Here is a 115343-nt window from a genome sequence, read left to right on the forward strand (position 1 = left end):
CGTCCGGCATTGACCGCCCCGGTTCGCCATGTTTTGCTGCACAAACGTGGGTAGGAACGTGGGTAGAAACCATGCGTGCCTTGCATCGTTTGAGCGCTCTGAAAGCCAGCAGAATCAAGGAGCCTGGGCTCCATGCTGACGGCGGGGGCCTGTATCTCCAAGTGGGTCGGGGCGACGCCCGGTCGTGGATTTTCCGCTATTCCGCCGATGGGCGCGAGCGCCAGATGGGCCTGGGCCCGGCGCATACGGTCGGCCTGGCCGAAGCCAGAGATATGGCGCTTGAGCTTCGGAAGCTCCGTTTGAAGGGCGTGGATCCGATTGAGGCGCGCAAGGCTGAGCAGGAGGCCTGCCGTCGGCAGCGGGCCAGCGCCGTGACCTTTTCCCAGGCCGTGAGCGAATATATCCGCCTCAATAGGGCCGGGTGGCGCAACGACAAGCACGCCGCCCAATGGACCTCCACCCTGAAGACCTATGCCGAGCCGGTCATCGGTTCGCGGCCGGTCGCCTCAATCGACGCGAACGACATCCTGCGGGTTCTCGAACCGATCTGGATCGATAAGGCCGAAACCGCCAGCCGCGTTCGGGGACGCATAGAGGCCGTCCTGGACTGGTCCACCGTTCGCGGCCAGCGCTCGGGCGAAAACCCCGCACGCTGGCGCGGACACCTCGAACTGCTCCTTCCCGCCAAGAGCAAGGTGCGCAAGGTCGCGCACCATGCCGCCATCGACCGCGCCGAACTGCCCAAGTTCATGGCCCTGCTCTCCAAGCAGCCCGGCACAGGCGCGCATGCTCTGTCCGCTCCGCCGCCCAATCGCGGAAGGTGGATCGAAAGCCGTGGGGAACCGCATCCACCTTCAGGTCGCGCAGCACCTTGATCAGGGTCATGTCGACAATGTCCCGCCGCTTGCAGCGGGAAAGACGATGTCGTCGGGTTTGCCGGGAACGCCAAGAAGGTCGATTGCGGCGCGGGAAAGCGCGGCGCGATGCACCCTTCCCCCTTTCATGCGCTCTGCAGGTGCTGTTCAGATTCCGCGAGCAACGTCCATCTCGCCCCATGTGGCGCCCCGGGTTTCCCCCAGCGGGCAGCCATGAGAATTCCGAACATCAGGGCTCGAGCGCCCATTCCGCCAACGTCTGAAAGGCGAGCGATGAACCCAGGCATTTCGTCAATCGGCAGAGCGCGATGGCGCCGGACCCGCGACACCTTCCCTAGATCGGCCAGCAGCTTATCCAGATGTCCCTCGGCCGTTGAGAGTGCCGCCAGCAACGGACGCTGCGGTTCGTTCCCAACTCATGCGATGGCAAGCGTCGGTGACGGGGTCAACTTGGCCAGTTGCGCAGATTTTGGGCGGCGCCGCTGGCGGGCCGCGCGGTCGGCGCGTTGGAAATCCTGGCCCCAGGCCTTGGTCGTTACGCTTCCGACCGCGCTGGGGGTCGCGGCCTGGGCGGGCGATGACCTGCGTCCAATGTTCTTCGCCTATTTGGCATTCGGATACTAGGCGACTGCGGCAAAGCCTGCGCCGACGGCCATTGAGGCCGGATCTCGAAAAGCGGTTAGCCGAAAGACACTGGCGCCAAGTGTGATCGGGCGCCGTCGCCATCGGTCGAACCGGCCACGCTTTGACGCATTTCCAGACAAGACGCGATGGGCTCGTTCCCGCCCCCTGAGCGCAAACTTCACAAGGACAAGCTCATGTCGATGACGGTTGCGGACTTGCTGGCCAAGACCCTGGCTTCAGCCGGCGTAAGCCGGATCTGGGGCGTTACCGGCGACAGTCTGAACGGGCTGAACGACAGCCTCCGACGCTTCGACCAGATCGAATGGATGCATGTCCGCCATGAGGAAACCGCAGCCTTCGCCGCCGGGGCCGAGGCCGCGATCACCGGTAAGCTGGCGGTCTGCGCCGGCAGTTGCGGGCCAGGAAACCTGCATCTGATCAACGGCCTGTTCGACTGTCACCGCAACCGCACGCCGGTCCTGGCCATCGCCGCCCATATTCCCTCGTCGGAAATCGGCCTGGGCTATTTCCAGGAGACCCATCCGCAGGAGCTGTTCCGCGAATGCAGCGACTTCTGCGAACTGGTGTCCAATCCGGCCCAGATGCCGGGCGTCCTGGCGCGCGCCCTGAACACCGCCGTCGGCAAGGGCGGGGTAGCGGTGATCGTCCTGCCCGGCGATGTGGCTCTGGCCCCGGCGTCGGAAGGCGCCTCGCCCGACTGGACCCCGCCCGGCAAGCCGCGCATCACCCCCGCCGTCGCCGATGTGGCCCGGGCCGCCGAACTGCTGAACGGGGCCGAGAAGGTCGCCATCCTGGCGGGCAGCGGCTGCGCCGGCGCCCATGATCAGGTGCTGGCCCTGGCCGAGGCGCTTCAGGCGCCGGTGGTTCACGCCCTGCGCGGCAAGGAGTACGTCGAATGGGACAATCCCTTCGACGTGGGCATGACCGGCCTGATCGGCTTCTCGTCCGGCTATCACGCCATGATGAACTGCGACGCCCTGGTCATGCTGGGCACCGACTTCCCCTATCGCAACTTTTATCCGTCGGACGCCAGGATCATCCAGATCGACCATGACCCGTCCAGCCTGGGCAAGCGCGCCCATCTGGCCCAGGGCGTGGTCGGGGACGTCGCCGAAACCGTCGCCGCCCTGTTGCCGCAGCTGAAGCCGGATCGGTCGCCGCGTTTCCTAGAGGCCGCACGCAAACACTATCAGTCGGCGCGCGCGGGCCTGGATGATCTGGCGCGGCCGTCCGCGAAGGGCCGGCCCATCCATCCCCAATATCTGGCCGAGGTCGTCAGCCGGCTGGCGTCCGACGATGCGATCTTCACCGCCGACGTCGGCACCCCCACCGTCTGGGCGGCGCGGTACCTGAAGATGAACGGGCGGCGGCGGCTGCTGGGATCCTTCAACCACGGCTCCATGGCCAATGCGATGCTTCAGGGCATAGGCGCCCAGGCGGCCGCTCCGGGGCGGCAGGTGATCTCACTGTCGGGGGACGGGGGTTTCACCATGATGATGGGCGACTTCATCAGCCTGTCGCAGCTGGACCTGCCGCTGAAGGTGATCGTCTTCAACAACGGCTCACTGGGGTTCGTGGCCATGGAGATGAAGGCCGGCGGCTTCCTGGACACCGGCACGGATCTGAAGAACCCCGACTTCGCCGCCATGGCGACGGCCATGGGGATCAAGGGCTTCCGCGTAGAAGACTCCGACCAGCTGGAGGACGTCGTCGCCCAGGCCCTGGCCCATCCCGGCCCGGTGCTGATCGACGTGGTCACAGCCGGCCAGGAACTGGTCATCCCGCCGAAGATCAAGCTGGAACAGGCCAAGGGCTTCAGCCTGTTCATGCTGAAGGCGATCATGAACGGACGGGGCGACGAGGTGATCGAACTGGCCCGGACCAACCTCTAGACCGCAGCAGGCCGGGCGGCGTCTGATGACACGCCGGTACAAGACCCGGTCGGACCATCCGGGCGACAAGGGCGGATCGTTCGAGGTGCAGAAAGACCTTCCGATGACCGCCGATACCCGACCCGCCCCAGCAGCCCCTGCGGCCTCCGCCGGCCTCGGGCGGGGCCTGATGTTCGCAATGGCCGTGGCTGTGGATCGGCGTGGAAAAGGGACCCCGTTAGCGGTGTGATCGGCGTCGAATAAGGACCCCTCATTCCTGAGGTCTAACGGTGGCGGCTTGGCGGATGTCAGGCGGCGAGTTCGGGATGTTGGTGTTGGAGACGGTGTTGAGGATTCGGCGCGAGTTTGCGTCCGGGAAGGCGATCAAGGCGATCGCGCGTGACCTTCGATTGTCGCGCAAGGTGGTGCGCAAGGCGATCCGGGAGCCGGATGCGGAGTTCGCCTATCGGCGGGCGGTGCAGCCGTTGCCGAGGCTGGCGCCGTTCCAGGCCAGGCTCGATGAGCTGCTGGAAGAGGACGAGGCGCGGCCGCGGCGCGAGAAGCTGCGGATGACGCGGGTTCATGACCTGCTGGTGCGCGAGGGGTTCGACGGGTCGTACGACGCGGTCCGGCGCTACGCGGCGGGGTGGCGGCTGAAGCGACGCCGGGGCGTGGCGGACGCGCCATCGTTCATCCCGCTGATGTTCCGGCCGGGCGAGGCCTACCAGTTCGACTGGAGCCACGAGGACGTGGAGATCGCGGGCAAGCCGATGCGGGTGAAGGTGGCGCACATGCGGCTGTGCGCCTCGCGGGCGATCTATGTTCGGGCCTATCCGCGCGAGACCCAGGAGATGCTGTTCGACGCGCATGCGCGGGCGTTCGCCTTCTTCGGCGGCGTGCCGACGCGCGGGATCTACGACAACATGAAGACGGCGGTGACGACGGTGTTCACGGGCAAGGACCGGGTGTTCAACCGGCGCTTCCTGGTCATGGCGAGCCACTACATGGTGGAGCCGACGGCCTGCTCCCCGGCGGCGGGCTGGGAGAAGGGCCAGGTCGAACACCAGGTCCAGACGGCCCGGGGACGGTTCTTCCAGCCGCGCCTGCGCTTCACCAGCCTGGAGGAGCTGAACGGCTGGCTGGAGGCGGAGTGCCGGCGCTGGGGCGAGCTGCGTCAGCACCCCGAGCAGAAAGAGCTGACGGTTGCTCAGGCCCTGGCCGCCGAGCGGCCGGCGCTGCAGCCGATGCTGGGCCCGTTCGACGGCTTCCACGAGAGCGAGCACGCGGTGACGGGGACCTGCCTGATCAGCTTCGACCGTAACCGCTACTCGGTGATGGCGAAGGCCGGGCGCCGTACGGTGCAGGTCCGCGCCTATGCCGACCGGATCGTCGTGCGCTGCGAGGGTGAGGTCGTCGCCGACCATCGCCGGTTCTTCGGTCGTGACCGGACCCTCTACGATCCCTGGCACTACCTCCCGGTGCTGGCGACCAAGCCCGGAGCCCTGCGCAATGGCGCGCCGTTCCAGGACTGGGAGTTGCCGCCGGGGCTGGCCCGCCTGAGGCGCAAGCTGGGTGCGGGCGACGAAGCCGATCGCCGGTTCGTGCGGGTTCTGGCGGCGGTGCTGGAAGACGGCCTGGAGCCGGTCGAGGCCGCGGCGCGCGAGGCGCTCGCCGCCGGGACCGTCAGCGACGACGTCATCCTCAACATCCTGGCGCGCCGGCGCGAACCGCCCCGGCCGCTGAGCATCGTCACGCCCGATGACCTGGCGCTGCGGCATCCGCCTCTGGCGGACTGCGACCGCTACGACAGCTTGCGAGGCATGCATGCAGCGGCATGAGATGATGGCGGCCCTGACCGGCCTGGGCCTCAAGGGCATGGCCGGAGCCTTCGACGAGGCGGTCACCACGGGCCTGCAGCGCAAGCGCACGACCATGGAGATCCTCGCCGACCTGCTGCGCGCCGAGACGACCCACCGGCATGCGGCTTCCATCCGTTACCGGATGGCGGCGGCCAGGCTGCCCGCCGTGAAGGACCTCGACGCCTTCGTGTTCGACGACACGCCGATCAACGAGGGGCTGGTGCGCTCGCTTCACAGCGGCGCCTTCCTGGCGAACCGGCGCAACATCGTGCTGGTCGGCGGGACCGGCACGGGCAAGACCCACCTGGCCACCGCCATCATCGCCAACGTCGTGCGGGCCGGGGCGCGTGGCCGGTACTTCAACACCGTCGACCTGGTGAACCGCCTCGAGGAGGAGACCCGCCTGGGCAAGGCCGGTGCGCTGGCTGCTCACCTCTGCCGCCTCGACGTCGTGGTCCTCGACGAGCTTGGCTACCTGCCGTTCGCCCGCTCGGGCGGCCAGCTGCTGTTCCACCTGATCAGCAAGCTCTACGAGCGGACCTCGGTGATCGTCACGACCAACCTCGCCTTCGGCGAATGGCCGACCGTGTTCGGCGATCCCAAGATGACCACGGCCCTGCTCGACCGCATCACCCACCACTGCGACATCGTCGAGACCGGCAACGACAGCTGGCGCTTCAAACACCGCAGCTAACCCTCCACGAAGAACGCCAGGCGAGGGTTGAGCCTCCGGTCGGGCTACGCCCTCCCTACGCCCCAACCCTCGCAAGCGGTGCGCTCGTGACGTCCATCCCGAACCTCAAAAGGGGGTCCCTATTGCACGCCGATAGGGGGTCCCTTTTAGACGCCGATTGACAGGACAGGGTCTGACATGCGTTCCGCTGTTCACTGTCAGGCGACAACTGGCGAGCGGCGAACTTGAGCCGGTGCTGACCTCATTCATGAAAAGCACAGGCAAGCTGCGCATCGTCTGGCCGTCAAGCCGTCATCCGACGCCCAAGGTCCGCGCCTTCGTGGACTTCGTGGCGGCCGAACTCTTGGTCACCGAGCGGGCGGGCCCGGTGTCGGCGACATCGCAAGTGTCAGCCTAACAAGAGCGGATATTGCGGCCTAGGACTGTTAACGACCTTCCGAACGCTAGGAAGGTCAGGGAAGAGTCACGACCCGACAATCAGCCTGAACGAGGCTGATTAGAAACTCATCTAGGGCGCGATCCGAAACGTGGCTACAGACGTGGGAAAAATTGAAGAAGCGCCCATAGAATATTGTTTTTCTTTCATTATTTACCCCAGAAAGCGGATCGCCCGCTCCGCCATTCGTCTTAGGCCCCAAACCGGGGCCGGCGAAATCAAACTTTCGAATTGAATCAGCAGGGCTCGGATCGGGCCACGCCCCCGTGTTCCTAAGCCTGAAGGCTGCAGGGCTCCGCCGCGATCACGCCGCGACGGAGCGCCCTTGCCTTATTGGGCCGCCAGCGCGGCCTGGACCTCGGCCCGGGCGGCTTCCATGTCGCGGCGGAAGACGTCGGAGCGTTGTTCGGCGCCATAGATGACCATGCCCGACTGCATGCCGGCCTCGACGGCGCTGTAGCTGTGGGATCCGCAGATGTAGCGGCTCTCGGCGAACTCGCGGCCGCGCGCATAGAGGGCGTCGGCGCGCTGGGGCGCCAGTTCGGCCAGGATCATCGCCACATGCACCCCATGGGCCGAGTGCCCGGACGGATAGTCGGGATTGGCGGCCAGATGGTCGCTCTTGGCTTCGCAGATCGGCTGGTCGGTGCCGATATAGGGGCGTTTGGTGGCCCAGTGAGTCTTGACGTCGCCGACCACAGACCGGTCGTCGCCCGCCCGGTCCAGCAACGCCGTCAGGACCGGCGCGGTTTCGCGCGTCAGGCGCACGCCCAAGGCCTCGGCGAAATGATCATAGGCGTCCCCGGTGACGTCGTGGGTCGCCAGCACCCAGCGCGGCGTGCCCTCCAGACTGCGGGTCTGCAGGAAGACGCCCCGGTTGGCGATGTCGCGGGGCGAACCCGGTGCGGGCGGAGGCGCCAGGACGGCGGTCAGGTCCGGCCGGTCCGGCTTGGCCAGATAACCGCGCGGGACGGCGGCGCCGGTCGGCTCGATCGCCAGACCGTCGCAGCGCGTCTCGGTCCGCAGCCGGTTGCAGGCGGCGGCGTCCGCCCCCGTCAGCCGCACCTCATAGCCCGGGAAGCGCGGATCGGCCCACAGATAGTCCGTCGACACATATTGCGCCCCGCTGGCGAAGGCGGCGCTGCGGCGCGTGACGTCGCCGGAGCGGGCCTCGGCCGTATCCGCATCGGCGCGGGTGCGGACGATGAAGCCGGCGCGAACGGCGGCCTGGATGCGCACCTGCTCGGCCACGGGGTCGTTCAACGTCAGATAGGCGGCGGCCGGCGAGGTCTCGTCGGTGTTGACGAAGAAGACGCGGCCTTCCAGCGAGCAGCGCGCGCCACGATAGCTGGCGACCTTTTCCGGGCCTTCGTCCAGGGCAAAGAAGACCTTGCCCCGCGCGGCTCCCAAGGTCGGCCAGCCGCCGGCCAGAACCGCGTCACGCAGGGTGGGATGATCGCCCTGGACACCGTCCGGCGTGATCAGCCGGTCAGCGTCGAAGACCGAGCGCACCTCGGCGTCCAGGGCGTCCCAGGCGGCGGCGTCGAAATCCAGGGGCGTCACCCCGCCCGGCATGGAGACCGCGCCCGTCTTGGCGTTCAGCATGATCAGGATCGGGGCGTGATCGGGATGGGCGCGCGACCAGTCGCGGATCTCGGTCAGACAGGCCACGAAAGTCAGGCAGGTGCTGCGGAAATCGACGTCCGGCATATGCAGGGTCTTGAAGCCGGGTCGGGCCATGGCTTCAGCGAAGGCGGCGCTGGTCAGCGCCCCCTGCCCCGGCCGGCCCAGGGCGGACAGGGGATGGGCGTAGCGCCCGCCCTGCGGATCGTTCAGCACGTCGATCTCGATCTGGCGCGCGCCGGCGTTCAGTTGTTCGGCCAGGGGCCGGTGCGAATAGTCCAGGGCCACGGCGGCGGGATTGACGGCGATCATGGCCTGCAGCTCGGCGGCCGGGATCGGCAGCTTGTAGCTATTATGGGTCCCCACGGCCGTCAGATCGTTCATCCCCAGACGCCGATCCATCCAGGCCACAGCACAGGCGTCCCCGCCCGCCGCCCGAACGTCCGACGCGCTCAGATCACAGGCCGGCTGGGCGGCGCCGAGCGCAGATCCGGCCAACAGGGCGGCCATCAGGGTGAACATGGGGAACTCCTTGGGTTGGGAATAGAAAGGGTGTGGACCCGCGCGGTGTGGAGGTTACAGCGACCAGCGCAGGCTGGCGGTGACGCTGGGACCGACGCGGCCGAGTTGCAGCAGGCGTCGCGTGTCGTGCTCATAGGCGAGGTCGGTCGTGTCGGTCAGGTTCGAGGCGGCGATCACCAGTTCACCGCCCGATCCGATGTCGAAAGAGGCCTGGGCGTCCAGATAGCCGGCGTCGGCCACGGTGAAGTCCGACACCCCTCCCCCCTGCATGTCCGCCTCGGATCGGAAGGCGGACCGCCAGGACCAGGACAGGCCGATGGCGATCGGCCCCCGCTCGAAGAAGGGGTTGATCGAATAGGCCAGGCGCGACACCCCGGCCAGGCTGTACCCCTCCGGCCCATGGCCGTCCGTCCAGGTGCCGCTGGCCCAAAGGCCGAATCCGGAAGGCAGCCGCCGATGGAGCCCGACCTCCAGCCCCCGGCTGACCGCCCGCCCCAGATTGGCCGGCCGCGACATCAGCACCTCGGCATGCACCAGGGGACCGGCCCGGGTCTCGAACACCAGCATCTCCGGCGCGGCCACCAGTCCGATGAAGTCGTCGATGGTCTTGTGGAAGACCGCGACGCTGAGCGCGCCCTGAGGGAAGGTCCATTCATAGGAGGCGTCGAGATTGGTCGACATGTAGGGACTGAGATCCGGGTTGCCGCCCACCCCGACGAACAGCGAACCCGGCGAAGGATCGTCGATCTCGGCCTGTCCGCGCTCGTAGATGGACGAGACCAGGGAACTGGCCGGCGCCGTCGCCAGCCGCAGATCGGCCAGGGACGGCCGGGTCATGGTGCGGGACGCCGCCAGCCGCAGCCGGCGCCCCTGATCAAGGTCGAAGGCGATGTTCAGGCTGGGAAGCAGACGGATATCCGACCCCGTATGAGATACGCCCCGGATCGCCGCCACGCCCTTGTCATCCGCCGTCAGCAGCGCGCCGTCCACGGCCGTCCGGGTCGCCACCAGGCGAAGACCCAGATTGCCGAAGAAGGGCGCCGATCCCGCTTCGCCTTCAAAATCGATCCGCCCATAGACGGCGCCGACCCGTTCGCCCACCTTGTACGAATTCTGCAGGTCGGCGCCGGTGGGCTTCAGGTCGCCCGGCGAGACTACGATGCTGTCGCTTTCACCCGGGAGGATGAAGGCGGTCTGGAAGGGTGCGAAGTCGGCGACGACCCAAGATCCTGGATGTTCGTCGATAACCTGATCGAAGACGCCGTTCTGAACGCGCGAACTGAAGAAGTCCGGGCTCAGCGTCTTTCCCGGTCCAAGCACGGCTTCGCGGTCCCGGCGCTGATAGTCGCGAGACCGGTCGCTGACCTGGCCGCCGAAACGAAAGTCAAACAGGCTCAGCCCGCCGATCCGGACATCTGCAGCCCGGCCGATGTCGATCAGGGCCGTGGCGTCGTCATCGACGGATTCGATGGCGCGCACGCCCAGCTTTTTCCATTTCAGGGCGGAAGGGTCGTCAAGATCGAAGTCGGTCCGCAGCAGGGCCGCCTTTCGAACGGAGACGGCGTCGCCCACGTCGAAGCTGTAGGACGGCGAAAGGCGCGCGCGAAAAGAGAGGCGTTCAAGCGGCGTATCCAGTTTCGATCGTGCGCGCGACAGGCTGACCCGCGGCTGAAACCTCCACGCCCCCAGCATCACCCGGGCCATTCCCGAGACCACGATGTTCAGATGCGCCTGATCCGAGAACTCGGTGTTGTTGTCGATCGTACCGGACTGGACGGCGCCGGCCGAAACCACCCCGTCGGCGATCGTCGCCTGTGCATCGTCCGCCTCCAGCAGCTTGCCGAGGCCATAGACGATCCGGTCTTCGCGGATGGCGTTGTCAAAGGTCGAGACCAGGCTGTCGAACCGCAGATGGACGGACGGCGACGCCCGCCATTCTCCCCCCAGGAACAGGCTCCGGCGCAGGCGGTCCTCCTGTTCGACGGTCGTGCGGACGTCGCTGGGCGCCACGACCTGTTCACCGTCCAGGGCCACCGGCAGATAGCGCTGGATCTGGAAACGGTCGTAGAGAACCGAACGTCCCTCTTGCGACAGGCCGCCGACCAGCCCCCAGTCGCCGTCGTCCGAAACCAGCCGCCCGGCCACGGACAGGTCGAGACGGGGGTCCCGCAGTCGCGCCTCGGCCGCGCCGCCGACCCGCAGGCTCAGGAACGAATCGCCATCCAGCCCCCCGACCGTCTCGATATTGATGTTGGAGCCGATTCCGCCCTCGATCAGATCCGGCGTCGCGGACTTGGTCAGTTGCGCGCCGGCCAGCAGGTCCGCCGACAGGGCGCGAAAGCGGAACTGGCGGCCGCTCTGGGTCGAGTTGCGGATGTTCTCGTTGAAGGCCACCGGCGCGCCGTTCAGGGTCACCGACTGGAACAGGGGGCCCAGGCCCCGGACGCTGACGAACTGCCCCTCCCCCACCTCGCGCTCGATGGCGACGCCAGGGACGCGCTGGAGCGCCTCGGCCAGATTGGCGGCCGGCAGTTCGCCGATCCGGGTCGAAGAGGCGCTGTCGGAGATGACGTCGGCCTTGCGCTTGCGGCGCAGGGATTCCTCGATCTGTTCCGACAGCCGGCCGACCACCGTCACCTCTTCCAGCTCGGTCGGCGCTATGGGTTGCGGCCGGTCCGGCGAGGCAGGCGCCGCCCAGACCCGAACGCCATGGGCGCCGATGAAGCGGTATTGAAGGCCTGCGCCGTCCAGCATCCGGCTCACCGCCGCGCGCCAGGTCATGCGGCCCCGAATGGGACGGCTGCGCCGCGCTTCGCCCGGCGAGGCGACAAAAGCCAGCTCACATCCCGCCGCCACACACAGATCCACCAGCGCACGGCGGGCGTCCTGGGCCGGAATATCGAGCGTCAGTGTCCCGTCCTGCGCCTGGGCGCGCCCGGTCCATCCCCCGCTGACCAGCACAGACAAAACCGCCCCCGCGACAACGACACGTCGCGCACCGAGCGGCGTCGATGGTGCGAACGGCTTCAAGCGGAGCAGGCCTTAGGACAATGGGACGAAGTTCAGCGTCGATCCTTAGCGCGACCGCGTGACAGCTCTGCGATGGCCCCAGCCTGCACTGACCTAGCCTGCTCGTATCAGGGCGCGACCGTCCGAGGTCCGTTCAATGGAAATCGGCAACAGATCGTCCATGCGGTCGATCAGTCCGACCTGTCCGGTCAAGGGCAACACCACCGTCACCCGCGTCTTCGCCAGGGCGGGATCGGCGATGACCATCGGCCGGTCGGCATAACGGGCAGCCTCGGCGATCACGTCGGACAGCGGGGCGTCATGGAAGATCAAGCGCCGTTCGCGCCAGGCCGTGGCGGACTCGACGTCCGGACGGCTCAGATGGACGCGGTCCAGGCCGGGGGTGAAGACGGCCTTCTGGCCGGGCGCCAGCATCACCGCGTGATCAAGCGAACGCCTCTTGCCGACGTCATGGCGGCCGATGGCGACACGCCCTTCCAGCAAGGAGACCTCCGCCCGGTTCCGCCGCAAGGTGGTGGTGAACCGCGTGCCCGTGACGATGACATTCCGATCCGCAACAGCGACCTGGAACGGGCGGGCAGGATTGTGGACGACATCGAAATAGGCCGCGCCCTGCAACAGGGCGACGCGCCGGGCGTCATCCTCGAACCGCACCCGGATTTGCGTATCGGCGTCCAGGGTGACGCGAGAACCGTCCTCCAAGGCGAGATCGGTGATTTCGCCGGGCGCGCTGGCGTAGACCACCGCCCCCTTGTCGGCGCTCTGGGATCCCAGGCCGGGCAGGATCATCAGGACGGCGATGGCCGCGACGGCCGAGGTCGCCAGGCCGCCGATCAGGATTCGTCGGCCGGTGTTCACGGGCTTGCGCCCCCGCAGCCGCGCCAGATCGCCTTCGAAGGCGCCGGCCAGAGGCGCGAGGCCCGCCAGACGCGCCTTCGCGGTCTCGTAGGCTGGCAGGTTGTCGTCCTTCTCCAACCAATCGAGGAAGGCCGCCTGATCGCGCGCGGGGACGGTCGGCCGACGCATGCGCGCCAGCCAGTCTTCGGCGGTTCGCGGCCGACGATCGAACAGGGATGTCAGGCGCTGGATCATGCGCGAACGAAACGCTCCTGGACGCGGCAGGGGGATAAGGCGCCGACGCCTTCAATATTCACAACGACACAGGGGTACGACACCTCAACCCTCTCGCGAAATCTTCAGCTGACGGAGGGCTTCGGCGATGTGTTTCTCGACCATGCTGACCGAGACGCCCAGGCGTTTGGCGATCTGGCTGTAGGTCTGCCCCTCGAACCGGTTGAGCAGGAAGGCGTCGCGCGTTCGCGGCGGCAGGGCGCGAATGATCCGGGCGGCGGCGGCCAGGTTTTCCCGGCCGATCAGATGCTGGTCCGCGGCGGGGGCGTCGCTGGCCACGGCCCGCGGGCCGGCGTCCAGGGCGTGAATGTCGTCGGTCCCGCGCACGCCCTTGCGGCCGGCCGATTTCCAGCGGTCCGTCTGCAGATTGCGGGCGATCACAAACAACAGGGGTCGAGCGTCGGCGCCTGACAGATCGTGGCCGGCGCGATGAAACCGAACAAAGGCCTCCTGCACCACGTCCTCGGCGTCCTCGATCGTCTGCCCCTTGCGTTGCAGATAGCCGATCAGGTCGCGGCGCAGTTCGACGACAAGACGCTCAACCGACATGGTCGCCGTCTTCCCGCTGGGCAAACGCGCAAAGACGTCCCCTCTTGCGGAGGGGACGTCGCGCCAGGCCAACCTCTAGGGGATCAGAAGTGATGGTCTGAACTGCTGCCATGGTCACGGCTCCCAAGCGAGCCGGCGCCTCAGCCGGCCGCATGAGCGGCCGGCTGGAAGTTCTGCAGACGACGTCGGCCGTCCGCAGCCCTCACCATGGTTCGGCGTTCCGGAAATGGATCAGAACTCCATCCGCAGGCCAAGGTTGATACGGCGACCCGACAGTTCGTACATGGTGGGGAAGGACGGATCCATCGTATAGCCCTTGGTCGCCTCATCGGTGACGTTGATGCCCTCCAGGTTGATCTGGAGGCTGTCGGTCACATTGTAGCTGGCCGACAGGTCGATCTGACCATAGCCTTCGCGCCAGATCGGATACATTTCGTAGCCGATCCCTTCGACGTACTTGTCCTTGAAGTTGTAGGACGCGCGCGCCTGGAACTTCGAGTTATCGTAGTAGAGGGTGAAGTTGTAGGTGTTGTCGGCCAGACCGACGGGCGGCATGCTGATGCCCAGTTTTGTCGTGGACGTCAGCGAGCTGTCCAACACCGTGTAGTTGGCGTTGATGCCGAAGCCTTCCAGCGGCGCATAGAACTGGCCGAACGGCACGACGGCGACCAGTTCGACGCCGCTGACTTCATACGAACCCGGCTCGTTGATGGGCTGATAGACGTCGAAGGTGTAGACGCCGTCGATCGAGCCGTTTGCGTTGTACTTGGTCACGTTCGGCACCGTGCCCGTCAGGGCCTGGCGAACGACGCCCTCGATCTCTTTCCAGAAGTAGGACACGGCCAGAAGACCGCCGTCACCCAGATACTGTTCCAGGCCCACTTCCCATTGCTTGGCGTAGGTCGGCTTCAGATTGGGGTTGCCGTCGGTGAAGCGGAACGAGTTCCAGCTGGCCGTGCGCTTGTAGGCCAGATCGGTCAGGGCCGGGCGGATCAGGGTTTCCGAAGCTGCGGCGCGGAAGATCAGGCTGTCCGTCAGATCGGCCGTGATGTTGAGGCTGGGCAGAACCTTGTCATAGCTGCCGTCGCTCGACACCGGCTCGGGCGTATAACCGGTCGAACCGTTCGGGTTCTGGATCTGGTGGTAACCCGACGAAGTGATCGAGGTGTCGACGTAGCGAGCGCCGCCGTTGACGGCGACCGGCACGGCCCCCAGGTCGAAGTTCAGGTCGGCCATGGCGTACAGCGACACGACCTCTTCCGACACCTCGTAATAGTCGCCCACGTTGAACGGCGTGTAGAAGCCGTCGTAGCGGAAGGTGCGGCGGGCGTAGTCGTTGGACACCTGGCTCCAGGTCAGGTCACGGACGCTGTAGGCGCCGCCGGGGACCAGATCGCTGATCGCCGTCAGTTCGCTCTGCGACATCGGGCGTCCGAGGTAGTCGACCTTGCCGGCGCCGGTGCCCTGGATGTTCAGGGAGCCGTACTGGCGCTCCTTCGACTTGTCGGTATAGCGGGCGCCGACCTGGACGCTGGTCAGGGCCGGGAAGAAGTCCAGATTCAGGTCTTTGGTGAAGTCGATCTGGGCGGCGTATTTGTCGTCGCTGATCTGCTCCAGCGACGTCTCGTAGCCTTCGAACAGATAGCTGGACGGCGAGTTGTACATGTCGATCGACGCCGGGTTGGCGCTCTTGATCGTCTCACCGCCCTGGGCCGTCCAGCGCGTCCGCGACGGCGCATAGACCGTGTGCTTCAGGTTGGCGTAGTCCAGCGTCTTCTCGGCGCCGGAATAGCCGGCCAGAGCATGCAGCTTCCAGCTGTCGCCGCTCCAGTTCAGTTCCGTCCCGAACTGCCGATAGTCCGTCTCGTTGATCCGCTCCTTGCTGAGCATCTCATGTTGGGTAAGGGTATAGGATACGTCGCGCAGCACGATCAGGCCGGAGTCAGCCAGGGTGGTCTTGTCGTACTCGTGGATGGTTTCCAGCGTCGAGCGGCTGGAGGCCGAATAGGCCGCCGCGTCATATTCGTCTTCGGTGGTTTCGTACCGGCCGATCAGGGCGTCGAAGGCCAGGCTGAAGTTCGATGACGGACGGTATTGCAGCGACAGGGCGCCGCCCCATTGGTCCTGGGTGTTCAGATAGGCGCGGTCGCCGACCTTGTCCTGGAAGATGATGCGGTCCGTCTCGGCCGTATTGGCGCGGTTCTGAACGACGACGCCGGCGTCGCGCGCCAGCACAGCCATCGCCTGGGCGCCCCGGGCGCCCGTCGAGTTGGCGAGGAAACGGGTCATCGGGCGGAAGTTGATGCCCGAGTTCGAGTCGGTCCGGTTGGTCCGACGCGCGGTCGAGAAGGACACCAAGGCCCCGAGGTCGCCCCAGGTGTCGCTGGCCAGGAAGGACAGTTTCGGATCGGTCTTTTCCGAGATCGAATTATAGGCGCCCTCGACAGAACCGACGACCCGGCGGCCGGCGTAGTCGAACGGACGGGCGGTCGAGATATTGACCGAACCGGCGATGCCGCCCTCTTCATCGGCGGCGCGCGGCGACTTCTGGACCGTCACCTGCTGGATGATTTCCGAAGCGAAGATGTCGAACTCGACGTCGCGGCCTCCGCTGCCCGAGGCGGTCGCCAGGCCGTTGATGCTGACGAAGGTGAACTCGCTGGGCAGGCCGCGCACGTTGACGCGCTGGCCCAGGCCCTTGTTGCGTTCGATTGTCACGCCGGGGATGCGCTGCAGCGCCTCGGCCAGGTTCTGCTCGGGGAAGTTGGCCACGTCGGTCGCGACGATGGAGTCCGAGAAGCCGACCGTCTTGCGCTTGATGTCCACCGCCTCTTCGAGGCTGCGGCGATACGAGCCGGTGACGATGATCTCGTCGATCTCGGTCGCTTCAGCCGCGCTCGGCGCGGTGACGACGGCTTGATCGGCCGATTGCGCCAGGGCGGCGAACGGCGACGCGGCGACCAGGGCGAAAGCCGTGGTGCCCAGGATTCGGTTCTTCATTTCAGGTAGCCCCCAGTGAGTTCTAGGCGCTTCAACGACCGGGCTTCGAAGCCCCTCAATGTGTGACAGGGCTTTTCATTCAAACTTCACGGCGCTGTCGCGTTCGCCGCTTCCGGACAGCAAAACGGCCCGCCGGACGCCCTGAAGGACGCCTGACGAGCCGCTGTCAGCCTGACTGTTCCGCCTGAAACGGTTAGCCGCCGTAGCTCCGGCCGCCGCCGCCGAAGCCGCCGCGCGACACGACGGCCGTGCGGCTCTGAACCCGGGCCGGCGCCTGACGCGCCACATCGCCATGTTCGCGGGCGTTGGCGACGGTGCGACCGGTCCGATAGTCGCGGTAGGTGTACCCGCCGCCGTAGCCGTTCGAGTAGCGGTTCTCGCGGTCGCGATACAGCGGGCCGCCGCCGCGATAACCGCCGCCGTTCAACAACTGGCCGACCACGAACCCCGCCAGCAGAGGCGTGAAGAAGGAGCCGTTGCCGCCCTGATTGTTGGGCTGGCATTGCGACGGCCCCCACTGGCCTTCGCATTCTTCGCGCGTCGCATAGCGCGGCGCGGTCTTGGCGGCTTCTTCCCGGGCCTTGGCCAGGGCGGCGTCGCACTGGTCGTCAGGGATGTCGTTGGCGGCGCGGCACTCGTCCAGACTGGCGTAGGCCAGGGCGGGTTCCGGCTCGGGCTCGGGCGCCCGGACCTGAGGCGAACTGCAGGCGGCCAGCGAGAAGCTGGCGGTCGCCATCAGACTGCTGACATGGAGGATACGCGAGCGCTTCAGCCGGCGCATGGTTTCCGTCTTGGGCAGGTCCTTGGGATCGGTCATGGCGGTCACGACGTCATGCAGGCGGCGTTCAGCAGCCCGACGCAGATGGAGATGGAGGCCAGATAGACGGCCGCGGCGATTTCGCCCGCCTCGATCCGGGCCACCAGATTGCGGAAGGCCATGCGGCTGATGGCGACGAAGACCACGATCTGGATCACGCCGGCCAACAGGGCCCAGGCCGCGAACTCCATCAGGCTGACGGTGTGCGACAGGGCCGAGGCCAGGGGCAGGACATAGCCGATCAGGGCCCCGCCCAGCGCAATGGCGGCGGCGGTGTTGCCCTCACGGATCAGCGTATGCTCGTGATAGGGCGTGACCCACTGGTAAACCAACTTGAAGGCCAGGGTGAAGGCGCCGGCGACGGCGAAGGCGATCAGGAAGGCGATCGCGCCCTGCTGAAAAATGAACCAGTCGAACATTCAGTCTTCCCTTTCGGATCGCGCGGTCAGGCGCGGAACTCGGCCATTTCCAATGGAATGCCGATCATGATTTCGTGGGTGGTCTCGCCGCCCTCGGGCTGTTGCTCCAGGGCGATCATCAGTTCGCGGCCGTCCGCCAGTTCTCGCGCGTACAGCATGCAGGTCTGAAAGATCTTGGCGTAGGGCGTGGTCGCCGCCCGGTCGTCCCAGATGGTCTCCCATAGAGTGACCGGCGGCTGAACGGCGTCGCTCTCGGCGAACCAAAAGCGCGGATAGTCCGGCAGTTCCTCCGCCGCACCGTGAAAGACCGGCGCCGACAGACGGTCGCGCCAGATCCGGCGTTCCCGCTCGCCCGGCGGATAGGCCGAGGTCCAGGGGATGAACAGGCTGAAATCATAGCTTTCGGCGCCCGCCTCGTCGTCGCTCATGGCCTGAAGCATGACGTGGTCGTCGGTGTAGAAGCGGTGGACGAACTGGCCGCTGTCCAGACTGACCAGGCCCTGGGCCGAGATGTCCAGCACGTCCCGATCCAGCACGAAATGGGTCTCATCGCCCAACCGGCGCCAGGCCAGCGGGTCCAGCGACACGGTGCGGCCCACGGTGATGTTTCGCACGGTCGCCAGCCTGGAGGCCGGCTCGACCTTGTTCGATGATCCAAAGAGTTTCTTGAACATGGGCGACTATCTAGGCCCGAAGCGCGCCGACGGCGAGCGAACAGCGAGGATGCGACCGAATGATGCGGTTCATGGCTCGAAAATCCAACACATCTTGCCGGACGTCAAGCGTTCATGTTACGCGTTTCATGAAACATGCCTGCAACCGCCCCGCCCTCGTCCGCCGCCAATGACCGCATCCGTGCGTGGCGACAGGCGCGTCGCGAGGCGGGACTGGTCAAGCTGGAGCTCTGGGTGCCTGAATCCGCTCGCGACGACGTGAAGGCCGCCGTCCGCGCCATCATCACCGATTCCACCCGCGGCCCCCGGCTTGCTGCTCAGAGCCTTGCCGGCCGCTCGCGCCGCCCCACTTCTCATTCCATCCCCCCTGGAGACGACCACCACATGGACGCCGTGATCGAAACCCCCTGGACCGTGCCCGCCATCAAGGCGGCGCTCGATGAATCCCCCCTGCTGCGCGAGGGCGAGATGACCCTGCGCGTGCTGGAGGGCGCCGAGCCCGTCCTGTTGGCGACCATGCACGAATACGGCGACTTGCCGGTCTATCTCAGCGTCGGCGGCGCCCAGATCGTTTGCTCGGTCCTGCTGTGGCCCGTCGCCGAACAGGCCGACCGCCACGCCTTCAACGAATTCCTGCTGAAGGCCCAGCGCGTGGTGCCCCTGTCCAACTTCGCCATCACCAACGTCGGCGGCGAAGACGTGTATGAGCTGATGGGCGAACTGTCGTGCAAGACGACCCTGCAGACCATCCTCATCGAACTGCGCACCCTGGCCGAGAATGCGATCGACGCCACTGAACTGCGTGAAACCTTCGGCGCCGACGCCGCCTGATCCGGAGACCCGACCATGTCCATGCTCAGAAAACTCTCCGCCCTGTTCCGCGGTTCGGCCCATGACGCGGCCCAGGGCGTCGTCGACGCCAACGCCCTGAAGATCCTCGACCAGGAAATCCGCGACGCCGACAACGCCCAAGGCAAGGCGCGCGACGACCTCGCCGGCCTGGTGGCGCGCCGCCGGATGGCCGAAAACGAAATGGCCAGCTTCCGCGATCAGATCGCCAAATACGAAAGCTCGGCCCGCTCCGCCCTGGGACAGGGCAAGACCGACCTCGCCCGCGAAGTCGCCGGCCGCATCGCCGAGCTGGAGGTCGAGATCACCAGCCGTGGCCCGCTGATCGAGGACATGAAGACGGCCGAAACGCGCCTGCGCACCGCCATCGCCTCGACCGACCAGAAGATCGAGACGCTTCGTCGCGAGATCGACATCGTCAAGGTCAACGACTCCGTCCAGCGCGCCCAGACCTCGGTCGCCCTGAACTCGGCCGGCGCCCAGTCGCGCATCGGCTCGGCGGCGGACAGCCTGCAACGCATCAAGCAACGCCAGGCCATCCAGGAAGAAAAACTGAACGCCAGCCAGGCCCTGGAAGACCGCCGCACCGGCGCCGATCTGGACGCCAAGCTGCGCGAGGCCGGCATCCTGCCCGGTCATTCTTCGGCCGACGACGTTCTGGCTCGCCTCAGCCAGCCGGACGTGACCGTGGTCACGCCGCGCATCGGCCAATCTACTCCAGGCGTGGCGACCCCCGACAAGGACCCGGCCTGAACCATGGAGCGTCTGCGCCTCGAACCCCGAACCGACTGGGACGCCAAGGCCGAGGAACTCGGCTTCACCTGGCGCCACACTGACGGCAAACCCTATTGGGACGAGACGGCCGCCTACGCCTTCTCGCTGGCCGAGATCGAGGACGGGATCGAGGCGCCGACCGCCGAACTGCACGGCCTCTGCCTGGACCTCGTCAATGAGGCGGTCCAGTCGGAGCGCCTGATGGAACAGCTCGATATTCCCGAGCCGATGCGGGACTATGTCGCCGACAGCTGGAAACGGCAGGAGCCGTCCCTCTATGGCCGGTTCGACTTCGCCTATGACGGCGCGGGTCCGGCCAAGCTCTACGAATACAACGCCGACACCCCGACCAGCATCTATGAGACGGCGGTGTTCCAATGGCTGTGGCTGGAGGACCAGATCGCCGCCGGCGTCCTGCCCGCCGACGCCGACCAGTTCAACAGCCTGCATGAGAAGCTGGTGGATCGGTTCCGCGCCATCTTCCCGGACGGCGGCTTCCTCCACTTCAGCTCCGACGCCGACTTCGTCGAGGACCGCCAGACCGTGCGTTTCCTCGAGGATCTCGCGCGTCAGGCCGGGCTGGACCCTCAGTTCGTCGCCATCGATCAGATCGGCCTGAACGAAGAGGGCCGGTTCGTGGACCACGAGAACTGGATCATCCAAGCGATGTTCAAGCTCTATCCGTGGGAACATATGCTGCGCGACGACTACGCCGCCCCCCTGCCGACCGCAGAGGTCACGGTGCTGGAGCCGGCGTGGAAGAGCCTCCTGTCCAACAAGGCCATCCTGCCCCTGCTGTGGGAACGCCACCCCGGCCACCCCAATCTGCTGGAATCCTATTTCGAGGGCGATCCGAGGGAGACGGCCTTGGGAAGCTCCTATGTCCGCAAGCCCCTGTTCTCGCGCGAAGGCGACAATGTCGAACTGATCGATCAGGGCCTCAGCGCCGCCGAGGTGGTGGACGGCGGTTACGGCGAGGGCCGCTACATCCGTCAGGCCCTGCACAATCCGCCGCGTTTCGACGACAACTATGTCATCGTCGGTTCCTGGGTTGTCGGCGAAGAACCGGCAGGCATCAGCCTGCGCGAGGATCAGGGGCGCATCACCCGCAACACCTCGCGCTTCGTGCCCCACTTCATCCGCGACTGACGCTCAACCCGCCGCCTGATCAGAACCACCGGTCCTGCATCGCCAGCGTCGTGTCGTCCTTGCTGACCAGCAGGTCCAGCATCGGCCCGATCTTGGGCAGTTCCCAGCGGAAGAAGTAGCGCGCGGCCTGGCGCTTGCCGTCGTAGAAGTCGCCGGTCTTGCCGGCCGCCGCCAGCGCCTGCTCCAGCCAGATCCAGGCCATCACCGCATGACCCACAGCCTCCAGATAGGTCGAGGCGTTGGCCAGGGCCCGCTCCGGGTCGCCGCCCTGCCAGACCGTGGCCGTCGCCGCCCCGATCCGGCCCATGGCCTCGGCCAGGGCCTCGCTATAGGGCGCCAACTCGCCATCGCCTGACGCCCGCGCAACAGTGGCCATCACCGTCTCGCCCAGCAGCTTCAGCCCCGAGCCGCCGTCCATGATCGCCTTGCGGCCCAACAGGTCCAGTCCCTGGATCCCGTGCGTGCCCTCGTGGATCGGGTTCAGCCGGTTGTCGCGATAGAACTGCTCGACCGGATAGTCGCGGGTATAGCCGTAGCCGCCCAGCACCTGGATCGCCAGGCTGTTGCCCTCCAGGCACCATTGCGACGGCCAGCTCTTGGCGATGGGCGTCAGCATGTCCAGCAGCCGTCCGGCGCGGTCCCGCTCGGCCGCGTCCTCGGCCGTCGTCTGGTCGTCGGTCAGCCGCGCGCAATACAGGTTCAGCCCCAGCGCCCCCTCGGCATAGGCTTTCTGCGCCAGCAGCATGCGGCGCACGTCGGCGTGCTCGATGATCGGCACGGGCGGACTGGCGGGATCCTTGGCCGACAGGGGCCGTCCCTGCGGCCGGCCGCGCGCATAGTCCAGGGCGTGCAGATAGCCGGTATAGCCCAGGGCCGCCGCGCCGGCCCCGACGCCGATCCGCGCCTCGTTCATCATGTGGAACATGGCGGCCAGCCCCTGATGCGGCGCCCCGACCAGCCAGCCGACCGCGCCCCCCTGCCCGCCCGGCGCATGCCGTCCCTCGCCGAAGTTCAGCAGGGTGTTGGTCGTGCCGCGATAGCCCATCTTGTGGTTCAGCCCGGCCAGGACGACGTCGTTGCGCTCGCCCGGCGCGCCGTTTTCGTCCAGCAGGTGTTTGGGAACCACGAACAGCGAGATCCCCTTCACCCCCGCCGGCGCCCCCTCCATCCGGGCCAGAACCATATGGACGATGGTTTCAGACAGGTCGTGATCCCCGCCCGAAATCCACATCTTCGATCCGAACAGCCGATAGCTCCCGTCGGCCTGCGGAACCGCGCGGGTGCGGATATCGCCCAGCGACGATCCCGCCTGCGGCTCCGACAGGCACATGGTGCCGAAGAACCGCCCCTCCAGCATCGGCCGCACATAGGCGTCGACCTGCGCGGCCGTGCCGTGGGTCTTCAGCAGATTGGCCGCCCCAATCGTCAGGAACGGATAGGCGGCCGTGCCCACATTGGCGGCCTGGAACCAGGCGAAGCCGGCGCGCTCGATCACATTGGGCAGTTGCAGCCCGCCCAGATCATAGTCCTGGGACGCCGAAAACAGCCCCGCCTCGCGGAACGCCGCCAGGGCCTCGGCCACCTCGGGGATCATCGTCACCCGCTCGCCGTCGAACGTCGGCTCGTTCTGATCGGCCTTGCGATTGTGCGGGGCGAACATATCCGCCGCAAGCTGGGCGCAGGTATCCAGCACCCCGTCGAACGACACCCGGTCATGATCCGCAAACCGCGCCCGCTGCGTCAGCCGCTCGACCTCCAGCCATTCGTACAGAATGAAATCCAGATCGCGCCGGGACAGGATCAGCGAGGCGTCAGACATGCGAAGGCTCCGAAGACGCCGCCTTGCGGCGACACCCGGCCAGCCTAGGTCGCCGCCCCGCAGGCGGCAAGTTCGCCCTCAACCGCCGGCCGGACGATCCTCGGCCACCAAGTGCTGCAGCACCCGCTTCTCCAGCACCAGCAGGGCCCCGGCGCCATTGGTCCGCATCACCAGCCCCTCCGCCAGCGGCCTGACCGCCTGATGCACGGCTCCCGCCAGACGCATGAAGTCGGACCGCCCCCGGCCGGACACCCCGTGCAGGGCGCACAGCTGCCGCCAGTCCTGGACAAAGCCCGCCAGCACCGCCCGGAACCGCTCGGCGCGCGCCCGGGCTTCAGCGCCGTCTGCCGCGGGCGTCAGCTCCTGGCTCAGATCGTCCACCAACCATTGAACCTCCGCCGCCGGCATGACAGCGAACCTCTGGTCAGCCTCGGTCAGCAGTTGCGACGGTGCGGTCGGGTCCCAACCCACCGTCCGCCACTGATCGCGCGGCGGCGTCTTGCCGCAGGCGAACTGCCAGAAGCCGGCCGTGCCCGTGGTGTCGGCGACCAGATGAATCCGCTCGGCGTCGGACCCGTTCTCTACATGGTGACGCCGCCAGTTGTCGAAGATCCAGGCCTCTCCCGCCCCCATGTGCACGGCCTCGCCGTCGCAGTGAAACCGCACCTGGGGCCGGGTGAAGACCGGGATGTGCAGCCTGACCCGCGTATGCCAGTGATAATTGATGTCGGCGTGCTCCGGCACCCCTGCGCCGGCCGCCAGTCGCATCAGCCGCGACCGGCTCCACACCACGCCGAAACCCGACAGGACCTGACGCAGATAGGGCATCTGCTCCAGCCAGGGGGTTGGCGACATCTGTCCATGGACCGAATCCGTTTCCACTCCGCCGGCGCTGATCAGACGCGCCGCGCTGTTGCCATGCACGCGATCCGGATGCGGCCCCCACGCCTCGTCCGGCAGGGCCGCAACCTCGGCCTGCAGACGCTCGACATCGAACAGGACCGGAAGCTGATAGAAGCGCTGCGACAGTCGCATGGGTCAGTCCCTGTAACGGATCAAGGCGTCGCCCAGCGCGGCCTGAAGCGGCGCGAGCCAGGGTTCGTAGTTGCGCCACTGCGCCAGGCCGTCGCGGCTGATCGGTCGCCGCACCTGTTCTGAACTGGGCGTGCGCACGCTGCGCCGGGTCTGATGGAAGTCCAGACAGGCCGGTTCGAACGCCAGCCCGCAATGCTCCAGCATCCGCCGCACCCCGCCCTCGAGATCCTCGACCAGATCCTCGTACTGCACCCGAAGCACCCGTCCCGGCAGCACCTCGTCCCAATGCCGCATCAGGTCCAGATAGCTGCGGTAGTAGCGGGCGATAGCGTCGATATCGTTGGTGAATTCCTGATTGGTCGTGCCGAACAGCTGTTTCAGATTGCTGAAGCAGCAGGCCATGGGTTCGCGCCGCACATCGATGATCTTCGCCTTCGGCAGGATCAGATGGATCAGGCCGATATGCCAGAAATTGTTCGGCATCTTGTCGATGAAGAACGGCCGCCCCTCCCGGCGATAGGTCCGCGTCTCGGCCAGGAACCTTTCGCCCAGAGCACGAGCCTCCGCCGCCGACATCTGAAGCACAGCCGCCGGCCGAACCGGCAGGCCGCAGTCGGGATCACGCCCGAACAGTTCGCCGGCGTAGCGACCGATCTCCGTCAGCTCCTGCGTCCCCTCGACCTGTGAATGCGAAGCCAGGATCTGCTCGATCAGCGTCGATCCAGAACGCGGCAAGCCCAGAACGAAGATGGGATCGGCGTCCGGCGCCCCGCAGTCGGCGCGGTCGTTGAACACCTCGGCCGTAAACGCCTGGGTGGTGCGCGCGGCGCAGGCCTCGGCGACCTCGGGCCTGTACCGGCCCAGCGAACGCCGGACCTCGTTCCCTTGGGCGTACCAACGCCACGAACCGGCATAATCCGCCCGATCCTCCAGCGCCTTGCCCAGGGCGAAGGCCAGATAGACCCGGTCCATATCCTGCAAGTCCGTCCGCGCCGCCGCGGCCTGCAACCGCTCGACATCAGCGTCCGAGAAGCTGTGGAGCTTCAGATTGGCCAGACTGAACCAGGCGACGCCATAGTCGGGCCGCGCGGCCAGGGCGGCGCGATAGTCGGCCACCGCCTCCTCCAGCCGACCCGTGACCTTCAGGGCGTTCGCACGCCACAGCCTCAGCTCCGCCGTCTCGGCGCCGACCACGGGTGCCCCGTCCAGCAGCCGCCGATAAATCTCGATCACCGGCTCATAGTCGCCCAAGGCCACGCAGGCGGCGGCGAACAGTTTCAGATGCTCTCGTCGCTCTGGTTCGCGCTGCAGCAGTCGTTCCGCTTCGCGCCGCGCCGCCTGCGGCTTCTGCCGCTGCAACAGAATCATGGCGTAGTCGAAGCGCGCGGCCTCATAGTCCGGCGCACTGGCCAGCACCCCCTCCAACAGGGTCTCCGCCTCTTCCGCATCGCCGCAGGCCTGACGAATGCGCGCGAGCAGACGCAAGGCCCCGGCCGACGGCCCCTGGCGGTACAGCACATCACGGATGACCGTCTCGGCTTCCGCCAGATCGCCGTCGGCCAACAGACTGTCCGCCGCCACGATCTCCGGCGGCAGACGCCTCAGCATCGCCAGCCTCTGCGCCGCCCCGTCCGCAGGCCCAGTCTCGCCTCGCATCCGGTGCAACTGCTCCAGCATGTCCCAGCTGGCCGGCAGGCTGGGGTTCAGCCGGACCGCCTCTCCCAGAGCCTTGAGCGCCGACGGCGCGTCGCCGAGCAGGACATGGCAGTGACCCCGCTCCTGCAAAGCGCGGCTGAATCGGGGATGGAGCCCCTGCAACCGATCCAGAACCGCCAGGGCCTCCGGCGCCCGCCGCGCCGCGCGCAGGTCTATGGCCTGACGCAGCAGGGCGTCGCGATCGGTCGGCGCGCCGACGGGCTCAGCCGCCGCTATCATCGCGGGGCGGCGGCCAGCAGCGGCGCCAGCCAGTTCGGATCCGGCTGGTCCGCGTCATAGTATTCGAAAATCAGATGAATTCGGTCGGTGGCGCCGCCGTTTCGCACCCAGTGCGGTCCCAGATTATTGACCTCCACCGCCTCACCGACCGGGAACCGGTGCTCCTGCCCGCCGAAGAAGGAGACGACCTCCGGGTTGGTCGTGATCGGCACATGGATCTTGTGCGGCCATTTGGCGGCCGGATTGGCGTCGATATGCGGATGGATCACGCCGCCCGCCGGCATCCGGGCCAGCATCACGCGCGGAAAGACTCCCCGCCCATAGCCATAGGCCTGAACCGCCTGGGCCAGCACCGGCTCCAGCAGCGCGCGCCACGCCCCCCAGAGCGGGCGATCGTGCGAACCTCGCCAGTCGCGCGGACTGTCGACGAACCGGAACACGATGTGCCGGGTCTGGTCCAGCACCTCGAACTTGTTCGGCTTGCTCTGGTTTTCCGCGTCCCAGACGGCTTCCGGAATCTCCAGCACGGCGGCATGCAGGGCGGCGATATCGACCGGCCCCAGCCTGCGGATCGTCGCGGTCTTTCGCGGATTGGCGGCGGGCGCGACGGTCATGGCGATCACCTCAGCCCTTCGAAGCTGTAGCCGAACAGTTCGATATCCTGAGCATAGCGGGCGGCGACGCCGTCGATCAGCTGTTTGTCGTAATAGAGCCGATAGTCGCCGTGGGTGCTGGCGTTCACCCGGTCCAGCGGACGCGCGGCGATGCCGATACGGGCGCAAAGACTATCGTAAGAGGCCTGCATCTCCTCCACCCGCCCGAACTGATCGGTCAGCAGGGTCTTGCCGTCCTCGTCCGCCAGCAGCGACGCCTGAGGCTGGAACAGGATGTGCTGTTCCGGCGGCTGCTGAAACAGGAAGTGGCGCATCACGTCGCGCGGGCGGCGCTGGAAGACGTCGCCGTCGCGCAGCATGAAGGCGCAGTAGGAGACGAACCGGTCGAACGGATTGCGCACAAAGGCGAACTTGAAATAGTCGGCGAACGCCTCTTCGCCGACATAGGGTCGAATCTGCCGCAGGGACAGGTGGCCGTGGCGGATCGCCGCCAGATCTTCCCAGGGGAAGCGCTTGTCGATGAACAACCCCACCTGTTCCAGGTCCTCCTTCCCCATCTGCTCGCGCAGGGCGCGGCGCACGGCATGGGTGCCGGTTTTGGGCACGGCGGCGAAGATGAACCGGTGATGGTGGGAAACGATCATGCTTCTGGACATCCAGAAAAGGGCGCCCCTCCCCCCGAAGGGGGCGGGGCGCCCAGCCTAGTCTAAGCGTCGGATCAGAACTTGTAGGTCAGGCCGGCCGTATAGGTCGTTCCGCTCTGGTTCTGATTGTACAGATACTCGTTCTGACCCCAGAACTGGGTGTCCTTTTCGTTCGTCAGGTTGACCGCGTCGAACGTCAGCTGCAACGACTCGGTGATGTTGAAGAAGGCTGCGGCGTCGACATAGGTGCCGCCTTCGAACCCGCGCGTGCTGGCGCTCATGACGGCAGTATTGTAGCCGGTGTACCACTTGTCGCGATAGTTCAGCGAGGCGCGCGCACCCCAACGGTCGGTCTCGTAATAGACCGTGGCGTTGTAGCTTGTCTTGGAAATCCCCGTCAGATCGTCCGGCATGTCGATGTAGGTGTAGTTCGCCACAACACCCAGATTGTCGAACGGCGCAGGCAGGAACGACAGTTGGCTCTGCGCCGCCAGTTCCAGGCCTGTCAGTTCCACCCGGCCTTCCTTGTTCACCGGCATCGAGAACTCATTGACGATAGTGCTCGCGGTCGCGCCGGGGATGGTGCTGTAAGGCACCCCCGTTTCGCTGAATGGCACGTCAGTAAACCTCACCGTCTCGATGAAGTTCTTGATGTCCTTATGGAACAAGCTAGCCGACATCAGGCCGACGTCGCCGAAGTAGTATTCGACGGCGAAGTCCAGGGTGTTGTCCTTGTAGGGCTCCAGATTTGGATTACCGCGCGAAGCAGTAATCTTGCCCGAGCTGTCCTGGAAGGCGCTGCCCTCGGCCGCCATCGAGCCGAGGCCCGGACGGTTCAGGTTCTGGGTCGCGGAGAAGCGCACCAGCACCTCCGGCGTCACTTCCAGGACCGCGTTCATGGCCGGCAACACGCCCTCGTAGCTGCCTTCCACGTCGGTCGTGCCCAGATAGGCATAGTTGTCGCCCTGGATCCAGCCGGTGCTGTGGGTGTCGGTGCTGTAGCCGCGCAGGCCGATATTGCCGCGGAAGCGGCGGCCGAACAGTTCGCTGTCCCAGTCGCCCTGAACGAAGCCGGACAGGGTTTCCTCGGTCGTCTCATAGACGTTCTCGATGTCCTGCAAGGCGCCGCCGGTGCCGTCCTTGTTCTGCTCCAGACGGTGGTACTCGTTGTACTTGGCGAAGGCCTTGTCATAGTCGCCGACCAGCCACGATCCGAAGGCGTTGGTGAAGACCGAGGTGACGTCGCCGACCGCCGTGCCGCGCATCTTGGACCGCGTGCCGTTGACATTGTCGTCATAGAACAGGTCTTCGCCCTGCTGGCGGAACTTGTGATAGGCGACGCCGGCGCGCAGCGTCCAGGTGTCGTTCAGTTCGTACCGCGCGTTAAGCTCGCCCTCGTGCAGCTCTGATTCATTGTTGAAGGCGCGGTAGTAGAACGAATCCATCGCATAGTTGGCCGGATTGGTCGGGTCCCAGTTCGGATATTCGAACGAGGCGGACTGGCCGTTCTCGCCATAGTTGGCGATCAGATTGCCCTTGGCGCGCATGTACAGCTTGTCGTCATACGGCGTGTCATAGGTCGACTTTTCCCAACCCACGTGACCGTCGAACTTCAGACGGTCGGACATTTCCCATTCACCGGTCAGCGCGACCTGATTGAACTTGTTCTCGTTCAGCGACCGGCGATGCTCGCTGCCGAAGGTGGCGCCCGTGACGTCGGTCATGGTCACGTAGTTGTCGCTGTCCCAGGTCAGGTCGTTGATGACCGAGGCCGACTGGAAGATCGACGGCCAGACGCCGCCGGCGGCCGTGTCGAAGGCCACCGAACCGGTCGAGGCCAGAGGCCGCGTCGCCAGATGATACTCGTTACGGCGCGTCGTGAACTCGCCGTGCAGCACATCGAGCGTCAGTTCCATGCCATCCATCGGACGCCACTGGACCGCCGCCGTCAGGCCCAGCCGTTCCTGCTCGGCGTTCCACGACGAGATACGATTGCCGTCGGCGAAATACAGATCTCCGGACAGGAACTTGGCCCGTTGGGCGGCGGACAGGCCGGAGATGTTCAATCCCTTGGTCACGAGGCTCTGCATCGTCGCGGCGCTGGGGTTGGAACGGTTATACGTGTTGTGGCCCTGCTCCGTCGTCTCGCGTTTGCTGTAGGCGGCCGAGAAGGAGACGCCGAACACATTGTCCCAGTTCTGGGTGAACAGGGCGGCGATGCGCGGCTGGGTGTCTTCGGTATATTCGTTGGTGCCGACCTTCAGCGACAGGGCGCCGTCGGCGCCTGTGCCGTAGTCAAAGGGCTTGCCGGTGAACAGGCCGACGGTGCCGGCCATGCCGCCCTCTTTCTGCGCGGCTTCAAAGGTCTTCTCGACCTCGACCCGCGAGAACAGTTCCGAAGCGAAGATATTGAAATCGAACGCGCGGTCACGCGACCGCTGGCCGCGGCTGTCTTGCGCCGAGTCGACGTTGCCCAGCACTTCCATGCCGTTCAGCTGCACCCGGGCGAAGTCCGGACCGAGGCCCCGCAGCGAGATCCGACGGCCCTCGCCGGCCTCACGGTTGATCTGCACGCCGGGCAGGCGCTGCAGCGATTCCGCCAGATTGAGATCCGGGAACTTGGCCATGTCCTCGGCCACAATGGCGTCGACCTGGATGACCGAATCCTGCTTGATCGCCCGCGCGTCGCTCAGCGACTTGCGGAAGCCGGTGACGACGATCTCGTCGACCTCGGCGGTCGCCGCCTCCTGGGCGAAGGCTGCGGATGCGCTGGCGCCGGCGACCGCCGCCGACACCGTCGCCAACAGCACCTTCTTGAGGTTCGGGCCCATGCCCCGAACGGGATATTGCTTCGACATAATCGTGTCCCCCGACAAACTGGTGTGAACCAAGCGGCTCGGTCCGACGCACGGCCAATCTGACCGCCGCCGCCAAGTCCGGCTTCATTAGGTCGCGGGCGTTTCAGTCATGTGACGGTTTGAGGGAATTATGTTGAATTATGTGGTTATGTGTGGGAACGCCAAAACGGCGCCCTGGAGATCCCTCAGCCAAAATACCTAAGCCAATCAATCCAGAAGTCAGGAAACACGCCAACTCGCTGGATTTTAAGCTGCATGCGGAACGAAAACCTGGCCCCACTAGAACGCCATTCATATGAGAGGCTTAAGGCTACTTATGTGGTTGTGTGTGGGATTTGGCGTTGGTAAGGGGATCGATCATGAGCGCCCCCCTCCTCAAAGACTCGAAACATCTCAGCCAAGGCGCCCGCCTGGCGGAGATCCTTCAGCTGATGGAGGAGAAGGTCTTCTGGACCGTGTCCGAACTCGCTGAGCGGTTTCAGGTCTCCGAAGAAACTATCCGCCGCGACGCCCGCCAACTGGAGCGCAGCGGCGTTGTGCAAAAGGTGCACGGCGGACTGTCCTCGACCAATAATCTGATCGAGGCGCCCTATCGCATCCGCCTGCGCGAAAACGCCGAGTCCAAGCAGAAGATCGCCCAGAAGGCCGCAGGCCTTGTTACCGAAGGCATGACCCTGCTGCTCGATTCCGGCACCACCTGCCACTGGCTGGCTCGCGCCCTGGCCTCGGTGCGCAATCTCACCATCGTCACCAACAGCGTCGAGATCGCGCACGAGGTTCTGGGCAATCCCGGCCAGCGCCTGCTGCTGGCGGGCGGCCAGGTCAATCCGGTCCACAACGCCGCCTTCGGCCCGGAAGCCAAGTCCTTCTGCCGCCGCTTCGCCCCCGACCTGACCATCTTGTCGATGGGCGCCGTGGACGCGGACCGGGGCTTCCTCGACTTCGACGCCGACGAGGCCTCGTTCAAACAGAGCCTGCTGGAACAGGCGCGCCGCATCGTCGTGCTGGCCGACCATACGAAGTTCGCCAAGTCCGGCTTCATCCAGGTCGCGTCTTTCCGCGACGTCCAGGACCTGGTGACCGACCTGCCCCCGCCCGGCGGCGTTTCCAGAGTCGCAGCCCAGTGGGACACCCGGCTGCATGTCGCCGATCCGACCTAGTCAACGCACCCGCGTGTCCACCCTGATCCGCACGGCGTCGTGACGCCAGTGCTCGCGGTCGGACTCCACCACCCGCCCCTGGGCGTCATAGCTGGCGCGCCGCACCGCCAGACCCGGCAGACCGGACTTCACCCCCAGAACCTCGGCCTCATGGCCAGTCAGGGCTCAGGGCTGCATGCTGACCACGTCGCCCGAGACCGACAGCCCATAGGCGCCCTTCAATATGTCGGTCAGCGACTGGTCGAACGAAAAAGCGCGACAGGTCGTTCGTCATACAGGCACCTGACTGATCGAGCCGTTTTTCCGACGCCAGACGATTATCACCAAGCGCGCTCTTTAAGGCCGCCATTTCACGAAAGCTTCGCCAACCATCGGCCTTCCGTCTGGTACGGACCAGTGACGCCCTCATCGCAAATGCGGCGCGGACGACGGTCGGGAAAATAACGGCGCCCCTCCCCGGCCTGGCCCCGCCATGTCTTCAGGAGCCCTTCCATGCGCACGCCCCTCCTCTGCCTGCCCCTTCTGGCGGCCGCCCTCGTCGCCGCGGCGCCTGCCCACGCCGAGCCCCGCCGCGCCGGCCATGTGATCATCATCGGCGTCGACGGCCTCAGCCCCGACGGCGTCAACAAGGCCGACACCCCAGTCCTGGACGACATGATGGCCAAGGGCAGCTGGAGCCTGCACGCCCGCGGCGTCCTGCCGACCACCAGCGGCGCAAACTGGGCCTCAATCATCACCGGCGCCGGCCCCGAGCAACACGGCGTCACCAGCAACGACTGGCAGGTGGGTGAGTTCAACTTCCCCACCTCGGTCACCGGCTCCGGCGGTTTCTTCCCCTCGATCTTCCAGGTCCTGACCGATCAGAACCCGGGGCTGGAGATCGGCTCCATCTACAACTGGGACGGCTTCGGCCGTCTCTACGGCCACCGTTTCGTCGACTACGACGCCCATGGCGCGGACGAGGACAAGACCACCGACCTGGCCGTCAACTATATCAAGGCCCGGCGTCCGGACTTCCTCTTCATCCACCTGGACCACGTCGATCACGCCGGACACGCCGACGGCCACGGCACGCCCCACTATTATGAAGCGGTCACCAAGGCCGACGCCCTGATCGGCCGCATCCGCCAGGCGACGGTCGAGGCCGGCATCGCCGAGGACACGGTCATCCTGGTCACCTCCGACCATGGCGGCGTCGGCAAGGGCCATGGCGGCGAAAGCCTGGCCGAGCTGGAAATCCCGTGGATCGCCTATGGCGAGGGCGTAAAGCCCGGCGTCGAACTGGATCTGCCCATCAACACCTTCGACACCGGCGCGACGGTCGCCTGGCTGCTGGGCGCCGATGTTCCCTACGCCTGGCTGGGCCGCCCGGTGCGGCCGATCCTTCAGGGCGAGGCCATGCCGGTCCAGGCCTATCGCACCAGCAGTTTCTACGCCTCTCCGGCCATCCTGCCGGCCGGATCGGGCAACACCCCGCCCGGCGGCCTGTTCATCGACGGCCCGGCCCGCATGAGCCTGCAAAACCCGAACGCCGTGGGCGAAGTGCGCTATACGCTGGACAACTCGACGCCGACACCCGCCTCCCCCGTCTACGCCGGCCCGGTCGAGATCACGCGCAACACCATTGTTCGGGCCGGCCTGTTCGTCGATGGAAAACCGGCCAGCGTCCCGTCGGTCGGCTATTTCCGCGTTCTGGACCCGCGCATCGCCGCCAGCCGGGGCGTGACCTACAGCGTCTATCTGCTGCCCGAAGCCCCGGTGCGGCTGCCCGACTTCTCCCGCCTGACGCCGGTCGCATCCGGCAGGGTGCACGAGATCACGATCGACGGCCTGACCCTGCCGCGCGAGGACGCGGTCGCCGTGGTGTTCGAAGGCCAGATCCAGATCGACACCGCCGGCGAATACGGCTTCTCGACCGCCTCGGACGACGGCAGCAAACTCTATATCGACGGCAAGACGGTCGTGGACAATGACGGCGATCACGGCGTGATCACCGCCGCCGGCACGATCCGCCTCGAACCCGGCAAGCACGCCATTCGCGTCGAATGGTTCAACGGCGGCGGCGGCGCCTGGCTGGGCGCCTATGTCGAGGGTCCAGGCATTCCGCGCCAGTTCATCGACCCGAACCGGCTGACCCCGCGCTGAAGAGGCTGGCGGGGGATGATCCGGCGGCGCCCGCTCGATCACCCTCGCCTACCCACATCCTGGCTTTTTGGTATAGACCAAAAAGCACTTATAGAGCGCCCATGATCCGCCCTGCTTCACCTGAAGACTTCATCGCCGTCATCTTCGACCTGCTCGAGCGGATGGGCGGCGACCACTACGGCGAGGCCGTGACCCAGCTGGATCACGCCCTTCAGACGGCGCACCACGCCCGCGAAGCCGGGGAAACGGACGCTCTCGTCGCCGCCGCCCTGCTGCACGACATCGGCCATCTTCTGCAGAAACACGGACAGGACGCCGCAGATCGCGGCATAGACGCCGTGCACGAAAGGATTGGCGCCGCCTGGCTGGCACAGGCCTTCGCGCCCGAGGTGTCCGAACCGGTCCGACTACACGTCGAGGCCAAACGCTATCTGGCCAACGCTGAGCCCGGCTATGCGGACGCCCTCAGCCCCGCCTCGCTCCAGAGCCTGCATCTCCAGGGCGGCCCCATGAACCAAGACGAGGCCGCCGTCTTCCGCACCCATCCCCATTTCGATACGGCCATCCGCCTGCGCCGCTACGACGAGATGGGCAAGACCGAAGGGGCCGTCATCGCCCCGCTCGCCACCTACAGGGACAAGCTGACGGCCCTAGCCGCACGCTCCGCCTAGGCCGCGCGCCGGGCCGCCTCGGCTTCCAGCGCCGGAACCAGATCCGCGACCGTATCGATGACCAGATCGGCGCACGCCGCATAGAGCCGCTCGGACGCCGGCGCCAGCATCCGGGCATGCGCCTCCGGCTCCAGCGCCGTCAGCGCCTGCTCGCTCTAGCCGACCATATTGCCCGAGGCGGCGACCCTCAGGGTGAAACAGCCGGCGTTGCGCCCCTCGGCCATCCCCAATTCCGCGTCGTCGACCTTGACCACCCGCGACAGGGGCTAGACGTCCAGATCCAGGCAGGCCTTGTAGATCATCAGCGGCGACCGCCGTCCCTGCGGCGTTTGTGGGCGCAGACCGGGATTCGGGCCGCCACGGCCACTTACGGGAAAAAATGGCGGAGACGGAGGGATTCGAACCCTCGGTACCCCTTACAGGGTACGACGATTTAGCAAACCGTTGCCTTCAGCCACTCGGCCACGTCTCCAGCGAAGGGCTCGATAGCCGAGCATGATGCGTCGTGCAATCCGGTTCGAACCAAAGACCTGTTGTTAACGCGACATAGAGGCGGCGCATGCAGGGTGGCGGCCGTGCGGAAACTCCGGATCGACATGCCCGACTGCGCCCGTCCTCTTGCCGCGCCGACCGCAGCGAGTGCGAACGACCGCGCCGCCGCCAGCCTCGCGCCGCATGCCGAGCGGGGTCCGTTCCGGCCGGAGGTGTGGCGCAACGCGCGCCAGCGCTCGACCGTGCGGCTGGCCGCCTATTATTTCCGCGCCGCTGACGTTCTGGCTGTGGTCGGTCTGGCCGTTGTGGCCCTGTGGTCGCTGGGGTCTCTCGATGTGAAGACCCTGACCGTCGGCGCCGTCCTGCCCCTGGCGACCGGCGTCGTCGTCGCCCTGGCCCTGCTGCGGAGCCTGGGCCTTTATCGATTCGGGGCAGAGCCGACGCCCCTGCTCCATCTGGTCGGGGTGGTCGGGATCGTCGCCTTGGCGATCGGGGCGGCGCTGCTGGTGGGTCTGGGCCTGGACGGGCACGGCCTGGGGCCGGTTTTACCCTGGGGTCTTGCGGCGACGGTCTGTCTGGTCGCCCTGCACGGCTTATGGCGGGTGCTGGCGGCGCGTTGGCGACGGCAGGGCCTGCTGTCGCCCAATATCGTCATCGTCGGGGCGACCCGGAACGCCGAGGCCCTGATCCGGCGGGCGCTGGAACGGCGCGACCTGAACGTGCTGGGCGTGTTCGACGACCGCCTGGCCCGCTCGCCTGACCGTCTGGCCGGGGTGCCGGTGCTGGGCGGGGCCAACGCCCTGCTGACCCATCGGATGCTGCCCTATGTCGACCGGATCGTTCTGGCGATCGACGCCGATGCGGGCGCGCGGGTGCGGGATCTGACGCGCCGTCTGGAGACCCTGCCCAATCCCCTGACCGTCCTGTTCAATTCCGACGCCAGTCGTGAGGCGGCGCTGAATCGTCTGGCCGGTCCGTCCCTGGCCGAGATCGGGTCCGCTCCCGACGCCGACCGCCGCGCCTTCGTCAAACGAGTGCAGGATGTGGTGATCGGCGCCCTGGCCCTGGTCGCCTTCGCCCCGGTCATGGCGGTGATCGCCCTGGCCGTACGGCTGGACAGCCCCGGCCCGGTCTTCTTCCGTCAGCGTCGCCATGGCTTCAACCAGGAGACCATCGTGGTGTGGAAATTCCGCTCTATGCGTCACTGCGACGCCGATGCGACCGCCAGCCGCCAGGTCGTCGCCGACGACGACCGCGTCACCCGCGTCGGCCGCTTCATCCGCGCCTCCAGCCTGGATGAACTGCCCCAGCTGTTCAACGTGCTGAGGGGCGAGATGTCCCTGGTCGGCCCGCGCCCTCACGCCATCGGCATGAGGACCGGCGAGACCGAATCCGCGCTTCTGGTCGCCGAATACGCCCACCGTCACCGTATCAAGCCCGGCATGACCGGCTGGGCCGCCGTCTGCGGGTCGCGCGGACCGGTGGACAGCGAGGCCGAGGTGCGCCGCCGCGTCGAGCTGGACATCGACTATATCCAGCGCCAGTCCTTCTGGCTGGACCTGTGGATCATCCTGATCACCATCCCCGTCCTGCTGGGCGACCGGGCGGCCGTGCGGTGAGCGAGAAGCGCATGTTCTGGCGCGGCGTCTGGGGCTATCTGCCGGCCCAGATCGTTCAGGGCGTGGTCGGCTTCCTGACCATCGTCGTCTTCACCCGCCTGCTCAGCCCCGAGGATTTCGGCCACTACGCCCTGGCCTTTTCGGTCACCAGCCTGGCCCATACGGTCAGCTTCAGCTGGCTGGAGGCGTCCATGGCCCGTTTCTGGGCGGCCGAGCGCACGCCGGAGGGCCTGGCGGCCCATTTCGCCAGCCTGTACCGCACCTCCTTCGCCGTCATCGCCGTCTTCGTGCCCGTCGCGGCTCTCGTGGTCTGGCTTCTGCCCCTGACCCCGGCTTTCAAGCTGGCGGTCGGCTTCGGCCTGGCCGGGGCGCCGATCCGCAACCTGGCCAAGCTGGCGCAGGAGCGTTACCGCGCCGCCGGCGAGGTGTCCAAGGCCGCCTCGGTCGATATGTTTGTCGCCGTCCTGGGCTTTCTGGTCGGGGCCGGTTTCGCCCTGGCCGGCGCCGGCGCATCCTCGCCCATGTTGGGGCTGATGATCGCCCCCCTGTTCGCCCTGCCCTTCATCCTGCCGGGCGAACTGCGCCAGTCGGCCGGGGGAACCGTGGATCGCGCGCGGCTGAAGGCCTACGCCGCTTATGGCTATCCGATCGCGGCCTCGCTGACCCTGGCCCTGGTCCTGGCCTCGACCGACCGCTTCCTGTTGGCCGGCTTCATGGATGCGGCGGCGGTGGGCGCCTATCACGCCAGCTACAGCCTGGCGAACCGCACCCTGGACGTGATGTTCATCTGGCTGGGCGCGGCCGGAGCCCCGGCCATGGTCATGGCGCTGGAGCGCGGCGGCCGCGAGGCCCTGCGCCAGACGGCCCTGGAACAGGGCTCGACCCTGATCCTGATCGGCCTGCCCGCCGCCGTCGGCCTGTCCCTGGTCGCCCGCCCCCTGGCCGAACTGATGATCGGCCCCGACCTGCGCGTCGCCGCCGCCCTGGTCACGCCCTGGATCGCGGCCTCGGCCTTCATGTCGGGCCTGATCGCCTATTATTTCGGCTTCGGCTTCACCCTGGGCAAGAAGACCGGCCTGCTGCTGGTCACCATGGCTGTTCCGGCGCTGGCCAACATCCTGCTGAACCTGGTCCTGATCCCCCGGCTGGGCGTGCTGGGCGCCGCCGTGGCCACGGCCCTCAGCTTCGCCATAGGCCTGGTCGCCTGTCTGCTGATCAGCCGCCGCGCCATCGCCCTGCCCATTCCGTGGGAGGCCCTGATCCGGTGCGGCCTGGCCTCGACCGGCATGGCCCTGGTGGTCTGGCGTTTGCCGCCCCTGGGCGGGTTTGTCGAACTGGTGCTGGACGCGAGCGTCGGCGGACTGGTCTATGCGGCCCTGGCGCTGACGCTCAACGCCGCCGGGGTGCGCGACGTGCTGTACCGACTGATCCAGACGCGACGGGGAGCCCCGGCATGAGCGGCTCCCGCGCCGATATCCACGACAACCCCGGCTGGGCCGCCGCCCGGCCCGAACTGTCGGTCCTGATCCCCTTCCTGCGCGACGATCCCGAGCCCCTGCTGCGCCGGCTGGATACCGAAGGCCCCGCCCTGGCCGGCCGGGTCGAGCTGATCCTGCTGGACGACGGCACGGGCGACGCCGCCCTGACCGCCCGGCTGAAGGCGGCGCTGGACGCCCTGGCCCTGCCCGCCCGCCTCGTCACCCTGTCCGCCAATGAAGGCCGGGCGCGCGGGCGCAATCGCCTGACCATCGCCGCCCGCGCCGGCTCCTGGCTGTTCCTCGACAGCGACATGAAGCCGGACAGCCCCCGCTTTCTCCAGACCTGGGTCGATCTGATTGCGCGCGACGACCCCGCCGTGGCCTTCGGCGGTTTCTCGCTGAAACAGGCGCCACGCGACCGCCGCTTCGCCGTCCACCGCGCCCTGTCCGGCGCCAGCGAATGCGTCCGCGCCGCCCAGCGCGCCAGGACGCCCGAGAAATACGTCTACACCTCCAACCTGCTGGTCCGGCGCGACGTCTTCGCCGTCGAATCCTTCGACCCCGGCTTCACCGGCTGGGGGTGGGAGGATGTCGAATGGGCCATGCGGGTCGCCCGCCGGTTCCCGGTGGTCCACATCGACAATCCGGCCACCCACATGGGCCTGGACACGGTGCCGGACCTGGCGCGCAAGTTCGACCAGGGCGCCGCCAACTTCGCCCGCGTGGTCGCCCTGCACCCCGAGATCGTCCAGACCTACCCCAGCTACAAGGCCGCCCGCGCCCTGAAACGCCTGCCGTCCCTGCCCCTGATCCGTCGCCTGGCCCGGGGCGCCGCCCTGTCGCCGCTGTTGCCGACCCGCACCCGCGCCTTCGCCCTGCGTCTGTATCGCGCCGCCGTCTATGCGGACGCCATCTGATGCGGGACGTCGCCGTCCTGATTCCCACCCTGCGCCGCCCCGCCATGCTGGAGCGGGCCCTGCGTTCGGTCTTCGCCCAGGTCGGGTCGCTGGACCGGATCGCCGCCGTGGTCGTCGCCGACAATGACCCCGAGGGTTCGGCCGCCGCCCTGATCGACCGCCTGCGCGTCGAGGCGCCGGTTCCCCTGACCTATGCCCACGCCCCGGTCCCCGGCGTCGCCACGGCCCGCAACGTGGGCCTGGCCGCTACCGACGCCCGCCTGATCGCCTTCCTGGATGACGACGAGGCCGCCTCCCCCGGCTGGCTGTCCGCCCTGTTGCAGGCCCAGTCTCAGACCGGCGCCGACGTCCTGTTCGGCCCGATCCGGGGCCGCGTCCCCGAGGGCACGGGATGGACCACCGCCTATCTGGAGCGGTTCTTCGGCCGCGACGGCCCGACCCAGACCCGCCTGACCGACCAGATCCACGGCTGCGGCAACAGTCTGATGGTCCGCGCCACGGCCCTGCCCGGCCCCGCCCCCTTCGACTCCGCCATGGACCAGACCGGCGGCGAAGACGACCGCCTGTTCACCGCCCTGCAAGCGCGCGGCGGCCGGTTCGGCTGGGCCGCCGACGCCTGGGTGGACGAGTTCGCGCCCCCCGACCGCGCCACCCTGAGCTACGCCCTGATGCGCGCCTTCGCCTATGGCCAGAGCCCCAGCCAGATGGCCGCCGCCCGCGGCGACTGGCCCGGCGTCGCCCGTTGGATGCTGATCGGCGCCGCCCAGACCGCCGTCTGGGGCCTCGCCTCCCTCGCCCTCACCCTGCTGCGCCGCCCTGCCCGCGCCGAAACCCTGGACCGGATGTCGCGCGGGCTGGGAAAGGTCTTCTGGACCAGCTGCTTCGAACCGAAACTCTACGGCGCGGCGATGGTGCGGCGGACGGGGGCCTGACGACCGAGTCGTCGTCTGCAAGCCGACCGGTGGGCGGCTTTCTTTCGGTGCGACATGCAATTGCCTTCGGTCATGTCGTCTTAACAAAAGTGGATCAACTTAGGGTTTTAGTCCGACCAACCTGTTTGTTCGTGAACCTTCCATGGTGGAGACAGCGATGACTTTGATCTCTAGCGTGACGGTTGGGCCCCAGGCATCGGCCGACAAGGGCACGGTGGATCCGGGCCTCAAGGCGATCATCGACGAACTAAACGACGACTCCGGCGCAGTGAGTTCGAGACGAAAGGCTGCGATTATGGATGACATCCAGCAGCGACGTTATGATATTCCGTCGAGCAACAAGGCCACGCAAGATTACTTCACGGCAGGCTTTACAGCTTCAAGCTTCCAAAAGCGCGGCAACGAACTAAGCATGCAGCTTCATTCGCAACTGTCTGCACGCGTATCTCAATCACACAGCAGCTCCGATACATTCGAGTTGCAGCTTGGTTTTTACAAAGCACTGTCCGAGGACGATAAGATCGCCTTCGCCGCCTACAAAGGTCAATCGCCCGAAGATTGGCAAGCAACCATGGAGGCGCGCCTCAAGCTGGCCGACCGCATCGAAGCTGCACAAGCGAGCGGTGAACTGGGACTGGACGGCCATCCTACAGGCAAGGCCAGCGCCGCTTTGAGCATGCTGATCGAGATAAGCGACGCATTCCACAAGATGAACATGGCCGACAAGGCCGCCGTCAACGCCTGGACGCGCTCGGTGAACGAAACGTTTGGCCGCCCCCCTGCCGTCCGCGTCGATCTATCGGACGAAGCCAAGGCCTATCTCAATCGCGGATAGGTCTCGACGATCTTGGGTGCGTCTCACGTCGGCACCGGGACTTCAGCCCGCCAGCCGGCTCAGGAACTTGGGCGGCTTGTAGGTCGAGCGGTTCATGACCACTCCGGCGATACGGCCGCCGACGGCCTCGATCTCGTCGCGCAGGATCACCGGTCCGCTCGCGGTCGCGCCGCCGGCCGCCACCACCAGAACCGTCATGTCCACGAAGGGCGCCAGGATGATCGCCATGTCGTTGCGGTCGGCGGCGGGGCTGTCGATGACGATGGTGTCGGCGTGCGGCCGCAGGGCGTCCCAATAACCGGCCTCGCCGATCGCCTCGACCCGGTGGCCAGAGCGCAGGGCCTCCATGTGGAAGCGCGTGATCCACAACCGGCCGCCCAGGCAGGGTCGCGCAGTCAGCAGGCGCGCGGGTGGGATCGGCTTGCCGTCCCGTCCCGTCGGCGCGGGGGTGACGGCGAAGAAGCTTGAACCGTCGGGCGAGGCCTGGGCCGGCTTGCCCAGTTGGCCGAACCGGTCCGGTTCGGCGGCGATTGCTTCGAGCTGCCCCTGCTGGGCCAGGTCCCCGTCCACCAGCCAGACCGGCTTTCGCGCACGGACGGCGGCCAGGCGCGCGAACTCCCGCGCCACGGTCGAGACGCCTTCTCCGGTCGTGGCGGCGGCGAACTGGATCACGCGGGCGCGGTGCGCCGGCGCCGGACCCAGCGCCGCCCACAGGCCCGCCATTTCGGACGTCAGATCGACCATCGAATCGCCACGCGCTCCATCGGCTCAGCCTAACACGGGCATGAGGCTAGTGCGCCTTCGCCGGAGCCACGGCCAGGACCGGCATATCCAGCGTCCGCCGCACCGAGTCCGGCGTTGCAAAGCCGCGCCGCGAGAAGATCCGCAGCAGGCCGATGCACAGGGCGGTGAAGGCGGCGAACAGGAAGACCGCCGCCAGGGCCGGCGCCTTCAGGCTCTTGCCGGTCGAGGGGGGCTGGGCGCGTTCGATCACGGTGACATTGTCGGCGCCGGCGGCGACCAGGGCGTTGTCCGCCCGGCTCTGGCTCTCGCGCTGCTGGAACTCGCGAATATTGGCGGTCAGGACTTCGCGATTGCCGGCCAGGGTCGCGTTTTCGGACTCCAGCGCCGTCAGCCGCGCCTGCCGCGCCCGAATGTCCGTCAACTGACGATCCAGCGCCGAGAGCCTCGCCGCAAGGGCGTCGCGGTCGGCCTGGGTGTTGATCCGGTTGGTCTCCAGCTCGGTCCAGACAGGGTTCGGCCCGGTGCGGACCTCCTTGGCCCCCACCGCCGTACCTGTGCCCACATAGGCCTGCAGCTGGGCGATCCGCGCCTCGATGTCCCTCACCGGCTGGGCGTCCGGCTGATAGCGCGACAGCAGCTGCTCGCGCTCGGTCCGCAGTTGCAGCACCTGATCCTGGGCCGAGATGTTCAGGTCCTGCTGAAGCGCCACCTCCGCCGGGGTCGCCGCCTGCTGCGCCACCAGGGTGTTCAGCCTCTGGCTGGTCTGGTTCAGCTGGCTCTGGGTCGATAGCCGGTCGGTGAAGACCGTCTGATAGACGGCCGCCAGCGTAGTCTTGGCGGCGGTGAAGTCGCCGATGTCGTTGCTGGTCAGGAACTGCTCATAGGCCTGATCCGCCGCGCTCAAATCGCCTTCGAACGCCAGTCTCTGGGTGGCGATGGCGGGGGTCTTGTCCTGGAAGACCTCGCGGCGATAGGCCAGATATTGCTCGATCACGGTGTTCAGCACGCGCGCCGCACGTTCCGGGTCGTCGGCCTCGTAGCTCAGACGGATGATCGCGCTGCCCGGCGCGGTGCCGACGCTCAGACTCGCGCCGATCAGCTTGCGCGCCGCCGCCTCTGCCCGGTCCCGTGACCCCGTCGGCGTCTTGCCCAGGATCGCCGCCGGCCCCAGCGCCTCAACCACGCGCTGGCGCACCTGCCCCGAACTCAGGATCGCGGCCTCGGAATTGGCGACCTCGTCGCCCTGCGGAGCCTGGCCCCGCTCGGCCGTGCCGACGCGGGGTTGATAGACATATTCCTGTCCCACGCCGGCGAAGACCGCGCCCTGGGCCGTGTAGTTCTTCTTCAGGGTGAAGGCGGCGGCGGCGCCCAGGGCGAAGATGACCAGGAAGACGATGATCATCAGCAGCAGTTCGCGGAACAGCAGGCCGACGACGTCCAGCACGCCATAGCGCGGTCGGGTCGTGACATATGCCGTCGAGCGCATAGGCGGGCCGAATCCTGGAAAGTCTCTTGCGAATCCACCTTTCGCCCACCGGCGTTAACCATCGGTTACCCATAAGCGGCGAGTCTGCGACCCAACGCTCCTTTCGTCGGACCAGATCGATTCCATGACGCCAGATCGCCGACTATTCCTGCTGGCCCTCGGATCGGGCTGCGCCGCCCTGGCGGCCTGCGGCGGCAACGCCGCCCGGATGCCGCGCCCGAAGGGCGACGTGCAGCGGGTCCAAGCGGCGGGACGCGGCGACTTCCCCAACATCCCTTTCGCCGACTGGACGGACGAAGAGCCGGACTATCTGCTCTATCCGGGGGACGAGATCGAGGTGGCCCTGCCCACCGCATCTGAATTGACCCGCACCCTGAAGGTCGGACCCGACGGTCGGGTCGCCCTGCCCCTGGTCGGCCAGGTCATGGCGGCGGACCGGACCTTGCCGGAGTTGGAGCGGGAGGTGTCTTCGGCCTACGCCTCGCAACTGGTGCGGCCGGTCGTGGAGGTGACGTTGCGCCAGGCAGGGCCGATCCGCGTCTGGATCGACGGCGAGGTGCGGACCCCGGGCGTGATCGAGATGACTGGCGATCTGGACGCCTATCAGGCCGTGGTCCAGGCGGGCGGCTTCCTGCCGTCGGGCAAGCCCGAGCGCGCGGCCCTGATCCGGCGTGGTCCCGGCGGATCGCGCATGATGCGGGTGGTCGATCTGCGCCCGCGTCGCGGCGAGGTCGTGGCCCTGCGTCGGGGCGACATCATTTTCGTGCCGCGGTCGACCCTGGGCGAACTCGCCGCCTTCTTCACCCAGGTGCGCGCCGCCCTGCCCATCGGCTTCAGCTATTCGATCAATGGATCGAACGGCAACGGCTACGCCACCTTCTGAAGTCTCAGGCGGCCAGCCGCACCACGCCGGCGTCGATATAGCGACGGGCGGCCTTCTGGGCCTCGGCGATCTCTTCGCGCTCCATCTCCTGGCTCATCTCGCGGCGATAGACGCGCGCCTCGATCGAACCCTTCATGGCGGCCAGGTTGAAGATCATGTGGGCCGAGACCCGGTCCATCGGGCAACCGCCCGAACCGGCCGAATACATCATGCCCAGCTTGAACAGGTCGTCGCCCGACATGTCGACGGTCGGCAGCGGCAAGGACACGACTTCCACGTCGGCCTGCAGGTCGTGCGCCATTTCTTGCGCGTTCATTACCGTATCTCCTGAACGGGCGCCGTTCTGGGCCCGCCTCTGATACCGCATCAAATACCGCCGGTTTGAAGTTAAAGTTAACGGCGCAAGGCGCCGCCAAACTTTTAAGTAAAGCAGGAATGAATACTGCCAAAAGCGTTCAGCGTTCCGATACGATTTGGAAGGGGCTTGTTTACGTCTTGGCGGCCCGCTGACCGAACAGGACCCTGCGCGCCGCCTCGGCGTCCTTGCCCGCCGCGCCGGCGTTTCCACGCCGATCTTCCAGCAGAGCACGCCCGGCCTTGACCGCGGGCCTCGACCCGACCCGATCCATCCAGGCCGCCAGATGCGGAAAGTCCGCCAGAGTCTGCCCCTGCAGCGTCGGCAATATCCACGGCCAGGCGGCCATGTCGGCGATGGAATAGTCGCCCGCCAGATAGTCGCGGTCCTTCAGGCGTCGATCCATGACGCCATACAGACGGTGCGTCTCGTTCGTATAGCGCTGCACCCCATAGGCGATCTGGCGCTGGTCGCGGATCATCGCGGGCGCATACTGGCGGAAATGATGGGTCTGGCCCGCCATTGGCCCCAGGCCTCCGACCTGCCAGAACAGCCACTGGTTCACCTCGACGCGCGCTCGCGCCTCGGTCGGATAGAAGCGGCCGGATTTGTCGCCGAGATACTGCAGGATTGCGCCGGATTCGAAGATCGAGATCGGTTGGCCGCCCGGCCCCTCCGGATCGACGATGGCGGGCATGCGGCCGTTCGGACTGATGGCCTGGAACCCAGGCTCGAACTGTTCACCCGTTCCGATGTTCACCGGCTGGACCTCATAGGCCAGCCCCATCTCCTCCAGCGCGATGGACACCTTCCATCCATTCGGCGTGGGCCAGTACCAGAGCTGGATCGGAGCGGTCATTGCGGCGGTCTTTCCTGTGGCGTGCCTCGCATCTGGGGGCCGCGACACGCAGCCGCAATCCGCATTTCGATCCTGACACGGTCATTCAGGACGCGTTCAGGCGCGGAACCCGACCTTCACCTCATTAACGGGCCAGTTCGTCGTTTCCGTCGGCGGCCCAGAATGGAGCACGCAGATGAACCGCCTCACCAAGGCCGCTGTTGTCGCTATCGCCCTGTCCACCACGGCCGTTCCCCTGCTGGCCGAGGCGCAGAGCCGCGACGATCGTCGGGAATATCGCCAGGACCGCCGCGACGACCGGCGAGACTACCGCTCGGAACGCCGTGACGACCGTCGTGACTGGCGTCAGGGCCGCTACGACAATCGGCAGGATTATCGTCATGACCGGTGGGACGACCGTCGCGACTTCCGCCACGAACGCCGCGATGACCGCTGGGACCGCAACAATCGCAACTGGTGGCGCGGCCGGTCGGACTTCCGGGGCTACAACGGCCCGCGCTCGGGATACTGGTACGCGCCCAGCTACGGCTATTACCGGGTCGAGCCCCGTTACTACGGCTATCGCTGGCGGACGGGCGGCTATCTGCCGCCGCAGTACCGGACCTATTATGTCCGCGACCCGTATTTCTATGGTCTTCGCGAAGCGCCTCGCGGCTATCGCTACGTCCACGCCGGCAGCGACATTCTGATGGTCGCGGTCGCCACGGGCCTGATCGCCAGCGTCCTGTCCAACGTCTATTGAGGACGCCAAGCTGTTGAGCCGACAAGCCCCGCGAGGAAATCTCGCGGGGCTTTTGTCTGGGGCGTCCCCCGAACGGCATTCAGCCGGGGTTCATCGACCAAGCGCGATCATCACCTTAAGCCGCTGGAAAACCAGCGTGCAGGAATGAAAAGACCATGAAACGCCTCCTGATGGCTTTCACCGCCGTCGCCGCCCTGGGCGCCCCGCTGGCCGCACCGATCCAGGCCCTGGCCCAGGACCGTCAGGTCGATCGCGAACAACGCGACGCCGACCGCCCCCAGAGGCCGCAGATCACGCGGGGAGAGCGTCCCACGCCGAACCGTACTTTGCAGTCCCGGCCGGAAGCCCCCTCGCGTCCCGAGCGGCCCCGTCCGGAGCGCCCCGGTTTCGGTGAGACACGGCCGGCGCGTCCGGACCGCCCGCAGACAGGCGAAGACAGGCCCGATCGTCCGAATTACGGCGGCGCACGGCCGGATCGTCCCGACGTCAGGCCCGGCCGCCCGGAAGGCGCCAACCCCGGTCGGCCGCCTCGTCCCGACCGTCCCGAGGGCGGCTGGACTCGCCCCGACCGCCCCCAGACCGGCGGATCTCGCCCTGACCGCCCGTCAAGCGGCGGCCGACCGGATCGGCCGGGCGACAGCGGCGGGCGGCCCCATCGCCCGGACGGCGGCTGGAACCGGCCGGATCGGCCCGACAATGGTCACACGCGGCCCGGCCAGCCCCACCGGCCCGGCTCCGGCTGGAACCAGAACCGCGACCGGCACGACGAATTCCGCCGTCGCTTCAGCAGCGATCAGTGGCGGCGCGACTTCTATCGCAACCACCGGTCCGACTGGTGGCGGGACGACCGTCGCTTCCATGGCTACAGCGGCGTCCGCATGGGGTTCTATTTCGCGCCGGGCTGGGGCTACTACAGCGTGCCCCGCTCCTATTGGGGCCGCGACTGGTCGGCCGGCGACTATCTGCCGGACACCTTTTGGCGTTATCGACTGGACGACTGGCGCACCTATGGTCTCGGCTATCCGCCGGAGGGGGCGCGTTGGGTCCTGGTCGACAATACGATCTATCTGATCGACGAGCGTGACGGCTACATCATCGACGTGATCCGAGACGCCTGGCGTTGGTAGTCTCGACGAAGAAGGCCCGGAGATCGCTCTCCGGGCCTTCTTACTAGAATGGGTCGCTCAAGCAGAGAGCGGCCGCGCCGCGAGCGTTAGCGACCAGCCGGGGGTTTGGGGGCCGCAGCCCCCAAAAATCAAAGACCCAGCTTGGCCTTCAGGATGTCGTTGACCGCGGCCGGATTGGCCTTGCCGCCCGTCGCCTTCATGACCTGACCGACGAACCAGCCCAGGGCCTGGGGCTTCTCGGCGACCGCCGCCGCCTTGTCCGGGTTGGCGGCGATGATCTCGTCCACCGCCTTCTCGATGGCGCCGGTGTCGGTGACCTGCTTCAGGCCGTGTTTCTCGACCACCTCGGCCGGCGAGCCCTCGCCGTTCCAGACGTGGTCAAAGACCTCCTTGGCGATCTTGGACGAGATGACGTTCGTCTCGATCAGCTCGACCAGCTGGGCCACATGGGCGGCCGGCAGGGGGTTCTCGCTGAAGTCCTTGCCGTCGGCGGCCAGACGCGCCGAGACCTCGTTGGTGACCCAGTTGGACACCAGCTTGGCGTCGCGCCCCTTCGCGGCGGCCTCGAAATAGTCCGCCTTGGCCTGTTCCGAGATCAGGACGATGGCGTCGTACTGCGACAGGCCATATTCGCTCATTAGCCGCTTGCGCTTCTCGTCCGGCAGTTCGGGCAGGGACGCCTTGATCTCGGCGATCCAGGCCTCTTCCAGGTCCAGCGGCAGCAGGTCGGGATCGGGGAAATAGCGATAGTCCTGCGCCTCTTCCTTGGACCGCATCGAACGCGTCTCGCCCTTGGTCGGGTCGAACAGCCGGGTCTCCTGAGTGATCGAACCGCCGTCCTCAAGGATCTCGATCTGGCGGCGCGCCTCGTACTGGATCGCCTGGGAGATGAAGCGGAACGAGTTGACGTTCTTGATCTCGCAGCGCGTGCCGAGGAAGCTGAAATCGCCGCTGGCCTTAAACTTCTCGTAGTTGCCGGCGCGGCAGACGGACACGTTCACGTCGGCGCGCAGATTGCCCTTCTCCATGTCGCCGTCGCAGGTGCCCAGATAGATCAGGATGGTCCGGATCTTCTTCACATAGGCGACCGCCTCTTCCGGCGTGCGCAGGTCGGGGCGCGAGACGATCTCCATCAGGGCCGTGCCGGCCCGGTTCAGATCGACATAGCTCTCGGTCGGCGACAGGTCGTGGATCAGCTTGCCCGCATCCTGTTCCAGGTGCAGGCGCTCGATGCCGACGTTGAAGAAGCTGCCGTCCTCGGCCTCCACCTCGACCACGCCTTCGCCGACGATCGGGTAATAGAGCTGGCTGATCTGATAGCCGGTCGGCAGGTCGGGGTAGAAGTAGTTCTTGCGGTCGAACTGGCTGCGCTTGTTGATCTGCGCGCGCAGGCCCAGGCCGGTCTTCACCGCCTGTTCGACGCAGTGCTTGTTCAGCGTCGGCAGCATGCCGGGGAAGCCGGCGTCCACCAGGGACACCTGTTCGTTCGGCCCCGCGCCGAAGCCGACGGCGGCGCCGGAGAAGAGTTTGGCCTTGGAGGCCACCTGGGCGTGGATCTCCAGCCCCATGACGATTTCCCAATCGCCGGTGCGGCCCTTGATGGTTTTCGAGTTCGGAACAGTGTCGGTCATGGGTTCGTCCTAGCGCCGTCGGCGGCGGCGAGAAAGAGGCTGTCTTGAGGGTGTCGCGAAATCGCGCTCAACATCGGTCGCCTCAATGGAGAATCCGATGACCAAGACCCTGTTCGCCGCTGCTGCGGCCTCCCTGCTTCTGGTCGGCGCCGCCTCGGCCCAGACTGCGCCGGCTCCGGCCCCCGAACACGCCTCTGACCACGCGCATGACGAACATCATGCCCAGCATCCGACCATCGAAAGCCCGATCGAGGCCCTGCTGGCCGATCCCGCGACCAAGGCCGTGGTGGAGAAACACCTGCCCGGCATGGACAAGCATCCCGCCTATGGCCAGTTCAAGGCCATGAGCCTGCGCCAGGTCGCGCCCTACTCCCAGGGCCACATCACAGACGAGAAGATCGCGGCGATCGACGCCGATCTGAAGGCGCTTCCGGCGGCCTGATGAAGAGGGAGGGCCGGCGATCACGCCGGCCCTCCATTCAACTCACCACCACTGCCCAGGCTTGGCCGTAAAGCCCGCAGCGCGTTCCAGCGCCGCGCCGACCTGGAAGACCGTGGCCTCGTCCAGGGCCTTGCCGATGACCTGGAGGCCCAGCGGGAGGCCGCCGGAATCGACGCCGGCAGGGACCGAGATGCCCGGCAGGCCGGCCAGGTTGGTCGTGACCGTGAAGACGTCGTTCAGATACATGGTCAGGGGGTCGATCTGCTTGTCCCCCAGAGCAAAGGCGGCCGACGGGGTCGAGGGGGTCAGGATGGCGTCGACCTGGCCCCAGACATTGTCGAAGTCCTCGGCGATGCGGCGACGGACCTTCAGGGCGCGGACGTAATAGGCGTCGTAGAAGCCGGCCGACAGCACATAGGCGCCGATGGTCAGGCGACGCTGGACCTCCTTGCCGAAACCCTCGGCGCGCGAGGTGGCGTAGAGGTCGTCCAGCGAGCTGAACTGATCCGCCCGGTGGCCGAACCGCATGCCGTCGTAACGGGCCAGGTTGGACGAGGCCTCGGCCGGGGCGACGATATAATAGGTCGGCAGGGCATACTTCGTGTGCGGCAGGCTGATCTCGACGATCTCACAGCCCGCGTCCTTCAGCCAGGCCACGCCCTGGTCCCACAGGGCCTGGATCTCGGCGGGCATGCCGTCCACGACATATTCGCGCGGCACGCCGATGCGCAGCCCCTTGACCGACTTGCCGACCGAAGCGGTCCAGTCGGGGGTCGGGACGTCAAGGCTGGTCGAATCCTTGACGTCGAACGAGCACATGGATTGCAGCAGCAGGGCTGCGTCCTCGACCGTCTTGGTGATCGGGCCGGCCTGGTCCAGCGATGAGGCGAAGGCCACCATGCCGAAGCGGCTGGCGCGGCCATAGGTGGGCTTGATCCCGACCGTGCCGGTGAAGGCGGCGGGCTGGCGGATCGAGCCGCCCGTGTCGGACGCGGTCGCGGCCAGGCACAGGTCGGCGGCGACGGCCGAGGCCGAACCGCCCGAGGATCCGCCCGGCGTCAGATCGGCGTTCGAGCCGGTCGATTTCCACGGGTTCTTGACCGGACCGAAGGCCGAGGTCTCGTTCGACGAGCCCATGGCGAACTCGTCCATGTTCAGCTTGCCCAGCATGACCGCCCCGTCGCGCCACAGATTGGCGGTGACGGTCGATTCATAGGGCGGGACGAAGCCGCGCAGCATGTTGGAGCCGGCCGTGGTCTGGACCCCCTCGGTGCAGAACAGGTCCTTGATGCCCAGCGGCGCGCCTTCCAGCGCCCCGCCCTCGCCCGAGGCGATGCGGGCGTCGGAGGCGCGGGCCATGTCCATGGCCTTGTCCGCCGTCACCTCGACATAGGCGTTCAGGGTCGGATTGGCGGCCTCGATGGAGGTCAGGAAGGCCTGGGTGATCTCGGCCGAGGAGAAATCCTTGGCCTTCAGGCCGTCGACGGCGCCCTTCAGGGTCAGTTTGGTCAGGTCGCTCATGACTATTCGACCACCTTGGGCACGACGAAGAAGCCGTCGGCCGACTTCGGGGCGTTGGACAGGACGGCGTCGATCTTGCCGCCGTCGGTGACCACGTCTTCGCGCAGGCGCAGGGGCTGGGCGACGTTCGAGGTCATGGGCTCGACGCCGTCGACATCGACCTCGTTCAGCTGTTCGATCCACTGCAGGATGCCGTTCAGCTCCTGGGCCAGCGGCTCCAGCCGATCCTCGGGGGTCTTGATGCGGGCGAGATGCGCAACCTTGCGCACCGTCGCAGCGTCGATGGCCATGCGGCCCTCCAATGCACGTCGATAAAGGGGTCTAGGGGCGGGATTAGCGGCACAGGCGGGGATTCACAAGAACGAGCCGGTGTTCGCCTTCAACCATGGCGGCGCCGGGCGCCTTGGCGCAAAAGCAGGGTGACAAGCTGCCAAACGCGCCAAACCTGCCAAACCCACTTCACAGCGCACCTCCCGCGTTTATGACCTGACACTATAGCCTCGCCTGGAGGGCCGTTGGGTTGGGTACGCAAAATGCGCCTGAAAGCCTTGCCTGGCCGTACATCGGCATGATGGGCAGATAAATTCCGGGCCTGCCACGTCACTCCGCCGACACGCTCTGCGCCTCAGCAGGACCAAATGCGGCATGGGCGGCGAGCGCCAAACGTCCGGCCGCATTGACGTCACAGTCACACGTCTTGCTTTGGCTTCGCGCAACTACAGGACAGGCCATGTTCGTCGCCGCCATAGCCGCCGCCGTCTTGCAGTCTGTCCCCGCGCCCACGCCCTGCAGCTATGACAGGGAGGCGATGCTGGCCCTGTCGCCTCAAGCTTTCGATCAAGACATGGAGGGGGGTTGGCGTCCGCTCGGGAACAGGCGCGAATGCCGCGACACGGCCGTTGAGCTTCTGGCCGCCTATCGCAAGGCGCGCTGGAGAGACATGACCAGCGACCAGCTTCACACCAACTATTGGCACGAGGGCCAAGTCCGAGCCGCCTTGGGCCAGACGGATCATGCCGTGCGGCTGCTGCTGGCGGGGGTCAGTCCTGATCCCATCGGCGACGGTAAGGCGGACTATGCGATCGGAACGGTGGCCTTCCTGCTCAAGGACCGCGCCGCGTTGCAAGCCGCTCGAGACCGTCTCGCGGCCGTTCCGCCTCCCCCGGGATTCGAAGAGGATGCGGCGAGGTTTAAAGCCCAATATGGACGTGAGCTAAGCTGGCCGCTCAACCTCGATGTGCTCGACGGCTTTCTGGCCTGTTTCGACAAGCCTTACGACGAAGCCTACAGCCGCGACTGCCGGCCCTGACGCTGTTTCCATAAGCCTCCGCCTTTGACTTCCCTGCGCGCCGGTCCTAACCGCAGGCCGTGCCCGTTCTCGACCTCCTTGACCTGCCCGCCGCCTGCCCGCCCGACACGCCGTGGATGGGGCTGGATCTGGGCGAGAAGACCATCGGCGTCGCCGTGTCGGATGCGACGCGCCTGATCGCCTCGCCGCTGGAGCTGATCCGCAAGTCCAAGTTCACGCTGGAGGCCGATCAGTTGTTCAAGCTGATGGCCCATCGCAAGGTCTCGGCCCTGGTGATCGGCCTGCCCGCCAATATGGACGGAACCGAGGGGCCGCGCGCCCAGTCGTGCCGCGCCTTCGCCCGCAATCTGGAGCGGCTGCGGCCGGTCAACATCGCCTTCTGGGACGAGCGGCTGTCCACCAGCGCGGTCGAGCGGTTCCTGATCGAGGATCTGGACCTGAACCGCAAGCGCCGCGCCCAGGTCGTGGACCGCACCGCCGCCGCCTGGATTCTGCAGGGGGCGCTGGACCGGGTGCGGGATCAGGCGACCTGGGTTTGACGGGGCTGATCGCCGGCGTCCTGCCGGTCTTTCTGATGATCGCCCTGGGCTATGGGCTGCGAAAATCCGGCTTCCTGCCCGATGAGGCCTGGCGGCCGATCGAGAAGCTGTCGATCAACATCTTCTATCCGAGCTTCCTGATCCCCGCGATCTGGCATGCCGATCTGTCGGGCGGCGGGGCGACGGTGGCGGGGGCTGCGGCGGTGGGGGCGACCCTGATCGTGGCGGCGGCGACATTCGCTGCGAAGCCGCTGATCCCGCTGGACGGGCCGGCCTATACCAGCGTGTTTCAGGGCGTGATCCGCTGGAACAGTTTCGTCTTCGTGCCGGTGATCCAGTCCGTCTATGGCTCGGAGGGGACGGCCATGGCGGCGGTCGCCATCGCCTTCATCATTCCGGTGACCAATATCACCTGTGTGGCGGTGCTGGCCAAATGGGGGTCGTTGAAACGCGAGCCCTCGGCCCTGGGCCTGGCCAAGTCGATGCTCGCCAATCCGATCCTGCTGGCCTGTCTGATCGGGTTGGCGCTGAACCTGTTGCGCGTGCCCCTGATCCCCGGCCTGTCGGACGCGATGGACCTGCTGGGCGCGGCCGCCCTGCCTCTGGGCCTGATCGTCGCCGGCGCCGGTCTGTCGTTCGCCGAGGTCAGGCGCCGTCAGGGAACCATCGCCGCCGTGACCCTGGTCAAGCTGGGGGTCATGCCGCCGCTGATGTGGTTCATCGCCTGGGCGCTGGGCGGCGACAGTCTGGCCCAGGGGATCGCCCTGATCTGCGGGGCGGCGCCGGGTTCGGCCGCCTCCTACATACTGGCGCGCCAGATGGGCGGGGATGCGCCCCTGATCGCGGGGGTCATCGCCCTGACCACCGTGGGCAGCGCCGTGGTCATTCCGGTGCTGCTGGCCCTGTTCCACTTCGCCTGATTTGGGGGGCTGACTGGCGCTCCACACTGGCGTTTGCGCCGACTCCCGCCTATAGGCGCGTCTCGATGACCCAGCCCCACGACGTCACCGACCAGACCATTCGCGAACGGCTGGTTCCGTTCCCCAAGGCCCATTTTCTGGCCGCCTCGGATCTGAACCCCTTCGTCACGCCGCAGCTGCTGGACCTCGGCGACGCCTTCGTCGACTTCAATCGGCAGTCGTCCAAGGCCCTGGACCTGCTGCACGGGCGCACGGTGGTGAACCTGTTCTTCGAGAACTCGACCCGCACCAGTTCGTCGTTCGAGATCGCCGCCAAACGTCTGGGCGCCGATGTGGTGACCATGCCGGTCGGCTCGTCCTCGGTGAAGAAGGGCGAGACCCTGATCGATACGGCGGTGACGCTGAATGCGATGAAGCCGGACATTCTGGTCATCCGCCATTCGGCCTCGGGCGCGGCGGAGCTGCTGAGCCAGAAGGTCGGCTGCGCCGTCGTCAACGCCGGGGACGGCCGCCACGAACATCCGACTCAGGCCCTGCTGGATCTGCTGTCGATGCGGCGGGCTTTCGGCGATGTGACCAGCCTGACGGTCGCCATCTGCGGCGACATCACCCACAGCCGCGTGGCGCGGTCAAACGTGGCGATGTTGCAGATGATGGGCGCGCGGGTGCGCCTGATCGGGCCGCCGACCCTGGTGCCCGGCGACGCCGACCGCTGGGGCTGCGAGGTGTTCCACGACATGCGCGAGGGGCTGGCCGGCTGCGACGTGGTGATGATGCTGCGGCTGCAGCTGGAGCGGATGGCCGGCGCCCTGGTGCCCTCGACCCGCGAATATTTCCGCTTCTGGGGTCTAGACCGCGAGAAGCTGGCCTGGGCCAAGCCGGGCGCCCGGGTCATGCACCCCGGGCCGATGAACCGGGGGGTCGAGATCGATTCCGACGTGGCCGACGACCTGGACGTCTCGCTGATCCAGGATCAGGTCGAGATGGGCGTCGCCGCCCGCATGGCCGTGCTGGCCTCCCTGTCGGCCCGCTGGGGGGACAAGTGATGACCACCGTCGCCATCCTAAATGCTCGCCTGCTGGATCCCGCCACGGACTATGACGGCCCCGGCGGCGTGCTGATCGAGAACGGCCGCATCGTGCGGGTCGTTCACGGCGTATCGCTCATCGACGCCGACCAGACCATCGACGCGGACGGCCACTGCCTCGCGCCCGGCCTGATCGACATTCGGGTCAAGACCGGCGAACCGGGGGCCGAGCCCAAGGAGACGCTGAAGTCCGCCAGTCTGGCCGCCGCGGGCGGGGGCGTGACGACCATCGTGGTCCAGCCCGACACCGATCCCGCCGTCGACGACCCGGCGATGATCGACTTCATCCAGCGTCGCGGCGCGGCCCTGAACCTGGTCAATGTCCGTGCGGCCGGCGCCGCGACCAAGGCCCTGGACGGCCAGCGGATGGCCGAGATCGGTCTGATGGACGAGGCCGGCGCCCTGTATTTCACCGACGGCGACAAGGTCATCGTCAACAGCCGCACCCTGCAGAGGGTGATGAGCTACGCCGCCGCCTTCAACGCCCTGATCGCCTGCCGTCCGTCCGATCCCTGGCTGACCGAGGGGGCCGTCGCCGCATCCGGCGAACTGGCCACGCGGCTGGGCCTGTCCGGCAGCCCGGCCATCGCCGAGCGCATCGGGCTGGAGCGCGACCTGGCCCTGGTCGAACAGACGGGCGCCCGGTTCCTGGTGGATCAGATCTCGACCGAAGGGGCGCTGGAGACCCTGGCGCGGGCCCGCGCCAAGGGGCTTGAGGTCGCCGTCAGCGTCTCGATCAACCACCTGTGCTTCAACGAGGTGGACATCGGCGATTATCGCACCTTCTACCGGCTGGACCCGCCGCTGCGCTCCGAGGCCGATCGTCAGGCCCTGATCGAGGCGGTGCGCGAAGGGCTGATCGACGTCATCACCTCGGCCCACGCCCCCGCCCCGGCCGAGGACAAGCGCCGTCCCTTCGCCGAGGCCGCGCCCGGCGCCGTCGGCCTGGAGACCCTGCTGCCCGCCGCCCTGACCCTGCACCACGAGGACGGGCTGGACCTGCTGGACGTGCTGCGGCCCCTGACCCAGGGACCGGCGGCCCTGCTGGGCCTGGACGCCGGTGTGCTGGCCGAAGGCGCGCCCGCCGACCTGGTTCTGTTCGATCCCGGCGCGCCGATCATCGTCGATGCGGACAAGCTGCGCTCGAAGTCGAAAAACTCGCCGTTCGACGGGCGACGGCTCCAGGGCAAGGTGATCGGGACCTGGGTGGGCGGCCGGAAGGTTTTCTGACCCACCCTTCCCTCTCCCGCTCGGAGAGGGCTTGAGCGCACGAGAGCGAAGCGATCGTCCTTGCGCGAAAGGGTGAGGGGTAAGGTGGTGCGAGTTGGCCCACCGCTGCTCCCTCATCCGGCCCTGCGGGCCACCTTCTCCCCACGGGAGAAGGAAGAATAATGGCTCACGCCGTCAGCATCCGCTTCACCACCCGTTTGAACGGCGCCGTCGCCTGCCCGGCTCTCAGCGCCACTCCGCGCGCCAGACGGGCCGGGGGCGTCTCCTCGGTGAACAGGCGTACGAGGGCGTTGGTGCCCTGGTACAGGGGCCAGCTGGCGAGGCGGTGGTCGCGTTCATAACGGGCCAGCAGGCGTTCCGAGCCGATGTCCCCTCCGCGCGCCGATCTCACCACCTTGGCCAGCGTATCCTGTCCGCGCAGACCCAGGTTGAAGCCGTGGGCCGTGACCGGGTGCATGCCCACGGCGGCGTCGCCGATCAGGGCGAAACCCTCGCCCGCGAACCGGCGGCTCCAGGTCGTGGCCAGCGGATAGGCGTGACGCGTGTCGATCAGTTCCAACCCGGTCAGCCGCCCCTTCAGCCGCCGCTCCATCTCGACTGAAAAGGCTTCGGGCGACAGGCGCATCAGGTCGGCGATGGCGGGGGCGGCCAGGGTCAGGACGACGGAGGAGACCCGCTCCTCGACGTCCGCGACCGGCAGCAGGGCCACGGTCTGGCGATGGTCGAACCATTCGGTCGCGACATGGCGGTGCGCCTGGTCGTGCCGCATCCGGCAGACCATCATCGAGCGGCCCAGCCGGTTCATCTCGACCCCGACGCCCAGCTGGTCGCGCACGCCCGAAAAGCGCGAATCCGCCGCCACGATCAGCTTCGCCCGGATCGCCGTCCCGTCGTCCAGCACGACCCGCCCGCGCGGGGCGGCGTCCTGGACGGCGCAACTGGCCACCCGCCGCCCGGCCATCAGGGTCACGCCCGGCTGGCCCTCCACGACCTCGAACAGGGCGCGGCGGATCAGGTGATTGGGGATCAGGACGCCCAGCCGATCGGCGCCGCCGGCGTCGAAGGTCAGGGCGAAGGGCGAGCCGCCGTCCAGCACCCGCGCCTCGCGCAGGTCCGAAATCTCTTCCGCCGGAACCTGGTCCCAGGCGTCCAGGCTCTTCAACAGACGGATGGAGTTGTGGGTCAGGGCGATCTCGCGCCCGTCGAAGGCCGGGTCGCGCAAGGCCGCCTCGGCCTGTCCCTCGATCAGAGCAACCGTCAGCCCCGCTCCGGCCAGGGACCGGGTGAAGGCCAGGCCCGCCGGTCCGGCCCCGACCACGGCCACGTCGAACATCAGATCATCGCGCATGCTGAACTCCTGATCTTCCTCCTGCCCTAACTGCGCCGCCAGGCCCTTGATTCAGCGCAAATCGTCGCGTCAGCGCGGGCGGCGGCAGGTCGCGGCCTTGGCGACCTCCGCCCCCAGCACCGACTGGACCACCAGGGGCGTGTCGGTGGCGATCACGGTGACGCCCTGGCGGACCAGGTCGCGATATTCGGAGACGTCGCCGTCGGCGGCGTAACGGTCGTCGCGGCGACGGCCCTCGGCGCCCAGGGTGCCGAACTGGACCTCGACACCCGCCTGACGCAGGGCCGACCACAGGGCGGGGCGTTCCTCGCGCGTGCCGGTCCAGGCCAGGATCTGCGACGCGTTCAGCCCGTCCAGATCCTCGACGCCGTCCAGACCGGCCGAGATCATCATCTCCGGCGCCAGGGCCGCGACGGCGCGGGCGTCGGCGTCACTATAGGTGATCAGTATGACCCGGTTCTGCGCGCCCGAACGCCGCACCTGGTCGATCACGGCGCGCGCCAGATCGACCGTGGTTGCGCCGTCCGCCGGCTTCAGATCCAGACTGGCGATGGCGCCCACGCGCCCGGCGGCGTCCAGCGCCTCGGCCAACGTCGGGGGCGCGGCGTCGGTCAGGGCGCCGTTCGAGGCCTTCAGCCGGGCGGCCTTGACCTGGGCCAGGGTCAGGTCGGCGACGCGGCCCCGCCCGGTCGTGGTCCGGTCCATGGTCTCGTCGTGCATCAGGACCAGATGGCCGTCCCTGGTCAGGACCGCGTCCAGTTCGAGGACAGCGCCCGGAATGGCCCGTCCGGTCGCCTCGATGGCGGCGATGGAGTTCTCGGGCTGGTCCATGGCCGAGACCGCCCGGTGCGCCGAGATGGCCACGCCGCCGTCCCTCACGCAGTCGAAATAGGCGGCCATGGCCGGTCCGCCCATCGGCGGCGGGCTAACCGGCGCGGCGCCGACGCAAGCCGAGGTGGACAGCAGCAGAATCAGGGCGGCGGCGGCGGGGATTCGGGTCATGGCGCACTCCGGCAAGGCGGGCGGACCTGACCCTGCGGCAATCATTGGGTCAAGAGGTCGGATCGCCCTTGCTCCGCAAGGCGCGCCGACGCATTTTGCCACAGCATTCCGTGGGGAGAGAATCAACGTGCAGGATCTGGCAGGCCCCGCGATCGGGACCTTGGCGCTGGTCGCGCTGGGCGGCTATCTGCTCGGCTCGATTCCGTTCGGCGTCGTGATCACCCGCGCCGCCGGCGCCGGCGACGTGCGCAACATCGGGTCCGGCAATATCGGCGCGACCAATGTGCTGCGGACGGGCCGCAAGGACCTGGCCCTGGCCACCCTGCTGCTGGACGCCGGCAAGGGGGCGGTCGCCCTGTTGATCGCGCGCGCCCTGTTCGACAGCGAGGTCGCGGGCGCCATCGCCGGCGGCGCGGCCTTCCTGGGCCACCTGTTTCCCGTCTGGCTGAAGTTCAAGGGCGGCAAGGGCGTGGCCACCTTCTATGGTCTGCTGCTGGCCGCCGCCTGGCCCCTGGGCCTGATGGCCGGAGCGGTCTGGCTGATCAGCGCCTTCGTCTTCCGCTATTCGTCGCTGGCGGCCCTGATCTCCTCGGCGACCGCGCCCCTGCTGGCCCTGCTGCCGCTCGCCGCCGTCGGCCTGCCGGTGGGCATGCCGATCCTGTGCCTGACCGTCTTCGCCGCCGTGCTGATCTGGGTTCGCCACCATCAGAACATCGCCCGGCTGCTGAAGGGCGAGGAACCGCGTATCGGGGCCAAGAAGGCGTGAGCCTGTCGGCGGACGAACGGTTCGCCCGGCTGCGGCTCGCCCGCACCGACCGCATCGGTCCCGTCGCCTTTTCCCAGCTGCTGGGCCGCTACGGCTCGGCCATTCGCGTGCTGGAGGTCCTGCCCGATCTGGTCCGCAAGTCCGGTGCTGCCTCCATTCCCCCGCCCGTCGCCAAGATCGAGCGCGAACTGACCGATGGTGAGCGGGTCGGCGCCCGCCTGCTGGTGCTGGGCGATCCCGACTATCCCGAGATGCTGGCGGCGCTGGATCCGCCCCCGCCGATCCTGTGGACCCGGGGTCGGGTCGAACTGCTGAACGCGCCCTGCGTCGCCATCGTCGGCGCGCGCATCGCCTCGGCCGGCGGACAGCGGATCGCGCGCGGCCTGGCGCTGCAACTGGGTCAGGCCGGCCATGTCGTCGTCTCGGGCATGGCGCGCGGCATCGACGCCGCCGCCCACGAAGGCGCCTTGGCGACCGGGACCGTCGCGGTTCTGGGCGGCGGTGTGGACGACATCTATCCGCCCGAACACGCCGACCTCTACGCCCGGCTGGTCGATCAGGGCTGCGTCGTGTCCGAAAGCCCGGTCGGCGCTCGCGCCCAGGCGAGAGACTTCCCCCGCCGCAACCGCATCATCTCCGGCCTGTCGCGCGGCGTCGTGGTGGTCGAGGCCGAGATCAAGTCCGGCTCATTGATCACCGCCCGGCTGGCGGCGGAACAGGGGCGCGACGTCTTCGCCGTGCCCGGCTCGCCGCTGGACCCGCGCGCCAAGGGTCCCAACGAACTGCTGCGCCAGGGGGCCATCCTGTGCGAGGGGATCGAGGATATCGAGCGCGCCTTCAACACCCTGCGCACCCTGCGCGCGCCGCCGTCGGAACCCATGGACTATGGCGAGGTGGACGACGCCTTCCTGGACCGGGTCGCCGCCCTGCTGTCCCCCACCCCGACGCCGCGCGACGAGATCGCGCGCGCCCTGAACGCCCCCATGGGCCAGGTCGCCGCCGCCCTGCTGGAACTGAGCCTGGCGGGCCGTGCGGAGCTGCTGCCGGGCGGTCTCGCGTCCATATAGTGAAGTCTCTTCCGGATTCGTCTTCGATCCGTGATAGTCACCCGATATTCCGCAAGTTTACGGGCGTCCGGCGGCCGGTGCATTGACACATGGCTCCGCTCCAACCACGTTCGCGCCCCTTCCCGAGACCGAACACGCATGAACCTCGTTATCGTCGAGAGCCCCGCAAAGGCCAAGACCATCAATAAATACCTCGGCTCCGGCTATGAGGTTCTGGCGTCCTACGGCCACGTCCGCGACCTGCCGTCGAAGGACGGCTCGGTCCTGCCCGACGACGACTTCTCCATGCACTGGGAGGCCGACGCCAAGGGCGCCAAGCGGCTGTCCGAAATCGCCGAGGCCGCCAAGCGCGCCGACCGCGTCATCCTGGCGACCGACCCCGACCGCGAAGGGGAAGCCATCAGCTGGCACGTGTTGGAGGTGCTGAACAAGAAGAAGGCACTGAAGGACACGCACGTCGAGCGCGTCACCTTCAACGCCATCACCAAATCCGCCGTCCTCGAGGCCATGGCCAATCCGCGCCAGATCGACATGGAGTTGGTCGAGGCCTATCTGGCCCGCCGGGCGCTGGACTATCTGGTCGGCTTCACCCTGTCGCCGGTCCTGTGGCGCAAGCTGCCGGGCGCGCGCTCGGCCGGGCGGGTCCAATCCGTCGCCCTGCGCATCGTCGTCGATCGCGAGATGGAGATCGAGAAGTTCAAGGCGCAGGAATACTGGTCCATCGAGGCCGATCTGAACGCCGACAGCCCGCCCTTCACCGCCCGTCTGGTCAAGCACGCCGGCAAGCGAGTGCAGCGTCTGGACATCAAGGACGAGGCGACCGCCGCCGCTGCGCGCGCGGCCATCGACGCCGGCGACTTCACCATCAACTCGGTCGAGAAGAAGCCCGTCCGCCGCAACCCGGCCCCGCCCTTCACCACCTCGACCCTGCAACAGGAAGCCTCGCGCAAGCTGGGCTTCAGCGCCCAGCGCACCATGCAGGCGGCGCAGAAACTGTATGAGGGCGTGGACGAGACCGGCGGCCTGATCACCTATATGCGGACCGACGGCGTCCAGACCACGCCCGAGGGCATCGCCCAGGCGCGAGAGGTCATCGCCAAGGAGTTCGGCCCGGCCTTCGTTCCTCAGGAACCGCGCTATTACAAGACCAAGGCCAAGAATGCTCAGGAAGCGCACGAAGCGATCCGGCCGACAAACATCGCCCGTCATCCGGACAGCCTGCGCCTCGAATCCGATCTTCAGCGTCTGTACGAGCTGATCTGGAAGCGGATGGTCGCCTCGCAGATGGAGGCGGCGCGCATGGACCGCACCACGGTGGAGATCGAAACCTCGGACGGCCTGACCGGCCTGCGGGCCACCGGCCAGGTGGTGACGTTTGACGGCTTCCTGGCCGTCTATGAGGAAGGCCGCGACGAGAAGCAGAAGGGCGCGGAAGAGGACGAGGGCGACGACACCAGCCGGCTGCCCGCGCTGAAGGAAGGCGCCAAGGCCAAGGTTGACGCCATCCGCACCGACCAGCATTTCACCGAACCGCCCCCGCGCTATTCGGAAGCCACCCTGGTCAAGAAGCTGGAAGAGCTGGGCATCGGCCGGCCGTCGACCTACGCCTCAACCCTGTCGACCCTGCGCGACCGGGAATATGTCCGCGTCGACAAGAACCGCTTCTATCCGGAGGACAAGGGACGGCTGGTCACGGCCTTCCTGGAGCAATTCTTCCGGAAATGGGTCGAATACGACTTCACCGCCGCCCTGGAGACGCGTCTGGACGAGGTGTCGGCCGGTCAGCTGGACTGGAAGGTCCTGCTGCGCGAGTTCTGGTCGGACTTCCACGCCGCGACCCAGGCCGCCGGCGAACTGCGCACCACGGCCATTCTGGACGCGCTGAACGAGTCGCTGGGCGCCCATATCTTCCCGGCCAAGGAAGACGGGTCCGACCCGCGCGAATGCCCCCTGTGCCACCAGGGCCAGCTCAGCCTGAAGACCAGCCGGTTCGGCGCCTTCATCGGCTGCGAACGGTACCCGGACTGCAAATACACCCGCCCCGTCGCCAGCCCTTCGGCTGAAGACGGGTCGGCGGAAAGCGGCGACCGCGAACTGGGCATGGACCCGGAGACCGGCCAGCCGGTGCAGCTGAAGATCGGCCGTTTCGGCCCCTATGTCGAAATCACCCCGCCCGAGGGCGACAAGCCCAAACGCTCGTCCCTGCCCAAGGGCTGGTCGCCCGCCTCGCTGACGCTGGACCAGGCGCTGCGCCTGCTGGCCCTGCCTCGTGAAGTCGGGGTCCACCCCGAGGACGGCAAGATGATCACGGCGGGCCTGGGCCGGTACGGACCCTTCGTCCTGCACGCCGGCACCTATGCGAACGTCTCGGACATCGACGAGGTGTTCGAGGTCGGTCTGAACCGCGCCGTCGCCCTGCTGGCCGAGAAGCGCGCCGGTCGTCCCGGTCGCGGCGCCGCCACGGCTCCGCTGAAGGACCTGGGCGCCCACCCGGAGACGGGCGAGCCGATCCACGTCATGGCCGGCCGCTTCGGGCCCTATGTCAAATCGGGCAAGATCAACGCCACCTTGCCCAAGGGCGTGGCGCCCGAAGACCTGACTGTGGAAGACGCCCTGCCCCTGCTGGCCGCCAAGGCCGGGGCGGCGCCGAAGAAGAAGGCCCCGGCGGCCAAGAAGGCGGCTGCGCCGAAGAAGGCTGCGGCGGCCAAGAAGCCGGCGGCCAAGAAGGCGCCGACGAAGAAGGCCAAGGCCAAGACGGAAGACTGACGTCCTTCTCCCCTTGCGGGAGAAGGTGGCCGAGCGAAGCGAGGTCGGATGAGGGGTCGGTCAGTGCATGACCGGCCCTTTTTCGTTGGAGATGGACCAACCCCTCATCCGGCCCTGCGGGCCACCTTCTCCCGCAAGGGGAGAAGGATCAGTTGAGGGTGATCCGCCTTGCCCCCACGGGGATCGCCAGCTCGTCGCCGGACCATTGCGCCGTGCGCCCGTCGATGCGAACCCGCTCAGGCCGCCCCTCCCCCGCCGGCCATTGCAGCACATAGCCCCCCGGCGGCGTCGCGCCCTGGCCAAGGGTCAGCACATAGGCCGCCCCCTGTTTGCGATAGGCGTAGGTCAGCGCTCCATAGGCCGTGCGCAGATCCTTCACCCCCACGCCCTCCTTCGTGTCCAGCCAGGCCTCCGGCACGCCCGCCGCCAGCACCAGGGCGTGGTCGCGGTCCCGTTCGTAGGCGAACAGGTCGAGGGCCGAGCGGATATAGTCGGAGCTGATCCAGGCGTGGGGCATGTCGCCGATGAAGCGGGGCTCGCGCTTGTCGCGCCCCACCACCTCGGCCCAGCCGTTCCAGGCCTCGGGCCGGCGGTCGGCCATCAGGAAGTCCAGCACCGCCAGGGCGCGGTCCTTCTGGCCCAGCCGAACATAGGCGCCGACCAGCCGCCATTCGTACGGGGTATAGTCCTTCCACGCGGTGCGATTGGTCAGCCGGTTCTGGAAGTTTTCCCAATAGCGGTCGAAGGTTCGCGCCATCAGTTCCGGCGGAAGATTATCCTGCTCGCCCGACGGCGACAGGGCGATGGTGGTCGAGGTGGCGTCGAAATCGCCCCGGTCGGCGGCGCCCGCGATCCAGTCGATGTCGTGGTGTTCGGCCGTCGCGACGATGGAGGCCCGGATGTCGGCGGCGAACTGATCCCGCGCGGCGGCGTAGCGGGCGGCGGCCTCGGCGTCGCCCAGGGTCTGGGCGATGAAGACCGCGTCCTTGTAGCCCAAGAGGCCCCAGAAATCGTCCCAATAGGAATAGGCCGCCTTGTCCGAATAGCCCTCGTGGCTGATCGTCGGCGGCAGCAGGCCGTACAGATGGCGCTGGTCGGGGGTCTGGAACTCAGGCGTGCGGGTGGAGGCGCGCAGCTCGTCCATATAGGCGACGGCCTTCTGCACCTGAGGCCAGACCTGGCGCAGCAGGGCCTCGTCGCCGGTGTAGCGGTATGTCTCGGCGGCCAGGAAGACGAACTCGCCGTGACTGTCGTTCTCGGGCACCGGATCGGCGCCGCGTGCGTCGACGCAGCACGGGACCTTGCCGTTCTCGAACACATAGGGGGCGTACCAGCGCAGATAGTCAGCCGAATGCTCGGCCATGCCCAGCCGGTTCAGCCCCTCGGCCATCATGGCCCCGTCGCGGATCCAGGAGCGGTTGTAGCTGCGGGTGCCGGGCTGGAGGATCGGCCCCTGACGCGACATCAGCATATGGGCCAGGGACGACTTCAACGCGTCCTCGATCCGCTGGGCGGCGGGCGGCAGGGTCAGGTCCACCCGGTCCAGCTTCTCGCGCCATTCCGCCGCCAGCGCCCGCTCGGCCTGATCCAGCGCGGCGACGCCCTGCCCCGCCTGCGGCGTCTCGCCCGCCAGCGGCGACAAGAAGCCGAAGGTGCGTGTCTCGCCGGGCTGGAGCATCACCTCATACAGCAGGGCGCCGGCCGGCAGGTCCGTGGGGTCGGAGACCATGACCGGTTCGCCGGCGGGCCGTCGCGCCGACGGTAGAATCAATGATTGAGGATCTACCCCTGCATCGAAGCTCGAGGCCGCGACGGCGTCCGGCGCGGTCAGGGGCTGGACCCGAACGTCGTCGTTCAGCGTCAGGCTCGCGCCGTCCCAGGCGATCCGCTCGACCGGCGCCACGCCGCCCGGAATGGCCAGGAACTGTACGGGTCCATTCACCTGCAAGGGTCGCGCCGTCAGGGCCAGGGTCAGGGTGCGGGGCCGATTGGAGGTGTTGGTCAGGTCATAGCGGCCCCACAGACGCGCCTGGTCCGGCGCGCCGTCGGCGAAGCTGGTGATCTTCAGCGTCCAGTCGTCGGCGGTCCAGGTCACGGACGGTATGGGCAGGTCGCCGTCCTTCAGCCCCTGTTCGACATTGACGTCGGCCCAGGTGATCAGCCGCCCGTTGTCGATGACGAAGGGTTCGATGCTGGGGCCGGCGCGGCGCAGTTCGATGGCGCCGTCCTCGCCGATCAGGCCGCTCTCGCCACCGCCGTCGACGCCGACCAGGGTCCAGTAGGGCTGTTCCCCGAAAAAGCCGCGTGGATAGAGGCCGCGACGGTTCTCCTTGGCCACCGCCTCCACAAAGGCCGTGGCGTCCTCGCCGAAGGCCAGGGGTTCGACCTCGATCTCAGTCAGCGCATAGGTCGTCGCCTGCCCTGCCCCCAGCCGCTGTCCGGCGCCGGACGAGCCGACCACGTCCGACGCGGGGACCGGCTTCAGCGGCTCCAGCCGCAGCCAGCGGGCGGTCGCCTCCGGCGTGCGCAGCCAGTCGACGCCGCCGTTCCCGCCCGTGACCGTCGCCAGCTCGCGCCAGTCCCGTCCGTCCGTCGAGGCGGAAATCCGATAGTCCGCCGCCGCCCCCCGCTCGCCCCAGCGCAGGGTCAGGCCGCCGAACTCGCGCTCGTATCCCAGGTCGAGGGTCAGGGCCGAGGGTTCGCCCACCGGCGGGGTCCAGGCCGTCTTCGGGTCCAGATCGACGGCGTTGGCGGCGGTCGTCTGCGGCCGGCCGTCGCCGGCGACCGGCTGCGGCGGCGCGACGGGATCGACCGGCAGGGCGCGCTGGCTCAGTTGGTCGATCTCGACGGCGCCCTTGCCGCCCTCGGCCGCCACCACGACGAACTCGACCCGTTCGGCGCGGCGCAGCACCGTCTCCGGGCTGGGGCCCCAGGCCTTGGACACCTGGCGGCGCTTGATCACGAACTTCGTCCAGCCGTCGGGGAAGTCGTAGCGGGCCGTCTGTTTCCACCAGACGTTCTCGGCTGAGGCGTCGGTCAGCTTGACCTCGAAGGTGTTGACCGGCCCGGCGCCGCGCACCCAGAAGCTGATCTCGTAATTGTCGGGCAGGTCGAACGGCAGGGGCCTGCTTAGCACCGCATAGCCGGCCTTGCCGTCGAAGTCGTAGTCGAGCCGCACGGCGCGGCCGTCATGCCCGGCGACGGCGGAGACGGCGGCGTGGACGTCGGTGGAGGCGCTGGCCTCCCACCGCGACGCGTCGTCCATGCTGTCGAGGACGCGCGTGTCCTGCGCGACGGCGGGGGCGGCCATGAGGGCGGCGCTGAGCGCGAGGATGGAGGTCAGGATACGCATTCGGATTACTCCAGTTTCCTCTGTTGCCGTCATCCTCGGGCTTGTCCCGAGGATCCATACGCCCGGTGTCGAAGGCGTGCGTCCCGTCCTCGACGGAGTCTATGGATCCTAGGCACAAGGCCCAGGATGACGGCGGTGGAGGGCTACAAGGATCACCCCTTCACGCTGCCCGCGAGCATGCCGCGGATGTAGTAGCGTTGCAGGGCGAGGAAGAGGATCAGGACGGGCGCGACTGTGACGACTGCGCCCGCCATCATCAGTTCGATGTCCTGCACGTGTTCGCGCGACAGGGCCGCCAGGGCGACCGGCAGGGTGTAGTTCGACTGGTCCGTCAGGATGATCAGCGGCCACAGGAAGTCGTTCCAGCTGCCCAGGAAGACGAACAGGCCCAGGGTGACGATGATCGGCTGCAGCGTCGGCAGGACGATGCGGCGGAAGATCTGGCCTTCGCTCGCGCCGTCGATGCGGGCCGCCTCCAGCATTTCGTCGGGAATGCTCAGCGCATACTGGCGCACCAGGAACAGGCCGAAGATCGAGGCCAGCCAGGGCGCCAGCGCCCCGGCATAAGTGTTCACCAGTCCCATCCCCTTCAGCATCAGGAACAGCGGCAGGGTGCCGATCTGGGCCGGCACCACCAGGGCGGCGACCAGCAGCTGGAACAGCCGTTCGCGCCCGGTGAACTTCAGCTTGGCGAAGGCGTAGCCGGCCGGGACGGTGAAGCTGAGCGCCAGGATCGTCGCCAGGGTCGCCAGGGCGAAGCTGTTCCACAGATAGCGGGCCATGCCCTGGTTCAGGAACAGGTCCTGATAGTGCTCCAGCGTCCAGCGCGACGGGACCAGGGGCGGCGGGAAGGTCGCCGCCTCACCGGTGGGCATGAAGCTGACCGACGCCATCCAGACCAGCGGGAACAGGACGATCAGCGCGATGAGCGCGACGGCGAGGTTGAGGAAGATCGAGCGGATTTTCACTGGTACGCCCCCACCCGCTTGGCAACGCCCAGCTGCACCAGGGTAATGGCCAGGATGCACAGGAACAGGACGAAGGCGACCGCGCTGGCGGAGCCCAGGTTCCACCATTTGAAGCCCTCTTCGTACATGAAGTAGAGCACCGTCACCGTGCTTTGGGCCGGGCCGCCTTGCGTCATCACATAGGGTTCGGCGAACAGCTGGAAGAAGCTGGCGACCGAGATGATCGAGACGAGCAGCATCGTCGGCGCGATGGCCGGCAGGGTGACATGGCGGAACTGCTTCCACGGCCCGGCGCCGTCGATGCGGGCGGCCTCGTACAGATCGTCCGGCACGGTCTGAAGCACCGCCAGGAAGATCAGCATATTGTAGCCGAAGATCTTCCAGACCACGAACATCAGGATGGCGGGGATGGAGGTCGAGGGCTGGCCCAGCCAGTCCACCGCCGGCAGGCCGATGCTCTCCAGCCCCCAGTTGATGACGCCGTAGCGGGTGTGCAGCAGATAGCGCCAGACCACGGCGGTGGCGACCAGGGTGGTGACATAGGGGGCGAAGAACATGACCCGCCAGATCGGCCGCCACTTCACCACCCGCGCATTCAGGATCACCGCCGCGGCCAGCGAGGCCGCAATGGACAGGGGCACGCCCAGGACCGCGAAGGTCAGGGTGTTCTTCATCGCCCCCCAGAACAGGGGATTGGTCATCAGCCGCTCGTAGTTCTGCAGGCCGACGAAACGCAGATTATCGAGGTTCGCCAGGGCGTAGATGTCGAAGTCGGTCAGGCTGAGCAGCAGGGCCGCGATCACCGGAAAGGCGAAGAACAGGCCGATGGCGATCATCGCAGGGGCGACGAAGGCCCAGGCTGCGCGCTCTCTGGCCGCGCGTCCACGCGACGGCTTCACGCGGGCCAATGTCGGATCGGCGACGGTCATACGGCCCTGCCCTGCTCCATCATCCAGCGGCGCTTCTCCAGCAGCCGGTCCGCCCGACGGTCGATCTCCGCTGCCGCAGTCTCGGGGGTATATTCGCCGCGCACCATGCGTTCGGCGACGATCTGCATCTCGGTCACGATCCGCTCCCACTCCGGAACCTTGGGCACGGCCTTGGCCCGCTCCAGCTGGCCGCGGAAGGGCGCCAGCATGGGGTCGCGCTCCACCTGGGCGATGTCCCAGGCGCTTTTCCGCGCCGGCAGATCGCCGACGATGGTGTTGAACCGGGCCTGGACGGCCGGCTCGGACAGATAGCGGACCAGGGCCCAGGCCGCCTCCTGATGCGGCGAGGACTTGAACACCGCCAGGCTGGACCCGCCCGGCGCCGAGGCGCCCAGGCCGTTCGGTCCCGGCACGCCGGCCGTGGCCCAGCTGGATTGAAACGACGCCGGCAAGCGGCTGCGGAAATCGCCCACGCTCCACGGGCCGGAGAAATAGAAGCTGAAATAGCCGCGCGCGAACTCGGTCCAGACGTTGGAGATCTGCGCCGCCGAAGCCAGGGGCGCCAGGCCCTCGGCGAACAGGCTGCGATAGAAGGCCAGGGCCGAGATGAAGCCGGGGTTGGAGAAGTTGCCGCGCGTATTGCGGTCACGCAGCAAGGGCTCCTCGGTCTGAAGGCCGAAGGTCAGAAGCTGCTCGAACTCGTTTAGGGGCAGCAGAATGGCGTAGTTGTCGCCGCCCGCCACGCGCTTGATCCCGTGCATGGCCCGCTTCCACTCGGCCCAGTCCCGGGGCGGGGCGCCGAAGCCGGCGCGGGCCAGAAGGTCGGTGCGATAAAACAGAAGCCGCGTATCGACGTACCAGGGCGTGGTCATGCCCCGGCCGGCCACCTCGTTGGTCTCCAGCACCGCCTCGAACTGATCGGTCAGCAGGTCGGCGGCGGCCGGCGGGGTCGGCGACAGGGCGCCGATGGCGGTCAGTTCCGACACCCAGGTGTTGCCGATCTGGCTGACGTCCGGCAGCGAGGCGCCGGCGTAGGCGGTCAGCAGTTTCTCGTGCGCCGCCGTCCAAGGCAGGGGCTGGACCGCGACGCGGACGCCGGGGTTGCGCCGCTCGAACTCGGGCATCAGCTGGCCCACCGTCCCGCCCTCATTGCCCATGGCCCAGAAGCGCAGCACCGTCTCGCCGTCACGACGCGGCGTGCAGGCCGCCGCCGCCCCGCCCGCCAGCAGCGCCAGGGCGCCCCGCCTGTGCGGGCCAGAGGTCATGCGTTCAGCCAGCCGCCGGTGAAGCCCGCCGTCTCCAGGGCCTTACGGATGTGCGGCTCGCCGCGCATGTAGCGCCAGATGAAGTCGGAGCGATGGTTCTCGGTCATGCCGACAATGGGGCCCTGGTCGATGCCCAGATAGTCGTCGGCGACCCAGCCCACGCCGTCAATGATCTTGCCGTGCTGCAAGGGCCCGTCGCGCTGGGTCAGGGTCGGGTTGAAGCTGTCGAGGAAGCCCCACTCAGTATAGATCCCCGCGCCGAACCGGCTCTTCATCGCCTTGATGCAGGGCACGACGATCTCGGGCGCGAAGGCGATGGAGCTGGCCGCCGCCGTGGGTGCGATGGTGCCGTCGTCGCGCTCGCCGGGACCGCGCGCCGAATAGCTGAAGAACTCGCGCTCGACCCCGTTGATCGTCTGCTTGAAATCGCCCGGCCCGTCGCAGGCCGTCAGGCCCCAGGTCTCGGACGAATAGCCGGCCCACTGGCCCGGATTGTCGTGGGCGTATTTCTGCTGGGCGTAGACGGCGCGGCGGCTGTTTTCGAAATAGTCCAGATACTCGCCCATCTGGGCCGTCTGGCCCCGCATCCAGGCGTCCTGGATGCCGCGGAAGTCGACGTACATATGGCTGTACTGGTGGCCGAAGATCGGCGCGAAATTCAGGTGCCAGCTGCCCCAGCGGTCGGTCCAGCTCTGGTCATAGCTTGCGGCCCACTCATGCCAGACGTTGACCGAGACCGAATGGGTCGGGCTGCCGATGGCCAGGAGCAGCAGCAGCATCCCCTCGTTATAGACATGCCAGTCGGACGGGATGAAGCCGCTCTCCGGATGCCAGCCCATGGTGATCCGGTTGTCGCGCACGACGGCCCAGTCCCATTCGATCCGCTCGTACAGGGCCTGGACCCGGCTGCGGATCTCGACCTCGTCCGGATGGTCGCCGTCGAAATAGCGGGCGGCGAACAACATGCCGGCGATCAGCAGGGCCGTATCGACGGTCGACAGCTCGTTGGTCCGGTAGCGAAGCCCGGTCTCCATATCGAGGAAATGATAGAAGAAGCCCTTGTGCCCCGCCGTGCCGGTCGGCTCCGGTCCCTGGGGCAGGCTGTGGAAATAGCGGACGGTGGTCAGGGTGCGCTCGCGCGCCTCGTCCCGGCTCATCCAGCGGCGCTCGACGCCGATGGGCCAGCAGGTCAGGGCGAAACCGACCGCGGCGATGGAGCAGAAGGACGGCGTGGGCCAGCGATCGGGAGTCAGACCGGTGCGCCGATCCGTGACCTTCTCGAACCAGCGGAAGGTGCGTTCCTGAAGCTCGTCGATCTCGCGGTCCAGCCGCAGGGGCCGCCGCTGCGTGCCGTTGACCGCCCCGCTTCCCTGCTGAGCCGCCTGCGTCTGTTGCGCCGCCGCCTGCCCCGCGACAGCGCCGCCGACCGCCAGGGCGGCGGCTCCAGCCGTGGTTCGCATCAGGAAGTTTCGGCGGTTCATGGGCACGCTCACTGGGTCTGTATCAAGAAGAAGGCCGCCTCCCGCGCAAGCGGAAGGCGGCCCAGGCTCAGGGGGAGTTAGAAGGCGTAGCGCAGACCGACCTGGAAGCTGCGGGTCGGGAGGAACTGAGCGGTAGGCTGACCGAAGGTTGGATTCAGCGGCGCCTCGCCTGTGTTTGATGTCCGGTAGGTCTGGTTGAAGCCGGAATAGTTCTTGAAGTTGAACACATTAATCGCGTCAGCCGTGAACTCGACTTCCTGCCCACCGAAAATCTCGAAAGACTTCGCGAGCCGCAGATCGACCTGACGATAGGCCCATTCCCACGCGGGAATGATGAAGGCGTGTTTCTCGGGATAGGCCGAGAACCAGTCCGGCTTGGCGCCATTCCCGACGTTGTTCCGAGTGTAAGGCAGCCCCGACCCCAGGGTGATGATCGACGACAGCTGGAAGTCCAGCGGAAGGGCGACGGTACCGGACATTACCAGACGGTGGCGTTCGACCCCCGGCGTCGTGAACGTCGGAGAATAGCTGGTCCAGGGATAGTCGAAGTCGAAGTTGCCCAACCCCTGATCGCGGCTGCCGTTCTGAGTGGCGTCCATAAAGGTGTAGGCGATATTGGCTCCCCAACCGCTTGCCGTGTTGAAGGGTTTGTCCGCCGTGAAATAGATCGCGTGCATCTCCCGCTCGCGGTCATGGTTCGAGACGAAAACACCGGCGTTGTAAGGGAAGGCCACGCCGGTGACCGGATCGATGAGGTTCGCCGGCTGGGCTGCAGCGGGCACGCTGTTGGTCGCCGGATCCAGGTTCGCGCGGTACCAGGCGAACTCGTTCTTGGTCTTGGCGTAAGAGAATGTCAGCGCCGTCTGCCAGTCGCCGATCTTCTGGCGAACACCCAGGTTGAACTGATCAGTCACCGGCGGCGGCGCGTCATTCTTGATCAGGAAGACTTCGCCGCGACCGACCGTCCCTCCGAGCAGTGAATCGAGGCCCTCCGCCGTGGCGTAGCTCGGATTCCAGGCGACCGTGTCCGTGCGACCGCCATAGGCGCCGCCGGACGGGGAGAAATAGATGGTCCGCGACAGCTGGTAGGGCTTGAACCGCTCGTCAAAGGCAAAGTTGAAGCCGATCCGGTCGTAGTAGCGGCCCGCGCCCCCGAACAGAACCGTACGCTCGTCGCCGAAGAAGTCGTAAGAGAAGCCGAAGCGCGGCTGATAGGCGTCCTTGAACGCGGGACGATCTCCGTCAGAGATATAGTCGTCGATATTGATATAGGATGGGTAGTCGAAGCCAGGCGCATTGCCGATGGCGGTCAACATGCGACGAATATCGTCAGGCGTACGCCAGTCGTTGTTTACAGCATTGTCCTCGTAGTCCCAACGTAGGCCCATGTTCACTTCGAGCTTGTCGGTGATCTGCCAGTCATCCTGGATATAAAGGCCCAGGACGTTGTTATCCACAGACGTCGCATCGACCGGCAGGTTCAGACTCACCACGGTGGGTATGGCATTCGACCCAACCACTTCGGGCCTAGCGTCGACGTCGTAAGTAAACTGGGGGTTCCGGTTGAACTGTTTGAAAACGCTCAACGTCTGGATCGAGTATTTCACACCCATCTTAACGGTGTGAAGCCCGAACGCCTCGATGTCGTTGAACGTCAAATCATTTTTGAACGTCAGGCTTTCCTGCGTCAGATCCTGATTGTTCGTACCGCCGCCCGCATTGAATATTCCATCGCTCTGATCATATCGGAACTGGAATCCCGGTGTTGTGGCGCTCGCATCGCGGTAAGAAACATACCGCTGTCCCGAGAGATCAAAATTCACCGCACGGGGATTATACTGCGACTTCAGATAATCTACGGATGCCTCGTTCAGGAAGCCATTCCCCTGGAACTGGTGTCGCAGTTGAAGGGACTGGGTCTCGCCATTGATGGCGTTCGCACGCGAGAAGGCGTCGGGCCCATTTCCGAAGTTCCGGATATCTTCTTCTTTGCGATACGTACCGCTCAGGTCCAGCCGCTGCTGATCATTGATCGCCCAGGACAGCTTACCAAAGACCAGATCTTGCTCGAACGGTCCTTCAAAAGTTCCGAGCTGATCCTCAAATAGCGGCGTATATTCGGTGCGGCGTAGGAACACTGAACTCCCGCGCGTCTCTTCTTTCCGCTCGTAGGAAAGGAAGTAGTGCAGCGTATCTTCAATAATCGGCCCTCCGACAGAACCGCCGTATTGCAGACGATCAAGCTGCGGCCTTTCTTCGCCACGCGCCTTGGAGAAGACGTTCTGGGCGATCCAGCTGGAGTCCTGATAGGTGACGAACATGTCGCCGCTCAGGTCATTGGTGCCCGAACGCGTGACCGAGGTGATGATGGCGGACGACGCCTGCTCGTACTCGGCTTTGAAGTTCTGGGTCAGCACCCTAAACTCCTGCACAGCGGCTTGGGGGAAGGGATTCCCACGGCTGTCGTCCTGACCGGCGATGCCGCCGTCGTTGATCAACGACTTTTGGTTCTGGCCGTCGATAAAGACGTTAATGGCGCTGGAAGGCTGCCCGCCTGCGGTGATGGTGCGCTCCGTGTCGCCTTCCGTCACGCGGACGCCAGGCGCCAAGGCCGCAAAGTTCAGGAAGTTGCGGTTGATCTGGGGCAGATTATTGATCTGTTGCTGGCTGACGCTTGTCCCCACTTCCGACGTACGGACGTTAAAGGTGCGACGACCGACAACGACGATTTCGCCGACGTTCGTGGCGGCATCCCCAGTCGAGGTCAGGTCAAGGTCTAGGGTGCCGACTTGGCCGAGTGCGAGCGTCACCGTGTCTTCAGTCGTCCGACCGTCGCTCGTGGTGACCTGGATGCGGAAGGTGCCGGGCCGAAGCCCAGGAATGACGTATTGGCCATTTTCGCCGATGCGGCCGCGGGTGACATAGCCGGTCGCCACCTCGGTGGCGGTGACGGTGCCGGTTCCGGCGGCTTGGCCGTCAGAGACCGTGCCCCGGAGGGTTGATGTGGCGCTCTGCGCCGTCGCCGCGCCGGCGAAGCCTGCGGTGATGGCGAAGGCGGATACGGCGGCCAGGGCCGCGCTACGCGTATTGAACTTGATCATCCTGATGTCCCCTCCTGATGGGTCCGATTCACGACAGCGACGCCGCCGTCTGATCGGGGTTTGACCCGGCGGTTGCGGCCGCCGCGGTGGATTGACGAACGACCAGGGCCGGTCGAACGATTTCACAAGCGGTGTCCGCCTCGGCGTTCGCGCCGGCCTGGACCAGGCCGATGAGGCGTTCGACGCCCCGGCGGCCCATTTCCGCAATATTCACTCTGAGCGTGGTCAGCGTCGGCCGGACCAGGGCGGCCAGCGGCACGTCGTCGAAGCCGACCACCGCCACGTCCTCGGGGCAGCGCACGCCCGCCTCCTGGAAGGCCAGCAGGGCGCCCAGGGCCATCATGTCATTGGCCGCGAACACCGCGTCCGGGCGCTGGTCCAGCGCCATCAACTGTGTGGCGGCGCGATGCCCGGCGGCCTGGGTAAAGTCGCCCTCGACGATGATCGGGTCCTGGCCGACCAGGGCGCTGGCGTAGCCTTCGGCGCGAATATCGGCTTCCAGGTTGCCGGCGGCGCCCCGGATATGGGCGATGCGGCGACGACCGGTGGCGATCAGATGTTCGACCGCCGCCACGGCGCCCCCGTGGTTGTCCACAGCGATCGCCGGCCGGCCGCCCTCGTCCAGACCGCCGTTCATGACCAGCACCGGAGTCCGGCCCGCCACGTCGGCGGCCAGATTGGCGGCCCGCACATGGGGCGACAGCACGATCATGCCGTCGACCCGGCCCCGCATCGACCGCAGCGCCGCCATGGTCTCTTCGGTGTCGCCGTGGGAGCTGGAGACGATCAGGTGCTTGCCGTGCGCCCGCGCGGCCAGGTCCATGCCGCGGATCAGTTCGGAGAAGAACTCGCCGTACAGGTCCGGCAGGATGACCCCGATGGTGTCCGTCCGGCTGGTGGACAGGCTGCGCGCCCCGACATGGGGGACGTAGTGAAGATGCGCGACCGCATCCAGCACCCGCTGGCGCGTGGTTTCGGTGATGGCGTCCGACCCGTTCAGCACGCGCGACACCGAGGCCACGGACACCTTGGCCCGTTCGGCGACGTCGCGGATCGTGGCGGCCTTGGCGGCGGGCGCACGTCCGTTCACGGCTGATGAGGCGGCGATATCCAAGTGTTTCCCTCTGAGCGTCATCGCGCCAGCCTTCTTGTCGAAGGTCTGTCGATAACCTGATGTAATCGGTTACATGACACAGGAGCAATGTCGGCCGCAAGCGGCGCAATGTCGCTTTGTGTCGATTTCTGGCCCGCCGGCGCCCGCGCCTCGCCTGATGACCACCGGATCGAGCCGGCGTCCGCCCCAAAGGCGCTGAATGACCGTCAAATGGATTCAGCGGTTGATAACTACTACATATAGTGGCGCGCCTTGATGGATCGCCGTAATCTGGTGGCAGGCTTACCGGGAGATGCGGCCCATGCGCTTTCAATCCGGCTTCGTGGATCTGGCCCGCCGGGTCACGATGGAGACCCGCGCTGTCGAGCGCGCCGCCACAGTCCAGGAGATCACGGCGCCGGCCGCATGGTCGGACGCCCGGATCGAATCCTGGCTGGACTGGAGCGAATCCCTGGTCCCCGACCTGTCCCCGACCGGCGGCTGGCTGAACGGCGCCGTCGACGCCTGGGCCGAACGCCTGGCCGGCCGGGGCCTGGCCGAGGGCGTCTTCACCGATCGGGCCGAGGCCTATGTCTTCGCCGCCGAACTGGCCGCCACCATTCAACTGGGCCTGGCCACGCCTGTGGGCGCGCCCGAGGCTGGCGCAGGCTCCGCCGACATTCTCGACCTGTCCGATCCCGCCGCGCCGGCGCATCTGGCCGAACACCGCGCCGACCGCATGACCGCCCGACTGGCGCTGCAGTCGGCCGAGGCCCTGGCCGACGCCCTGTGCGCCGTCGCCGACGCCGTGGACCGTTGCGAGGGGCCGGACGGCCACTGCGCCGACCCGTCGCGCAACCCCGCCCTGGGCCGCGCCGCCGCCACCGCGCGGCGTCGCGGCGCCACCGACGCCGACATCCTGCGCGCCGTCGATGGCGAACGTCCGGCCCTGGCCCTGCGCCCCTTCCACGAAACCCCGCCCCTGATCGCCTTGGCCGACAGCACCCAGATCGCCGCCGGCGCGCCCGAGGCCCTTCTGGCCGCCGAATCGGCTCTGGACGGCGGCCTGATCGCGATCTTCTCTCCCCGCGACGCCGAAGCCCTGGCCGAGGGCGCGGTCGGTCGCGCCCTGCTGGACCTGTCCGCCGTCGCCGCCCTGGACGGCGGGACCTTCGACCGCCTGCCGGATCTGGTGCGTCTGTGGACCGTGGCCCTGGATCTTCAGGCCGCGAGCGTCGCCATTTCCCTGGGACTGGAGGGCCTTTCGGCCGCCCTGATCCCGGCCGGCGGCGATCTGGCCGCCCGGGCCGAGGCCCTGGCGGGCCTGACAGCGGTGGTGGCGGCTCAGACCTCGGTGGAACTGGCCCAGTTGCGTGGCCCCTGCGCCGAATGGGACGCCCTGAAGAGCCAGGTCGCCGACGCTGACCGCGCCCGCCGCGCCCGCCTGAAGTCCAATCCGGATCCTCTCGCCGCCGTCGCCCTGAAGCGGATCGGCAAGCTCGGCGCGCCCCGGCGTCATGCAACCGTCGGCCTGTTCATGGACGACGCCGAGGCCCGGCTGCGACTGGGCCTCGGCGGCCCTTCGGTCATTGATGTCTTCCAGACCGCCGACGGCCAGATCGGCCGTCGCCTGGCCGCACCCCTGGCCGCCGCCCTGGCCCGCACGGGCGGCGACGTCCAGGCGGCCGAGCGCCGGCTGTTCGGCCGTCGCACCCTGGTCGAGGCGCCGGGCGTCGATCACGCCGCCCTGCGCGCCTTCGGCTTCACCGACATCGAACTGGCCGCCGTCGAACAGGCCCTGGCCGGGGCCGACGGCTTCGACGCCGTCTTCACCGCCCCGGTGCTGGACCCCGGCTTCATCCGCGACGTCCTGGGGCTGGAAGACGGCGACGGCCCGTTGCTGAACCTGCTGGGCGTGCCCGAAGAGGCCGAGTTCGCGGCGGCGCGCTGGGTCTTCGGCCACGGCGATCTGACGGATTGGGCCGAGGCGCCCGCCGCCGTCGCCGCCCTGCTGGCCGATCCCGCAGGCGTCGAGGCCGACCTGCGCCGCGCCGTCGAACCGTTCAGCGACGCGCCGGACACGGCCGTGGATACCCTGGACTGGCGCGCCACCGCCGCCCAGGCCGCCCGTCGTCTGGCCCAGGCCGCCGCCGAGGGCCGCCGCGCGGTGCGGCTGCGTCGCGCGCCTCCGCCCCCAGGCCCCTTGCTGACCCTGCCGAAAACCGATGCGGCTCCACGCCTCGAAACGCCCCGCCCCGCTCCCACGCCTGCCCCGCAGGAGCGCGTCGTCGAACGGGTGGTCGAACGCGAGCGCGCCCGCCGCAAACTGCCCGACCGGCGCAAGGGCTATATCCAGAAGGCGGCCGTCGGCGGGCACAAGGTCTATATCCACACCGGCGAATACGACGACGGCGAACTGGGCGAGATCTTCATCGACATGCACAAGGAAGGCGCCGCCTTCCGAAGCCTGATGAACAATTTCGCCATAGCCATCTCGATCGGGCTTCAGTACGGTGTGCCGCTGGACGAGTTCGTCGACGCCTTCGTCTTCACCCGGTTCGAGCCGGCGGGGCGGGTCACGGGCAATGACTCGATCCGCTCGGCCACCTCGATCCTGGACTATATCTTCCGCGAGTTGGGCGTCTCATATCTGGACCGCCACGAACTGGCCAACGCCGGCCCCGATGAGTTGAACGCCGACGGTCTGGGTCACGGCAAGGCGGAGGGGGGAGAGGCCGTCCCCGCCGCCCGTTTCATCTCGAAGGGCTTCGCCCGCGGTTCCGCGCCCGACAATCTGGTGGTCCTGCCCTTCGGCAAGAAAGCCGAGCCTGAACCGAAGGTCGTCGCCAACACCGAGGCCGTCGCCTGTCCGTCCTGCGGCGATTTCAGCCTGCAGAATCGCGGCGGCGTCTGGGTCTGCGACACCTGCGGAGACGCCCGGGCGGTTCACGGCGGCGATCAGGGCTAAGTTAACGGCTGGGCTCTAGAGTGCCGCCACGCGACGTTTTCGCTGGAGCGACCCCATGTCCCGCCTGACTGCCCTGTCCATCGCCGTCGCCGTATTTGCGACCGCCGCCACCCCTGTTCTGGCGCAGAACGCCAGCCAGATCGCCAGCGTGAAACGCGGCGCATCCTGCGCCGGCTGCAACCTGTTCCAGGGTGATTTCTCCGGTCTTGAGGCGCGCGGCCTGAACCTGTCCGGCGCGCGCCTGCGCCAGGCGGACCTCAGCCTCAGCGTGATGAACCGCACCCGTTTCTCCAACGCCGACATGCGCGACGTCGAGGCCTACGGCGGGGTCTTCTCCAGTTCCAACTTCTCGGGCGCAGACCTGACCAACGCCAGCTTCGTCGGCGCCTATCTGCAAGGCGCGAACTTCGCGGGCGCAAAGCTGATCGGGACCAACCTGTCCGGCGCCGACCTGTCGCGCGCCGCCGGATTGACCCAGGGTCAGCTGAACCGCGCCTGCGGCGACGGCTCGACCATTCTGTCCGGAAACCTACGTATTCCCGCCTGCTGACGGCCATCCGTCTTGCCGGGATTTAACGAAATTACCTCGATTTAAGTAGGTATGGCCGGTGTTTCGGGGCATTCAGACTGCGTGAAACAGATCGCCCGCCCAACCCCCATCCGATTGAAATCCGCGCTGATCGCGGCGGCGGGCCTGATGCTCGCCACCCCCGCCTTCGCCGGGATCGAGATGACGGTCCAGGATCGTGACGTGGCCCGGTCGGTGTCCCTGGGCGGTTCGTGCAATCGCTGCGAACTGTCGGGCCGAAACCTGTCGGGCGCCACCTTCACCGGCGCCAGCTTCATGAACGCCACCCTGGTCGGCGCCAATCTGCGCGGCGCGGAAATGGTCGGCTCCAACTTCACCGGCAGCGACTTCAGCCGCGCCAATCTGACGGGGGTCGAGATCGTCGGGGCCAACTTCACCTCGACCAATTTCACCGGCGCCGTCCTGACGGGGGCCGAGGCCCAGGGCTCATCCTTCGTGCGCGCCAACCTGTCGCGGGCCGACCTGTCGGGGGCCGAACTGCACGGCGTGAATTTCAACGGCGCGACCCTGGCGGGCGCGAATTTCTCGAACAGCGAACTGTTCGGCGCCACCCTGGCCAATGTCCACGCCATCGGCGCAAACTTCTCCGACGCCGAGATCAACGCCTCCAACCTGTCCGGCGGCGACTTCTCGAACGCCTCCTTCCGTGACGCCAGCCTGGACGGCGCCCGTCTGACCGGGGCGACCTTCACCCGCGCCGACTTCAACGACGCCTCGCTGCGCCGCACAGACATCCGGGGCGCCGACCTGTCCGGGGCGCGCAACCTGACCCAGGATCAGGTCAGCGAGGCCTGCGGCGACGGCGCCACCCGCCTGCCCGGTCGTCTGACGCCCCAGGCCTGTCGCGGAACCATCCGGGTGATCCGCACCCCGCCTGCACCGCCGGCTCCCCCGGCCGTGCGCCACTTCGTGTCCGCCGAACACTGAACAGCAAAAAGGGGACGCCGCAGCGTCCCCTTCTTCGTTTCGGCGATCAGGCGTGGCCGATCAGACCTTGATCGGCACGGCCGTGCGGATGTGGACGTCCTTCAACTGGCGTTCCTCCGCCTCGGTCGGGGCGTTCATCAGCAGATCCTCGCCCTGCTGGTTCAGCGGGAAGGCGATGACCTCGCGGATGGCCGTCTCGCCGGCAAGCAGCATGACGATGCGGTCGATGCCGGGGGCCAGGCCGCCGTGCGGCGGCGCGCCGTAGCGGAAGGCGTTCAGCATGCCGCCGAACTGCTCCTCAACCACAGACGCGTCGTAGCCGGCGATCTCGAAGGCCTTCAGCATGATCTCGGCCTTGTGGTTCCGGATCGCGCCCGAGCACAGCTCATAGCCGTTGCAGACGATGTCGTACTGGAAGGCGCGGATGGTCAGCGGATCCTGGGTCTCCAGGGCCTCTAGCCCGCCCTGCGGCATCGAGAAGGGGTTGTGGCTGAAGTCGACCTTCTTCTCTTCTTCCGACCATTCGAACATCGGGAAGTCGACGATCCAGCAGAATTTGAACTGGTTCTCGTCGATCAGCTTCAGCTCCGTGCCCACGCGGGTGCGGGCCAGGCCGGCGAACTTGGCGAAGACCGACGGCAGACCGGCAGTGAAGAAGGCGGCGTCGCCCTTGCCCAGACCCAGCGAGGCCATCAAGGTCTCGGTCGGCTCCTGACCCAGGTTCTTGGCGATGGGGCCGCCCCAGGCGCCCTGGTCCTCCGACCAGAAGATATAGCCCATCCCCGGCTGGCCCTCGCCCTGCGCCCAGGAGTTCATACGGTCGCAGAAGGCGCGCGATCCGCCGGTCGGCGCCGGGATGGCCCAGACGGCGTTCTTCTCGTCCGCGCCCAGGATCTTGGCGAACAGGCCGAAACCGCCGTCGCGGAAGTGGTCGGAGACGACCTGCATCTTGATCGGGTTGCGCAGGTCCGGCTTGTCCGAACCATACCAGGCCATCGACTGGGCGTAGGTCAGGCGCTCGAAGCCCTTGTGCTCGAACGTCTCGCCGAAATCGTTGGTGAAGACATGAACGCCGTCGATGGGCGACACCGGCTTGCCCTCGCCGAACTCCTCGAACACGCCGTGCATCAGCGGTTCGATGGCGGCGAAGACGTCTTCCTGGGTCACGAAGCTCATCTCGACGTCGAGCTGGTAGAATTCCAGCGAACGGTCGGCGCGCAGGTCCTCGTCACGGAAGCAGGGGGCGATCTGGAAATAGCGGTCGAAGCCCGAGACCATCAGCAGCTGCTTGAACTGCTGCGGCGCCTGCGGCAGCGCGTAGAACTTGCCGGGGTGCAGACGCGACGGCACCAGAAAGTCGCGCGCGCCTTCCGGCGACGAGGCGGTCAGGATCGGGGTCTGGTACTCCAGGAAGCCCTGGCCGACCATGCGCTGACGGATCGAAGAGATGACCCTGGAGCGCAGCACGATATTCTTGTGCAGCCGCTCGCGGCGCAGATCCAGGAAGCGGTTGGCCAGGCGGATGTCTTCCGGATACTCCTGATCGCCAAAGACCGGCATCGGCAGTTCGGCGGCTTCCGACAGGACCTCGACGCCCTGGACGCGAACCTCGACCTCGCCGGTCGGCAGGTTCGGGTTCACCACCCCCGCCTCGCGCGCGACGACTTCACCGTCGATCTTGATCACGCTTTCGGCGCGCAGACGTTCGACCGCCGCGAAGCCCGGCGTCTCCGGGTGCAGCACCAGCTGCGTCAGGCCGTAGTGGTCGCGCAGATCGATGAACAGCAGGCCGCCGTGATCGCGCTTCCGATGCACCCAGCCGGACAGGCGGACGGCGGAACCGGCGTCGGAGGCGCGCAGGGCGCCGCAGGTGTGAGAGCGATAGGCGTGCATGAATGGACCGTCTGGAATTCTGCGGTGGAATCTGACGCCTCAGGCGCCTGAAATCGAAGCGGCGTAGGGCGCATTATCCCCCCCGAAAGTCAAGGTTTCAGCCGTTGCAAACCCCGCCTCGCCGCGCGATAGCGGTTCCAGTCACCGCGCAAGGCTGCCCATGTTCATCGTCACCATCACCTACACCCAGCCCATCGAAGCCATCGAGGCGAAGACGGTGGAGCATCGCGAATGGCTGGACATCCATGTCGCCAGCGGCCTGATCATCGCCGCCGGCCCCATGGTTCCGCGCACCGGCGGGATCTTGGTGGTGCGCGGCGGCGGCGCGAAGGAGGACCTGGAAGCCCTGCTGAAGGACGATCCTTTCCAGATCCATGGCCTCGCCGACTATAAGATCACCGAGTTCAAGGCGGGCAAGCTGATCCCCGCCCTGACCGAATTCGCCTGATTCCGTCCACAGGGCGGGCCTTCGCTCCCCTGTACCAACAGGATGCGCCTGCGCAGTTCGTCTCCGCCTCTGCTATGACAGGCTCATGCCCGCGCAGAGCGCCATGATCCGACCGAACGCCGAACAGCTGCGTCTGCCGCTGGAACGCCCGCTTGCGGGCGAGGCCTTTGTGTCGTCGGACAGCAACGCCGAGGCCGTCCGCGTATTGTCGCGCTGGCCGGACGGCGCCGGTTCGGTCCTGGCCCTTTACGGACCGGCGGGTTCGGGCAAGAGCCGGCTGGCCGCCGACTGGGCCGAACGGGTCGGGGCCGTGCCGCTGAACGGCGTCGAGGCGGCCCTGGTCGATCCGCTGGAGCTGGAAGGGCGGCCGGTCCTGTTGGATCGCGCGCGCGATGCGGACGACGAGAGCCTGTTTCACCTGATCAATCTGGCCCATACGGGCGGCGGCGCCCTGCTGCTGGTGTCGCGCGCGGCCCCGCGGAACTGGTCCGTCGCCCTGCCCGATCTGCGCTCACGCCTGGACGCGGTCCGGACCGTCGCCGTCGAGGCGCCGGACGACCGGGTCCTGTCCGCCATTCTGCGCGCCCGGTTCGCCGAGCGCAGCATCGCCCCGACCGACGAGGTGATCGCCTATCTGGTGCGGCGGCTGGACCGGTCCGCCGACACTGCGGCGACTGCGGTCGAACGTCTGGACGCCTTGCACCGCCCCGTCACCCGAGCCCTGGCCCGGCAGGTGCTGGACGAAATGAGCGCCGCCGTCGAGGTCGAGACCGACTGAGGGCCGGGGCGAATGGCCGCCCATGAAAATGTCGATGGCCGCTTGCGGCCGTCACAGTCGCGCGCGAGAACCGGGCCATGACCGACGCCGCGATCCACGACGCCACCCTGGGCGAGGAAGTCCCCGCTTCCCGCGCCCCCCAGCTTGCCCTGAACGAGGACCTGATCGCCTCGCCCACGCGGTTCTTCAACCGTGAAATCTCCTGGCTGGCCTTCAACGAACGTGTGCTGGAAGAGGCCGCCAATCCGAACCACCCGCTGCTGGAACGCCTGCGGTTCGTGTCGATCTCGGCCAACAATCTCGACGAGTTCTTCATGACCCGCGTCGCCGGCCTGAAGGGCCAGTTGCGCGAGCGGGTGCGGGTGCTTTCGGCCGACGGCCTGACCCCGGCCGAACAGCTCGAGCGGATCAATATCTCGGCCGGCGACCTGATGGCCGAACAGCAGGTGCGCTGGCGCCAGCTGAAGAAGGAACTGGCGACCGTCGGCATCGAGGTGGTCGACCGCAACCGCCTGACCAAGACCGAGAAGGAGCGGCTGGAGCCCGAGTTCCTGAACCAGCTCTTCGCCGTCCTGACGCCCCTGGCCATTGACCCGGCCCATCCCTTCCCCTTCCTGCCCAACCTCGGCTTCTCCCTGGCGCTGAAGCTGAAACGCAAGGGCGAGGCCAAGACCTTCTACGCCCTGGTGCCCGTGCCGACCCAGGTTCGGCGCTTCTGGGAACTGCCGACCGACGGCCGCTCGGCGCCCGGTCGCAAGCGGTTCATCACGCTTGAAAACGTGCTGCTGCTGTTCATCGACCACCTGTTCCCCGGCTGTGACATTCTGGAGAAGGGCCTTCTGCGCCTGATCCGCGACAGCGATATCGAGATCGAGGAAGAGGCCGAGGACCTGGTGCTCGAGTTCGAGGAGGCGCTGAAACAGCGTCGCCTGGGCTCGGTCGTGCGCATCAAGATCGAGGCCTCGATGCCGACCGACCTGCGCGACTTCATCGTCGGCGAACTGGAGGCGACGCCCCAGGACGTGGTGCTGGTCGACGGCATGCTGGGCCTGGCCCAGCTGTCGGATCTGATCCCCGGCGGCCACCCCGACCTCAAGTTCAAGGGCTATGAGCCGCGCTATCCCGAGCGGGTCCGCGACAACGGCGGCGACATCTTCGCCGCCATCCGCGAGAAGGACATGCTGATCCACCACCCGTTCGAGAGCTTCGACGTGGTGGTGCAGTTCCTGCGTCAGGCGGCGCGGGACCCGAACGTCATCGCCATCAAACAGACCCTGTATCGCACCTCCAAGGACAGCCCCATCGTCGCCGCCCTGATCGAGGCGGCCGAGAACGGCAAGAACGTCACCGCCCTGGTCGAGCTGAAGGCCCGGTTCGACGAAGAGGCCAATCTGCGCTGGGCCCGGGCGATGGAACGGGCGGGGGTCCACGTCGTCTTCGGCTTCGTCGAATACAAGACCCACGCCAAGCTCAGCGTCGTGGTGCGGCGTGAGGGCGAGGCCTTGCGCACCTACTGCCACTTCGGCACCGGCAACTATCACCCGGTCACGGCCAAGATTTACACCGACCTGTCCCTGTTCTCGTGCGACCCGGTCCTGGGCCGCGACGCCAGCCGGGTGTTCAACTACATCACCGGCTACGCCACGCCGGACGAGCTTGAAGCCCTGGTGGTCTCGCCGCTGAACATGAAGTCCACCCTGATCGAACTGATCGGCAAGGAGATGTCGGCCGCCGCCATGGGCAAGCCCGCCGCCATCTGGGTCAAGCTGAACTCGCTCGTCGACCCCGAGATCATCGACGCCCTGTACCGGGCCAGCCAGTGGGGCGTGCGCATCGATCTGGTCGTGCGCGGCATCTGCTGCCTGCGGCCGGGCGTCACGGGCCTGTCCGAGAACATCCGCGTCAAGTCCATCGTCGGCCGCTTCCTGGAGCACAGCCGCATCGTCTGTTTCGCCAACGGCAAGGACCTGCCGCACGACAAGGCCAAGGTCTTCATCTCCTCGGCCGACTGGATGACGCGCAACCTGGACCGCCGGGTCGAGTTGATGACCCCGATCCGCAACGCCACCGTCCATGACCAGGTGCTGGACCAGATCATGGTCGCCAATCTGAAGGACGACGCACAAAGCTGGGTGCTGGACGCCGAAGGGCGCTATACCCGCCTCATCCCCGCCGATCCGGAGCGGCCCTTCTCGGCCCACAAATATTTCATGACCAATCCCAGCCTGTCGGGCCGTGGGCGCAAGGTGAAGACCCTGCCGTCCGTTCTCAGCTACGAGCGTCCCGGCCGCTGATGCCGGATCTGGCGCTTACCGGCCGCGACGTCGCGGCCATCGACATCGGGTCCAACTCGGTCCGTCTGGTTCTCTACCGGCTGGAAGGTCGGGCGATCTGGACCGTGTTCAACGAAAAGGTCCTGGCCGGTCTGGGCCGCGACCTGCCGACCACCGGCAAGCTGTCGCCCGAGGGGGTGGTCATGGCCATGACGGCCCTGCGCCGTTTCGCCGCCGTGCTGGAGGGGGTTCGCCCCGACGCCACCCTGATCGCCGCCACCGCGGCCGTGCGCGAAGCCAGGGACGGCCCTGAGTTCTGCCAGCGCGTCGCCGCCGAGACGGGCTTGCAGATCCGTGTCCTGTCCGGCGAGGAAGAGGCGAAATACGCCGCCATGGGGGTGCTGGCCGGCGCACCCGACGCGCAAGGCGTCTCGGCCGACATGGGCGGCGCCAGTCTGGAGCTGACTCGTCTGGACGGCGCGCCTGGCGCGGCGCGCAGCGTCGAACAGGGGCTGACCCTGCCGCTGGGCCCCTTCGCCCTGGCCGAGGGCAAGGGATTCGACGCCGACCGGATCAAGGCCCGCATCGACCAGAGGCTGAAACCCGTCGCGGCCCAGTTCCAGACCGACCGCCTCTACGCCGTCGGCGGCGCCTGGCGCACCCTGGCCCAAGTCCATATGGCGCTGAAATCCTATCCGCTGAAGGTCGTGCACCAGTACGAGATCACGGCGGACGAGGCGCTGGAGACCGCGCGTCTGGTCGCGCAACAGTCGGCCGCCAGCCTGGCGAAACTGCCCAGCGTGTCCAAGAAGCGGGCCGAAACCCTGCCCTACGCCGGCCTGGTGCTGGAAGGTCTGATCAAGCACCTGAACCTGAAGCGGATCGAGATGTCCGCCTGGGGGGTGCGCGAAGGCCTGTTGTTCGAAACCCTGGACGAGGCGACCCAGGCGGCCGATCCGCTGCTGGCCGGGTGCGCGGCTCTGGGCGGACGGCAGGGGATCGACCCCGCCCTGCCCGGCGCCCTGAACGGCTGGATTTCCGACGTCGTCTCGGCCCTGCCGTCGGCCTTCGGCGCCGCGCGCGACGGCGTCCTGTCCGCCGCCGCCTGCCGCCTGTCGGACCTGGGCGCCCGCCTGCATCCGGACCACCGTCTGGAACTGGTCTTCGACCAGGTTCTGCGTGCGCCCGTGGCGGGCGTCAGCCATGCGGAGCGCGCCTTCCTCGCCTGCGCCATGAACGCCCGCTACGGCGGCGGTCCGGCCACGCCCCAGCCGGACATCATCAGCCGCCTGTTGAACGAGGACGCCGCCAAGCGCGCCCGCGCCCTGGGCCTGGCCATCCGCCTGGCCTGCGATCTGTCGGGTCGGTCGTCGCAACTGCTCGCCAACGCCACCGCCACGGTCGGCAAGACCGAACTGAAGCTGACAGCCACTGAAGGCTACGCCGACGTCCTGCTGGGCGAACAGACGAAAAAGCGCGCCAAGGCCCTGGCCGAGGCGATGGGACTGGGCCTGAAAATCTAGGAAGAAGAAGGTCTCCTCCCCCCGCAGCGGGGAGGAGACAGGAAATCTACCCCTCGATCTCGACGACCTCGACCCGCGATCCGCTCAGCACCAGGGCGATCTCGCCCCGCTTCAGCTTCAGCGCGTCCTCCCCGAAGATCTCGCGCCGCCAGCCCTTCAACGCATCCACATCGGCGTCGTCGGTGACGGCGATCTTTTCCAGATCCGACACGGTGGCGATCAGCTTGGACGCCACCCCGGCGTTGTCGCTCTTGGCCTTCAGCAGCACCTTCAGCAGCTCCACCACCGACGGCGGCGCTGGCTGGCGATGGGCCGGCCGCTCCATCTCGGGCGCATGGGATTCGGGATCGGCCAGGACGCGCTTCAGCTCCTCGGCCAGCTCCAGGCCCAGGCGCGATCCGCCGAAGCCCTTGGGCACCGAACGCAGACGGTTGAAGGCCTCGGGATCGGTGGGGGTCTGTTGCGCGACCTCGTCGATGCCCTCGTCCTTCAGGATGCGGCCGCGCGGCTGGTCACGCTCCTGGGCCGCACGCTCGCGCCAGACTGCCACGGCCTTGAAGGCCGCCAGGTATTTGGCCGAGAATTTCTTGGGCTTCAGCCGCTTCCAGGCGTTCTCGGGATTGGTGTCGTACAGGGCCGGATCGATCAGGCTCTCCATCTCCGACATCACCCAGTCCAGCCGTCCCTCCTTCTTCAGCCGGTCGCGCAGCTTGGGATACAGGGCCGCCAGATGGGTCACGTCGCCCAGCGCGTAGACCAGCTGGCTGTCCGACAGCGGGCGTCGCGCCCAGTCGGTGAAGCGGCTGCCCTTGTCCAGTTCGACGCGCAGCATCTGCCGCACCAGCGAATCATAGGCGACCTGTTCGCCGAACCCGGCCGCCATGGCCGCCACCTGGGTGTCGAACATCGGCCTGGGCATGGCGCCCAGTCGCACGAAGATTTCGACGTCCTGGCGGCAGGCGTGGAAGACCTTGATGATCTTCGGATCGCGCAACAGGTCCAGGAAAGGCTCCAGGTCCAGGCCTTCCGCCATGGGATCGATGATCCCGGCGTGATCGGCGGACGCGGCCTGGATCAGGCACAGCCTGGGCCAGTAGGTCGTTTCCCGCATGAACTCGGTGTCGACCGTGATGAACGGGGCGGTGGCGAGGCGGGCGCAAAAATCGGCCAGCGCCTCATTGGTGGTGATCGGCGTCATTCCGATGCTATAGCCCCCCGCAACCCACCTGTGGCAAGAGCCGCGCTGCATTTCCGCCCCGATTCCAGGCCCGAACACCATGAGCGACACCCAAAAGCCTCTCGAAAACGGCCTGACCTACGCCGATGCGGGCGTGGACATCGACGCAGGCGAGATGCTGGTCGAACACATCAAGCCCCTGGCCAGGTCCACGGCGCGCCCCGGTTCGGAGCCGTCGCTGGGCGGTTTCGGCGCCCTGTTCGACCTGAAGGCCGCCGGATTTGAAGATCCGCTGATCGTCACCACCACCGACGGCGTCGGCACCAAGCTGAAGATCGCCATCGAAACCGGCCGTCATGACGGCGTCGGGATCGACCTGGTCGCCATGTGCGTCAACGACCTCTTGGCCCAGGGCGCCGAGCCGCTTCTGTTCCTCGACTACTACGCCACCGGCCGTCTGGAGATCGACGCCGCCCGCCGCGTCGTCGCCGGCATCGCCGAGGGCTGCCGCCAGGCCGGCTGCGCCCTGGTCGGCGGCGAAACCGCTGAAATGCCCGGCATGTACACCGACGGCGACTATGATCTGGCCGGCTTCAGCCTGGGCGCGGTCGAGCGCGGCCACGCCCTGCCCTATCTGGACCGCCAGGCGGCCGGCGACATCATCATCGGTCTGGGCTCCACGGGTCCGCACTCGAACGGCTATTCCCTGGTCCGCAAGGTGGTCGAGAAGTCCGGCCTGGCCTGGGGCGACGACGCCCCCTTCGCCAAGGACCGCTCCCTGGCCCAGGCCCTGATGGAGCCGACCCGCATCTATGTGAAGCCGGTCCTTCCCCTGATGAAGGCGGGCCTGGTCAAGGGTGCGGCCCACATCACCGGCGGCGGCCTGATCGAGAACCCGCCCCGCTGCATCGCCGAGGGGCTGAAGGCTTCGTTCGACTGGAACAGCTGGCCCATGCCCCACGTCTTCCAGTGGCTGGCCGAAACCGGCGGCATCAGCGACCACGAGATGCGCCGCACCTTCAACTGCGGCGTCGGCTTCATCCTGATCGTCTCGCCCGAAAACGCCGAGCCGGTTCTGGCCGCCCTGCTCAACGCGGGCGAGGTCGCCTTCGTCTGCGGACAGCTGGAAGCGGCCTGATCCTTCGACGCGCCGGTTTCGCATGAAACAAGGGCCGGAGGCGGCGACGCCTCCGGCCCTCTTGCGTATCAGCGCGCCCCGCCGTTCGCCGTTTCGCTGTAGAAGCGCGACAGGTCGGCGTGCAGCTTCACCAGGGCGTCGTGGCTCAGGTACATCATGTGCCCGCCCTCATAATAGGTGAACTCCAGGTTCGGCCTCAGGCTGGGCTCCAGCATCATCTGGGCCAGGTCGAACTCGGTCGAGAAGAAGGGGGTGGCGGCGTCGTAATAGCCGTTCAGCGCCATCACCTTCAGATACGGATTGCGCCGCATCGCCGTGGCCAGATCGACCGCCGTATTCGGTGTCGTCTGCGGCCCGCCGACCGGCGGACGGTGGTTCCAGTTCCAGTTGAAGCCCGGCAGGCCCCGCGCCGACATCCGGTATTCGACGTCGGTGTCGTACTTCAGCTCATTGGCCACATAGTCGCGGAAGATGCCGAAATAGGCCCCCGTCACGGCCGAGCTGGAGGGATCGTCCTCGGGCGAATCCCCAGAGGCGTCGTCGTCCAGACCCAGATAGCGGGTGTCCAGTCGCCCGATGGTCTGGCGCCGGTCACGCAGCAGTTCCTTGCGGAAGCTGCTCAGCTCGACCCGCAGATTGGCGTTGTCGATGAAATTGGGCGACAGGCCGGTCAGTTCGCTCATCTGACGCACGATGTCGGCGCGCTCGGCGTCCGAGATCATATGCCCCTTGGCCAGGGCCGAGGCGTAGGGTCCGAGCGCGAAGTCGCGCGCCCGCTGCACCTGTTCCTCCACCGTCGCCGCCGGATGGGCCAGCTTGCGGTGATACCAGGCCGTCGCCGCATAGGTCGGCAGCAGGGTGACGAAATTCTGCGGATAGCCCGGCTGACGCACACCGTAGTTCATGATCGAGGACAGCAGCACCACCCCATTCAGCGACATGCCCCGGTCTTCCAGCTGGAAGGCCACGGCGCCGGTGCGCAGGGTGCCGTAGGATTCGCCGATGATGTATTTCGGGCTGGACCAGCGGCTGAACTTGGTCGTGTAGCGCATGATGGCGCGGGCGAAGGCGTCGGCGTCCTGATCCACGCCCCAGAAGGCCGAACCCGCCGTCTCGCCCAGCGGCCGCGAGAAGCCCGCCCCCACCATGTCGATGAAGACCAGATCCGTCTGGTCCAGCAGGGTCATATCGTTGGGACCAAAGGCGAAGGGCGCGGGCCGCACCACCGTCGGCTCGTCGGTCTGGACCCGCATCGGCCCGAACGAGCCCATGTGCAGCCACACCGTCGGCGAGCCCGGCCCGCCGTTGTACAGATAGGTCACCGGCCGCGTCCCCACCGGCTGACCGTCCAGCGTATAGGCGGTATAGAACAGGCTGGCCGTCGGCATGCCCGCGTCGTCGCGGATCGTCAGCGTCCCCGCCGTCGCGTGATACCGCAGGGTCTTGCCATGGGCGTTGACCGAATGGGCCGTCGTGACCTCGGCCTCCTTGACCGGCGCGCGCGCCCAGTCCTTTTCGATGGCGTCGGCGTTGGCGTTGCGGAACCGGTCGGTCGCCGAGCGCATCGCGCCGCCGCTGGCGCCGCTGTTCGAACCGCTCTCCTGAGCGAAGGACGCTGCGGGCGCGCCCAGCATCGCAGCCATGGCCGCGAGGCAGATCAGTCTCTTCATGCGATAATCCCCTGTACCCGCCGCCCCTCAGGACCCCTCGTCGGATGGGCGACGTTACACGGTAACGTCCGAACACGGCGGACAACAAGAGCGGATCGCGTTTGATCCTTGCCAAGCGTCGCCCGCCCCGCCATGGGGGCGGCCATGTCGTCCCGAGCCGTTTCTCCCGTCCGCGTCGCCGTCCTGATCTCCGGGACCGGCTCCAACATGGCCGCCCTGATCGACGCCGGTCAGGCCGCCGACAGCGGCTATGAGGTCGCCCTGGTCCTGTCCAACATCGAAGACGCGGGCGGCCTGGCCATCGCCTCGGCCAAGGGCGTCGCGACCGTCTCCATCCCCCACAAGCCGTTCGGCAAGGACCGCGAGGCCCATGAGCGGGCGGTTGACGAGGCCCTGCGCGCGACCGGCGTCGAGGTGGTCGCCCTGGCCGGCTATATGCGGATCCTGACGCCGTGGCTGGTGCGCGCATGGGAGGGCCGGATGCTGAACATCCACCCCAGCCTGCTGCCCCTCTATCCCGGCCTCGACACTCACGCCCGCGCCATCGCCGCCGGCGACGCCGAGGCCGGCTGCACCATTCATCTGGTCACCGAAGGCGTGGACGAAGGTCCGATCCTGGGCCAGGCCCGTGTGCCGATCCTGGGCGACGACACGCCCGCCGCCTTGGCCGAGCGGGTGAAGACGGGGGAACATGGGTTGTATCCGCAGGTGCTGACGAGCTTCTGCAAGGGTTTGGCGCGGGCCTGAACCTCTCCATGCTGCGCCGTCAGGCCCGGTCCGAAGGCGCATAATCCGGCGTCAGGTACCGGGTCAGCATCAGGGCGGTTTCCTCGATAAGCCGCGCGCGTTTGTCAGGCGTCAGAGCGCAGGCCTGAACCACCAGGGCATGCGCCGCCTCGACCACTGTGGTGGCGTGCCATTCGCGGTCCTGGGGCAGGACATGCCGTGCGCGGAGCGCCAGCAAGCGATCGACGACGACCCGGGTGTGATCGAGCAATGCGATGCTTTCCGGACTGCTGGAGCCGCGCACGGCCCGATAGACGTGTTGATAGGCGGGATGGGCCTGATGAAAGTCCGTCAGCGCATGCAGGACCCATTCGACCGCCTGACGCAGGGGCCAAACCGCAATGCCCGCCTGCTCCTGACGGCTCAGAATCTGTTCCGTCTCGTGCACATAGCGCATCGCCAGCATCTCGATGATCGCGCGCTTGTGGGGGAAGAAGCGATAGAGCACCCCGACCGACGTACTGGCCCGCGCAGCGATCATATTGGTCGTGGCGTTGTCCACGCCCATTTCGCCGATCACTTCGGCGGCGGCGTCGAGGATCTGCTCAACCCGCCGACGGCCGCGATCCTGGACCGGCGGCCGCCGCACAGGCCCGCTTCCGGTGGGCCCGGGACCGTCCTGAGCATCCGTCGGGTTGGCGGCCATGGGTCTCCCTGTGACTTGGACTTCGCCCGGCCTCATTCGGCGACGACGGAGCGAAGGGCTTCCTCGACTACCAGTCTTGTCAAATGAGAGCAAATACTCCAGTTCTTGAGTACTGCGGACACGGATGGACTCTCATGAGCAGGATTGGCGGCAAGACGGTTCTGATCACCGGCGGGGCGTCCGGGATCGGCGCGCTGATGGCGCGGAGGTTCGTCGCTGAGGGCGCCGCGCATCTGGTCCTCTGGGATATCCAGGCGGAGGCCATGGAGCGACTGGCCCACGACTTGGCCGGGGACGGCGTCGCCGTGTCGACCTATCTGGTCGATCTGGCCGACCCCGAACGTATCCGCGCCACGGTTCAAGAGATGAACGAGGCCGCGATCAAAGTGGACATACTGGTGAACAACGCCGGCGTGGTGACCGGTCGGCCCTTCGTCGCCCACAGCCCCGACGACATCGCGCGAACCATGGATGTGAACGCGCTGGCGCCGATGTATGTGGCGCACGCCGTCCTGCCCGGCATGATCGCCCGGGGCGGCGGCCATATCGTCAACATCGCCTCCGCAGCCGGCCTGGTTTCCAACCCCAAAATGTCGGTCTACTGCGCCAGCAAATGGGCCGTGATCGGCTGGTCCGATTCCCTGCGCATCGAAATGGAGCAAGAGGCGACCGGCGTGAAGGTCACGACCGTCATGCCCTATTACATCGACACCGGCATGTTCCAGGGCGTGCGTTCGCCCGTCATCCCCATCCTCAGACCCGACAAGGTCGTCGATCGGATCGTCGCGGCGATCAAGACGGACAGGATCGTTCTGCGACTGCCGTGGATTGTGAACCTTTTGCCCCTGGTCCGCGGTCTTCTGCCGGTACGATGGTTCGACCTGATCGGCGGGCGCTGGCTGGGCGTCTATCATTCGATGGACGACTTCCAGGGAAGGCGATGAGGTTCAGGCGTGGGCCGCTGACCGCATCCACCGAGAACCACCTCTCGCCGGATTACGAAAACTTCATGCGACAGGCCGCCGCACCGGCGCAAAGGTGCGGCCGACAAAAATCGGGACCCTATCCTTCATGAATCGTATTCGCCTTATGGCCGCCTGCTCGGCCTGTATCGTCGTCGCCCTGACCGGCGGCGCCTCGGCCCAGGACCATTCGCACGACGCGCACGGCGCCCCCGCCCCCTTCGGCGCCTGGGGCTTTGACCTCGCCGGCCGCGACACCAGCGTCAAGCCGGGCGACGACTTCAACGAATACGCCAACGGAACCTATCTCCGCACCACCGAGATCCCCGCCGACAAGGCCCGGTTCGGTCCCTTCGACGTCCTCTATGAGAACGCCCAGGCCCAGCTCCGCTCGATCATCGAGGCCAGCGCCGCCAATCCGGTCAACGCCAACGCCCAGAAGGTCGGCGCCCTCTACGCCAGCTTCATGGACGAGGCCCGCGTCGAACAGCTGGGCGCCGCGCCCATGGCCGCCGACCTCGCCGCCGTGAAGGCCGTGACCGACCACGCCGCCATGGCCCGCCTGATGGGCGCCAGCCATTCCGGCTTCGGCGGCTCCCTGTTCGGCGTCGCGGTCTTCGAGGACCTTCAGAACCCGAACATCAACTCGGCCTATCTGGCCCAGGGCGGGCTCGGTCTCCCCGACCGCGACTATTATCTGAAGCCGGACTTCGCCGCCCAGCGCGAGGCCTATCTGGCCTATCTGACCCAGACCCTGACGGCCATCGGCTGGACCAATCCGGCCCAGAGCGCCGCCGACATCCTGGCCTTCGAGACCAAGGTCGCCGAGAAACACTGGACCACGGTCGAGCGTCGCCAGATCGACAAGCTCTACAACCCCACCAAAGTCGCTGACTTGGCGACGTTCGCTCCCGGCTTCGATTGGACGGCCTTCCTCGACGGCGCTCAGGTGGGGAACCTCGACACCCTGGTGCTGATGGAGAACACGGCCTTCCCGGGCATCGCCCAGGTCTTCGCCGAAACCCCGATCGAGACCCTGAAGGCGTGGGAGGCGACCCAGATCGTCGATCAGGCCAGCCCCTATCTGTCCAAGGCCTTCGTCGACGCCCGCTTCGACTTCCGCGGCAAGACCCTGCGCGGCCAGCCCGAGAACCGTCCCCGCTGGAACCGCGGCGTGGCCCTGGTCGACGGCCAGTTGGGCGAAGTCCTGGCCCAGGAATATGTCCGCCTGCACTTCCCCGCCTCGTCCAAGGCCCAGATGGAGACCCTGGTCGACAATATCCGCGCGGCCATGACCGAACGGCTGAAGACGCTCGACTGGATGAGCGAGGCGACCCGCGAACAGGCCCTCTACAAGATGTCCAAGTTCGGGGTGAAGATCGGCTATCCGGACAAGTGGCGGTCGTATGACGGTCTCGAACTGACCGCCGGCGACCTGTACGGCAATGTCGAACGCTCCTCGGCGTTCGAATGGGCGTATCAGCGCGGCAAGATCGGCAAGCCGGTCGATCCGCTGGAATGGGGTATGACGCCCCAGACGGTGAACGCCTACTACAACCCGCCGCGCAACGAGATCGTCTTCCCGGCCGCCATCCTGCAGGCGCCCTTCTTCGATCCGAACGCGGACCCGGCCGTCAACTACGGCGGCATCGGCGCGGTCATCGGCCACGAGATCACCCACGGCTTTGACGACCAGGGCCGCAAGTCCGACGGCGACGGCGTGCTGCGCGACTGGTGGACGCCGGAAGACGCCGCCCGTTTCGAGGCGCGGGCCAAGGTTCTGGGCGACATCTACAACAGCCTGGAGCCCCTGCCCGGCGTTCACGTCAACGGCGACCTGACCATGGGCGAGAACATCGCCGACCTGGGCGGCCTGCTGCTAGCGCTGGACGCCTACCACAAGTCGCTGAACGGCCAGCCGGCTCCGGTGATCGACGGCCTGTCGGGCGACCAGCGCGTCTTCCTGGGCTGGGCCCAGGTCTGGCGCGAGAAGTCGCGCGAGGCGGCGCTGAAGGAACAGCTGACCACCGATCCGCACTCGCCGGGCTCGGTCCGCGCCGCCACCTCGCCGCGCAACATCGACGCCTGGTACGCCGCCTTCGGCGTCTCGCCCGACCAGAAGGCCTACATCGCCCCCGAGGCCCGCGCCCGCATCTGGTAAGCGGTCACGCAGCCCGAACGGAAAAGGCCCGGAGCATCGCTCCGGGCCTTTCTTTTTCAGCCGTTGGGCTTTTTCAGCACAGGGCTGAAGGTCTTACTTCGGCGTGGTCGCTGCACCGGCGACAGCGCCGATCGCGGCGCCCGCCACGGTCGAACCGGTGTTGCCGCCAACGACCTGGCCGGCGACAGCGCCACCCAGGGCGCCGGTGGCGGCGCGTTGTTCCATGGTCTGGCCACAGGCGGCCAGTAAGGCCACGGCGCCGATGACGGGGGTCAGTTTCAGCAGGGTTTTCATAAGGCTACTCCGGGGGGACTGAGACGAGACTGACCCAACGAAAAGGCCCGCGTCCGGTTCCGGACGCGGGCCTTAATGTCTCAGTCGCTGTTGCGAGCTGCGGAACGCGACTTGAGCGCCGACTTTGCGCTAGGTCGGGACGCGGTCCCTCGCGACTTGAGCGCCTTAGCCGACGATCTGGTCGTCGGTGAAGAACTGGGCGATCTCGATCTTGGCGTTGTCCTGGCTGTCCGAACCGTGGACCGAATTCTCGCCGATCGACAGGGCGAACAGTTTGCGGATCGTGCCTTCGGCGGCCTGTTCCGGGTTGGTGGCGCCCATGATTTCACGATAGGCGGCGACGGCGTTCTCGCCTTCCAGCACCTGGACGACGACCGGCTCGGCGGTCATTTGCTCGACCAGTTCGCCGTAGAACGGACGCTCGGCGTGGACTTCGTAGAACTTCTTGGCCTGGTCGGTCGACAGCTTGACGCGACGCTGGGCCACGATGCGCAGGCCGGCGCCTTCGATCACGGCGTTGATCGCGCCGGTCAGGTTGCGGCGGGTCGCGTCGGGCTTGATGATCGAGAAGGTGCGTTCGGTCATGGGAATTGACTTCTTGTTAGGGAGACTAAGGGTCGCGGGCTTATAGCGACGCCCCGCCCCCGCGCCAAGCCTGTCTTATCAGCAGGCGATGGCGCGCACGTGACCGGCGGCGGCATAGTCGAGGATGGCGCGGTCGCGGGTGATCAACGGTACGTCAAGTTCGCGAGCGATAGCGATCATCAGTCGATCCGCTGGATCGCCGTGGATCGGCTCCGGGAGGTTCCACGCGGCAAACGCAATCTGGTGGTTCATCGGAGCCATCCAGACGCCCGGCGCGCTCAGGACATTGTCGAACCATGTCGCGGCGTCGGGTTGAAACAGTCGTCCCGTCGGGCTTTGCCGATTTCGCGCAAGCAGACCGATCTCCCAAGCGGAGACCACCGACACGAGGATTCCGTCTTCGGCCTGCGCGGCCTGTATCGCGGCACGGGCCTCAGGTCGCAAATCGCGATCCAGTTGCGCCCGAATGATCGCGTTGGTGTCCAACAGTATCGCCGCTTTGGACTGCCCCGCCTTGGACAGAGCCCCCAGCCCTCGCCCCACGGCCCTTGTCGGCTTCAAGCTCAACGCAGACCGCTCATCGGATCACAGACGCCATCCACTTCGGGGTCATAGATTGGACCATCGATGTCCAGATCGTCCGGCAGATCGACGCTTCCAGCCTGCCAGCCGATGAAGTCGCCTCTATCCTCTGGCGCAGCGGAACCGGCGACCACCGCCACCTCCTTGCCGCGCTTGGTGATGCGAACCCTGCGGATCTCGCCCGAGTTCACGCGATCCAGCAGGTCCAGGCACTTGGCCTTGAACTCCGTGGCCGTTATGACGACCTCGCCGCTTACAAGATCATACGTCATGACTGGTCATATAGAGATGACCGGTCAGAAAGTCCATTGCGCCTCCCATGCTCCAGATCACCGACCTGACCTTCAACGCCTGGGGCCGCAAATTCCTCGTGGACGCCTCCGTCAGCCTGCCGCCGGGCGCCAAGGTCGGCCTGGTGGGCCGCAACGGCATCGGCAAGTCCACCCTGTTCAAGCTGATCCTGGGCGAGTTGAACGCCAACGGCGACGAGATCAGCCTGCCCAAGACCGCCCGCATCGGCTCGGTCGACCAGGAGCACCCGGCCACACCCGTCAGCGTCATCGACACCATCCTTGAGGCCGACGTCGAACGCCACACCCTGCTGGGCCGGCTGGAGACCGCCGAGCCGGAAGAGATGGGCGAGATCTGGTCGCGCCTGATCGAGATCGACGCCGACGCCGCCCCCGCGCGCGCCGCCGAAATCCTGGTCGGCCTGGGCTTCGACCAGGAGAACCAGGCCCGGCCCATGTCCGAGTTCTCGGGCGGCTGGCGGATGCGCGTCGCCCTGGCCGCCGCCCTGTTCGCCGAGCCGGACATGCTGCTGCTCGACGAACCGACCAACTACCTCGACCTGGAAGGCGCCCTGTGGCTTGAGGCGCGGCTGAAGAAATATCCGCACACGGCCCTGATCATCTCCCACGACCGCGAGATGCTGAACGAGGTCTGCACCCATATCCTGCACCTCGCGAACCACACCCTGACCCTCTACACCGGGAACTACGACGCCTTCGAAAAGGCTCGCGCCGAAAAGGCCCGGCTGCAGTTGTCGGCCAAGGCCAAGCAGGACGCCGAACGCGCCCACCTCCAGGCCTTCGTCGACCGGTTCAAGGCCAAGGCCTCCAAGGCCGCCCAGGCCCAGTCGCGGATGAAGCGGCTGGAGAAGATGCAGCCCGTGGCCACCACCATCGAGGAACGGGTCGCCCCCTTCACCCTGCCCTCGCCGCCGCGCCCACTGGCCCCGCCGCTGATCCGGCTGGAGCGAGCCAATGTCGGCTATGACGTGGGCAAGCCGATCCTGCGCAATCTGAACCTGAGGATGGATCTGGACGACCGTATCGGTCTGCTGGGCGTCAACGGCGCGGGCAAGTCCACCTTCGCCAAGATGATCGCCGGCGCCCTGGACGTGTCCGAGGGCGAACTGCACCGCGACCGCAAGATGCGCGTGGGCTGGTTCCACCAGCACCAGATCGAGGCGATGGACCCGACCGACACGCCGCTGGAGATCATCCGCCGCGCCATGCCGGACGCCCCCGAAAGCGCCCGCCGCTCCAAACTGGCCCAGTTCGGCTTGGGCTATGAGAAGCAGGAGACCACGGTCGACAGCCTGTCGGGCGGCGAGCGCGCCCGACTGCTGCTGAACATGGTGGCCATGGACGCGCCCCACGTCCTGATCCTCGACGAACCGACCAACCACCTGGACATCGACAGCCGCCGCGCCCTGCTCGACGCCCTGAACGACTATTCCGGCGCCGTCATCCTGATCACCCACGACCGTTCGCTGATGGAGATGGTGGCCGACCGGCTGTGGCTGGCCGCCGACGGCACGGTCAAGCCGTTCGACGGCGACATGGACGACTACGCCAGGTTCGTTCTGGACCGCGCCAAACAGGCCATCGCCAAGCCCAGCCAGATCAAGAAGGAAGAGGCCGCCGCCGCTCCCGCCGCCCAGAACAACAAGGGCAAGAAGAACGACCGCAAATCAGGCCCTTCGCCCTCGACCCTGCGTCACGCGGTCAAGAAGGCGGAGGAGACCATGGCCCGCCTGACCGCCGAGATCGCCCGCATCGACGACGACATGGCCAACGCCGCCGTCAACAACCCCAAGGCCCTGGAAGGCCTGACCCGCGCCCGCGCGAAGACCCAGGCCGACCTGGACGCCGCCGAGGTCGCCTGGGTCGCGGCGGAAGAGGCGCTCGCCGAGGTGGCGTGATGAAGCCGATCAAGTTCAGTCGGGAGGAAACCGCCGCGATAGCGGCGAAGCTGCGACCCTATTTTCGGGACGAACTGGACGTCGAACTGCGCGACCTTCAGGCCCAGATGCTGATCGACTTTCTCAGTTCCGAGATCGGGCCCTTCTTCTACAACCGCGCCCTCTACGACGCTCAGGCGGTGCTGAAGAAAAGGGCCGACGACATCTCTGAGGCTATCGCCGGGCTGGAACGCAGCGAGTGACCGCGTCCCCTCTCGGTTTAGGACGGGAAAGACACCCTGGCCTTCGTCGCCGAGGCGGGGTGAGGCGGCGGGTCGCCGTCGTTCGGAAATATCGGTTCTCGCAGAAGAGTTTACTTCTTCCCTCCTGATCACCGGCTTCAGACGAAAGCTTGACCATTGCTGGTCGCACCAGCCCATTGCCACGGGTCGAGCGACTATCTACGGTCATGCGCCCGTCGGAAGCAGATTTGGTCATGAATAAATCTATCGGTGTGACCAGCGAGCGCCTCGGGCGCATCGTCGAAGAAGCTGCGAGCGAAGTCTATATATTCGGCGAGCCCGACTTCTACTTTCGACTCGTCAACAGGGGCGCCCGCGACAATCTCGGCTATAATTCCGAAGAACTCTCACGGCTGACACCCTGGGATCTGAAGCCGAACATCAGTCGTGCCGATTTCCTGAGACTGATCAAACCCCTCCAATCTGGCGAGGTCGACAGACTTGACTTCGACACCCTCCACCAACGCAAGGACGGCAGCACATACAATGTGTCCGTCAAGCTTCAACTCTTTGACGACGGCGATGACGCGGTCTTCTATGCCGCCATCAAGGATACGACGGATTATCGGCGGGTTGAGGCCGCGCTGCGAGAAACAGCCACCCGACTTGATGTCATATTGAGCAACACGACCATGGCCGTCTTCCTCATGGACGAACGACAGCACTGTGTATTCATGAACAGGGCGGCGGAGAAACTCACGGGCTATGCTTTCGCGGAAACGACCGGACGTCCCCTCCATGACGTGATTCATCACACCTATCCGGACGGCTCGCCCTTCCCTCTCTCGGAGTGCGCCATCGACCGCGCGTTTCCGGAACAGGCCGGGACGCAGGGCGAGGAGGTCTTTGTTCATAAGGACGGCTCCTTCTACCCTGTCGCCTTCACGGCCAGCCCGATCTACGACAGCGAGGCGAAGGTCATCGGCACCGTCATCGAAGCGCGCGACATCAGTGAGGAGAAGCGCAACGAGGAGGCCCGCCAGCTGCTGATGAACGAGGTCGATCACAGGGCGCGCAATGTTCTCTCGATCGTCCAGTCGCTCACGCGACTGACCCGCGCCGACGACGTCGCGACCTACAGGGACGTCCTCGCCGGGCGGATCGGCGCCCTCGCGCGCGCGCAGACCTCCCTGGCCAGTCGGCGTTGGGAGGGCGGCCGGCTGGAGGATGTGGTCAGGGAAGAGCTGGAAGCCCTTTGCCCCAGGGACACCGTGGACACCCACGGCCCCGAGATCGGGCTTTCGCCCGAACAGGTCCAGCCCCTCAGCATGCTGCTCCACGAACTGGCGACCAACGCCAACAAATACGGAGCCTGCAGCAATGGCGGCGGCCGTGTCTCGGTGACCTGGACGCTGAAGGAGGGTCAGGTGACGCTCCAGTGGCGCGAAACGGGCGGCCCCACGGTTGTTCCGCCGACCCGGGAAGGCTTCGGATCCTCCCTGAAGGCCAGCGTGGTCCGTCAGCTGGGCGGCGCCCTGACCCGCCAGTGGGCGACCGACGGGCTGATCGTCGAAGTCGCCTTCCCGCTCGACCCGCTGCAAACGCCGGCCTGAACGCAAGCCTTCCGGTCGCGAGCGGAGGCGCTCGGGGGCCCTCCTCGACGAATACAGGCCTGGCGAACCCCTGTCCGCTTTCCGGACCGCACCCCAGGTCACAGTTCGACCCATTGCGGACGTTGGCGGATTGAACCTAGGAGAGCTGATGATCATCGCCACGATGTTGTTCGCTGTTTATCAATCGGAACCGCCTACCGCAGCGCGGCCTGAACCTGCCGTCTGTGAACTATCCGAGCGTGACCTAACGACAGGATCTCGGCTTTGGTGCCCTGCCGAGCTCCGGAGGCAAGTGCCGCAAAGCCTAATGACGACGATGCCCATCGATGGGATCGGCAAGGGATGGGCGCTGTTGAAATGCGACCTCGGTGAAGGTGGCGTGACGACGGCGTGCAGTCTTGTCGCCGAGTCGGAACCGGGTTCTTCGTTCGGCGCATGGGCAACACGCGTTCAGCTCAGGGCGACCGCGCAGGGCACCGATGGTAGTTTTCCCCCGGCTGGCGATAGCTACTACGCCTTTGCTCGATGGGAAGTTCGCTAGCGTCTGCTTCCCATCTGTGGACGCCCCCTTCAGCGCAAGAGTGATTTTCGGGAATTTCTGACACGTAGTCGGATGCTGCCATCTGTCCGGCCTGTTGATGCGGTCGCTCAAAGACCGCTGGCCTGTATGGGAGTTCGCGGATCCGGTCCAAATCACCCACGGCGTGCTCGAAGCACAGTGGAAAGCCCTGGTTTTCCTGATCCCGTCTCGCCGACTGTTGCGCCATACGCTCCTTCGCTCATCCCTACGCTTCGACGTCTCGCGGTCGTGCTGGCTAGGCCGACACGACCGGAGCTCGGTAGACATCGCCCTTGGCCAAGAGCGCCCAGACTATGCGGGCGTTCTTGTTCGCCAAGGCGACGATGACCAACATCTTGGGCTTTCTCTCCAGCATCTGGCTCAGCCAGGAACCTGCTGGCGCGCCCCGAATGACGGCCTGTTTGATCACCGCGCTGGCCCCGATGGTCAGCAGCCGTCGAAGCGTTCGCTCGCCCATCTTGGTGATCGCGCCGAGCTTCTGCTGACCGCCGGTGGATCGTTGTCGCGGCGTCAGTCCCAGCCAGGCGGCGAAGTGCCGACCGCTCTTGAAGGCTTCGGGTGACGGGGCCAGTGCGACCAAGGCTGTAGCTGTGATGGGACCGATCCCGGAATGGTCATCAGTCGACGCGCAACCGGATCGTTCTTGGCCCGGGAAGCAATCTCCGCATCGAGCACGGCGATCTGCTGGTCCAGCGATCGGAGGGTCGAGACCAGGACGAGAAGAATCGTCCGCGCGGCGGTTGGAAGCGCCTCTGCCGGATCTTCGACGCGCGCGATCAACCTATCGACGTGCGGAACGCCCTTGGGAACAATCCAGCCGTATTCGGCCAGGTGACCGCGCAGGGCGTTGATCGTCTGGGTTCGCTGCCGGACCAGAAGGTCGCGGGCCCGAAAGACCACGCTGCTGGCCTGCTGCTCCTCCTCCTTCAGCGGCACGAACCTCATACTGGGGCGCTGCGCCGCCTCACAGATGGCTTCGGCATCGGCCGCATCGTTCTTCTGACGCTTCACGAACGGCTTTACATAGATGGGCGGGATCAATCGGATCGTATGACCCTGGCGGGCCAGCTCACGCCCCCAGTAATGGGCGCCGGCGCAGGCCTCCATCGCCACCACGCAGGGCGACAGGCCAGCGAAGAACGCCAGCAATCGGCCTCGACCCAACTTCTTGCGAAACACCACCTCGCCCGAGGCATCAGCGCCATGCGCTTGAAAGATGTTCTTGGCGAGATCCAGACCGACAGTGCTAACTTGTTCCACGGACGCCTCCTTCGAGTGCTGTTCAACACCTCACTCTGGCACATAGATGCCGTCGGGGGGCGTCCACCCCATCACCCTAAGCGGAAGCTCAGCGCTTCCGCTTAGGGTGTTCATAGCCCCTTATGCCGGGCAGCGCGTCTCGGTCTGGCTGGAGTCCAGCTTGATCTCGGACACCGACACCGTCAGCGTCCCGCTGGTCGCCATGTGGAATGGAACCTCGACCTTCGACAGGTCCCCGCCGTCGGTGCGGAAACAGGTCAGGGGGATGCGGGCCTCGCGCCACTGGCCCACCGGGGCCGAGCGCAGCAGGCCGGTCAGGTCGATGGCTCCGCCGCCCAGCTTGAAGGCCACAGGCGCGCTCGGCGCAGCGTCCACCCGGTAGCGGAAGCCCAGGGCCACGGCCCCATTGGCCTGACGCGTCAGATCAACGGGCGTGCCCCAGATCTCGACACTGGCCGCTCCCGTTCCCGCAAAGGCGAACTGCTGGCCGCTTTCCTGGGCCAGGTCGTCGACCGGGCGCGAGGCGACGCCGGCGCGCGGGCTGGACGCCGTCTTGGCCGTGCCGGGCCGGGTCTGTCCCCCGGCGTCGTTCAGCAGCAGGCTCCACGGCGAGACGAACCGGCCGTCGACGAAATAGCGGTCCAGATTGGTCGCCTGGGCCGAGACCCCGCTCTCCTCCGACAGCATCCCAACCGTCGCCGGCGCGGCGTAGCTGAGGCCATAGCCATAGGCGAACTGGGGATCATAGCCCGGCTGGCCGTGGTTCAGCGGCGTCCCCGTCGCATCCTTGGGCCAGCTGAAGGACAGCTTGCCGTGGAAGTCGTTGCGCGGCTTGCCGTCGGCGCCGCCCACCAGAATGTCGGCGACCCCGCCGCCCTCGGTCCCAGGCAGCCAGGCGGCCACGAAGGCGTCCGAGGCGTTGATCTCAGGGTTGGTCCACATCGGCCGCCCCGACAGGAAGACCGACACGGTTGGAATGCCCGCCGCCTTCAGCCGCTTCAGCGTCTCCAGCGGCGCGCTGGGCACGTAATCCAGATTGTCCACGTCGCCCTGGAACTCGGCATAGGGGGTCTCGCCGAAGACGACGATGGCCACGTCCGGTTTCTGGGTGAAGCTCCCGTCCGCGCTCAGGGTCGCGCTCCCGCCCCCCGCCTTCACGGCCTCTTCGATCCCGCCCCAGATCGACTGGCCCTGGGGGAAGTCGGCGTTGGAATTGCCCGTCCCCTGCCAGCTCAGGGTCCAGCCGCCGGAGGCCTGGCCGATGTCGTCGGCCGCCGTCCCCGCCACCAGCACCCGCGCATTGGCGCGGACCGGCAGGACGCCGTCGTTCTTCAGCAGCACCAGCGACTTGCGCACCGCCTCGCGCGCCAGGGCCCGGTGCGCCGGCGAGGCCAGTTCCTCGAACCGGCCCTCGACCGGCCGCGTCGGTTCGAACAGGCCGGTCTTGACCTTGGCGATCAGGATGCGGCGCACCGCTTCGTCCACCCGCGTCGCCGGGATCTCGCCCGACCTGGCCTGGGCCAGGGTCGAGGCGTACAGCGGCTTCCAGCTGTCGGGCGCCATCAGCATGTCGATGCCGGCGTTGACGGCCAGGGCGCAGCTCTCATTGGTGCAGCCCGGCAGTTGCCCATGGGCGTTCCAGTCGGACACCACGAAGCCCTTGAACCCCAGGGGCCCGCGCAGCACGTCGGTCAGCAATGTCGGGTTGCCCGAGTGCTTGTAGCCGTTCCAGCCCGAGAAGCTGGCCATGATCGACAGCACGCCCGCGTCGATCGCCTGGACATAGCCGCCCAGGTGGACGTCGATCAGCTCCTGCTCCGCGCCCCGGAAGTCGCCCTGGTCCTCGCCCTCGAAGGTGCCGCCGTCGGCCAGGAAGTGTTTCGCCGATCCGGCGATATGGCCGGGCGCCAGCGGCCGCCCCGGCTGCAGCTCGCCCTGGAGCCCCAGGGTCATCGGCCCGGCGTAGGACCGCTGGACCTCCGGGTCCTCGGCATAGCCCTCGTAGGACCGGCCCCAGCGGTCGTCGCGCGGCACGGCCAGGGTCGGGCCGAAGGTCCACTCCGCCCCCGTCACCGCAACTTCCAGCGCCGTCGCCGCGCCGATCCGCCGGATCAGGTCCGGATCACGCGCCGCGCCCAGGCCGATATTGTGCGGGAAGATGGTCGCGCCGGGGACGTTGTTGTGCCCATGCACCGCGTCGATGCCGTAGATCAGCGGGATGGTCGTGCCGCCGCGCGCTTCGTTGGCGGCGCGGTAGGCGCGGGCCAGGTCCAGCCATTTCTGCGCCGTCGCCCTGTCGTCGCCCCACGGACCGGAGCTGCCGCCCGCCAGGATCGAGCCCAGCGGATAGGTCTTCAGATCGTCCGGCGTGATCGAGGCGATGTCGGCCTGGATCAGCTGCCCGACCTTCTCCTCCAACGTCATCTTCGCCATCAGTTCGGTGACGAAGGCCTCAGTCCGCGCGTCGCTGATCGCCGCCGGGGTCGCCGCATGGGGCCACAGGGCCGGATGGGCCCGCGAGGCCTCGGGAACCGCAGCCGTCTGGGCAAAGGCTGGGGCGCCGCCGCCTACGGCCAGGGCCAGAACCATCAGGGACACAGTCGTGCGCATCGGATTTTCCTCGCAGGATGAACCAGGAGGCGTGCGTCTGACGGATCGGAAGACAGGCGGACAGGCGCGGCGGAACGACAACGTTCCGACCCTTCACCCCGTGCGTCTGCTCCCGAGCGATCGATCCGCCGCCCTTCGGCGCGGATTAAGGAACGGGACGCGGCGAACCGTCAAGCCATTTTTGAGAACGTTCTCAAGATCACCCCGCGCACGATGTCGCAGGGCGACCGTGAACCACGTTTCATGGCCTGGGCGTCGCCAGCAGACGTCCGTCGCCATAAACGCCGCCCAACCGCCCCGTCCGCGCCCAATCCAGCACAGCCTGGTAGTAGCCGGGGGCGTAGCCGATCGCGGTGCGCTTGCCGTCCGCCGTCGTCTCGAACCGGACGATGCCGTGGTCGGTGTCCGGGTATTCCAGCAGGGTGACCGGTCGCCCCTGGGCCGCTAGGTCGATCAGCCGTTGTCGTGTGGCTTCGGGCGGCGCGCCGGTGTCGTCCTCCGCCTGGATCCACAGCATGGGCGCGTCCAGACGGCTCAGCACCGGCAGCGGATCATAGTCCCACGAGGTTCCGACATCGAGCACCGGGGCCATGGCGACGATCTGGTCGTTCGGCGTGTTCAGCAACAGGCCGGTGAACTCGCCCTTGATATCGGCGAACCAGGGCTGGGCCCGATACTTGGCTCGAACGGCCTCCAGACCGTCGAATCCGACCGCGCCGCGCGAGGCGATGAAGGCGCCGGTCACATCGGTGATCTCACGCGCCTGTTCCAGCACATCGGCGCCCCAGCCCTTGGCCTTCAGATCGAGCATCACCTGGTCGCTGTCCTCCGCCAGCGCGCCATAGGCCAGGCCGAAGCCGACGGTGACGAAGTCCACCCGCGTCAGGCTGGCGGCCAGCGGCGCGATCCAGCCGCCCTGGCTGGCGCCGTGCAGGCCGACTCGGCCCGCCCGATCTCCGGCCAGCCGACGGGCCTCGACCACGGCGGCGGCGGCGTCCGCGGCCAGAACATGGAAGTCCTGAGTATAGCCCCCCTCCGATCCGCCAGAGCCGCGCTTGGCGTAGACGAAGACCCCGACGCCCGAGGCCGGGGCGAACCGTTGGAAGGCGTTGAAGTCCAGCGCATTGGCGCCTTCCGATCCGTGAACCTCGACCATGATGGGGACCGGCCCGTCGCCCGGCGGCAGGATCAGCCGCCCCTTGAGCCGCGTCCCGCCCTGCCCGACGAAAGTCGTCTCCCGCACGTCCAGAACCAGACGGCGCCCAGTCTGGCCCTCAAAAGCAATCCGTCCCTCTTCGCAGGACCCAAGCTGCGGCTGCGGACCTTCGACGCGGGCGGTGAACCCCAGCGTACTGACCCATTGGCCTCGGGCGTCCAGCATCATCCTGCCCGTGGACCCGTCGAGCCGACGCCACCGCAGCCCCTCGTCCGCCAGCGGCGCGACGTCCACCCAACTGCCGTCGTCCAGCCGATAGACCCCAACATGACAGGCCACGGCCGGATCAGGCCGCGCATCGACGTCGGCTCCCGGCGCCTGGGCCAGAGCGGGAACGGCGACAGCGGAAACGACGAGGGTCAGGGCGGCGATGAGCCAGGATTGCGACATGGGTGTTCCGATCAGGGTTGGGTTCTCGCCCAACGCCATTGCCGCGCCGCCGCCGGCTCGCTAGGCCCGACTTCGCGAACGGCGCCGTAGGTGCGCGAACGGGACGGCATGGGCCACAGGGCGAAGACCATCATCGGAGCGAAGTCCGCGCGACGCTGGGCCGTCGACGCCGTCATGCTCGCCGCCATGGGGCTGTTGCTGGGATTTCTAGGGCCCTTCGATTCGGACAATGCGCCCCTCGCGAGCCGCTATGCCTATTGGATGGTCTGCATGCTGGGCGGCGGATTGATCGCCGTCGCCGTGGACGAGAGCCTGGGCCGGCGCCTGCCCGTCCTATGGCGACGGGTTGTCGTCACCTCGGCGCTCGCCACCCCGCTGGTGACCCTGTTCGTCGTCGTGACCCAGCACCTGATGTTCGCAGAGCAGCGCTGGTCGATCTATCTGCCGCTGCTCTGGCAGGTCTGGCCCATCATGCTGGCGGCCATGGCGGTCCGCGCCCTCGTCTGGCGTCGGCTTCCCACGCGGGTCGAGACCCGCACCCTCGTCGTCCCGCCCCTGCCCGAGGCCGAGGCGGTCTTCCGCCGCAGACTGTCGGCCAAACGCCGCAGCGCCCGACTGATCGCCATCGAGGCGCACGACCATTATCTGCGGGTCCATACCGATGCGGGCGCGGAGTTGATCACCCTGCGGTTCGCCGACGCGCTGGATGAACTGTCACGCGCGCACGGATGGCGCGTTCACCGCTCATGGTGGGTGGCGGCCGATGCGGTGCAAGAGGTGCGCTGGCGGCGCGGTGTCGGCGAGATCCGCCTCGTCGGCGACCTGACGGCCCCGGTCAGCCGGACCCATGGCCCCGTGCTGAAAGCGGCGGGCTGGCTCTAGCGGCCCGCCCGCCGGTCGTGCGTGATCGCCCGGTCTGGGCCGGACGATCACGACGTAGAACGAAAACTATTCAGGCAGGTCTTCGGCCAGGATCGCCATTTCGAACATGAACGAGCCTTCCTCGTCCTCGTCCTCGAAGACGATGCCGATGAACTCGTCGCCGACATAGACTTCGGCCGAGTCGTTCTGCTTGGGACGGGCCTTCACGATGATGCCGCCGGTGTTGAAGGTGCGCTTGAGGTGGGCCTCGATGCGCTTCAGGTCGGTGTCTTTCACGGGGGGCCTCATGGTCTTGGGTTGGCGGCGGACCCTAGAGAAGTCGGGCGTTGAGGGAAACCCGTCAGATCACGAAGTCGTACACCACGTCCGCCAGCGTATGGTCCATGGTCCGCGCCGGCTCGGCCCCGGTGGGGCAGTTGACCAGCCGCGCCGGCACCCCGGCCACGGTGCAGCCCGACGGCACATCCTTCAGCACCACCGAGCCCGAGGCCACCTTGGCGTAGTCGCCGACGTGGATATTGCCCAGCACCTTGGCCCCGGCGCCCAGCAGCACCCCCTTGCCGATCTTGGGATGGCGGTCGCCGCGTTCGGCCCCCGTGCCGCCCAGGGTGACATTGTGCAGCATGGACACATCGTCGCCGACCACCGCCGTCTCGCCGATGACGATGCCGGTGCCGTGGTCCAGGAACAGCCCCTTGCCCAGCCGCGCGGCCGGATGGATGTCCAGCTGGAACAGTTCGGAGATTCGGCTCTGGAAATGGAAGGCCAGGGTCTCGCGCCCCTGCCCCCACAGCCAATGGGCCACGCGCCACCCCTGCAGCGCCTGGAAGCCTTTGAAATACAGGAAGGGCTGCAACAGGTTGCGGATCGCCGGGTCGCGCTCGGCCACCGCCTGCAGATCGGCTTCCGCCGCCGCGACCATGGCCGGATCGGCGACGAAGGCCGACAGGCAGACCTCGCGCACCGACATGGCGCTCATTTCCCCGTCGGCCAGCTTGCGCGCGATCTGGAAGCTGAGCGCGCCGGCCAGGTCGTCGTGCGACAGGATGACCGCATTCATCTGCGAGCCCAGCTGGGGCTCCTCGCGCGCGGCGGCCTCGGCCGAGGCGCGCAGCTGGCGCCACACGCTGTCGGTTTCCGCAACGACTTCAAGCTTGGCCATGCCGGGCTCCTTCGGCGACATCATACCCGCCCCAGCATGGCCTGCGCCAGCGCCGGAGGCAGGGCTCCATTCTGCGCCATATGATAGGCCTTGTACGCCGTCGCCACCGTCAGACTGTCGCGCACCGTCCCGCGCCCGATCTCGTCGAGCAGATCCAGGAAGGGCACGCGCACGACGGCGATGATCTCCGTCGGGTCCGGCGCGACCGGCGCAGGGCTCAGGCCCCAGGCGATCCAGGTCTTGCCGATCTCGTCGGTGATGGAGTTGGACATCTCGACCGTCAGGGCCGGCGCCCAGTGCGCGGCCTCCAGCCCCGCCTCCTCGGCCAGTTCGCGCCGGACCCCGTCGAACGGATCCTCGTCCAGGGGCGCCCCGCCCTCGGGCATTTCCCAGGAATAGTTGGCCAGGGCGAACCGCTGCTGGCCCACCAGCACCACCGTCCCGTCGTCATGCACCGGCAGCACGCCGGTCCCGACGTTCTTGAACCGCACGACGGCGTAGTCGGCTGCATGCCCCGTCGGCGCCGTCGCCGGATGTCGGGTCAGGCTCAGCCACGGGCTGTCGAACAGAACCTCGGTTCCGTCGCTGCGCCACGCCGGCGGCTTGACCAGTCCCTCGGCCCATTTCGGTTCGTCGGAATTGCTCATGGCTCACCTATGGCGAAGGCGGGGAGGAAAGCCTAGCTAGACCGCATGACCGAGTTGCCCCTTATCCCCCTGAACGCTCCCCTGCCCGCCCCGGTCCCCTCGCAGGACCTGCGCGACCGGCTGGCCACGCGCCGCTCCGCCCCGGCCCAGGCCCTGACCGCCCCCGGCCCGACCGAGGCCGAGCTGGACCAGATCCTGACCCTGGGCGCCCGCACCCCCGATCACGGCAAGCTCTTCCCCTGGCGGTTCGTGGTCCTGGGCCCGCTCAGCCGCGCCCGGATCGCCGAACAACTGGCCGTCCTGGCCGAGACCCGCGACAAGCCGGCCAAGGACCAGGCGGTCCTGGCCAAGCTGACCGCCGCCCCCCTCACCATCCTGGTCGTCTCGACGCCCGTCCCCGCCGCCAAGCCGGTCTGGGAGCAACAGCTGTCGGCCGGCGCCGTCTGCATGAACCTGGAACACGCGGCCGGCGCCTTCGGCTATTCGTCCAGCTGGATCACCGACTGGTACAGTTACGACCCCCAGGCTGTGGCCCTGTTCGGCCTGACCGAGGGCGAAACCGTCGCCGGCTTCATCCACATCGGAACCCTGACCGAACCCGCCCTGGAACGCCCCCGCCCGGACATGGCCGCCAGGGTCACGCGCCTGCCGTGACTTCCTCCTCCGGCCGGTGCACCAGCGACCCCAGCACCACCGAAATGATCATCAGCAGGAGCCATGCTTCGAGGAAACGATCGCTCACTATCTCCTCTCCCTGCCAGAGAAGGTGGCGGCCGAAGGCCGACGACGCATGAGGGATCACACGAACCTCGACGCTCTCAGGACTGGCTACATTGCTTCAGATTCCGTCCTTGATGGCTCGATATGGTTTCCAGTTGCTGTGGAGTTTTTCGTCCTGGGGCACACCAGCGCCGCCCCAAAAGCAAATAGACGTTGAAAATTGTACAGTGTAGCTAAAAACTTCGGGCATGGCTCCAGCAGCAATTTTTATTGAGAGCTGATCACCAAAGTCCAAATTCGGCCGCTGTCCAACAAACTTGTGACTCCAAGCCGGGTCGAGGGCCTTAATAATGCTATTGGCCGATCCATCCTGACTTTGAAACCAACGCCCCATTACAATATGCTTGGTCGTCAGAATTTGCCCTGATTGTTTGTAGAATAGGGCGGCCGCCAATTTTCGATTGAAAAAATCCATATGTGAGCCAACAGTGGCCGGAACCTTCACAACCGGCTCATCGAACAAAAGCTCTCCCGGTTGGCGCCTTATACCTAAGCGAGCCAGCATCTCTCGTTTCTCGTTCGCCGAAGGAAACAAATCTGGAAATGCCTCTGGATTATTGTTTTTAACTCCACTCATGAGACGCTGAACATCCGCATCGCGAAAGTTCTCGTCAGTAAAATCCGACACCCGGATGTAGAATGCAACGACTTGCTCAGCACGACTGATAGCCGCGTTGCACGATCTACAAGCTGGAAAACTCCAAGCCTCTGGCCCTATTCTATCTCGAAAACATATTCGGGCGGGGCAATGGTCTTCCGTCTCCGCAGTATCTCCACAATAACAGCACGCCGGATGATCGATCAAAAAGCGACGCAAGCGGCTCAATTTTTCTCCCACCGTTTCGCTTCCCTACATAACTCGGCAGACCTCCAGTACGCCCTCACCCCCGCCCGCGATACGTCGGCACGCCCTGGTCCGGCAGCCACAGCCCCTCCGGCGCCACCCCCGTCTGCCAGAAGACGTCGATCGGAATCCCGCCGCGCGGATACCAGTACCCCCCGATCCTCAGCCATTTCGGCGCCAGCAGGTCCGCCAGGCGCCGGCCGATGGCGACGGTGCAGTCCTCGTGGAAGGCGCCGTGGTTGCGGAAACTGGTCAGGTACAGTTTCAGGCTCTTGGACTCGACCAGCCAGTCGCCCGGCGCATAGTCGATGACGATATGGGCGAAGTCCGGCTGGCCCGTCACCGGGCACAGGCTGGTGAACTCGGGCGCCGTGAACCGGGCCAGATACAGCGTATCCGCATGCGGGTTCGGCACCCGCTCCAGCACGGCCGTCTCGGGGCTGGTCGGGGCGGCGGTCTGGGCGCCGAGTTGGCTGAGGTTGTCGGTGTAGTGGGTCATGCCGCGCATTTAGGCGTTTGCGGCGCGTAAGAAAATCCTCCGGGCGAACCGCCCCATTCCAGACCCCATCCGCGTCCGGCCCCCTCCACCGCGAAGACGCGGTCCCCCTCCCCCAGACGGGGGAGGACTACGAAGCCGACGACCGAAATCCTCCCCCATTGGGGGAGGGGGACCGCCGCGCCTCTTCGCGCGGTGGTGGAGGGGGCGCGCCGCGCACGAGGCTTGTGGCGTTCAACGCCCCTAGTTCCGCAGATTTTTCCTCAGCCTTTCAACGCTCTGACGTCAAAAAACCCTGCTCAACCCGCCATGCCTTGAAATCCGGCTATAATCACCCCCATCGGATGGGAGGGCCGAAATTGGACTCATTAGACTCATTAGACTGTGTTTTCACCGTCCAGCTTCGCCGCCGATTTCAGACGATTCATACGATTCAGACTCTGTTTTTTCGTCGGCGAGTCTGAAATCCCGTCGCCCGAATTCTCCCCGATTGCCTTCCCCCGCGACAGCCCGCTAAGCGTAGCGAAACGAAACCCAGGAGACGCCCGTGGCCATTCCCGCTTCGCTTCAAAAAGGCCTGACCCTGCCGATCATCTCGGCGCCCATGTTCCTGGTCTCCGGCCCGGACCTGGTGGTCGAGGCCTGCAACGCCGGGATCATCGGCACCTTCCCGTCGCTGAACCAGCGCACGGCCGAGGGCTATCGCGACTGGATTCACGAGATCAAGGGCCGGCTGAAGCCCGGGGCCGCCGCCTTTGGCGTCAACCACATCGTCCACCCGACCAACCCCCGGCTGATGGCCGACATGACGGTGTCGGTCGAGGAGAAGGTGCCGCTGATCATCACCTCGCTGGGCGCCGTGCGCGACGTGGTGGATGCGGTCCACGGCTACGGCGGCGTGGTCTTCCACGACATCGCCAACATCCGCCATGCGCGCAAGGCGGCCGAGGCGGGCGTCGACGGCCTGATCCTGGTCGCCAACGGCGCGGGCGGCCACGCCGGGATCATCAACCCCTTCGCCCTGGTCAACGAGGTGCGCAGCTTCTTCGACGGGACCATCATCCTGTCCGGCGCGATTTCGACCGGTCAGGACGTGGCAGCGGCCCTGATGCTGGGCGCCGACTTCGCCTATATGGGCACCCGGTTCATCAACACGACCGAGGCCATGGCGGCCGACGCCTACAAGCAGATGATCATCGACAGCGGCTCGACCGACATCGTCCACACCCCGGCCGTGTCCGGCATCCCGGCCAACTTCATGTCCAAGTCACTGATCGAGAACGGGATCGACCCCAAACACCTGCCCGAGCACAAGCTGGACATGGGCGACGAGGCCAAGGCCTGGAAGACGGTCTGGTCCGCCGGCCAGGGCGCGGGCGCCATCCACGACGTCCTGCCGACCACCGAACTGGTCGGCCGCCTGCGACAAGAGTTCGCTCAGGCCACGGAACAGTTTTCAGCCAGGACCGCAAACCTGTAAGGCTCCTTCGCGCATCCCGCGCGTTGGAGCCCGCATGATCCGAATCCCCTCGCTCGTTCCCTCCGCCCTGCTGGGTTCCCTGCTGGTCCTGACCGCCGTCGTCCCCGCCCAGGCCCAGACGTCTCCCGGCCGCGGCGTCTGGGGCTTCGAGGTCGAGGCGGGGACGGACAACCGCTCCAAGGCCGCCTCCAAGTCGGGCAACGACGCCTATGTCTCCGCCTACGCCGCCTGGGAGAGCGACGACGGCCGGATCTATGTCTCCCCCGGCTTCCAGACCATCCAGGCGGGCGGCTCGAACATCGAGACCGACTGGATCGTCGGCTACCGGCCCGAGGCCTTCGGCTACGCCTTCGACCTCAACCTCGCCTACAAGCGCCGCCTGGACGTCGATCCCGGCTACGACGCCGACGGCCTGGAGCTGAGCGCCGAGGTCAGCCGCGCCGTCGGTCCCGCCCAGGCGGCCCTGCTGGTCCAGTACGCCCCCGACGCCCCCGGCCTGACCCGTTCCTACGTCTGGGTCGAGGCCGAACTGGGCTGGACCTTCTCGCCCCGCCTCGACGGCTCGGCCGCCATCGGCCGACGCGAACAGGACGGCGGCCCCGACTACACCGGCTGGAACGCGGGCGTGACCTACGCCCTGACCGACGCCCTCGCCCTCGACCTGCGCTACTACGACACCGACGCCGCCGCGTTGGACGAGCAGTACGAGGACGCCGTCGTCGCCCGGCTCGCCTACGCCTTCTGACGCCCTGCCCTTGCGCCCCGGGCCAAGGCCGCCCATATGGGGAGGGTCGATCTCTCTGCGTAACGCCGCTGCTCCCTTTGCATCACGCACCGAGGTCCAAACGCCGATCCCATTCAGACCCGACAGGCCGACCAGGGATCCCTCCCTGCGGCCAACGCCAGACGGAGGTCTCCAAATGGCTACCGGCACTGTTAAATGGTACAACCCCACCAAAGGCTACGGCTTTATCGCTCCCGATGACGGCGGCAAGGACGTCTTCGTCCACGCCTCGGCTGTCGAAACCTCGAGCGTCGGCTCGCTGAACGAAGGCCAGAAGATCTCCTACGAGATCGAGCGCGACTCGCGCTCCGGCAAGGAATCCGCCGGTCGCCTTACGGCGGCTGAGTAGGACACGCTTCGGAACACCATCGCCTTCGACGGCGAGGTGACCAAGCTCCTGCCGCTGGGCGGCCGCAAGGTCCGCCTGGACAACGGCCACGTCGTAACGGTTCTGCCCACGCTCGGTACGCCTCAGGGCGTCTCCGGGCTGGGTGATCCGGTCGTGGTCGAGATCGCCTTCAATCAGCTGAAGGGCTGGCGCCTCGCGCGCCGGCCCTGATGCCTATTCCGTACAGGACGCCCGCATGACCCCGCTCGCCGACATGATCCCCTCGATGACCGACGCCGATCTGGTGACCCTGCGCGCCAACGCCGCCCGTCTGGTCGAACACGGCGCCTCGACCCAGGTCATGGCCGCCAGCGACATCCTGCCGGTCATCGACGCCGAAGTCGCGCGCCGCGCCGCCCTGCCCAAGGCCGCCAAGGCCCCGGTCAAGCGCGCCGCCCCCAAGAAGAAGCTGCCCCCCGTCACCGGCCACCAGACCGCCCTTCCCTCCAGCTGAGATCAGCCCAGGGCCTGATCCAGATCCGCGATCAGGTCCTCGACGTTCTCGACCCCGACCGACAGCCGGATCAGGCTGTCGGTGACGCCGCCCTTCTCGCGGATGTCCTTGGGCACGCTGGCGTGGGTCATGATCGCCGGGTGGTTCACCAGGCTCTCGACCCCGCCCAGCGACTCCGCCAGCGTAAAGACCTGCACCCGTTCCAGCACCCGCTTGGTCCGCTCAAGGTCGCCTTCCAGCACCACCGTCACCATGCCGCCGAAGCCCCCGTGCATCTGGCGCGCGGCCAGTTCGTGCTGCGGATGGGCGATCAGGCCGGGATAGATGACCTTGGCCACGCCCTTCCGGGTCTCCAGCCAACGGGCCACGGTCAGGGCGTTCTCGCAGTGCGCCTTCATCCGCAGCGCCAGGGTCTTCAGCCCCCGGTTGGCCAGGAAGGCGTCGAACGGCCCCATGATCCCGCCGACCGAGTTCTGCAGGAACTTGATCCGCGTCGCCAGGTCGGGATCGGCCGTCACCAGCACCCCGCCGATGATGTCCGAATGGCCGTTCAGGTATTTGGTCGCCGAGTGCATGACCACATCCGCCCCCAGGCTCAGCGGCTGCTGGCAGAAGGGGGTGGCGAAGGTGTTGTCCACGATCAGCAGCAGGCCGTGCGCCTTGGCCACCTTCGACAGGGCGGCGATGTCGGCCAGCTTCATCAAGGGATTGGTCGGGGTCTCGACCCACAGCATCCTGGTCTTGGGCGTGATCGCGGCCTCGACCGCGGCGATGTCGCTCAGGTCCACATAGGCGAAGTCCAGCCCCATGGTCCGCCGACGCACCCGCTCGAACAGCCGCCACGATCCGCCGTACAGGTCGTCGCCGGTCACGATATGATCGCCCGCGTCCAGCAGCTCCAGCGCCGTCGAGGTCGCCGCCATGCCCGAGCCGAAGCCGAACCCGTGCGTCCCGCCCTCCAGGTCCGCGATACAGGCCTCAAACGCCTCGCGCGTCGGGTTCTTGCCCCGCGCATACTCGTAACCCTTGTTCACGCCCGGGCTTTCCTGGGCGTAGGTCGAGGTGGCGTAGATCGGCGTCATCACAGCGCCCGTGGTCGGGTCGGGATGCTGCCCGGCATGGATGGCGCGGGTCGAGAAACCCTGGCTGTTTTTTGTGTCGGCCATGGGATTACCGGTTCAGGCTGAGGTGGTTGATCAGGTCGGTGCGGGTGATCAGACCCACGAACCGCTCGCCGTCCAGCACGATGGCCACCCGGTCGCGGTCGAAGACGGGGATCAGGGCGTCCAGCGGCTCCTTGACCTGAAGCGTGTCCAAGTCGCGCGTCATGGCCGAGGCCACCGGCTTGGCGAACCGTTCCTTGCGGGTGATCTCGTCGGTGTTCATCACCTGGATCAGGTCGCTCTCGTCCAAGATGCCGACCAGGCGGCCGTCTTCAATGATCGGCAATTGGGACACGTCGGCGCCCTTCATCCGCTTGAAGGCCGTGTCCAGGGTGTCGCCCGGACCGGCCACGACCACGTCGCCCTTCTCGTATTTGCGGTTGATCAGGTCCGACAGGTCGCCGTGCAGCTCGCGCTCGCCCAGACCCTGATCCGCCAGCCAGGCGTCGTTGTAGACCTTTGACAGATACTTGGCCCCGGTATCGCAGACGAAGGTGACGCAGGTCTTGGCTTCGGTCTGCTCGCGGCACCAGCGCAGGGCCGAGGCGATCAGCGTCCCCGAGGACGACCCCGCCAGGATGCCTTCCTTCAGCAGAAGCTCGCGCGCCGTGGCGATCGCCTCCGCGTCCGGGATCGAATAGGCCTTATCGATCAGGCTCATGTCCGCCGTATCGGGCACG

At 67.1% G+C, this 115343-nt stretch carries 98 protein-coding genes, 1 tRNA gene and 1 pseudogene (1 of these 100 cut by a window edge); 50 read left to right on the forward strand and 50 right to left on the reverse strand.

Translation table 11 applies throughout. The features are described from left to right. Positions 1–71: 71 nt before the first annotated feature. The 5 genes from GYM46_RS00905 (at position 72) to GYM46_RS00925 (ending at position 6341) form a co-directional block, all read left to right on the forward strand. Positions 72–875, forward strand: a complete 804-nt coding sequence (locus GYM46_RS00905) for a tyrosine-type recombinase/integrase (protein WP_081836069.1) — start codon at positions 72–74, stop codon at positions 873–875. A gap of 818 nt (positions 876–1693) precedes the next feature. After that, entirely contained in the window at positions 1694–3412 is a 1719-nt protein-coding gene (gene poxB / locus GYM46_RS00910) for a ubiquinone-dependent pyruvate dehydrogenase (protein ID WP_040350006.1), read from the forward strand. Positions 3413–3717: 305 nt separating this feature from the next. Then, positions 3718–5229, forward strand: coding sequence for an IS21 family transposase (gene istA, locus GYM46_RS00915; protein WP_164952576.1), 1512 nt, complete (start codon positions 3718–3720; stop codon positions 5227–5229). Continuing rightward, the gene (gene istB, locus GYM46_RS00920; protein WP_003170613.1) at positions 5216–5944 is read left to right on the forward strand and encodes an IS21-like element helper ATPase IstB; all 729 of its coding nucleotides are present in this window, start codon (positions 5216–5218) and stop codon (positions 5942–5944) included. Before istA ends, istB begins: the two co-directional genes overlap by 14 nt. A gap of 157 nt (positions 5945–6101) precedes the next feature. Then, a complete protein-coding gene (locus tag GYM46_RS00925; protein WP_164952577.1) occupies positions 6102–6341 on the forward strand; it encodes a LysR substrate-binding domain-containing protein in 240 nt (79 codons plus the stop codon). Between the two features lie 369 nt (positions 6342–6710). Here the strand turns inward: GYM46_RS00925 and GYM46_RS00930 are convergent, their stop codons facing one another. From GYM46_RS00930 to GYM46_RS00965, 8 genes are all read right to left on the reverse strand, one after another. Then, a complete protein-coding gene (locus GYM46_RS00930; protein ID WP_008264312.1) occupies positions 6711–8525 on the reverse strand; it encodes a Ca2+-dependent phosphoinositide-specific phospholipase C in 1815 nt (604 codons plus the stop codon). Between the two features lie 54 nt (positions 8526–8579). Continuing rightward, positions 8580–11486, reverse strand: a complete 2907-nt coding sequence (locus tag GYM46_RS00935) for a TonB-dependent receptor (RefSeq protein WP_008262130.1) — start codon at positions 11484–11486, stop codon at positions 8580–8582. A 162-nt stretch (positions 11487–11648) separates the two neighbouring features. Then, positions 11649–12647 (reverse strand): FecR family protein, encoded by a 999-nt coding sequence (locus tag GYM46_RS00940; RefSeq protein ID WP_008262546.1) that lies wholly within the window; start codon positions 12645–12647, stop codon positions 11649–11651. Between the two features lie 84 nt (positions 12648–12731). Next, entirely contained in the window at positions 12732–13235 is a 504-nt protein-coding gene (locus tag GYM46_RS00945) for an RNA polymerase sigma factor (protein WP_008261471.1), read from the reverse strand. A gap of 231 nt (positions 13236–13466) precedes the next feature. After that, positions 13467–16235: a TonB-dependent receptor gene (locus tag GYM46_RS00950; protein ID WP_008261838.1), complete on the reverse strand. Its 2769-nt coding sequence runs from the start codon at positions 16233–16235 to the stop codon at positions 13467–13469. A 193-nt stretch (positions 16236–16428) separates the two neighbouring features. Continuing rightward, positions 16429–17052, reverse strand: coding sequence for a DUF1190 domain-containing protein (locus tag GYM46_RS00955; protein ID WP_083793416.1), 624 nt, complete (start codon positions 17050–17052; stop codon positions 16429–16431). Positions 17053–17057: 5 nt separating this feature from the next. Further along, positions 17058–17471, reverse strand: a complete 414-nt coding sequence (locus tag GYM46_RS00960) for a DUF350 domain-containing protein (RefSeq protein ID WP_008261051.1) — start codon at positions 17469–17471, stop codon at positions 17058–17060. A 26-nt stretch (positions 17472–17497) separates the two neighbouring features. Beyond that, entirely contained in the window at positions 17498–18145 is a 648-nt protein-coding gene (locus GYM46_RS00965) for a YjfK family protein (RefSeq protein ID WP_008259030.1), read from the reverse strand. 135 nt (positions 18146–18280) lie between these two features. Between GYM46_RS00965 and GYM46_RS00970 the strand changes: the two genes are divergently transcribed. From GYM46_RS00970 to GYM46_RS00980, 3 genes are read left to right on the forward strand one after another with little or no spacing between them, the layout of a single operon-like run. Then, positions 18281–18976, forward strand: coding sequence for a YjfI family protein (locus tag GYM46_RS00970; protein ID WP_008259979.1), 696 nt, complete (start codon positions 18281–18283; stop codon positions 18974–18976). A gap of 15 nt (positions 18977–18991) precedes the next feature. Then, positions 18992–19747 (forward strand): PspA/IM30 family protein, encoded by a 756-nt coding sequence (locus GYM46_RS00975; RefSeq protein WP_008262538.1) that lies wholly within the window; start codon positions 18992–18994, stop codon positions 19745–19747. 3 nt (positions 19748–19750) lie between these two features. Further along, a complete protein-coding gene (locus GYM46_RS00980; RefSeq protein ID WP_008260082.1) occupies positions 19751–20917 on the forward strand; it encodes a glutathionylspermidine synthase family protein in 1167 nt (388 codons plus the stop codon). 19 nt (positions 20918–20936) lie between these two features. Here GYM46_RS00980 and GYM46_RS00985 read toward each other — a convergent pair whose 3' ends face one another. From GYM46_RS00985 to GYM46_RS01010, 6 genes are all read right to left on the reverse strand, one after another. Beyond that, positions 20937–22736, reverse strand: a complete 1800-nt coding sequence (locus GYM46_RS00985) for an acyl-CoA dehydrogenase (protein WP_008261725.1) — start codon at positions 22734–22736, stop codon at positions 20937–20939. Between the two features lie 78 nt (positions 22737–22814). After that, positions 22815–23771 (reverse strand): aspartyl/asparaginyl beta-hydroxylase domain-containing protein, encoded by a 957-nt coding sequence (locus tag GYM46_RS00990; RefSeq protein WP_008260368.1) that lies wholly within the window; start codon positions 23769–23771, stop codon positions 22815–22817. Positions 23772–23774: 3 nt separating this feature from the next. After that, a complete protein-coding gene (locus GYM46_RS00995) occupies positions 23775–25706 on the reverse strand; it encodes a sulfotransferase (protein ID WP_008262948.1) in 1932 nt (643 codons plus the stop codon). Continuing rightward, positions 25703–26320, reverse strand: coding sequence for an aspartyl/asparaginyl beta-hydroxylase domain-containing protein (locus GYM46_RS01000; RefSeq protein ID WP_040350001.1), 618 nt, complete (start codon positions 26318–26320; stop codon positions 25703–25705). Before GYM46_RS01000 ends, GYM46_RS00995 begins: the two co-directional genes overlap by 4 nt. A gap of 5 nt (positions 26321–26325) precedes the next feature. Further along, positions 26326–26964 (reverse strand): sulfotransferase family 2 domain-containing protein, encoded by a 639-nt coding sequence (locus GYM46_RS01005; protein ID WP_008261627.1) that lies wholly within the window; start codon positions 26962–26964, stop codon positions 26326–26328. 74 nt (positions 26965–27038) lie between these two features. After that, positions 27039–29822, reverse strand: a complete 2784-nt coding sequence (locus GYM46_RS01010; protein WP_040349417.1) for a TonB-dependent receptor — start codon at positions 29820–29822, stop codon at positions 27039–27041. A gap of 359 nt (positions 29823–30181) precedes the next feature. On the opposite strand from GYM46_RS01010, the gene GYM46_RS01015 reads away from it, so the two are divergent. Continuing rightward, on the forward strand, positions 30182–30982 hold the full coding sequence (locus GYM46_RS01015) for a DeoR/GlpR family DNA-binding transcription regulator (RefSeq protein WP_008260967.1): 801 nt from the start codon (positions 30182–30184) through the stop codon (positions 30980–30982). Here GYM46_RS01015 and GYM46_RS01020 read toward each other — a convergent pair whose 3' ends face one another. Next, positions 30983–31144, reverse strand: a complete 162-nt coding sequence (locus tag GYM46_RS01020; RefSeq protein ID WP_255343281.1) for a UTRA domain-containing protein — start codon at positions 31142–31144, stop codon at positions 30983–30985. A 330-nt stretch (positions 31145–31474) separates the two neighbouring features. Between GYM46_RS01020 and GYM46_RS01025 the strand changes: the two genes are divergently transcribed. Further along, positions 31475–33127: an alkaline phosphatase family protein gene (locus GYM46_RS01025; RefSeq protein ID WP_008260261.1), complete on the forward strand. Its 1653-nt coding sequence runs from the start codon at positions 31475–31477 to the stop codon at positions 33125–33127. A gap of 101 nt (positions 33128–33228) precedes the next feature. Beyond that, positions 33229–33798, forward strand: coding sequence for an HD domain-containing protein (locus tag GYM46_RS01030; RefSeq protein ID WP_008261556.1), 570 nt, complete (start codon positions 33229–33231; stop codon positions 33796–33798). 380 nt (positions 33799–34178) lie between these two features. Here GYM46_RS01030 and GYM46_RS01035 read toward each other — a convergent pair. Next, positions 34179–34270 (reverse strand) — tRNA-Ser (locus tag GYM46_RS01035). Positions 34271–34364: 94 nt separating this feature from the next. On the opposite strand from GYM46_RS01035, the gene GYM46_RS01040 reads away from it, so the two are divergent. From GYM46_RS01040 to GYM46_RS01060, 5 genes are all read left to right on the forward strand, one after another. After that, entirely contained in the window at positions 34365–35909 is a 1545-nt protein-coding gene (locus tag GYM46_RS01040) for an exopolysaccharide biosynthesis polyprenyl glycosylphosphotransferase (RefSeq protein ID WP_008264150.1), read from the forward strand. Positions 35910–35920: 11 nt separating this feature from the next. Continuing rightward, entirely contained in the window at positions 35921–37366 is a 1446-nt protein-coding gene (locus GYM46_RS01045; RefSeq protein WP_008262348.1) for a lipopolysaccharide biosynthesis protein, read from the forward strand. Then, the gene (locus GYM46_RS01050) at positions 37363–38304 is read left to right on the forward strand and encodes a glycosyltransferase (protein WP_008261335.1); all 942 of its coding nucleotides are present in this window, start codon (positions 37363–37365) and stop codon (positions 38302–38304) included. Before GYM46_RS01045 ends, GYM46_RS01050 begins: the two co-directional genes overlap by 4 nt. After that, entirely contained in the window at positions 38304–39236 is a 933-nt protein-coding gene (locus GYM46_RS01055; RefSeq protein ID WP_164952578.1) for a glycosyltransferase family 2 protein, read from the forward strand. The genes GYM46_RS01050 and GYM46_RS01055 overlap by 1 nt, the downstream gene beginning before the upstream one ends. Positions 39237–39393: 157 nt before the next feature. Further along, on the forward strand, positions 39394–40071 hold the full coding sequence (locus GYM46_RS01060; RefSeq protein ID WP_040349413.1) for a hypothetical protein: 678 nt from the start codon (positions 39394–39396) through the stop codon (positions 40069–40071). Positions 40072–40113: 42 nt separating this feature from the next. Here the strand turns inward: GYM46_RS01060 and GYM46_RS01065 are convergent, their stop codons facing one another. Then, on the reverse strand, positions 40114–40815 hold the full coding sequence (locus GYM46_RS01065) for a hypothetical protein (protein ID WP_008261560.1): 702 nt from the start codon (positions 40813–40815) through the stop codon (positions 40114–40116). Positions 40816–40861: 46 nt separating this feature from the next. Beyond that, positions 40862–42301: a GumC family protein gene (locus tag GYM46_RS01070; RefSeq protein ID WP_008260211.1), complete on the reverse strand. Its 1440-nt coding sequence runs from the start codon at positions 42299–42301 to the stop codon at positions 40862–40864. A 124-nt stretch (positions 42302–42425) separates the two neighbouring features. Between GYM46_RS01070 and GYM46_RS01075 the strand changes: the two genes are divergently transcribed. After that, the gene (locus tag GYM46_RS01075; RefSeq protein WP_008259496.1) at positions 42426–43184 is read left to right on the forward strand and encodes a polysaccharide biosynthesis/export family protein; all 759 of its coding nucleotides are present in this window, start codon (positions 42426–42428) and stop codon (positions 43182–43184) included. A gap of 4 nt (positions 43185–43188) precedes the next feature. Here GYM46_RS01075 and GYM46_RS01080 read toward each other — a convergent pair whose 3' ends face one another. Both GYM46_RS01080 and GYM46_RS01085 read right to left on the reverse strand, forming a co-directional pair. Next, positions 43189–43500 (reverse strand): hypothetical protein, encoded by a 312-nt coding sequence (locus tag GYM46_RS01080; protein WP_008262819.1) that lies wholly within the window; start codon positions 43498–43500, stop codon positions 43189–43191. A 172-nt stretch (positions 43501–43672) separates the two neighbouring features. Beyond that, positions 43673–44398: a glutathione S-transferase N-terminal domain-containing protein gene (locus GYM46_RS01085; RefSeq protein ID WP_008261451.1), complete on the reverse strand. Its 726-nt coding sequence runs from the start codon at positions 44396–44398 to the stop codon at positions 43673–43675. A gap of 175 nt (positions 44399–44573) precedes the next feature. On the opposite strand from GYM46_RS01085, the gene GYM46_RS01090 reads away from it, so the two are divergent. After that, the gene (locus tag GYM46_RS01090) at positions 44574–45140 is read left to right on the forward strand and encodes an RcnB family protein (protein ID WP_008261688.1); all 567 of its coding nucleotides are present in this window, start codon (positions 44574–44576) and stop codon (positions 45138–45140) included. 155 nt (positions 45141–45295) lie between these two features. Further along, on the forward strand, positions 45296–46267 hold the full coding sequence (locus GYM46_RS16740) for an RcnB family protein (protein WP_008260484.1): 972 nt from the start codon (positions 45296–45298) through the stop codon (positions 46265–46267). 128 nt (positions 46268–46395) lie between these two features. Here GYM46_RS16740 and gatB read toward each other — a convergent pair whose 3' ends face one another. Further along, positions 46396–47898 carry an Asp-tRNA(Asn)/Glu-tRNA(Gln) amidotransferase subunit GatB gene (gene gatB / locus GYM46_RS01100; protein ID WP_035309534.1) on the reverse strand — a complete coding sequence of 501 codons (1503 nt, stop codon included), beginning with the start codon at positions 47896–47898 and terminating at the stop codon, positions 46396–46398. A gap of 97 nt (positions 47899–47995) precedes the next feature. Between gatB and GYM46_RS01105 the strand changes: the two genes are divergently transcribed. Continuing rightward, the gene (locus tag GYM46_RS01105; protein WP_154726215.1) at positions 47996–48340 is read left to right on the forward strand and encodes a hypothetical protein; all 345 of its coding nucleotides are present in this window, start codon (positions 47996–47998) and stop codon (positions 48338–48340) included. 42 nt (positions 48341–48382) lie between these two features. Here the strand turns inward: GYM46_RS01105 and gatA are convergent, their stop codons facing one another. Both gatA and gatC read right to left on the reverse strand, forming a co-directional pair. After that, complete coding sequence (gene gatA / locus GYM46_RS01110) at positions 48383–49861, reverse strand: Asp-tRNA(Asn)/Glu-tRNA(Gln) amidotransferase subunit GatA (RefSeq protein ID WP_008262220.1); 1479 nt, start codon at positions 49859–49861, stop codon at positions 48383–48385. A gap of 2 nt (positions 49862–49863) precedes the next feature. Next, positions 49864–50151: an Asp-tRNA(Asn)/Glu-tRNA(Gln) amidotransferase subunit GatC gene (gene gatC, locus GYM46_RS01115; protein WP_008261275.1), complete on the reverse strand. Its 288-nt coding sequence runs from the start codon at positions 50149–50151 to the stop codon at positions 49864–49866. 440 nt (positions 50152–50591) lie between these two features. On the opposite strand from gatC, the gene GYM46_RS01120 reads away from it, so the two are divergent. The 5 genes from GYM46_RS01120 (at position 50592) to pyrC (ending at position 54946) form a co-directional block, all read left to right on the forward strand. Then, positions 50592–51170: a hypothetical protein gene (locus tag GYM46_RS01120; protein ID WP_008261487.1), complete on the forward strand. Its 579-nt coding sequence runs from the start codon at positions 50592–50594 to the stop codon at positions 51168–51170. Positions 51171–51229: 59 nt separating this feature from the next. Continuing rightward, positions 51230–51709, forward strand: coding sequence for a Holliday junction resolvase RuvX (gene ruvX, locus GYM46_RS01125; RefSeq protein ID WP_008264119.1), 480 nt, complete (start codon positions 51230–51232; stop codon positions 51707–51709). Then, positions 51706–52629 carry an AEC family transporter gene (locus GYM46_RS01130; RefSeq protein WP_008259361.1) on the forward strand — a complete coding sequence of 308 codons (924 nt, stop codon included), beginning with the start codon at positions 51706–51708 and terminating at the stop codon, positions 52627–52629. The genes ruvX and GYM46_RS01130 overlap by 4 nt, the downstream gene beginning before the upstream one ends. A gap of 65 nt (positions 52630–52694) precedes the next feature. Beyond that, positions 52695–53675, forward strand: coding sequence for an aspartate carbamoyltransferase catalytic subunit (locus tag GYM46_RS01135; RefSeq protein WP_008260068.1), 981 nt, complete (start codon positions 52695–52697; stop codon positions 53673–53675). Continuing rightward, the gene (gene pyrC / locus GYM46_RS01140; RefSeq protein ID WP_164952579.1) at positions 53675–54946 is read left to right on the forward strand and encodes a dihydroorotase; all 1272 of its coding nucleotides are present in this window, start codon (positions 53675–53677) and stop codon (positions 54944–54946) included. Before GYM46_RS01135 ends, pyrC begins: the two co-directional genes overlap by 1 nt. Positions 54947–55112: 166 nt before the next feature. Here pyrC and ubiM read toward each other — a convergent pair whose 3' ends face one another. Together ubiM and GYM46_RS01150 are read right to left on the reverse strand one after the other, a co-directional pair. Then, positions 55113–56294 (reverse strand): 5-demethoxyubiquinol-8 5-hydroxylase UbiM, encoded by a 1182-nt coding sequence (ubiM, locus tag GYM46_RS01145; RefSeq protein WP_008263583.1) that lies wholly within the window; start codon positions 56292–56294, stop codon positions 55113–55115. Between the two features lie 69 nt (positions 56295–56363). Continuing rightward, positions 56364–57296 (reverse strand): glycerophosphodiester phosphodiesterase family protein, encoded by a 933-nt coding sequence (locus GYM46_RS01150; protein WP_008262939.1) that lies wholly within the window; start codon positions 57294–57296, stop codon positions 56364–56366. A 127-nt stretch (positions 57297–57423) separates the two neighbouring features. Here GYM46_RS01150 and plsY point away from each other — a divergent pair, with 127 nt between their 5' ends. The 3 genes from plsY to topA all read left to right on the forward strand — a co-directional run bounded on the left by plsY (position 57424) and on the right by topA (position 61895). After that, positions 57424–58062 carry a glycerol-3-phosphate 1-O-acyltransferase PlsY gene (gene plsY / locus GYM46_RS01155; protein ID WP_035308749.1) on the forward strand — a complete coding sequence of 213 codons (639 nt, stop codon included), beginning with the start codon at positions 57424–57426 and terminating at the stop codon, positions 58060–58062. Next, positions 58059–59129: a DNA-processing protein DprA gene (gene dprA, locus GYM46_RS01160; RefSeq protein ID WP_008263412.1), complete on the forward strand. Its 1071-nt coding sequence runs from the start codon at positions 58059–58061 to the stop codon at positions 59127–59129. The genes plsY and dprA overlap by 4 nt, the downstream gene beginning before the upstream one ends. Before the next feature lie 138 nt (positions 59130–59267). After that, on the forward strand, positions 59268–61895 hold the full coding sequence (topA, locus tag GYM46_RS01165; RefSeq protein ID WP_008261370.1) for a type I DNA topoisomerase: 2628 nt from the start codon (positions 59268–59270) through the stop codon (positions 61893–61895). A 148-nt stretch (positions 61896–62043) separates the two neighbouring features. On the opposite strand, the gene GYM46_RS01170 is transcribed toward topA, so the two are convergent. The 7 genes from GYM46_RS01170 to GYM46_RS01200 form a co-directional block, all read right to left on the reverse strand. Beyond that, positions 62044–65247, reverse strand: a complete 3204-nt coding sequence (locus GYM46_RS01170; protein WP_008263589.1) for a discoidin domain-containing protein — start codon at positions 65245–65247, stop codon at positions 62044–62046. A 152-nt stretch (positions 65248–65399) separates the two neighbouring features. Then, positions 65400–66215: a carbohydrate ABC transporter permease gene (locus GYM46_RS01175; RefSeq protein ID WP_008262922.1), complete on the reverse strand. Its 816-nt coding sequence runs from the start codon at positions 66213–66215 to the stop codon at positions 65400–65402. Continuing rightward, positions 66212–67144 (reverse strand): carbohydrate ABC transporter permease, encoded by a 933-nt coding sequence (locus tag GYM46_RS01180; RefSeq protein ID WP_008260225.1) that lies wholly within the window; start codon positions 67142–67144, stop codon positions 66212–66214. Before GYM46_RS01180 ends, GYM46_RS01175 begins: the two co-directional genes overlap by 4 nt. Next, positions 67141–68409, reverse strand: coding sequence for a sugar ABC transporter substrate-binding protein (locus GYM46_RS01185; protein WP_008263473.1), 1269 nt, complete (start codon positions 68407–68409; stop codon positions 67141–67143). The genes GYM46_RS01180 and GYM46_RS01185 overlap by 4 nt, the downstream gene beginning before the upstream one ends. Next, positions 68406–69890, reverse strand: a complete 1485-nt coding sequence (locus tag GYM46_RS01190; RefSeq protein ID WP_008261453.1) for a glucoamylase family protein — start codon at positions 69888–69890, stop codon at positions 68406–68408. The genes GYM46_RS01185 and GYM46_RS01190 overlap by 4 nt, the downstream gene beginning before the upstream one ends. 77 nt (positions 69891–69967) lie before the next feature. Beyond that, positions 69968–72991, reverse strand: coding sequence for a TonB-dependent receptor (locus GYM46_RS01195; protein WP_008260121.1), 3024 nt, complete (start codon positions 72989–72991; stop codon positions 69968–69970). 28 nt (positions 72992–73019) lie between these two features. Then, on the reverse strand, positions 73020–74105 hold the full coding sequence (locus GYM46_RS01200) for a LacI family DNA-binding transcriptional regulator (RefSeq protein WP_230307637.1): 1086 nt from the start codon (positions 74103–74105) through the stop codon (positions 73020–73022). A gap of 301 nt (positions 74106–74406) precedes the next feature. Here GYM46_RS01200 and GYM46_RS01205 point away from each other — a divergent pair, with 301 nt between their 5' ends. The 3 genes from GYM46_RS01205 (at position 74407) to GYM46_RS01215 (ending at position 78568) form a co-directional block, all read left to right on the forward strand. Next, entirely contained in the window at positions 74407–77052 is a 2646-nt protein-coding gene (locus tag GYM46_RS01205; protein ID WP_008263891.1) for a hypothetical protein, read from the forward strand. Positions 77053–77107: 55 nt separating this feature from the next. Beyond that, a complete protein-coding gene (locus tag GYM46_RS01210; protein WP_008262964.1) occupies positions 77108–77602 on the forward strand; it encodes a pentapeptide repeat-containing protein in 495 nt (164 codons plus the stop codon). Positions 77603–77683: 81 nt separating this feature from the next. Then, positions 77684–78568: a pentapeptide repeat-containing protein gene (locus GYM46_RS01215; protein WP_008263250.1), complete on the forward strand. Its 885-nt coding sequence runs from the start codon at positions 77684–77686 to the stop codon at positions 78566–78568. 60 nt (positions 78569–78628) lie between these two features. On the opposite strand, the gene aspS is transcribed toward GYM46_RS01215, so the two are convergent. After that, complete coding sequence (gene aspS / locus GYM46_RS01220; RefSeq protein WP_008264354.1) at positions 78629–80461, reverse strand: aspartate--tRNA ligase; 1833 nt, start codon at positions 80459–80461, stop codon at positions 78629–78631. 160 nt (positions 80462–80621) lie between these two features. On the opposite strand from aspS, the gene GYM46_RS01225 reads away from it, so the two are divergent. The 4 genes from GYM46_RS01225 to GYM46_RS01240 all read left to right on the forward strand — a co-directional run bounded on the left by GYM46_RS01225 (position 80622) and on the right by GYM46_RS01240 (position 85483). Continuing rightward, positions 80622–80909 carry a YciI family protein gene (locus GYM46_RS01225; protein WP_008262633.1) on the forward strand — a complete coding sequence of 96 codons (288 nt, stop codon included), beginning with the start codon at positions 80622–80624 and terminating at the stop codon, positions 80907–80909. An 85-nt stretch (positions 80910–80994) separates the two neighbouring features. Then, a complete protein-coding gene (locus tag GYM46_RS01230; RefSeq protein WP_050771611.1) occupies positions 80995–81687 on the forward strand; it encodes a DnaA ATPase domain-containing protein in 693 nt (230 codons plus the stop codon). A 77-nt stretch (positions 81688–81764) separates the two neighbouring features. Next, positions 81765–83981 (forward strand): RNA degradosome polyphosphate kinase, encoded by a 2217-nt coding sequence (locus tag GYM46_RS01235; RefSeq protein ID WP_008261738.1) that lies wholly within the window; start codon positions 81765–81767, stop codon positions 83979–83981. Continuing rightward, positions 83981–85483: a Ppx/GppA phosphatase family protein gene (locus tag GYM46_RS01240; RefSeq protein WP_008261530.1), complete on the forward strand. Its 1503-nt coding sequence runs from the start codon at positions 83981–83983 to the stop codon at positions 85481–85483. Before GYM46_RS01235 ends, GYM46_RS01240 begins: the two co-directional genes overlap by 1 nt. 46 nt (positions 85484–85529) lie before the next feature. On the opposite strand, the gene rnd is transcribed toward GYM46_RS01240, so the two are convergent. Next, on the reverse strand, positions 85530–86681 hold the full coding sequence (gene rnd / locus GYM46_RS01245; RefSeq protein WP_008262460.1) for a ribonuclease D: 1152 nt from the start codon (positions 86679–86681) through the stop codon (positions 85530–85532). Between the two features lie 79 nt (positions 86682–86760). Between rnd and purM the strand changes: the two genes are divergently transcribed. Next, positions 86761–87798: a phosphoribosylformylglycinamidine cyclo-ligase gene (gene purM, locus GYM46_RS01250; protein WP_008261223.1), complete on the forward strand. Its 1038-nt coding sequence runs from the start codon at positions 86761–86763 to the stop codon at positions 87796–87798. 68 nt (positions 87799–87866) lie between these two features. Here purM and GYM46_RS01255 read toward each other — a convergent pair whose 3' ends face one another. Further along, on the reverse strand, positions 87867–89468 hold the full coding sequence (locus GYM46_RS01255) for a S10 family peptidase (RefSeq protein WP_035307891.1): 1602 nt from the start codon (positions 89466–89468) through the stop codon (positions 87867–87869). A 144-nt stretch (positions 89469–89612) separates the two neighbouring features. On the opposite strand from GYM46_RS01255, the gene purN reads away from it, so the two are divergent. Further along, a complete protein-coding gene (gene purN / locus GYM46_RS01260) occupies positions 89613–90215 on the forward strand; it encodes a phosphoribosylglycinamide formyltransferase (protein WP_035307907.1) in 603 nt (200 codons plus the stop codon). 19 nt (positions 90216–90234) lie between these two features. On the opposite strand, the gene GYM46_RS01265 is transcribed toward purN, so the two are convergent. Continuing rightward, positions 90235–90900 carry a TetR/AcrR family transcriptional regulator gene (locus tag GYM46_RS01265; RefSeq protein ID WP_050771610.1) on the reverse strand — a complete coding sequence of 222 codons (666 nt, stop codon included), beginning with the start codon at positions 90898–90900 and terminating at the stop codon, positions 90235–90237. 134 nt (positions 90901–91034) lie between these two features. On the opposite strand from GYM46_RS01265, the gene GYM46_RS01270 reads away from it, so the two are divergent. Further along, the gene (locus tag GYM46_RS01270; RefSeq protein WP_008264123.1) at positions 91035–91844 is read left to right on the forward strand and encodes an SDR family oxidoreductase; all 810 of its coding nucleotides are present in this window, start codon (positions 91035–91037) and stop codon (positions 91842–91844) included. 127 nt (positions 91845–91971) lie between these two features. Then, a complete protein-coding gene (locus tag GYM46_RS01275; protein WP_035307890.1) occupies positions 91972–94023 on the forward strand; it encodes a M13 family metallopeptidase in 2052 nt (683 codons plus the stop codon). Between the two features lie 93 nt (positions 94024–94116). On the opposite strand, the gene GYM46_RS01280 is transcribed toward GYM46_RS01275, so the two are convergent. From GYM46_RS01280 to GYM46_RS01295, 4 genes are all read right to left on the reverse strand, one after another. After that, the gene (locus GYM46_RS01280) at positions 94117–94317 is read right to left on the reverse strand and encodes a hypothetical protein (RefSeq protein ID WP_008260739.1); all 201 of its coding nucleotides are present in this window, start codon (positions 94315–94317) and stop codon (positions 94117–94119) included. Positions 94318–94482: 165 nt separating this feature from the next. Continuing rightward, positions 94483–94902: a nucleoside-diphosphate kinase gene (ndk, locus tag GYM46_RS01285; RefSeq protein ID WP_008262562.1), complete on the reverse strand. Its 420-nt coding sequence runs from the start codon at positions 94900–94902 to the stop codon at positions 94483–94485. A gap of 78 nt (positions 94903–94980) precedes the next feature. Next, the gene (locus GYM46_RS01290; protein WP_008260634.1) at positions 94981–95388 is read right to left on the reverse strand and encodes a type II toxin-antitoxin system VapC family toxin; all 408 of its coding nucleotides are present in this window, start codon (positions 95386–95388) and stop codon (positions 94981–94983) included. Positions 95389–95465: 77 nt separating this feature from the next. Continuing rightward, positions 95466–95756 carry a type II toxin-antitoxin system Phd/YefM family antitoxin gene (locus GYM46_RS01295; RefSeq protein ID WP_008258831.1) on the reverse strand — a complete coding sequence of 97 codons (291 nt, stop codon included), beginning with the start codon at positions 95754–95756 and terminating at the stop codon, positions 95466–95468. Positions 95757–95803: 47 nt separating this feature from the next. Here GYM46_RS01295 and GYM46_RS01300 point away from each other — a divergent pair, with 47 nt between their 5' ends. From GYM46_RS01300 to GYM46_RS01315, 4 genes are all read left to right on the forward strand, one after another. Continuing rightward, positions 95804–97693 carry an ABC-F family ATP-binding cassette domain-containing protein gene (locus GYM46_RS01300; RefSeq protein ID WP_008264366.1) on the forward strand — a complete coding sequence of 630 codons (1890 nt, stop codon included), beginning with the start codon at positions 95804–95806 and terminating at the stop codon, positions 97691–97693. Then, positions 97693–97935 (forward strand): DUF2164 domain-containing protein, encoded by a 243-nt coding sequence (locus GYM46_RS01305; RefSeq protein WP_008261018.1) that lies wholly within the window; start codon positions 97693–97695, stop codon positions 97933–97935. Before GYM46_RS01300 ends, GYM46_RS01305 begins: the two co-directional genes overlap by 1 nt. 233 nt (positions 97936–98168) lie before the next feature. Then, complete coding sequence (locus tag GYM46_RS01310) at positions 98169–99527, forward strand: PAS domain S-box protein (RefSeq protein WP_040349997.1); 1359 nt, start codon at positions 98169–98171, stop codon at positions 99525–99527. A gap of 148 nt (positions 99528–99675) precedes the next feature. Continuing rightward, a complete protein-coding gene (locus GYM46_RS01315; protein ID WP_155988122.1) occupies positions 99676–100068 on the forward strand; it encodes a hypothetical protein in 393 nt (130 codons plus the stop codon). Between the two features lie 274 nt (positions 100069–100342). Here GYM46_RS01315 and GYM46_RS01320 read toward each other — a convergent pair. The 3 genes and pseudogenes from GYM46_RS01320 to GYM46_RS01330 all read right to left on the reverse strand — a co-directional run bounded on the left by GYM46_RS01320 (position 100343) and on the right by GYM46_RS01330 (position 105583). Further along, positions 100343–101367, reverse strand: a pseudogene (locus tag GYM46_RS01320) (IS110 family transposase). A 120-nt stretch (positions 101368–101487) separates the two neighbouring features. Continuing rightward, a complete protein-coding gene (locus tag GYM46_RS01325; protein ID WP_008259223.1) occupies positions 101488–103977 on the reverse strand; it encodes a glycoside hydrolase family 3 protein in 2490 nt (829 codons plus the stop codon). Between the two features lie 241 nt (positions 103978–104218). Beyond that, positions 104219–105583, reverse strand: coding sequence for an alpha/beta hydrolase family protein (locus tag GYM46_RS01330; protein ID WP_050771608.1), 1365 nt, complete (start codon positions 105581–105583; stop codon positions 104219–104221). A 90-nt stretch (positions 105584–105673) separates the two neighbouring features. Here GYM46_RS01330 and GYM46_RS01335 point away from each other — a divergent pair, with 90 nt between their 5' ends. Beyond that, complete coding sequence (locus GYM46_RS01335; protein ID WP_232216220.1) at positions 105674–106465, forward strand: LytTR family DNA-binding domain-containing protein; 792 nt, start codon at positions 105674–105676, stop codon at positions 106463–106465. 66 nt (positions 106466–106531) lie between these two features. Here the strand turns inward: GYM46_RS01335 and GYM46_RS01340 are convergent, their stop codons facing one another. The 3 genes from GYM46_RS01340 to GYM46_RS01350 all read right to left on the reverse strand — a co-directional run bounded on the left by GYM46_RS01340 (position 106532) and on the right by GYM46_RS01350 (position 108274). Then, positions 106532–106741, reverse strand: a complete 210-nt coding sequence (locus tag GYM46_RS01340; protein ID WP_008261149.1) for a DUF3126 family protein — start codon at positions 106739–106741, stop codon at positions 106532–106534. A 64-nt stretch (positions 106742–106805) separates the two neighbouring features. Beyond that, positions 106806–107627, reverse strand: a complete 822-nt coding sequence (cysE, locus tag GYM46_RS01345; protein ID WP_035307878.1) for a serine O-acetyltransferase — start codon at positions 107625–107627, stop codon at positions 106806–106808. A gap of 20 nt (positions 107628–107647) precedes the next feature. Then, positions 107648–108274 (reverse strand): NUDIX domain-containing protein, encoded by a 627-nt coding sequence (locus GYM46_RS01350; RefSeq protein ID WP_008263489.1) that lies wholly within the window; start codon positions 108272–108274, stop codon positions 107648–107650. A gap of 45 nt (positions 108275–108319) precedes the next feature. Here GYM46_RS01350 and GYM46_RS01355 point away from each other — a divergent pair, with 45 nt between their 5' ends. Further along, positions 108320–108928 carry a nitroreductase family protein gene (locus GYM46_RS01355; protein ID WP_008262251.1) on the forward strand — a complete coding sequence of 203 codons (609 nt, stop codon included), beginning with the start codon at positions 108320–108322 and terminating at the stop codon, positions 108926–108928. Positions 108929–109112: 184 nt separating this feature from the next. Here the strand turns inward: GYM46_RS01355 and GYM46_RS01365 are convergent, their stop codons facing one another. After that, complete coding sequence (locus GYM46_RS01365) at positions 109113–109880, reverse strand: hypothetical protein (RefSeq protein WP_156796410.1); 768 nt, start codon at positions 109878–109880, stop codon at positions 109113–109115. Positions 109881–109935: 55 nt separating this feature from the next. Further along, the gene (queF, locus tag GYM46_RS01370; RefSeq protein WP_040349994.1) at positions 109936–110397 is read right to left on the reverse strand and encodes a preQ(1) synthase; all 462 of its coding nucleotides are present in this window, start codon (positions 110395–110397) and stop codon (positions 109936–109938) included. 544 nt (positions 110398–110941) lie between these two features. Here queF and GYM46_RS01375 point away from each other — a divergent pair. The 5 genes from GYM46_RS01375 to GYM46_RS01395 all read left to right on the forward strand — a co-directional run bounded on the left by GYM46_RS01375 (position 110942) and on the right by GYM46_RS01395 (position 113500). After that, complete coding sequence (locus tag GYM46_RS01375) at positions 110942–111874, forward strand: NAD(P)H-dependent flavin oxidoreductase (RefSeq protein WP_008261410.1); 933 nt, start codon at positions 110942–110944, stop codon at positions 111872–111874. Between the two features lie 34 nt (positions 111875–111908). Continuing rightward, a complete protein-coding gene (locus tag GYM46_RS01380; RefSeq protein ID WP_008263569.1) occupies positions 111909–112619 on the forward strand; it encodes a TorF family putative porin in 711 nt (236 codons plus the stop codon). Between the two features lie 175 nt (positions 112620–112794). Further along, positions 112795–113007 carry a cold-shock protein gene (locus tag GYM46_RS01385; RefSeq protein ID WP_008260450.1) on the forward strand — a complete coding sequence of 71 codons (213 nt, stop codon included), beginning with the start codon at positions 112795–112797 and terminating at the stop codon, positions 113005–113007. Between the two features lie 36 nt (positions 113008–113043). Then, positions 113044–113217 carry a hypothetical protein gene (locus tag GYM46_RS01390; protein ID WP_008262128.1) on the forward strand — a complete coding sequence of 58 codons (174 nt, stop codon included), beginning with the start codon at positions 113044–113046 and terminating at the stop codon, positions 113215–113217. 25 nt (positions 113218–113242) lie between these two features. Next, complete coding sequence (locus GYM46_RS01395; protein WP_008260096.1) at positions 113243–113500, forward strand: hypothetical protein; 258 nt, start codon at positions 113243–113245, stop codon at positions 113498–113500. Positions 113501–113502: 2 nt separating this feature from the next. Here the strand turns inward: GYM46_RS01395 and GYM46_RS01400 are convergent, their stop codons facing one another. Both GYM46_RS01400 and GYM46_RS01405 read right to left on the reverse strand, forming a co-directional pair. Further along, positions 113503–114666, reverse strand: coding sequence for a cystathionine gamma-synthase (locus GYM46_RS01400; protein WP_008262149.1), 1164 nt, complete (start codon positions 114664–114666; stop codon positions 113503–113505). 4 nt (positions 114667–114670) lie between these two features. After that, positions 114671–115343, reverse strand: the final stretch of a protein-coding gene (locus GYM46_RS01405) for a pyridoxal-phosphate dependent enzyme (RefSeq protein ID WP_008259011.1). The gene runs 728 nt beyond the window's last position; the window shows 673 of its 1401 coding nt (coding positions 729–1401); the start codon falls outside the window, past its right edge — the gene reads right to left on this strand; the stop codon is at positions 114671–114673.

The organism is Brevundimonas mediterranea (assembly GCF_011064825.1).
GTDB lineage: Bacteria > Pseudomonadota > Alphaproteobacteria > Caulobacterales > Caulobacteraceae > Brevundimonas > Brevundimonas mediterranea_A.

What these genes read in the sequence shown, in the direction of transcription:
- GYM46_RS01180 (WP_008260225.1), bottom strand. Translation starts at nt 67,144, where the DNA reads ATGACCGTCGCCGATCCGACATTGGCCCGCGTGAAGCCGTCGCGTGGA.
- poxB (WP_040350006.1), top strand. Translation starts at nt 1,694, where the DNA reads ATGTCGATGACGGTTGCGGACTTGCTGGCCAAGACCCTGGCTTCAGCC.
- GYM46_RS01210 (WP_008262964.1), top strand. Translation starts at nt 77,108, where the DNA reads ATGTCCCGCCTGACTGCCCTGTCCATCGCCGTCGCCGTATTTGCGACC.
- GYM46_RS00965 (WP_008259030.1), bottom strand. Translation starts at nt 18,145, where the DNA reads ATGTTCAAGAAACTCTTTGGATCATCGAACAAGGTCGAGCCGGCCTCC.
- aspS (WP_008264354.1), bottom strand. Translation starts at nt 80,461, where the DNA reads ATGCACGCCTATCGCTCTCACACCTGCGGCGCCCTGCGCGCCTCCGAC.
- GYM46_RS01310 (WP_040349997.1), top strand. Translation starts at nt 98,169, where the DNA reads ATGAATAAATCTATCGGTGTGACCAGCGAGCGCCTCGGGCGCATCGTC.
- gatC (WP_008261275.1), bottom strand. Translation starts at nt 50,151, where the DNA reads ATGGCCATCGACGCTGCGACGGTGCGCAAGGTTGCGCATCTCGCCCGC.
- GYM46_RS01075 (WP_008259496.1), top strand. Translation starts at nt 42,426, where the DNA reads ATGACGCCAGATCGCCGACTATTCCTGCTGGCCCTCGGATCGGGCTGC.
- GYM46_RS01170 (WP_008263589.1), bottom strand. Translation starts at nt 65,247, where the DNA reads ATGCGTATCCTGACCTCCATCCTCGCGCTCAGCGCCGCCCTCATGGCC.
- purN (WP_035307907.1), top strand. Translation starts at nt 89,613, where the DNA reads ATGTCGTCCCGAGCCGTTTCTCCCGTCCGCGTCGCCGTCCTGATCTCC.
- GYM46_RS00905 (WP_081836069.1), top strand. Translation starts at nt 72, where the DNA reads ATGCGTGCCTTGCATCGTTTGAGCGCTCTGAAAGCCAGCAGAATCAAG.
- GYM46_RS01305 (WP_008261018.1), top strand. Translation starts at nt 97,693, where the DNA reads ATGAAGCCGATCAAGTTCAGTCGGGAGGAAACCGCCGCGATAGCGGCG.
- GYM46_RS00975 (WP_008262538.1), top strand. Translation starts at nt 18,992, where the DNA reads ATGTCCATGCTCAGAAAACTCTCCGCCCTGTTCCGCGGTTCGGCCCAT.
- ubiM (WP_008263583.1), bottom strand. Translation starts at nt 56,294, where the DNA reads ATGCGCGATGATCTGATGTTCGACGTGGCCGTGGTCGGGGCCGGACCG.
- GYM46_RS00980 (WP_008260082.1), top strand. Translation starts at nt 19,751, where the DNA reads ATGGAGCGTCTGCGCCTCGAACCCCGAACCGACTGGGACGCCAAGGCC.
- GYM46_RS01275 (WP_035307890.1), top strand. Translation starts at nt 91,972, where the DNA reads ATGAATCGTATTCGCCTTATGGCCGCCTGCTCGGCCTGTATCGTCGTC.
- istA (WP_164952576.1), top strand. Translation starts at nt 3,718, where the DNA reads ATGTTGGTGTTGGAGACGGTGTTGAGGATTCGGCGCGAGTTTGCGTCC.
- GYM46_RS01300 (WP_008264366.1), top strand. Translation starts at nt 95,804, where the DNA reads ATGCTCCAGATCACCGACCTGACCTTCAACGCCTGGGGCCGCAAATTC.
- gatB (WP_035309534.1), bottom strand. Translation starts at nt 47,898, where the DNA reads ATGACCGACACTGTTCCGAACTCGAAAACCATCAAGGGCCGCACCGGC.
- pyrC (WP_164952579.1), top strand. Translation starts at nt 53,675, where the DNA reads ATGACCACCGTCGCCATCCTAAATGCTCGCCTGCTGGATCCCGCCACG.
- purM (WP_008261223.1), top strand. Translation starts at nt 86,761, where the DNA reads ATGAGCGACACCCAAAAGCCTCTCGAAAACGGCCTGACCTACGCCGAT.
- GYM46_RS01055 (WP_164952578.1), top strand. Translation starts at nt 38,304, where the DNA reads ATGCGGGACGTCGCCGTCCTGATTCCCACCCTGCGCCGCCCCGCCATG.
- GYM46_RS01325 (WP_008259223.1), bottom strand. Translation starts at nt 103,977, where the DNA reads ATGCGCACGACTGTGTCCCTGATGGTTCTGGCCCTGGCCGTAGGCGGC.
- GYM46_RS01265 (WP_050771610.1), bottom strand. Translation starts at nt 90,900, where the DNA reads ATGGCCGCCAACCCGACGGATGCTCAGGACGGTCCCGGGCCCACCGGA.
- ndk (WP_008262562.1), bottom strand. Translation starts at nt 94,902, where the DNA reads ATGACCGAACGCACCTTCTCGATCATCAAGCCCGACGCGACCCGCCGC.
- GYM46_RS01315 (WP_155988122.1), top strand. Translation starts at nt 99,676, where the DNA reads ATGATCATCGCCACGATGTTGTTCGCTGTTTATCAATCGGAACCGCCT.
- GYM46_RS01355 (WP_008262251.1), top strand. Translation starts at nt 108,320, where the DNA reads ATGACCGAGTTGCCCCTTATCCCCCTGAACGCTCCCCTGCCCGCCCCG.
- GYM46_RS01120 (WP_008261487.1), top strand. Translation starts at nt 50,592, where the DNA reads ATGTTCGTCGCCGCCATAGCCGCCGCCGTCTTGCAGTCTGTCCCCGCG.
- GYM46_RS01205 (WP_008263891.1), top strand. Translation starts at nt 74,407, where the DNA reads ATGCGCTTTCAATCCGGCTTCGTGGATCTGGCCCGCCGGGTCACGATG.
- GYM46_RS00945 (WP_008261471.1), bottom strand. Translation starts at nt 13,235, where the DNA reads ATGTCGGTTGAGCGTCTTGTCGTCGAACTGCGCCGCGACCTGATCGGC.
- GYM46_RS01005 (WP_008261627.1), bottom strand. Translation starts at nt 26,964, where the DNA reads ATGATCGTTTCCCACCATCACCGGTTCATCTTCGCCGCCGTGCCCAAA.
- istB (WP_003170613.1), top strand. Translation starts at nt 5,216, where the DNA reads ATGCAGCGGCATGAGATGATGGCGGCCCTGACCGGCCTGGGCCTCAAG.
- GYM46_RS00960 (WP_008261051.1), bottom strand. Translation starts at nt 17,471, where the DNA reads ATGTTCGACTGGTTCATTTTTCAGCAGGGCGCGATCGCCTTCCTGATC.
- GYM46_RS00990 (WP_008260368.1), bottom strand. Translation starts at nt 23,771, where the DNA reads ATGCGACTGTCGCAGCGCTTCTATCAGCTTCCGGTCCTGTTCGATGTC.
- GYM46_RS01150 (WP_008262939.1), bottom strand. Translation starts at nt 57,296, where the DNA reads ATGACCCGAATCCCCGCCGCCGCCGCCCTGATTCTGCTGCTGTCCACC.
- GYM46_RS01080 (WP_008262819.1), bottom strand. Translation starts at nt 43,500, where the DNA reads ATGAACGCGCAAGAAATGGCGCACGACCTGCAGGCCGACGTGGAAGTC.
- GYM46_RS01240 (WP_008261530.1), top strand. Translation starts at nt 83,981, where the DNA reads ATGCCGGATCTGGCGCTTACCGGCCGCGACGTCGCGGCCATCGACATC.
- GYM46_RS01060 (WP_040349413.1), top strand. Translation starts at nt 39,394, where the DNA reads ATGACTTTGATCTCTAGCGTGACGGTTGGGCCCCAGGCATCGGCCGAC.
- GYM46_RS01350 (WP_008263489.1), bottom strand. Translation starts at nt 108,274, where the DNA reads ATGAGCAATTCCGACGAACCGAAATGGGCCGAGGGACTGGTCAAGCCG.
- GYM46_RS01135 (WP_008260068.1), top strand. Translation starts at nt 52,695, where the DNA reads ATGACCCAGCCCCACGACGTCACCGACCAGACCATTCGCGAACGGCTG.
- GYM46_RS01090 (WP_008261688.1), top strand. Translation starts at nt 44,574, where the DNA reads ATGAACCGCCTCACCAAGGCCGCTGTTGTCGCTATCGCCCTGTCCACC.
- GYM46_RS00940 (WP_008262546.1), bottom strand. Translation starts at nt 12,647, where the DNA reads ATGATCCAGCGCCTGACATCCCTGTTCGATCGTCGGCCGCGAACCGCC.
- GYM46_RS00995 (WP_008262948.1), bottom strand. Translation starts at nt 25,706, where the DNA reads ATGATAGCGGCGGCTGAGCCCGTCGGCGCGCCGACCGATCGCGACGCC.
- GYM46_RS01280 (WP_008260739.1), bottom strand. Translation starts at nt 94,317, where the DNA reads ATGAAAACCCTGCTGAAACTGACCCCCGTCATCGGCGCCGTGGCCTTA.
- GYM46_RS01295 (WP_008258831.1), bottom strand. Translation starts at nt 95,756, where the DNA reads ATGACGTATGATCTTGTAAGCGGCGAGGTCGTCATAACGGCCACGGAG.
- GYM46_RS01190 (WP_008261453.1), bottom strand. Translation starts at nt 69,890, where the DNA reads ATGAACCGCCGAAACTTCCTGATGCGAACCACGGCTGGAGCCGCCGCC.
- GYM46_RS00970 (WP_008259979.1), top strand. Translation starts at nt 18,281, where the DNA reads ATGCCTGCAACCGCCCCGCCCTCGTCCGCCGCCAATGACCGCATCCGT.
- GYM46_RS01255 (WP_035307891.1), bottom strand. Translation starts at nt 89,468, where the DNA reads ATGAAGAGACTGATCTGCCTCGCGGCCATGGCTGCGATGCTGGGCGCG.
- GYM46_RS01015 (WP_008260967.1), top strand. Translation starts at nt 30,182, where the DNA reads ATGAGCGCCCCCCTCCTCAAAGACTCGAAACATCTCAGCCAAGGCGCC.
- GYM46_RS00985 (WP_008261725.1), bottom strand. Translation starts at nt 22,736, where the DNA reads ATGTCTGACGCCTCGCTGATCCTGTCCCGGCGCGATCTGGATTTCATT.
- GYM46_RS01045 (WP_008262348.1), top strand. Translation starts at nt 35,921, where the DNA reads ATGTTCTGGCGCGGCGTCTGGGGCTATCTGCCGGCCCAGATCGTTCAG.
- GYM46_RS01030 (WP_008261556.1), top strand. Translation starts at nt 33,229, where the DNA reads ATGATCCGCCCTGCTTCACCTGAAGACTTCATCGCCGTCATCTTCGAC.
- GYM46_RS01235 (WP_008261738.1), top strand. Translation starts at nt 81,765, where the DNA reads ATGACCGACGCCGCGATCCACGACGCCACCCTGGGCGAGGAAGTCCCC.
- GYM46_RS01065 (WP_008261560.1), bottom strand. Translation starts at nt 40,815, where the DNA reads ATGGTCGATCTGACGTCCGAAATGGCGGGCCTGTGGGCGGCGCTGGGT.
- GYM46_RS01070 (WP_008260211.1), bottom strand. Translation starts at nt 42,301, where the DNA reads ATGCGCTCGACGGCATATGTCACGACCCGACCGCGCTATGGCGTGCTG.
- GYM46_RS01230 (WP_050771611.1), top strand. Translation starts at nt 80,995, where the DNA reads ATGCCCGCGCAGAGCGCCATGATCCGACCGAACGCCGAACAGCTGCGT.
- GYM46_RS00955 (WP_083793416.1), bottom strand. Translation starts at nt 17,052, where the DNA reads ATGACCGATCCCAAGGACCTGCCCAAGACGGAAACCATGCGCCGGCTG.
- GYM46_RS01185 (WP_008263473.1), bottom strand. Translation starts at nt 68,409, where the DNA reads ATGACCTCTGGCCCGCACAGGCGGGGCGCCCTGGCGCTGCTGGCGGGC.
- GYM46_RS01000 (WP_040350001.1), bottom strand. Translation starts at nt 26,320, where the DNA reads ATGACCGTCGCGCCCGCCGCCAATCCGCGAAAGACCGCGACGATCCGC.
- GYM46_RS01395 (WP_008260096.1), top strand. Translation starts at nt 113,243, where the DNA reads ATGACCCCGCTCGCCGACATGATCCCCTCGATGACCGACGCCGATCTG.
- gatA (WP_008262220.1), bottom strand. Translation starts at nt 49,861, where the DNA reads ATGAGCGACCTGACCAAACTGACCCTGAAGGGCGCCGTCGACGGCCTG.
- GYM46_RS01385 (WP_008260450.1), top strand. Translation starts at nt 112,795, where the DNA reads ATGGCTACCGGCACTGTTAAATGGTACAACCCCACCAAAGGCTACGGC.
- rnd (WP_008262460.1), bottom strand. Translation starts at nt 86,681, where the DNA reads ATGACGCCGATCACCACCAATGAGGCGCTGGCCGATTTTTGCGCCCGC.
- cysE (WP_035307878.1), bottom strand. Translation starts at nt 107,627, where the DNA reads ATGGCCAAGCTTGAAGTCGTTGCGGAAACCGACAGCGTGTGGCGCCAG.
- GYM46_RS01085 (WP_008261451.1), bottom strand. Translation starts at nt 44,398, where the DNA reads ATGACCGCTCCGATCCAGCTCTGGTACTGGCCCACGCCGAATGGATGG.
- GYM46_RS01400 (WP_008262149.1), bottom strand. Translation starts at nt 114,666, where the DNA reads ATGGCCGACACAAAAAACAGCCAGGGTTTCTCGACCCGCGCCATCCAT.
- GYM46_RS01195 (WP_008260121.1), bottom strand. Translation starts at nt 72,991, where the DNA reads ATGATCAAGTTCAATACGCGTAGCGCGGCCCTGGCCGCCGTATCCGCC.
- topA (WP_008261370.1), top strand. Translation starts at nt 59,268, where the DNA reads ATGAACCTCGTTATCGTCGAGAGCCCCGCAAAGGCCAAGACCATCAAT.
- GYM46_RS01330 (WP_050771608.1), bottom strand. Translation starts at nt 105,583, where the DNA reads ATGTCGCAATCCTGGCTCATCGCCGCCCTGACCCTCGTCGTTTCCGCT.
- GYM46_RS16740 (WP_008260484.1), top strand. Translation starts at nt 45,296, where the DNA reads ATGAAACGCCTCCTGATGGCTTTCACCGCCGTCGCCGCCCTGGGCGCC.
- GYM46_RS01225 (WP_008262633.1), top strand. Translation starts at nt 80,622, where the DNA reads ATGTTCATCGTCACCATCACCTACACCCAGCCCATCGAAGCCATCGAG.
- GYM46_RS01380 (WP_008263569.1), top strand. Translation starts at nt 111,909, where the DNA reads ATGATCCGAATCCCCTCGCTCGTTCCCTCCGCCCTGCTGGGTTCCCTG.
- GYM46_RS00950 (WP_008261838.1), bottom strand. Translation starts at nt 16,235, where the DNA reads ATGAAGAACCGAATCCTGGGCACCACGGCTTTCGCCCTGGTCGCCGCG.
- GYM46_RS01050 (WP_008261335.1), top strand. Translation starts at nt 37,363, where the DNA reads ATGAGCGGCTCCCGCGCCGATATCCACGACAACCCCGGCTGGGCCGCC.
- GYM46_RS01010 (WP_040349417.1), bottom strand. Translation starts at nt 29,822, where the DNA reads ATGTCGAAGCAATATCCCGTTCGGGGCATGGGCCCGAACCTCAAGAAG.
- GYM46_RS01105 (WP_154726215.1), top strand. Translation starts at nt 47,996, where the DNA reads ATGACCAAGACCCTGTTCGCCGCTGCTGCGGCCTCCCTGCTTCTGGTC.
- GYM46_RS00930 (WP_008264312.1), bottom strand. Translation starts at nt 8,525, where the DNA reads ATGTTCACCCTGATGGCCGCCCTGTTGGCCGGATCTGCGCTCGGCGCC.
- GYM46_RS01270 (WP_008264123.1), top strand. Translation starts at nt 91,035, where the DNA reads ATGAGCAGGATTGGCGGCAAGACGGTTCTGATCACCGGCGGGGCGTCC.
- queF (WP_040349994.1), bottom strand. Translation starts at nt 110,397, where the DNA reads ATGACCCACTACACCGACAACCTCAGCCAACTCGGCGCCCAGACCGCC.
- GYM46_RS01025 (WP_008260261.1), top strand. Translation starts at nt 31,475, where the DNA reads ATGCGCACGCCCCTCCTCTGCCTGCCCCTTCTGGCGGCCGCCCTCGTC.